The sequence below is a fragment of the Pseudomonas sp. GW101-3H06 genome (assembly GCF_059424605.1).
This window is the reverse complement of the sequence record NZ_JBWKZO010000001.1, coordinates 5,687,467-5,796,730: the sequence shown is the minus strand read 5'-3', so window position 1 is coordinate 5,796,730 and position 109,264 is coordinate 5,687,467. Positions and strand designations below refer to the sequence as shown.

The window sequence follows — 109,264 nt, the reverse complement described above, 5'->3', positions numbered from 1 at the left end:
GCTCAGGCTGGCCACTTCGCCAAGGCGAACGTTGCCGCTGGTCGTACCGTAATGGAATTCCGCCTTGAAGAAGGCGAGTACCAGGCCGGCGATCTGATCAACGCTGAAATCTTCGCCGCTGGTCAACTGGTTGATGTAACCGGTCAGTCCAAAGGTAAAGGCTTCCAGGGTACGATCAAGCGTTGGAACTTCCGCGGGCAAGATAACACCCACGGTAACTCCGTATCCCACCGCGTTCCAGGCTCTATCGGCCAGTGCCAGACTCCTGGTCGTGTATTCAAGGGCAAAAAAATGTCCGGTCATATGGGCGCTGAGCGCGTGACCGTGCAGTCCCTCGAAGTAGTGCGCGTGGACGCTGAACGCAATCTGTTGTTGGTCAAGGGCGCTGTTCCTGGCGCTACTGGCGGCAACTTGGTTGTACGTCCAGCAGCCAAGGCTCGCGGTTAAGGGGAAGCTGACATGCAATTAAATGTAAATGACGCTCAAGCGATCGAAGTTTCCGAACTGACATTTGGCGGCGAATTCAACGAGACGCTGGTTCACCAAGCAGTCGTGGCCTACATGGCTGGCGGCCGTCAAGGTAGCAAGCAGCAAAAGACCCGTTCCGATGTTTCCGGTGGCGGCAAGCGCCCATGGCGTCAGAAAGGTACTGGCCGTGCTCGTGCTGGTACTATCCGTAGCCCAATCTGGCGTGGCGGCGGTACCACTTTCGCAGCTCGTCCTCAGGATCACTCCCAGAAGCTGAACAAGAAGATGTATCGCGCAGCAATGCGTTCCATCCTTGCTGAGTTGGTGCGTACTGATCGTCTGGTCGTGGTTCAGGATTTCGCTGTTGAAACGCCGAAAACCAAAGACCTGCTGGGCAAGCTGAACAACATGAGCCTGACCGACGTTTTGATCGTGTCGGACGCTGTTGATCAGAACCTGTACCTGGCTGCTCGCAACCTGCCGCACGTAGATGTACGTGATGTGCAAGGTTCCGATCCAGTTAGTCTGATCGCATACGACAAGGTGTTGATCACCGTGTCGGCCGTGAAGAAATTCGAGGAGCTGCTGGGATGAACCAGGAACGCGTATTTAAAGTTCTGCTTGGCCCGCACGTTTCCGAGAAGGCTACGGTTCTGGCAGACAAGAAAGGCCAGTTCGTTTTCAAGGTTGCTACTGATGCAACCAAGCTGGAAATCAAGAAGGCCGTCGAAAGCCTGTTCAGCGTGAAAGTAGAGCGTGTTACTACCCTGAATGTTTTGGGTAAGAGCAAGCGCACTGCTCGCGGTCTGGGCAAGCGTAATGACTGGAAGAAGGCAGTTATCTCCCTTCAGCCAGGCCAAGATCTCGATTTCAGCAGCAGTGCTGAGTAAGGAAGGGGTGCATCATGGCAATCGTTAAATGCAAACCGACTTCCCCTGGCCGCCGTTTTGTGGTCAAGGTGGTCAACCAGGAGCTGCATAAAGGCGCTCCTCACGCACCGCTGCTCGAGAAGAAATCGAAGTCTGGTGGTCGTAACAACAATGGCCGTATTACCACTCGTCATATCGGTGGTGGTCATAAGCAGCATTATCGTTTGGTCGACTTCCGTCGCAACGACAAAGATGGCATCGCTGCCACTGTCGAGCGTATCGAATACGATCCAAACCGTACTGCTCACATCGCTCTGCTGCTGTACGCAGATGGCGAGCGTCGCTACATCATCGCCCCTAAAGGCGTGAGTGCTGGCGACCAGCTGATCGCAGGTGCTCTGGCACCGATCAAGCCGGGCAACGCTCTGCAACTGCGTAACATTCCAGTTGGTAGCACCGTACACGGCATCGAATTGAAGCCAGGTAAAGGCGCTCAGATCGCTCGTTCCGCTGGTGCTTCGGCTCAGCTGATCGCTCGTGAAGGTGTCTACGTGACCCTGCGTCTGCGTTCTGGTGAGATGCGTAAAGTGCTGGCTGAATGCCGCGCGACCCTGGGTGAAGTCTCGAACTCCGAGCACAGCCTGCGTTCGCTGGGTAAAGCTGGTGCCAAACGCTGGCGTGGCGTTCGCCCAACCGTTCGTGGTGTTGCCATGAACCCGGTTGACCACCCACATGGTGGTGGTGAAGGTCGTACCTCTGGTGGTCGTCATCCGGTATCGCCATGGGGCTTCCCGACTAAGGGCGCGAAGACTCGTGGTAATAAGCGTACCGACAAAATGATCGTCCGTCGTCGCAAGTAAATAGAGGGATACGACAGTGCCACGTTCTCTGAAAAAAGGTCCTTTTATCGATCTTCACCTACTGAAGAAGATCGAAGTGGCGGCGGAAAAGAACGATCGCAAACCAGTTAAAACCTGGTCGCGCCGTTCGATGATCCTGCCACAAATGGTCGGTCTGACCATCGCAGTACACAACGGTCGTCAGCACGTCCCAGTTCTCGTGAACGAAGACATGGTCGGCCACAAACTGGGCGAGTTCGCCGGTACCCGCACTTATCGCGGGCACGTGGCAGACAAGAAAGCCAAGCGTTAAGGGGTTAGGAAATGGAAGTAGCCGCTAAGTTGTCGGGCGCTCGAATCTCCGCCCAGAAAGCCCGCTTGGTCGCCGACCAGATCCGCGGGAAGAAGGTGGGCGAAGCGCTCAACCTGTTGGCTTTCAGCAGTAAGAAAGCCGCCGAGATCATGAAGAAAGTGCTGGAGTCGGCCGTAGCCAACGCCGAGCATAACGAAGGCGCAGACGTTGATGACCTGAAGGTCAGCACCGTTTTCGTCAACGAAGGGCGTTCGCTGAAGCGCATCATGCCACGTGCCAAAGGCCGTGCTGATCGCATCGTCAAGCGGTCTTGCCATATCACTGTCAAGGTTGCTGACAAGTAACGGAGTCGAAGAGATGGGTCAGAAAGTACATCCCATTGGCATTCGCCTGGGAATCGTCAAGGAGCACACCTCCGTCTGGTACGCAGACGGTCGGACTTATGCGGACTACTTGTTCGCTGATCTGAAGGTGCGTGAGTATCTCCAAGACAAACTAAAAAGCGCGTCCGTAAGCCGTATCGATATCCATCGTCCGGCCCAAACTGCACGTATCACCATCCACACCGCTCGCCCAGGTATCGTTATCGGGAAGAAAGGTGAAGATGTTGAGAAACTGCGTCAGGACCTGACCAAGCAAATGGGTGTGCCTGTGCACATCAATATCGAAGAGATCCGCAAGCCGGAGCTCGACGGTATGCTGGTTGCGCAGAGCGTAGCTCAGCAGCTGGAGCGTCGCGTAATGTTCCGTCGTGCTATGAAGCGCGCCGTACAGAACGCAATGCGCATTGGTGCCAAGGGCATCAAAATCCAAGTGAGCGGTCGTCTCGGCGGTGCTGAAATCGCACGTACTGAATGGTATCGCGAAGGTCGTGTGCCACTGCACACCCTGCGTGCCGACATCGACTATGCCAACTACGAAGCTCACACCACCTACGGTGTGATCGGTGTAAAGGTTTGGATCTTCAAAGGCGAAGTAATTGGTGGTCGCCAAGAAGAGCTGAAACCACAAGCACCAGCGCCTCGTAAAAAAGCTGCTAAGTAAGGGGTACGCCAAATGTTGCAACCAAAGCGTACGAAGTTCCGCAAGCAAATGACCGGTCACAACCGTGGCCTGGCATTGCGCGGTAGCAAAGTCAGCTTCGGCGAGTTCGCGCTGAAGTCTGTAGCTCGTGGTCGTCTCACCGCTCGTCAGATCGAGTCAGCGCGTCGTGCTCTGACCCGTCACGTAAAACGTGGCGGCAAGATCTGGATCCGTGTATTCCCGGACAAGCCTATTTCCAAGAAGCCACTCGAAGTTCGGATGGGTAAAGGTAAGGGTAACGTCGAATACTGGGTTGCCCAGATTCAGCCAGGCAAAGTCCTGTATGAAATCGAGGGTGTTTCTGAAGAGCTGGCGCGTGAGGCTTTCGCCCTGGCTGCTGCAAAGCTGCCGCTCGCCACCTCCTTTGTTAAACGGACGGTGATGTGATGAAAGCGAATGAACTTCGTGAAAAATCCGCACAGCAGCTGAACGAGCAACTGCTCGGCTTGCTGCGCGACCAGTTCAATCTGCGCATGCAGAAAGCAACTGGCCAGTTGGGGCAGTCTCATCTGCTCTCGCAAGTTAAGCGTGACATCGCTCGCGTGAAGACTGTGCTCAACCAGCAGGCAGGTAAGTAATCATGGCTGAAGCCGAAAAAACTGTCCGTACGCTGACTGGCCGTGTTGTCAGCGACAAGATGGACAAAACCATCACCGTTCTGATCGAGCGTCGCGTTAAGCACCCGATCTACGGTAAATACGTTAAGCGTTCGACTAAGCTGCACGCGCACGACGAAACCAATCAGTGCCACATCGGCGACAAAGTCACTATTCGTGAAACTCGTCCTTTGGCCAAGACCAAGTCTTGGGCGCTGGTTGATGTTCTCGAACGCGCTGTGGAAGTCTAAGGACTAGGGGTCGGAGAAATTATATGATTCAGACTCAATCCATGCTCGATGTGGCCGATAACAGCGGCGCTCGCCGCGTTATGTGCATCAAGGTGCTGGGTGGCTCCCATCGTCGTTACGCTGGTATCGGTGACATCATCAAAGTTACCGTCAAGGAAGCAATTCCTCGCGGTAAGGTGAAAAAAGGCCAAGTGATGACTGCTGTTGTAGTCCGCACTCGTCACGGCGTTCGCCGTGCAGATGGCTCCATTATCCGCTTTGATGGCAACGCTGCTGTTCTTCTGAACAACAAGCAAGAGCCGATCGGCACCCGTATCTTTGGGCCAGTGACCCGTGAGCTTCGTACTGAGAAGTTCATGAAGATCGTCTCGCTCGCCCCAGAAGTGCTGTAAGGAGATCCGACATGCAAAAGATTCGTCGTGACGACGAGATCATCGTGATCGCCGGCAAAGACAAAGGTAAGCGCGGTAAGGTGCTGAAGGTTCTTGCTGACAACCGTCTGGTTGTTGGTGGTCTGAACCTGGTCAAGCGTCATACCAAGCCTAACCCGATGTCGGGCGTACAGGGCGGTATCGTCGAGAAAGAAGCGCCACTGCACGCTTCTAACGTCGCCATCTTCAACGGCGAAACCAACAAGGCTGACCGCGTTGGTTTCAAAGTAGAAGACGGTAAGAAAATTCGTGTCTTCAAGTCGACCCAAAAAGCGGTTGATGCTTGAACACTGCTAGGTAGAAGACCATGGCACGACTAAAAGAGATTTACCGGAAGGAAATCGCACCGAAACTTAAGGAAGAACTTAAGCTTTCGAACGTGATGGAAGTTCCGCGCGTTACTAAAATCACCCTGAACATGGGTCTGGGCGAAGCAATCGGCGACAAAAAAGTCATCGAGCATGCTGTTGCTGACCTGGAAAAGATCACCGGCCAGAAAGTCGTTGTGACCTACGCTCGCAAATCCATCGCTGGCTTTAAAGTCCGTGAAGGTTGGCCGATCGGCGTCAAAGTGACTCTGCGCCGTGAGCGTATGTACGAGTTCCTGGATCGTCTGCTGTCGATCTCCCTGCCACGGGTTCGCGACTTCCGCGGCCTGAATGCCAAGTCCTTCGATGGTCGTGGCAACTACAGCATGGGCGTAAAAGAGCAGATCATCTTCCCGGAAATCGACTACGACAAGATCGATGCTCTCCGCGGTCTGGACATTACCCTGACCACCACTGCCAAGAACGATGATGAAGGTCGCGCTCTGCTGCGCGCTTTCAAATTCCCGTTCCGCAACTGATTGGAGTAGGAAAATGGCCAAGATGAGCATGAAGAACCGCGAGCTGAAGCGTCAGCTCACGGTTGCCAAGTACGCCAAAAAGCGTGCAGCACTGAAAGCAATCATCGTTGATCTGAACGCAAGTCCAGAAGCACGTTGGGAAGCTACAGTTGCTCTGCAAAAGCAGCCACGTGACGCTAGCGCTTCGCGCATGCGTAACCGCTGCCGCCTGACCGGTCGTCCACACGGCGTTTACCGCAAGTTCGGCCTCGGCCGTAACAAACTGCGTGAAGCGGCAATGCGTGGTGACGTACCAGGTCTGGTTAAAGCCAGCTGGTAAGTACTGTCAAAGTCTCGGCGGTCAGGGTCGCAAGATCCTGACCGCCGGTGGCCTTGAATCTGGATCAAGCCCCTTTTGGGGCTTGATTCATTTCTGGGGTGTGTCTAGAATACCCGGCTCGCCTGAGCCCGTGTTTTTTACGCTCGGAGATTCTCGGCGACACGTAGTAGCCGCAAGGCTAATTTTTCTGTATTAGGAGCGTCTAGCCCATGAGTATGCAGGACCCGTTAGCGGACATGCTAACTCGAATCCGTAATGCCCAGATGGCTGAAAAGTCCGTCGTAAGCATGCCATCTTCCACGTTGAAGGTAGCTGTTGCCAAAGTCCTGAAGGACGAAGGTTACATCGCGGGTTATCAGATCAGCAGCGAAACCAAACCGCTGCTGTCTATCGAGCTGAAATACTTCGAAGGCCGTCCGGTTATCGAAGAAGTGAAGCGCGTTAGCCGTCCAGGCCTGCGTCAGTACAAGTCCGTCGAAGATCTGCCGAAAGTTCGTGGCGGTCTCGGTGTGTCTATCGTCTCCACCAACAAGGGTGTGATGACTGATCGTGCTGCGCGCGCTGCCGGTGTCGGCGGCGAAGTTCTTTGCACTGTGTTCTAAGGGGGGATAAGCATGTCTCGCGTCGCTAAGAACCCCGTTAAGCTGCCAGCCGGCGTCGAAGTAAAATTCGCAGGCCAACAGCTTTCGGTGAAGGGTGCCAAGGGCACTCTCGAACTGAACATCCATTCGTCCGTTGAGATCGTTGAAGAAGCTGGTGAGCTGCGTTTCGCTGCTCGCAACGGCGATCAACAGACTCGCGCAATGGCTGGTACCACTCGTGCGTTGGTTAACAACATGGTCCAAGGCGTAAGCCAAGGCTTCGAGCGCAAGCTCCAGCTGGTCGGTGTTGGTTACAAAGCGCAAGCAAAAGGCACAGTGCTGAACCTGGCTCTTGGCTTCTCGCATCCAGTGGATTACGAACTGCCGGAAGGCATCACCGCTGAGACTCCTAGCCAGACCGATATCCTGATCAAGGGCATCGACAAGCAGCTGGTAGGTCAAGTGGCCGCCGAGATCCGCGACTTCCGTCCACCAGAGCCGTACAAAGGCAAAGGTGTGCGCTACGCGGACGAAGTCGTCCGTCGTAAAGAAGCCAAGAAGAAGTAGGGCATAGCAAATGACCGACAAAAAAGTTACTCGACTGCGTCGCGCTCGCAAAGCACGCCTGAAAATGCACGAACTCGAAGTCGTGCGTCTCTGCGTGTTCCGCTCTTCGCAGCACATCTACGCCCAGGTCATTTCGGCCGACGGCAACAAAGTCCTGGCAAGCGCCTCGACTTTGGATAAAGAACTGCGTGATGGCGCCACTGGCAACATCGACGCGGCCACTAAGGTTGGCCAGCTGGTCGCTACGCGTGCTAAGGCCGCTGGCGTCTCGCAGGTGGCTTTCGACCGCTCTGGCTTCAAGTACCACGGCCGCGTTAAAGCGCTGGCTGATGCTGCTCGTGAAGCTGGGCTGGAGTTCTAAGTTATGTCAAATAACGACCAAAAGCGCGACGAAGGCTACATCGAGAAGCTGGTTCAAGTTAACCGCGTAGCCAAAACCGTTAAAGGCGGCCGTATCTTCACTTTCACCGCGTTGACCGTGGTTGGTGATGGTAAAGGGCGTGTTGGCTTCGGCCGTGGCAAGTCGCGTGAAGTGCCTGCTGCGATCCAGAAGGCAATGGAAGCTGCTCGCCGCAACATGATCCAGGTTGATCTGAACGGCACCACTCTGCAGTACGCAATGAAGTCCGCTCACGGCGCTTCGAAGGTGTACATGCAGCCTGCTTCTGAAGGTACCGGTATCATCGCAGGCGGCGCAATGCGTGCCGTTCTCGAAGTTGCTGGCGTTCAGAACGTTCTGGCCAAGTGCTACGGCTCGACTAATCCGGTAAACGTGGTTCACGCCACTTTCAAGGGTTTGAAAGCAATGCAGTCTCCTGAATCCATTGCCGCCAAGCGTGGCAAAAGCGTCAAGGAGATCTTCTGATCATGGCTACCGTTAAAGTTACGCTGATCAAAAGCATGACCGGCCGCATCCCTAACCACAAACTGTGCGTTAAGGGTCTGGGTCTGCGTCGCATCGGTCACACTGTAGAAGTCCAGGATACTCCCGAGAATCGCGGGATGATCAACAAGGCTTACTACATGCTGCGTGTCGAGGGTTAATCGATGAAACTCAATGATCTGAGTCCAGCGCCGGGTTCCCGTCGCGAAAAGCATCGTCCGGGCCGTGGTATCGGTAGTGGTTTGGGTAAGACTGGTGGCCGTGGTCACAAAGGTCAGACTTCCCGCTCCGGTGGCACCATTGCTCCAGGCTTTGAAGGCGGTCAACAGCCGCTGCATCGTCGCCTGCCGAAGTTCGGTTTCGTTTCCCTGAAGGCCATGGACCGCGCAGAAGTGCGTCTGTCCGAGCTGGCTAAAGTGGAAGGCGACATCGTCACCGTGCAGTCCTTGAAAGATGCCAACGTGATCAACGTCAACGTGCAGCGTGTGAAAATCATGCTGTCCGGCGAAGTGACTCGCGCTGTAACCATCGGAAAGGGAATCGGCGCCACCAAAGGTGCGCGTGCGGCTATCGAAGCAGCTGGCGGCAAGTTCGAGGAATAAATGGCTAAGCAAGGTGCTCTCTCTGCGCTCGGCAAAGGCGGTATGTCTGAACTCTGGGCTCGTCTGCGTTTTCTGTTCCTGGCGATTATCGTCTACCGAATAGGCGCACACATCCCGGTTCCAGGTATCAACCCGGACCGACTCGCGGACCTGTTTCGACAGAATGAGGGGACCATTCTTAGCTTGTTCAACATGTTTTCCGGCGGCGCGCTGGAGCGGATGAGCATTTTTGCACTGGGGATCATGCCGTACATTTCGGCATCGATCATCATGCAACTGATGACCGCCGTCAGCCCGCAGCTGGAACAGTTGAAGAAGGAAGGTGAAGCTGGGCGTCGCAAGATCGCTCAGTACACCCGCTACGGCACTGTAGTCCTGGCTCTCGTCCAGGCCATTGGTATGTCCATTGGTCTGGCGGGGCAGGGCGTTGCGTTCACTGGTGACTTTGGCTTCCATTTCGTCGCGGTATCCACTTTTGTGGCTGGTGCGATGTTCATGATGTGGCTGGGTGAGCAGATTACTGAGCGTGGTGTTGGCAACGGTATCTCGATGTTGATTTTCGCAGGTATCGTCGCCGGTCTTCCGAGAGCGATTGGGCAGTCTTTCGAGTCTGCACGTCAGGGTGATATCAACATTTTTGCCCTGGTTGCCATCGGTTTGCTGGCAGTAGCGATTATCGGTTTCGTGGTGTTCATTGAGCGTGGTCAGCGTCGTATTGCTGTTCACTACGCCAAGCGTCAGCAGGGCCGCAAGGTCTTCGCTGCGCAGACCAGCCACTTGCCGCTGAAGGTGAACATGGCCGGCGTTATTCCGGCTATTTTCGCGAGCAGCATCTTGCTGTTCCCGGCTTCGTTGGGTACCTGGTTCGGTCAGTCTGAAGGTATGGGCTGGTTGCAGGACATCTCGCAGTCGATCGCTCCTGGTCAGCCGTTGAATATTCTGCTGTTTAGTGCAGGGATTATTTTCTTCTGCTTCTTCTATACGGCGTTGATGTTCAATCCGAAAGACGTAGCGGAAAACCTGAAGAAGTCCGGTGCCTTTATTCCGGGCATTCGTCCAGGTGAGCAGTCTGCACGCTATATTGATGGCGTTCTGACTCGTTTGACCCTGTTCGGTGCTCTATATATGACGGCCGTGTGCCTGTTGCCCCAGTTCCTGGTGGTTGCAGCAAACGTTCCGTTCTACCTTGGCGGGACCTCGTTGCTGATCGTCGTCGTGGTTGTGATGGACTTCATGTCCCAAGTACAATCGCACCTCGTTTCGCACCAGTACGAATCCCTGATGAAGAAAGCCAACCTGAAGGGTTACGGCAGCGGCATGTTGCGCTGAGTACCTATAAGGTTCGAGGAGTTGGTGATGAAAGTTCGTGCATCGGTGAAAAAGCTGTGCCGTAACTGCAAGATTATTCGCCGCGAAGGTGTTGTTCGAGTAATTTGCAGCGCGGAACCGCGTCACAAACAGCGCCAAGGCTGAGTGTGATTGTGCTTCAAGCCCGGCAGCTAGTGCGCTGCCGGGTTGATTATTTGTTATTACAGCGATATTATCTCGCGCCCTATTTCTTGGCTTCCGGGGCGTAGGTAGCTGTCAATTGGAGTCCCACTGAATGGCCCGTATTGCAGGCGTTAACATTCCAGATAACAAGCATACTGTTATCTCGCTGACCTACATCTATGGTGTTGGTCGCACTACTGCACAGAAAATTTGTGCAGAGACTGGGGTAAACCCAGCAGCAAAGATCAAAGATCTGAGCGACGAGCAAATTGAACAGCTGCGTGGCGAAGTGGCGAAGTTCACCACTGAAGGTGACCTGCGTCGCGAAATCAACATGAAAATCAAGCGCTTGATGGACCTCGGTTGCTATCGCGGTCTGCGTCATCGTCGTGGTCTGCCAGTACGCGGTCAGCGTACCAAGACCAACGCGCGTACCCGTAAAGGTCCGCGTAAGCCGATCCGCAAGTAATCGCCCCAGCGAATCGACAGGAATTTAATCATGGCAAAACCTGCTGCTCGTCCTCGTAAAAAAGTTAAAAAGACAGTGGTTGATGGCATCGCCCACATCCATGCATCTTTTAACAACACCATCGTGACCATTACCGACCGTCAAGGTAACGCTCTTTCCTGGGCTACCTCCGGTGGTTCGGGTTTCCGCGGTTCCCGCAAGTCCACCCCGTTTGCTGCTCAAGTAGCTGCTGAACGTGCTGGTCAAGCTGCGCTGGAATACGGCCTGAAAAACCTCGACGTCAACGTCAAAGGTCCAGGTCCAGGTCGTGAATCCGCAGTCCGCGCTTTGAACGGCTGTGGCTACAAGATCGCCAGCATCACCGACGTGACGCCAATCCCGCACAACGGGTGCCGTCCGCCGAAGAAGCGCCGCGTGTAATCCAGGAGATTGTAAAGAATGGCTCGTTACATTGGTCCAAAATGCAAACTCGCTCGTCGCGAAGGCACCGATCTCTTCCTGAAGAGCGGCGTGCGCGCGATCGAATCGAAGTGCAACATTGAAGCAGCACCTGGTATCCACGGCCAACGCCGCGGTCGCCAGTCCGATTACGGCACCCAACTGCGTGAAAAGCAGAAGGTCCGTCGTATCTACGGCGTTCTCGAGCGTCAATTCAGCGGCTACTACAAAGAAGCAGCTGGCAAGAAAGGCGCAACCGGCGAAAACCTGTTGCAACTGCTCGAATGCCGTCTGGACAACGTTGTATACCGTATGGGCTTTGGTTCGACTCGTGCCGAATCCCGTCAGCTGGTATCGCACAAGTCGATCAGCGTAAACGGTCAAACCGTTAACGTTCCGTCCTACCAGGTTCGTGCTGGTGACGTGGTTGCTGTTCGCGAGAAAGCAAAAAACCAACTTCGCATTGTCCAAGCTCTCGATCTGTGTGCCCAACGTGGCCGCGTAGAATGGGTAGAAGTAGACACTGAGAAGAAGTCGGGCGTTTTCAAGAACGTTCCAGCTCGCAGTGATCTGTCCGCCGACATCAACGAAAGCCTGATTGTCGAGCTCTACTCCAAGTAAGGGCTAGAAAATAGGTGCATCCATGCAGATTTCGGTAAATGAGTTCCTGACACCCCGCCACATTGATGTGCAGGTTGTCAGTCCAACCCGCGCCAAGATCACTCTCGAGCCTCTCGAGCGTGGCTTTGGCCACACCCTGGGCAACGCGCTGCGCCGCATCCTGTTGTCCTCCATGCCCGGCTGTGCAGTAGTCGAGGCCGAGATTGACGGTGTGCTCCACGAGTACAGCGCCATCGAAGGTGTACAGGAAGACGTAATTGAAATCCTGTTGAACCTTAAAGGTCTGGCTATCAAGCTGCACGGTCGAGACGAAGTTACGCTGACCTTGTCGAAGAAGGGTTCGGGGGTGGTTACCGCTGCCGATATTCAGCTGGATCATGATGTCGAGATCGTTAACCCCGATCACGTAATCGCTAACCTGGCGTCTAACGGCGCCCTGAACATGAAGCTCGTAGTAGCTCGTGGTCGTGGTTATGAACCGGCCGACTCGCGTCAGAGCGATGAAGACGAAAGTCGCAGCATTGGTCGCTTGCAGCTTGACTCTTCGTTCAGCCCGGTTCGCCGTATCGCATACGTGGTGGAAAACGCCCGTGTCGAACAGCGTACTAACCTGGACAAGCTGGTTATTGATCTGGAAACCAACGGTACTCTGGATCCTGAAGAGGCAATCCGCCGCGCTGCAACCATCCTGCAACAGCAGTTGGCTGCGTTCGTCGACCTCAAAGGTGACAGCGAACCAGTGGTAATCGAGCAGGAAGACGAGATCGATCCGATCCTGCTTCGCCCGGTTGACGATCTGGAACTGACTGTACGTTCGGCTAACTGCCTTAAGGCGGAAAACATCTACTACATCGGCGACCTGATTCAGCGTACCGAAGTAGAGCTGTTGAAGACTCCGAACCTTGGCAAGAAATCCTTGACTGAAATCAAGGACGTTCTGGCCTCCCGCGGTCTGTCCCTCGGCATGCGCCTCGACAACTGGCCGCCTGCAAGTCTTAAGAAGGACGACAAGGCGACTGCCTGATCGTCGTAATCACCGAACGTAGTGTTTGGTAAGGAATGAACCATGCGTCATCGTAAAAGTGGTCGTCACCTCAGCCGCACCAGCTCGCACCGCAAGGCCATGTTCCAGAACATGGCGGTGTCGCTGTTCGAGCACGAGCTGATCAAAACTACTCTGCCAAAAGCTAAAGAACTGCGTCGCGTTGCTGAGCCGCTGATCACTTTGGCCAAGACAGACAGCCTGGCTAACCGCCGTCTGGCTTTCGACCGTACTCGTTCGAAAGCTATCGTTGGCAAGCTCTTCAACGACCTGGGCAAGCGTTACGCTACCCGTGAGGGTGGCTACCTGCGCATCCTCAAGTGCGGCTTCCGCGCTGGCGACAACGCGCCTATGGCGTACGTCGAGTTGGTTGATCGTGCTACTGGCGGTGAAGCTGTATCCGCTGAGTAAGACGTCAGTCTGAAACGAAGAACCGGGCCTTAGTGCCCGGTTTTTTGTGCGCGCTCGAAAATGCCGCGTGTTGGATGTCCCAGAGTTCTATTAGCTATCTCTATCGATTTGAATGATCTAATGAATTAGAAGGTGTCATGAAGATCATCAATACTTCCTTTCAGCCGTTTAACCGGCAGTTCAAGACTGACAAAGGAAGAGATCGCATGAGCCAGAATAAAACGCTTACCACCGCCAGTGGCGCTCCTGTCGCCGACAACCAGAACTCCCGCTCCGCTGGCCCTCGTGGTCCGCTGCTGCTCGATGACTTCCACCTGATCGAGAAGCTGGCTCACTTCAACCGTGAAAACATCCCTGAGCGTCGTGTGCATGCCAAAGGTTCGGGTGCCTACGGGACGTTTACCGTGACTCGGGATATTACCCAGTACACCAGCGCCAGGCTGTTCGAATCTGTCGGCAAGCAAACGCCAACATTCCTGCGCTTTTCCACCGTGGGCGGTGAGCGTGGTTCGGCTGATACCGAGCGCGATCCGCGTGGTTTCGCGTTGAAGTTCTACACCGAAGAAGGCAACTGGGACATCGTGGGTAACAACACCCCAGTGTTCTTTATCCGTGACCCGTTGAAATTTCCCGATTTTATCCACACCCAAAAACGTCTGCCGCAAAGCAACCTCAAAAGTGCTCAGGCGATGTGGGATTTTTGGTCGCATTCTCCCGAGGCTCTGCATCAGGTCACGATCCTGTTCTCGGATCGCGGCATCCCTGATGGTTACCGCCATATGCATGGCTTCGGCAGTCATACCTACAGCCTGATTAACGCCAGCGGCGAGCGTCACTGGGTAAAATGGCACTACAAGACCCGGCAAGGGATCAAGAATCTGGCACCTGCAGACGCAGCACGCCTGGCCGGTACTGACCCGGATTACGCTCAACGCGATTTGTTCGAAGCCATCGAGCGCGGTGATTTCCCGAAATGGAGCGTGTGCATCCAAATCATGACCGAAGCCCAGGCCGAAGCGCATTATGAGAACCCTTTCGACGTCACCAAGACCTGGTCACAGAAAGAGTTTCCGTTGATCGAAGTCGGTGAGCTGGAACTGAATCGCAATCCGCTCAACTACTTCGCTGAAGTCGAGCAAGCAGCTTTCGGCCCTAGCAATATGGTGCCGGGCGTGGGCTTGTCGCCGGACCGCATGTTACAAGGGCGAGTGTTCGCTTACGCGGATGCCCACCGTTACCGTGTCGGCACTAATCACCAGCAACTGCCGGTGAACGCCCCGCGAAGTCCGGTCAACAGCTACCAGCGCGATGGTTCGATGGCGTTTGGGAGCAATGGCGGTGCCGCGCCGAATTACGAGCCGAACAGTTATGTCGATTCGCCGAAGCAGGCACCTCGTTACGCCGAGCCAGCGTTGGCGTTGAGCGGTGCGGCTGGTCGCTACGATCATCGCGAAGATACTGACTATTACAGCCACGCCGGTGCGCTGTTCCGTCTGATGAGTGATGAGCAGAAAGCGTTGCTGGTTGGCAACATCGCTGGAGCGATGGCGGGCGTATCCAGTGATGTCGTCGACCGTCAATTGCAGCATTTCTTCAAGGCCGACCCGGCGTATGGAGAAGCAATCGCAAAGCTGCTCAACGTACAGCTTAACGAAGTCTAAATGAGAAGCAGAACCGCCCTTAATTGGGCGGTTTTTGCGTTATTTCAGCTGTTTTTCTCAGATTATCTTCGCTTTTGTTGCGTCTGCCGAGTGACGTTATGGCCTGGTTGGTTCAAACTATAACTTTCAAGCAGGGAGATGTAGGGCGATGCAAGGCCACCCAGACGTTATCGATTACCTCAACACGTTGCTGACCGGCGAACTGGCCGCGCGTGACCAATATTTCGTTCATTCGCGGATGTATGAGGACTGGGGATTCACCAAGCTCTACGAACGAATCAATCACGAGATGGAAGAAGAAGCAGGTCATGCTGACGCGCTGATGCGTCGGATCCTGATGCTGGAAGGTACACCTCGCATGCGTCCTGACGATCTTGATATCGGTACCACAGTGCCGGAGATGCTCGAAGCGGATCTGCGTCTGGAGTACAAGGTACGTGCCGCACTGTGTAAAGGCATCCAGCTATGCGAGCAGCACAAGGATTACGTCAGCCGCGAAATGCTGCGTGTACAGCTCCACGACACCGAAGAAGATCACACCTATTGGCTGGAAAAGCAGTTGGGCCTGATCAAGTTGATTGGTCTCGAGAACTACCTGCAATCTCACGCTTGATTCAGCGGCCTTCGTAACTGCAATTGCGAATTGGCATTGCTCTTACAGGCGAACACAAAAAAAGCCCCAGCCACTGATGAAGTGACAGGGGCTTTTTCATGGGCGGGAATCAGGCCCGATCGCGTTCCAACAGTGGTTTGAGGTAATAACCGGTGTGAGATTGCTTCATCTCGGCGACTTCCTCCGGTGTACCGACGGCGATGATCTGACCGCCCTTGGAGCCGCCTTCCGGCCCCAAGTCCACCAGCCAGTCAGCGGTCTTGATCACATCCAGGTTGTGCTCGATCACCACCACCGTATTGCCGTGGTCGCGCAGTCGATGCAGCACGTCTAGCAATTGCTGGATATCGGCGAAGTGAAGACCGGTTGTAGGTTCGTCGAGGATATACAGGGTCTTGCCCGTATCACGCTTGGACAGCTCACGGGACAGCTTGACCCGCTGGGCCTCACCCCCCGACAGCGTGGTCGCCGATTGCCCCAGCTTGATATAGGACAGGCCGACGTCCATCAGTGTCTGAAGCTTTCGCGCCAGGGCAGGCACCGCATCGAAAAACTCCCGGGCTTCTTCGATGGTCATCTCGAGGGTCTCGTGAATGCTCTTGCCTTTGTACTTGATCTCAAGGGTTTCACGGTTGTAGCGCTTGCTCTTGCAGACGTCGCAAGGCACATAGATGTCCGGCAGGAAGTGCATTTCCACCTTGATCAGGCCATCGCCCTGGCAGGCCTCGCAGCGGCCACCCTTCACGTTGAAGGAAAAACGCCCGGGACCATAACCGCGGGAGCGGGATTCCGGCACGCCGGCGAACAGCTCGCGGATCGGCGTGAACAATCCGGTGTAGGTGGCCGGGTTGGAGCGTGGTGTGCGACCGATCGGGCTCTGGTCGATATCGACGACTTTATCCAGATGCTCCAGGCCCTTGATACTGTCGTGGGCAGCGGCTTCCAGCGTCGTAGCACCATTGAGCGCCGTAGCACTCAATGGAAACAGCGTGTTGTTGATCAGCGTCGATTTACCCGAGCCGGACACACCGGTCACGCAGGTCAGCAGGCCGATCGGAATATCCAGATCGACATTGCGCAAGTTGTTGCCGCGGGCGCCTTTGAGCGACAACGACAGCTTCTTGTTGCGCGGCGTACGTTTGGCCGGAACGGCGATTTTCACCCGGCCCGAGAGGTACTTGCCGGTGAGGGAGTCCGGATGCGACATCACCTCGGCAGGCGTGCCTTCGGCAACGATATGCCCGCCATGGACGCCGGCGCCCGGCCCGATATCTACCACGTAGTCAGCCAGGCGAATCGCATCTTCGTCGTGCTCGACCACGATCACCGTGTTGCCGATGTCTCGAAGGTGCTTGAGTGTGCCGAGCAACCGGTCGTTATCGCGCTGATGCAAGCCGATCGATGGTTCATCGAGAATGTACAGAACGCCAACCAGGCCGGCGCCGATCTGGCTGGCCAGACGAATGCGCTGAGCCTCGCCACCGGACAGCGTATCGGCGCTGCGATCCAGCGACAGATAGTCGAGGCCGACGTTGACCAGAAACTGCAGGCGTTCGCGGATTTCCTTGAGGATTTTGTCGGCAATTTCGCCACGGCGGCCGGTCATCTTCAGCTCACCGAAGTAATCGCAGGCATCGCCGATCGGCAGGTTGGTCACCGCCGGCAGGGTTTTCTCGCCGACCCATACGTGCCGTGCTTCCCGTCGCAGACGAGTGCCGCGGCAGTCCGGGCAGGATTGGGTGCTGAGGAACTTGGCCAGTTCTTCGCGGACCGAAGCCGATTCGGTTTCGCGGTAGCGACGCTCCAGGTTCGGTACGATGCCTTCGAACGGGTGTGAGCGTTTGACGATATCGCCACGGTCGTTCAGGTATTTGAAATCGACGTTTTGCGAGCCGCTGCCGTGCAGGATGCTCTTCTGCTGATCGGCTGGCAGTTCGTTGAACGGCACTTCCAGGCTGAACTTGTAGTGGGAGGCCAGCGAGCCGAGCATCTGGAAGTAATAGACGTTGCGCCGGTCCCAGCCGCGTATTGCACCTTCGGCCAGGGTCAACTCACCGTTTACCAATCGCTTGATATCGAAGAATTGTTTCACCCCCAGGCCATCGCAGGTCGGGCAGGCACCGGCCGGGTTGTTGAAGGAAAACAGCTTTGGCTCGAGTTCACTGATGGCGTGGCCACAAATCGGGCAGGCGAAGCGCGCGGAGAAGATCATCTCTTCCCCCGGCTCATCGTCCATCGGCGCCACCAATGCGATGCCGTCCGCCAGTTTCAGCGCGGTCTCGAAGGATTCGGCCAGACGCTGTTGCAGGTCGGCGCGCACCTTGAAGCGGTCGACCACCACATCGATCGTGTGTTTTTTCTGTTTATCGAGCTTGGGCGCTTCGTCCAGTTCATAAAGCTTGCCATTGATTCGGGCGCGCACGAAGCCTTGGGCGCGAAGCTCTTCGAAGACTGACAGATGTTCGCCTTTGCGCTCGCGGATGACCGGGGCCAGCAGCATCAGCTTGCTACCCTCCGGTTGGGCGAGGACCAGGTCGACCATCTGGCTGACGGTCTGTGCTTCCAGCGGAATGTCATGATCCGGGCAGCGCGGGATACCCACGCGCGCATACAGCAAGCGCAGGTAGTCATAGATTTCGGTGATGGTGCCGACGGTCGAGCGCGGGTTGTGCGAGGTCGACTTCTGTTCGATGGAAATTGCTGGCGACAAGCCTTCGATGGTGTCGACGTCAGGTTTTTCCATCATCGACAGGAACTGTCGGGCATAGGCCGACAGCGATTCGACGTAGCGGCGCTGCCCTTCGGCATACAGTGTGTCGAAGGCCAGGGACGACTTGCCGGAGCCGGACAGGCCGGTAATGACGATCAGTTTGTCCCGTGGCAGGGTCAGGTCGATGTTCTTCAGGTTGTGGGTTCGGGCCCCACGAATCAGGATCTTGTCCAAAGTGGCCTCGCTCGGCGGGCGTCGAAAACGTAGGAGTATACGGCCAAATACTGGATGGATGCACACTATCGAATGATGACATTACGGGCTTTGATGAAAGGTCTTTCATCTGCACGCGGCAAAGCGTCGCGATATACCCTGCCAATCGATGGGACTGGTAGAATCGCCGCCGGTTCACATGAGGTTTTTCCATGCACGATCCCCACAGCGAACGCATGAGTGGCAGCGAGACCCGCGCGGCGAGCGGTCTGGCCCTGGTGTTCGCCTTCCGTATGCTTGGCATGTTCATGGTGTTGCCGGTCCTGGCGACCTATGGCATGGACCTGGCGGGAGCGACCCCGGCCCTGATCGGGCTGGCGATTGGCGCTTACGGCCTGACCCAGGCAATTTTCCAGATTCCTTTCGGCTTCATTTCCGACCGCATCGGCCGTCGCCCGGTGATTTACCTGGGCCTGGTCGTTTTTGCTCTCGGCAGCGTACTGGCGGCCAACGCGGACTCGATCTGGGGTGTGATCGCCGGACGCATCCTGCAAGGCGCCGGGGCGATTTCCGCCGCGGTCATGGCCTTGTTGTCGGACTTGACCCGTGAGCAGCACCGAACCAAGGCCATGGCCATGATCGGCATGACAATCGGCCTGTCGTTCGCTGTCGCGATGGTTGTCGGCCCCTTGCTCACGCGCGCTTTCGGCTTGTCCGGGTTGTTTCTCGCCACGGGCGGCATGGCATTGGTCGGCATTGTGATTGTGATGTTCATGGTGCCGCGCTCCACTGGCCCGTTGCAGCACCGAGAGTCCGGCGTCGCGCGCCAGGCGTTGATACCGACGCTAAAGCATCCGGACCTGCTGCGTCTGGACCTTGGCATTTTTGTATTGCACGCCATGTTGATGTCGAGCTTCGTTGCCTTGCCGCTGGCACTGGTGGAAAAGGCCGGATTACCCAAGGAGCAGCATTGGTGGGTGTATCTGACTGCACTGCTGATTTCTTTCTTCGCCATGATCCCGTTCATTATCTATGGCGAGAAGCGACGCAAAATGAAACGAGTTCTGCTCGGCGCCGTCGTGACGCTGATGCTCACTGAGCTATTCTTCTGGCAGTTCGGCGACAGCTTGCGGGCTCTGGTGATCGGGACGGTGGTGTTTTTCACCGCGTTCAATCTGCTGGAAGCTTCGCTGCCATCGCTGATCAGCAAGGTTTCACCGGCCGGCGGCAAAGGCACGGCGATGGGGGTTTACTCCACCAGCCAGTTCCTTGGATCGGCACTGGGCGGGATCCTCGGAGGCTGGTTGTTCCAGCACGGCGGTTTGTCGGTTGTGTTCCTGGGGGGCGCCGGTCTGGCTGCCCTCTGGCTGGTCTTTGCTGTTACCATGCGTGAACCTCCCTACGTGACAAGCCTGCGCTTGCCATTGTCGCCCGAGGCGATCCGCGAAGCGGGTCTGGTCGAGCGCCTGAAGGCCGTCGTAGGGGTAACAGATGCAGTGATAGTCGCCGATGAGGCGGCCATTTACATCAAATTGGACACCGAACTATTGGATCGCACCACCCTTGAAAGCCTGGTGAACAACCCGGCCGGGGCAGCGTGCGTAGCCTAGGAGAACGTAATGGCCCGTGGGGTTAACAAAGTCATATTGGTCGGCACTTGCGGCCAGGATCCTGAAGTTCGCTACCTGCCGAACGGCAACGCCGTGACCAACCTGAGTCTGGCGACCAGCGAACAGTGGACCGACAAGCAAACCGGTCAGAAGGTCGAAAAGACGGAATGGCACCGAGTGTCGATGTTCGGCAAAGTCGCAGAAATCGCCGGTGAATACCTGCGTAAAGGTTCGCAGGTCTACATCGAAGGCAAGCTGCAGACCCGCGAGTGGGAAAAAGACGGTATCAAGCGTTACACCACCGAAATCGTGGTCGACATGCAAGGCACCATGCAACTGCTGGGCGGCCGTCCACAGCAGGGCGACCAGCAAGGCGGGGGCAATAACTACCAGCAGTCCGCGCCACGTCAGCAGGCTCCGCGCCCACAGCAGTCGGCGCCACAACAGTCGCGCCCGGCTCCACAGCAGGCGGCTCCACAGCCAGCTCCGGATTTCGACAGCTTTGATGACGATATCCCGTTCTAAAAAATAGCTTCGAGCCAAACAAGGCCCGGCATTCCGTAAGGATGCCGGGCTTTTTGTTGTCAGCGTTTCATCCGGGCGCCCGCTGCAAATGGCTGCAACTGGAGCAAGCTTGCGGGCTAATATGATGCTAATCGTCTATTCCTGACCGCAGGTTGCCCATGGACCGTCTGTCTACGTTGCTGTCCCAGTTCGGCGTGCGCGCAAACCTGTTCTTCAGCGGCAAGCTTTGTGGAATATCGTCATACGATGGCGCCGAACCGCGCGGTCATGTTCACCTGCTGCAGGCAGGCACCCTCACACTGAAAGTTCCGGGGGCGGGCGACATGCTGCTTGCCCGGCCCAGTCTGATTTTTCTGCCTCGTCCCAGCCGCCATCAACTGATCGCAGACGAGTCCGAGGGCGCCAAATTGTTGTGTGCGTTGCTGGAGTTTGACGGTGGCGCCAGTAACCCGATATCCGCATCGCTGCCCGATTTCCTGGTGTTGTCCCTGGACGAGTTGCCGCTGCTGGCCGATACGCTGAAATGGTTGTTCAGTGAAGCCGCGGGCGGACATTGCGGCAGGGAAGCAGTGCTTGATCGCTTGTTCGAACTGTTGATTATCCTGCTGCTCCGGCATCTGCTCGACCACCATCAGTTGAGTACGGGAATGATGGCCGGACTGGCCGATTCGCGACTGTCCCGATCCCTGATACAGATGCACAACGCACCTCAACGACCCTGGTCAGTTGCAGAGTTGGCGAATGAGTCGAACATGTCCCGCGCTGCTTATGCGGTGCATTTTCGCACCGTTCTGGGGCAGACCCCGGCGGATTACCTGCTGAGTTGGCGGATCAGTCTGGCGCAGAAACGCTTGCGTGAAGGGCGACCGATCACGCTGATTGCTGACGAGGTTGGTTATGAAAGTCCTTCGGCGCTTGCCCGTGCGTTTCGGCGCAAGACAGGCTACAGCCCACGGGACTGGATGAAATCCCTGACGGGTGAGGGGAATGAGCTTTCTGAATGAGGAAGTCAGTTGGTTGAAACAGAAATGGAAAATGGCCTGAAACATCGAACTGTTTCAGGCCATTTTCATTGTGAAGTTGTCAGGTCAAGGCCTTTCCAACTTGGTCAAGGAATGGCCCGCTACGAAGATGGAAGCGGCAAGCAGCCCAAGGTCCTTGAGGAGGAATTGACCGGGCGCAACACTGATGGCCGGGAAGCCAAGACCAGGTTCAATCACGCCAGGCGTGGAGACCATGAAGCTCAGTGTCGTAATGAACAGCCCCGCCGACAACGCGCCCCCGATCAACGAAAGCTTCGGTGACAGCAGGCGACCTGCGATCAACACACCGATCGAGACCTCAAGAACACCCAGCAGAGCGGAAAACAGATCCACGTTGAAGATGTTGTACACCCAGCCCAGCAATGGGCTGTTACTCACCAGCGGAACCAGCCCTTCTGCTTCGTAGTGGGTGAACTTCATGCCGCCGAACCAGAAGTAGATAACGGCGAGGGCGAAGTAGATGCCGTAGGTGCCAAGCGCCATGGTGCTGACGCCGAGGGATGTTTTTTTCGACAAGCTGTCGGTACTGATATTCATGGTGTTCATTGTTCAGGCTTCCAGTGAGTTTGGTTCAAAAGTTAAGTGCGTAAAACAACCAGGCAAACACTTGGTGCGGTATCTCCTGAACCCCCGCGGTTTACGTTGGGAGTGGAGTTATTGTTGTCCGCGGCTTAACGCTTAAGGGTTCTGGCGGTATTGCGTTCAATGCAGATCGTCCAAACCCACCGGCAAAAAAGCCCATGGCGTTCGAGGCCATGGGCTTTTTCATTTTTGCTCTGGATCAGCGGTTACTGGGCGTTCGCGAGAAACTCGTCGGTAGACACCACGTTGGCGTAGGCAAAACCCAGCGCAGACATGAACGCGGCATGTACATGGGCTGCCGGAACGGTCAGGCCGTTGAACGCCAGGTCACGGGAGGCACAGGCGTCGTGGATCACCGTGACGCTGTAACCGAGGTCGTTGGCGGCGCGGGTGATGCCGTCGATGCACATGTGGCTCATGCTGCCGACAACCACCAATTCCTCGATACCTTGCTGGTCGAGGATGGACTGCAGTTCGGTTTCGCGGAACGAGTTGACGAAGTGCTTGAGCACCACCGGCTCATTGCCCTGGTTGAGGACTTTGGGGTGCAGCTTCGCGCCTTCGGAGCCGGGGGTGAAAAACGGTGCGGCGTCGGAAGTGAACTCGTGGCGAATGTGCACGACCGAATCACCGGCCTGGCGAAAGGCCTTGAGCAGGCGGACAGCGTTGTCGGCAGCGGCATCGGCGCCGACCAGCGGCCACTTGCCTTGGGGGAAGTAGTCGTTTTGGATATCGACTACGATGAGTGCTTGCTTGGCCATGACTGTTTCCTCGAAGTGCGGTTTGGGTGTGGAACGAAGTATTGGCTTTGGCAGGCCGTTCGGGGATTGGCCGCACCGACAATAAAAGGGGGAAAACTGACAATGGACGCACAAAGGGCAATCGTCGAATTGGGCGTGTTGATCTATCCCGGCGCGCAGATGGCGGCGGTGCATGGGTTGACTGATCTGTTCGGGGTGGCCAACCGGATCGCCGCCGAGCATCAGGTCGCACACTTGCCGCTGTTGCGGGTCAGCCATTGGCGAGCGGATGGCGATCAATCGCCCGCCCGGGTTTACGACAGCCATCCCGCGGCGGACGGTGCACTGATGGCGGTACTGATTCCGCCTTCGATTGCGGGGTTTTCCGAAGGCCAGGCACCGCAGGCGCTGGTTCACTGGCTCAGGCAGCAACATGCCCAAGGTGCAACTCTGGGCGGCGTCTGTGTGGGCTCGATTCTGTTGGCCGAGAGCGGCCTGCTCGACGGTCGTAGCGCCACCACCCATTGGACTTCGGCCAAAGCCTTCGCCGAACGTTACCCGGCGATCCAGCTCAAGGCCGATACACCCATCGTCGATGACGGCGACCTGATTACCACGGCGGGGCTGATGGCCTGGTCCGAACTGGGGCTGCGCCTGGTGGATCGCTTGCTGGGGCCAAGCATCGCCACCGGCACCGCGCGTTTTCTGGTGGTGGAGCACAGCGACAGTGCCAGTGAATGTGGCAGCAACTTCGCGCCGATCCTCAGCCATGGCGATGCTTCGATACTCAAGGTGCAGCACTGGCTGCAAAGCACCGGCGCCACCGATGTGTCACTGACGGCAATGGCCGAACGGGCAGGGCTGGAGGAGCGCACCTTCCTGCGCCGCTTCCGCGCGGCGACCGGGCTCAAGCCCACGGAATACTGCCAGCACCTGCGGGTCGGCAAGGCTCGGGAAATGCTCGAATTCACCAATGGCACCATCGATCACATTGCCTGGACCGTGGGCTATCAGGACCCAGGGGCGTTTCGCTCGACGTTCAAGAAAATCACCGGGCTGGCGCCGAGTGATTATCGGACGCGGTTTGGGGTGACACCAATCGCCGCATCGTTGCGGTCGTGAAGTCACCTTGAATCAAATGTGGGAGCGGGCTTGCTCGCGAATGCGATGTGTCAAACACATCAATGCTGACTGATACACCGCATTCGCGATGTAGAAACGAACACAGGAGGGGTATCGTCGGGTTTGAGTCGTGCAAAATGCCAGAGTCTTGAAGGTTGTCGTGCAGAATAAAACGACGCGCCGCCATCGCCGATCATGTAACTGGCTGATATGAATACCGTTTCTCCTCTACCGCGTTTGGCCTGATCCCTGCACCCCTCTAACTACATTCATCCAGCACCGATTGAAGGGGGATGCATGACCCCAACAAACCGCAAGAAACTGGTGGTCGCCCACTCGGTGCACCCCGACGCGCCATTGCATGAAATCGAAACCAATCGCGCGCTGGCCAAGTGGCTGGCGCAAATCCTCGGGCTCAAGTTCGGTGGCAGTTACGACCCGGAGCAGCATCGCGGTCGAGACATTTACCTGTTGCCGACCCAAACGCTGGTGGGGCCCGAAGCCGCGCGGCAACTGGGTATCAGGGGGCCGGAGGATTTGTGGGGCGGTTACGTCGACCATGACTTCATTTGCACCAAAGCCATTAGCCACGGTTTGCTCAACCGCCATGCCCATGCGCCGAAAGGCTGGGCACCGCTGTTCTCCGAACGGGTACGTGGTGTCGTGCTCGATGGCCTCAGCGTGTTCTCCCTTGATGATGCACGACCTGCGGCGGAGCATTTGCTTTACAGCGGACCAATCCGCCTCAAGCCGATTCACGCCTGCGCCGGGCGCGGTCAGGAAGTGATCAAGAGCCTCGACCAGTTCGACGAAATGCTCACTCGGTCTGAGGTCAAAACCCTGTTCAGCGAGGGCGTGGTGTTGGAGCAGGACCTGGATCAGGTGATCACCCACAGCGTCGGCCAGAGTTTCATTGGCGACAAAGTGCTGAGTTACTGCGGTGAACAATACTTGACCAAGGACGCTGAAGGCGAAGAGGTCTATGGCGGCTCTGATTTGCTGGTGGTGCAGGGTGACTATCACGACCTGTTGGCGCTGGATCTGCCTGATGGCGTGCGGTTGGCAATCCAGCAGGCGCAAGTCTTCGACAGCGCCGCCGATGAAGCCTATCCGGGTTTCTACGCCTCGCGGCGTAACTACGATATTGCCCAGGGCGTGGCCAGTGATGGTAAACACCGCAGCGGCGTACTCGAACAATCCTGGCGCATGGGCGGTGCCAGCAGCGCCGAAGTGGCCGCTTTGCAGAGCTTCGTCAATGACCCGCAAATGCGCGCGATCCGTGTGTCTTCGGTGGAAACCTACATTGACCAGCCGCTGCCCGCAGACGCCATCGAGGTGTATCGTGGTCCAGCGCAAAACAGTGATTTCCTGCTCAAGTACGTAACGGTCAAATCCTATGACGGCTAGAAGCGAAAGCATTCAAATCGACATCGATGATGAACAAATGAGCGGGACGTTTCTCAGTCCCAAATCGAAGGTCCCCGGTGTGTTGTTCGTGCACGGTTGGGGCGGCAGTCAGGAGCGGGACCTGGAGCGGGCCAAAGGCATCGCCGGCCTGGGGTGTGTCTGCCTGACTTTTGACCTGCGCGGGCATACCGGCGGCACCGGCATTCCGCTGACCCGGGTGACCCGTGAAGACAACCTGCGAGACCTGCTGGCGGCCTACGACCGCCTGCTTGCGCATCCGGCGCTGGATACCTCGGCGATTGCCGTGGTCGGCACCAGCTATGGCGGCTACCTGGCCTCGATCCTCACGTCGCTGCGCCCCGTGCGATGGCTGGCGCTGCGGGTGCCGGCGCTGTATCGCGACGAACAATGGCACACCCCCAAGCGTGATCTGGACAAGCTCGACTTGCGCGATTACCGCAGTACGCTGGTGCGCGCTGACAGCAATCGGGCACTGCATGCCTGTTCGCAATTTACCGGCGATGTGTTGTTGGTCGAGTCCGAAACCGATGACTATGTGCCCCACGCGACCATCATGAGTTACCGCGCGGCGTGTCAGCAGACTCACTCGTTGACGCACAGGATTATCGACGGTGCTGATCATGCGTTGAGCGATCCCGTTTCACAGCAGGCTTACACCTCGATCCTCGTGGACTGGATCACGGAAATGGTGGTGGGTGAACGGTTGAGCATTATTCAGTCCAAGTGATTGTGTGGTGTCAGTCATGAAGCCTGCTCGCGAAGGCGCCCGCTCAGACACCGCAAATCACTTGGGTTTTTTCGCAATCCGCAACGACTTGGCCTTGGCCTCCACCAGCAGATACATCACTAAAGTGATCAATAGCGGCAACAGAAAATAAATCGCCCGATAAGCCAGCAACCCCGCCACCAGGCTGCCTCGCGATGCTTCGTGTTGCAGCAGTGCCACAAACACCGCTTCCAGCACGCCGAGCCCGGCCGGTATGTGGGTGATGACCCCGGCGATAGCGCTGATCAGCAGCACGCCCAGCACCAATGGGTAGTCGAGCTTGCTGGGCAGCAGGGTGAAGATGACGGCTGCCATCAGCGACCAGTTCAACGCCCCGAGAGCCAGTTGCAGGATTGCCATGCGCAGGGAAGGCAAGTTGATTTCCACGCCGCGTATCGACCATTCGCGACGTCTGGAGAACTGGCAGGCCGCGAGATATCCCGCGCTCACCAGCAACAGCAACACGCCTACACCTTGCAGTGCACCGCTGCTGAGTTTCCAGCCCGGGGGCATGCGTACCAATCCACTGCTGAACACCGCCCCGGCAATGACCATGTAGCCGAACCAGTTGGTGGCCAGGCTTAGGCCAAGGATTTTCGCAATGTTGCTTTTGCTCACGCCGAGCCGCGAATACAGCCGATAACGCATGGCAATGCCGCCGACCCAGGCGCTCAGGTTGAGATTGAAGGCATAACTGATGATCCCCACCGGCAGGATCTGTTTCCACGTCAGGTCCTGGCGGATGTAGGTGCGGCCGATCAGGTCGAAACAGGCGTAGACCAGAAAACTTGTCAGGGTCAGCCCGGCGGCGATGATCAGCGTGCGGACCTTGAAGTCGGCCAGGGTGTCGAGTACTTCGCCCCATTCGATGCGCTGGGCGAACATCGTCAACAGCACAATCAGCGCCAGAAAAAACAACATCGTCAGCGGTCTTTTCCAACGGCTCCAGCGGGATTTGGCCGAGTGGTCGGCGTGGGGCGCCGCATGGGTTTCAGTGCGGCTCATGCGGATCGCTCCCGGTCAGTGAGGTGAACGCTTTCAGGCGTGGTTTATGCGCCGGCAACCAACCGGCCCATGCCGGGAAATGCCGCAGGAAGTGGAACACCAGAAACCCCACGGTCATGTGCCAGACGCGCCCGCGCGGGGCTTCGTCCACCGACATGGCCTTGCAGTGGTTGTCGCTGAGTTCTTCGAGGCGATCAAACAGGTCACGATTGAACGCGCGATCGCGGATCAACACATTGGCTTCCAGGTTCATCGACAGGCTCAGCGGGTCGAGGTTGCTGGAGCCGACCGTGCTCCAGTCTTCGTCCACCAGAGCGACCTTGCCATGCAACGGGCGGTCGCAATATTCGTAGATCTTCACCCCGGACTTGAGCAGGTAATCGTAGGTCATGCGCGCGGCCAGTTTGGCCACCAGCATGTCGGGTTGTCCCTGCAGAATCAGTCGCACATCAACACCGCGGCGAGCGGCGTTGCGGATCTCGCGCAGCAGTCGGTAGCCCGGGAAAAAGTAAGCGTTGGCGATAACCACGCGCCGTTGCGCAGTGCGCAATACCTGGCGGTAAACCTCTTCGATGTCGGTCGAGTGTTCTGCGTTATCGCGATATACCAGCCGCACCTGGCCATCGTGATCAGTGACGGCCAGTTCCGACCGACGCTGGCGGCGTCGTTGCCACCAGTATTTGGCCCGTGCGGGACGACCGCATTGCAGCAGAGCAAAGTGATGAATGTCGGCCACTGCCGGGCCTTGCACTTCAACCGAATAATCCTGCTTGGCCTCGGGGCCGAAATCGGCCAGATGATCGGCGGAAAAGTTGATCCCGCCAATGAAGGCAACGGTCCCGTCCACGACCACTATCTTGCGGTGCAGGCGCCGGAACCAGTTGGTGCGGATGCCCAGACGCTTCGGCGCCGGGTCGAACATTTGCAAGTGCACACCGGCACTGCTGAGTGCGGTCAGATAATCGGTGCTCAGTTCGCCGCAGCCGAATCCGTCGAGGCTGGCGGTGACGCGCACGCCCCGTTGCGCGGCGTCGATGAGCACGGTCTTGAGTTCCTCGCCGACCTTGTCTTCGAACACGATGAAGGTTTCCAGGAGAATCTCGGTTTTGGCCTGGCGCATGGCCTCGAACACTCGGGGGAAGTAGGCTTCGCCGTTTTCAAGCAGTTCGACGCGGTTGCTGCCTTGCCAGCGATACTCGATGTCGACCGGCGCGGGTGCGCTGGTCGGCGGTGCGGCAATCTGTTCCACGGTAGATTTTTCCATCGGCGAGGTGCTCATAGTTCGATCTCCACCGACAGCGGTGCGTGGTCCGAAAGGTGCGACCAGGGCCGGGTGGTCAATACTTGTGGGCAACTGGCCTTGAGGTTGCGTACGTAGATACGGTCAAGACGCAACGCCGGCAAACGTGCGGGGAAACTGCGCGCGGGTTTGCCGTGGTGCTCGGCGAACACTTCGCACAAACCGCAGGGCTTGAGCAGGGCATCGGCGCGCAGGCGCCAGTCATTGAAATCTCCGGCGACGACCACCGGCGCATCGTCTGGCAGCTCTTGCAGACGGCGGGCCAGCAGTTTGAGTTGTTCATTGCGGTGGCTTTCACGCAGGCCCAGATGGACGCAAATTGCATGCACCTCCGGGCCTTCGCCGGGCAGGCGCAAGACGCAATGCAGGATCCCGCGATTCTCGTGGCCGCTGATGGACACATCGAGGTTGTCGTGGCGCACGATCTGGAATTTCGACAGCAGCGCGTTGCCGTGATCGCCCGCCGGATACACCGCATTGCGTCCGTAGGCGAATTGCGGCCACAGGGTGTCGGCGAGGAATTCGTACTGCGGCATCGCCGGCCAATTGTTGTAACGCTTTGGATGCTGTTCGTGGGTGCCATGGACTTCCTGCAAAAACACCACGTCGGCGGAGACGCTGCGTACCGCTTCGCGCAGCTCCGGCAGGATGAAGCGCCGGTTCAACGCGGTAAAACCCTTGTGGGTGTTCACCGTCAGCACCGTGAAACGATGCACCATGGTGTCGATGGTGGCCTGCTCGTCAGTGACGCCGACCGGTTCGCGCATGCTCATGGCAATGCTCCTTCGGCAACGGGCTCACCGGGGATGGTGGCCAAATCCTGGTGGAGGTCGAATCGCTCCAGCAGTCGGCGGGCATCGAAAGGTGCGCGGACCTTGATGTCGTTATCGAAGTAACAGAACACTTCGCGGGATTTGCGTGCCCTGGGTTTCTGCCGGGGTGCGATCAAATGGGGATCCTTCGGTTGCCGACCTTGATTCCAGGCCTCGATCCGTTCACCCCAGCGTTGCAGTGCCTGCGGCGTGTAGCCGCTGGCGTAGAGTTCTTCGGCACCGTGCAGGCGCAAGTAAACGAAGTCACTGGTGATGTCTTCGCGATACGGCCATTTTCCGGCGGTATCGGCGATCACCAACGCCGTGTTGTAGCGTTTGAGCAGGCGGACAAAGGCCGGATCGATGAAGCTGTCGTGACGGATTTCCACGGCGTGGCGCACAGGTTTTTTCTTGTACGCCTTGAGGCTGGCGTGGCCTTGGAGGTGCGAGTCGTGCTGACGGGCGAGGGCGGCCGCTTCGGCGGTGTTTTGGGGCAGTTGTTCGAGGAAGGTCTCGAACAGTTCGGCATCGAATTTAAAGTTGGGTGGGAACTGCCAGAGGATCGGCCCGAGTTTTTCCTTGAGCTCCAGCACCCCGGAGGCAAAGAAATTCGCCAAGGGTTTGTGGATATCACGCAGGCGCTTGATGTGGGTAATGAAACGCGGAGCCTTGACGCTGAACACAAAATGCACCGGCGTTTCGCTATACCACTGGGCATAGCGCTCGGGTCGTTGCAGGGCGTAAAACGATCCATTGATTTCGATGCTGTTGACCGCCCGTGACGCGAATTGCAGTTCGCGTCGCTGGGGCAACCCCTTTGGGTAAAAATCCCCCCGCCAGGGCGTGTAGCGCCAACCTGAAATACCAATGTGAATCGCCGCCATGTCGCCTCCCGTCCGAGTGCCCCATTCTTTTGCTGACTGCGGGGCGGCGACGAAAGTTTCGGTGGCGCTACGGACGGTAGCTTTCAGACCACCGCAGAACACCTGTGGGAGCGGGCTTGCTCGCGAAGACGGCGGCACATCGAGCATCGATGTGTCTGATGTACCGCTTTCGCGAGCAAGCCCGCTCCCATAGGGTTAATCAGTGGCCGGCGACGATACGGGCAGAGCCCTCGGCCGGTTCGGCATACACCGGTCCCAGCCGATCCAGGCGACCGCTCCACGCAGTCAACGCCAGCGCCACCAACACCACCAGCCCACCGATCCATGCGGTATGGATCAAGCCCATGTGCGCAACGATCAAGCCGCCGCCCCACGCACCACCGGCAATCCCGAGGTTGAACGCAGCGATGTTCAGGCCCGAAGCCACGTCCACTGCATGGGGTGTGTGATGTTCGGCCTGGCGCACTACGTACACCTGCAGCCCTGGCACATTGCCGAACGCCACGGCACCCCAGACCAGCACGGTGGCCAGCGCCAGCCACGGATTACCGGCAGTAAAGGTCAGTACAAACAGCACGGCGGCGAGCAAGGCGAAGACGATTTTCAGGGCGTTGATCGGGCCGCGTTTATCCGCCAGTTTGCCGCCCCAGATGTTGCCGACGGCCACCGAGATGCCGTAGACCAGCAGCACCAGGCTGACGGTGCTCGCGCTGAAACCGGATATGTCCTGAAGGATCGGCGCCAGGAAGGTAAAAGCGATGAACGAGCCGCCGTAGCCAATGGCGGTCATGGCGTACACCAGCAACAGCCGTGGCTGTTTGAGGACCTGCAACTGCTGCAACAGCGACGCGGGTTTGCTGTGGGCGATGTTTTTCGGCACGTAGAGCAGGCTGCCGATGAAGGCGATCACGCCCAATGCCGACACCGCGAGGAAGGTTTCACGCCAGCCGAAATGCTGGCCGATGAAGGTGCCCAGCGGTACCCCGGTGACCAGTGCCACGGTGAGGCCGGTGAACATGATGGCGATCGCGCTGGCGGCTTTTTCCTTGGGCACTAGACTGGTGGCGATGGTCGAACCGATCGAGAAAAACACCCCGTGGGCCAGGCCGGTGACGATTCGCGCCAGGATCAGCGACTCGTAGCCCGGCGCTTTCCAGGCCAGGAGGTTGCCGAGGGTGAACAGCACCATCAGCGACAACAGCAGCAATTTGCGCGGGACTCTGCCGGTCAGGGCGGTCAATACCGGCGCGCCAACGGCGACACCCAGCGCGTACAGGCTGACCAGCAGGCCAGCGGACGGCAGGCTGACCCCGAGGTCGGCGCCGATGGTCGGTAACAGGCCAACGATGACGAACTCGGTCGTCCCGATGGCAAAAGCGCTGAGGGTCAGCGCGAGCAAGGCAATGGGCATGGCTGCAACTCCGGTGGATTGATGTGATGGGGCGCAGTGTCGGGGTTTGGGTTGTGCGGAAAAATAGCGGGATAGGCATTTGATATTTGCGTAGCGGTCAAATATCGCCAACACAATGCAATACCTGTGGCGAGGGAGCCATCACCGAACTTACCGGCCATTTCCCGATCAGTTCCTTACAGTCTCATCCAAGGGAGCGGATACGTTGATCAAGCTCAAGACCGCGGTTTTACTGGGGGCGCTGCTGTTAATTGGCAGCGAGGAACTGGACGCGGCAGCCATCCCGGGCCTGCCGGCGACCACCGCGACACCACCGGCACATCCGCAACCGCTGGTGCAAGGCGGGTTGTTGGGGGCCATCAGTTCGAGCATCGATGAAGTACAGGAAAAACTCGATCTCAACGAAAACCTGGTTGACGCCTGGCGCCTGCGCGCCGACCGTGCAGCCGATGAGGTGGATCAACTGGTCAACCGTCCATCGGCCCGGTCGGCCTGGAGTGTGGCGGGGGATTTCCTGCTGCTGACCGCGGTGTGGGCAGGCGTCTTCGGTCTGCTTTGGATGTTCGGCAGGTTTTTGACCGAACGACTGTGCCGGCATCGCTTGCTGCTCAGTCGCGAGCGCGGTCAGGCATTGCTGGGCTACGTGCTGCCCTACAGCATCCCCGCGGTGATCAGCCTGCCGCTGACGATCTATGCCAGCCAGTTTTTGCCCATCTCGGCCGGCCGGGCAATGGCCTTGTGTTTTGCCTATGCCACCAGCAGCGGCATTTTCGCCGCGTCATTGGTGATGTCGCTGGTGGTGTTGTTCAATGCCGGTCACAAGCGCAGGGCGGTGCAGATCATTCGCCAGGACAGTCCGCGACCGTTGTTTCTGATCGGCTTTCTGGTCGCCCTGAGCGATGCCCTGACCAGCCCGCAGATCGCTCATCAGCTGGGCAGTAACCTCACCAGCAGCATGGCGGTATTTACCGGTCTGGCGGCATCGATTTCTTTTGGCCTGGTGTTCCGCCTCAATCTGGTCCCCATTCAACGCGGTCCCGAGACAATGTCTATCTGCACGTAAAAATATATCTTTAGACTATCCCCCCCTTGTGGCCGAAGTTCCCAGGTAGCGACATCGAAGTCAACTCCGACCGCGCTACTTTCTCCAGTCAGTACAGCGTCCTTCGCGTTTGCCGATAGTTCTTCGGATAAACATTTCAGATACGCATCGATGAAAGGATGACTACCATTGGTGTTCTGCGACGGACTTATGGAATTTCCATCCCATATGGCTTCCGTGAACTCCACCGATGACGATTCTTCCATGACATTGACTGCGCTAGCAAAATCTAAGCCCGCTCGGCGCGCCGCGTCGCTGAAAGTACGGAACGGTACGCCTGATGGGAGGTTGATTATTTTGACCGAAGACATGATGGCGTTCCTATTTTGCGATCGGGTTGGATTGTTCTCACATCGGGGCCGTTTGCAATCGATATCACTGAGGGACTGCACCTGCCGGACTCTCATCGCGACGACTTAACGGCGCCCGGTAGGGGCGTTTAGTCCGTCAGATCTTTACGGAAGCCCTTTTCCATCGTGGGTATCTCAACGCCCGCGCCGCTCTGGTGGGCTTCGTAAGGATTATTCGTTCTCATTAGCGAGTCGCCAACTGTCAAAATTGACAGTTGTTTAGAACAATTCGCAATGTCTCACCTGGTTTATAAGCCGTATTGCGCGCTTTAGTAGCCAAGTTGCCGGCGCATGGCATGGGAGATCGTGATTTCGCGAGCTGAATGCTTTAAATCGCCGGACTGCGCCGACGAGGAACGTAGGGCTTTGGGCATGGGGTACCGATGCCACAGACTCTGAGCGGTAGAATCCGGGAGGCCGAGGATGCATTGCCAGAAGCCGGCTGTCACCGGTAAGCGAGGGTTGTTTCGCACCCAGCCGTTGCGTTCGAGCAGTAGCCTGCTCACGATGAGGCCGGCCCGGATAACATCAATGCCGGATCAGTTTGCTGCGCACTTCAGTCATGGCCTGTTGATCCAGCTCCAGCCAGAACTGCTGTTTACCGGCGATCTCGGCAGCAGCGGGCAACCCATCGCGATACACCAGCCGATTGCTCGCCAGCGCTGGCACTTTCGCACCGGGCAGCAAGGTGCCGGCAAGGTTCAGCGGGTCGACTCCGCACACCGCAACCAGGCTGCCGTCATGGGGTCGGCGCCGCACTTCGCGCAGCAATGGAATCGCCTCGGGCAGCGCGAACTGTTCGCCTGCCAGACCACTGACAAAGCGTCCACCCCGAATCTCGCCCCGTGCTTCCAGGCGATGGAAAGTGCGCAGCAGTTCGCGCCAGCTCGGCAGCCAGTCCGCCTCACGTTCCAGCAAGCGCCAGAACACCACGCCGTAGCGGCGCAGCAAGGTCATGGCGATGTGTTCCAGGGTGTCGGCGGGTATCGGCAACGGGCGCGGGTTATCCACAACCGGCGCTGGCGAGCCGCGTCGAAGCAAGGCCCAGCGTCCGGCATCATCCATGCCGCCGATAAACGCTCCGCGCCCACGTCGGCCGCTGCGCGCCTGACGTTTGCTGGCGGGTGTGATCAAGGCTCGAAGCCCGGCGAAACTGTCGGCGTTCACCAGTCCGGCGCCGACCAGCTCTTGCAGGGCGATTTCCAGTTCGGTGCGCAATACATGCGCTTCATGCACCAGCTCATCGAAAAACAACGCGCCGTGCTGGCGCAGTGAGTCATAAACCTTTTGCGTTTTGGGCGACAGTTCGCTCACCGGCGTCTGCTCGGCCAAGTCGCTCCAGATCCCGACCCGATTGCGCGGCAGCAACACAATCGGCGTGCTGCGTAGGGCCGTGCCGGCGCCTTTGTTGCGGGCGGTGAGGCGGGTCCAGACCAGCTTGCCGCTGCGGCACAACTCATCCAGCCAGGTGGGCGTGTAATCCTTGAGGCGCGCCGGCAGGATCTCGCCGTCCCAGGCCGATGCCGCAGCGGGGTAACCCTCGAACTGAGCGATGATCGCTGGCAACATCGCGCTGCCCCGGCCTTGGGTGGTGCTGGACAGATGCTGCCAGTCGAACAGAAAGCGCATGAAATCCTGCAACGCCACGGGCTCGATTTCCCGCCGCAGACGCTTGACCGTATAACGGTGAATCCGCGCCAGCAGATGTCGCTCGCACCATTCTTCTTCGGCGTGGCCCGGGGTGAAGCGACCGCGCAGCACGTAGCCTTCGCGCTCCAGTTGCGCCAGTGCCCGGGTGACCTGTGTCGACGGCAATCCCAGCGGTTCGGCAATCGCCTTCAGCGGCAGAGGTCCAAACGCGCTGAGCCTGGCACGAACCACCTCAACCACGGCGTCGTCGGCTTTCCAGGGTTCATCAAATCCCGGCAAAGCCTGCAGCGCCGGGCTCAAATCACCTTGTGGATAAATCGCCTGCAAGCAGCTCAGCCGTTCCCGGGCCAGCCATAGCGAGTGATTGATACGGCAGGCGCGGCCACTGTCGGCCAGGGCATTCAACCAATCGAGCCAGTTCAAGTTGGCTTGCGCCTCGGCCTCGGTGATGCAGGCCAGGCTCATCAACGCCTCGTGCATTTCATCGACCCCGTTGGGCGCTGGCCAGGCTTCTTGCCCCACGGCGACGATGGCATCAAAGTCCAGTGCGCCGAGGTCATCGGTGGATTGCGGATCGCTCCAGCGGCGATTGAGCACGGCTTGGGTTCGACGCTCTTCCAGCGGTGCATCATCGAGAAAGGTGTAGGGCCTGGCGCTGAGAATTTCCGCAGCCAGGGGCGAGGGCGCGGGCAAGTCACGGCTGATCAGGCGGACCTCACCGCGTTCCATGCGCCGCAACAACGCCAGCCAGCCTTCGCTGTCCATGGCCTCATGCAGGCAATCATCGAGGGTTTGCTCCACCAGCGGATGGTCGGGAATGTCCCGTTCGCCGACAAGGTTTTCCACGCAAGCAATCTGATCTGGAAATACGCTGGCGATCAGGTCTTCGCTTTTTATTCGCTGAATTTGCGGCGCAACCTTTCGCCCTGCGCTGTAACGCGGTAACGCCAGGGCCACTGCGGCGTTCCAGCGCCAGCGCACGCCAAAGAGCGGTGCATCGAGCACGGCCTGGATTAGCGTGTGCTCGGCACTGTTGCTGTGCAAGTAACGCCAGACGTCGTCCAGTTCAAAACTGTGGCTGGTGGACAATGACAGCACGATGGCGTCTTCACTGGCGGCAGCCTGCAATTCGAAGTTGAAGGTGCGGCAAAAACGCTTGCGCAGGGCCAGGCCCCAGGCGCGGTTGATGCGGCTGCCGAACGGCGTATGGATGATCAGTTGGGTGCCGCCGGACTCGTCGAAAAAACGCTCCATCAGCAGCGTGTCCTGGGACGGCAGGGCGCCGAGGGCCTGGCGGGCGCGGGCGAGGTATTCGACCAGTTGCTCGGCACTGGCGAGATTGAGGCCAAGGGTCTCGGTCAGCCAGTCGAGGGCCGGTTGCAGGTTGCCCGGTGTGGCAGCCAGCAGCTCATCGAGCTGCGCTTGCAGGCGCGCGACGGCAAACGACAGCTCTGCACTGCGTCCCGGCGCTTCGCCGAGCCAGAACGGAATCGTCGGTGGTTGGCCCTGGGCATCTTCGACCCGGACCTTGCCGGTCTCGACCCGCAGGATCCGGTACGAGGTATTGCCCAGCTGGAACACGTCGCCGGCGATGCTTTCCACGGCAAAGTCTTCGTTGACGCTGCCGATGTTCAGCCCCTGGGGTTCCAGCAATACGCTGTAGTCGGCGTTGTCGGGAATGGTCCCGCCGCTGGTCACGGCCGTCAGTTTGGCGCCGCGGCGCCCGCGCAGGGTGCGGTTCACGGCATCGCGGTGCAGGTAGGCACTGCGGATGCCCTGACGCCCGTTGTAGCCCTCGGCGAGCATGTGCAGCAGCGCTTGATAGTGTTTTTCGTCGAACGCGGCGTAGGGCCAGGCCTGGCGGAACATTGCCAGCAAAGCGTCCTCTGGCCATTCCTGGCAGCTGACCTCGGCGATGATCTGCTGCGCCAGTACGTCCAGCGGCGCCAGGGGGATCTGCAAGGTGTCCAGTTCGCCGCGGCGTACACAATCGAGCAGGGCAGCGCATTCGATCAGGTCGTCACGGGTGGTGGCGAACAAGCGGCCCTTGGGTGTGCCTCCGACCTGGTGTCCGGAGCGGCCGACCCGTTGCAGGAATCCGGCGATCGAGCGTGGCGAAGCAATCTGGCACACCAGGTCGACATCGCCGATGTCGATGCCCAATTCCAACGAGGCTGTGGCGATCAGCACCTGCAACTCGCCGCGTTTGAGTCGCTGCTCCGCGTCCAGGCGAAACTCCTTGGCCAGGCTGCCATGGTGGGCGGCCACGGCGTCCTTGCCCAGGCGTTCGCTCAGGTGCCGGCTCAAGCGTTCGGCCAGCCGCCGGGTGTTGACGAAAATCAGCGTGGTGCGGTGTTCGCGGGCGAGGGCGGCGAGTCGGTCGTAGACCAGTTCCCAGACATCATTGGCCATCACCGCCGACAACGGCACGGGCGGCACCTCGATGTCCAGGTCCCGTGGGCGGGCATGGCCGATGTCGATGATTTCGCAATCTCGATCGCGGCCGACCAGAAAGCGCGAGACGGCTTCGATAGGTTTTTGCGTGGCCGACAGGCCGATGCGCACCAGCGGTTCGCCACAGAGCGCCTGCAGACGCTCCAGGCTCAGGGCCAGGTGGCTGCCGCGTTTGCTGGCGGCGATGGCGTGTATTTCGTCGACGATCACCGTACGCGTGGTGCCGAGCATTTTTCGGCCCGAGTCGGAACCAAGCAGCACGTAGAGCGACTCCGGGGTGGTGACCAGAATATGCGGTGCGCTCTTGCGCATCGCCGAGCGGTCTTTTTGCGGGGTGTCGCCGGTGCGCACGGCGGTGGTGATCTGCAATGGGGGCAGGCCCATCACACGCAGTTGTTCGGTGATGCCGGCCAGTGGCGTTTGCAGGTTGATGCGGATGTCGTTGGACAGCGCCTTGAGCGGCGAGACGTAGACCACCAGGGTTTCGTCAGGCAGGCCGCAGTCGGTGTCCAGCCCACGGTGGACAAGATCGTCAATGACCGCGAGGAATGCGGTCAGGGTTTTGCCGGAGCCGGTGGGCGCAGCGACCAGCGTCGAGCGGCGCTGACGGATCAGCGGCCACGCCCGGGCCTGGGCGGCGGTCACCGTCGCGAAGGTGTTGCTGAACCAGGCGCTGACGGCGGGGTGGAAGCCGTCCAGGGCACTGTCTGCGGGGATAGGCAGGTTCATGGTCTGATTTATGCGGGTGAGACGGGGAAGATGCAAGTACCGCTCAAGATCTTCGTTGGCCATTAAGGCCTCTTTGCGAGCAGGCTCGGTTCCACAGTGAATGGGTATACACCGCAGACCCTTTGTGTGGGAGCCTGCTCGCGAAGAGGCCGACACAGGCGACGCAAACCCCAGGCATCTACACTTTACGGATGACGGTTGCGCACTAAACCCGCAAAATGCAACGATTCCGGCAACTATCGGCGGCATCGCCTGCGAATACTGTCGATAAAACCATTGTTTCAATCAGATTGGGCCTGCTGACTCTATGCGAATGCGCCTTATGTTACTGGGCGGCGGAAATGCCCTTGGGCAGGCGCTGATTCGCCTCGGTGCGGAGGAAGACATCGGTTTCCTCGCCCCCCGCCCACCACAAGACGGCTGGGATGCCGCGAGCCTGACGCAATTGCTCGACGACACCCGCCCGGACGCGTTGATCAACCTCGCCTACTACTTCGACTGGTTCCAGGCGGAGACGGTCAGCGAACAGCGTCTGGCCGGGCAGGAACGGGCGGTCGAGCGCCTGGCCGAACTGTGCCAGCATCACAACATCGTTCTCTTGCAGCCTTCGAGCTATCGGGTGTTCGATGGCTCGCGCGCCACCGCCTACAGCGAAAAAGACGAACCGGTGCCGCTGGGCCTGCGTGGTCAGGCCTTGTGGCGGATCGAACAGAGCGTTCGCGCCACGTGCCCGCAACATGTGTTGTTGCGTTTCGGCTGGCTGCTCGATGACAGCCCCGAGGGCACCCTCGGGCGGTTCCTCAGCCGGGCCGAGCACCCGGAAGAGCTGCTGATGGCCGATGACCGTCGAGGCAATCCAACGCCCGTGGATGACGCCGCCCGCGTGATCATTTCAGTCCTCAAGCAACTCGACTGCGCAGCGCCGCTGTGGGGCACCTACCACTACGCCGGACACGAAGCGACCACGCCGCTGGCGCTGGGACAAGCTATCCTCAGCGAAGCACGCGCGTTGCATCCGCTGGCCATCGAAGCACCGACCGCTCAGGCCCACGCCGCGCGGCCGGACGCTGCCGAAGAACCGCAGCACGCGGTGCTGGCCTGCAAGAAAATTCTGCACACCTTCGGGATCAAACCGCGCGCCTGGCGCGCCGCTCTCCCGGGCCTACTGGACAGGTTCTATCGCCATGGCTGACGCTCCCGTTCTGATCACCGGCGGTGCCGGTTTCATCGGTTCGCACCTGACCGACGCCTTGCTCGCCAAGGGGTATTCGGTGCGGATTCTCGACGACCTGTCCACCGGCAAACGCAGCAACCTGCCGCTGGACAATCCCAAGGTCGAGCTGATCGTTGGCGACGTCGCCGATGCCGCGCTGGTGGCTAGGGCGATGGCCGGTTGCAGCGCTGTCGCGCATCTGGCGGCGGTGGCCTCGGTACAGGCCTCGGTGGACGATCCGGTAAAGACTCACCAAAGTAATTTCATCGGCTCGCTGAATGTCTGCGAAGCCATGCGCCAGTCCGGCGTCAAGCGTGTGCTGTTTGCTTCCAGCGCAGCGGTATATGGCAACAATGGCGAAGGCGAGTCTATCGATGAAGACACGCCCAAGGCGCCGCTGACACCCTACGCGTCGGACAAGCTGGCGAGCGAGCATTACTTCGATTTCTACCGGCGCGAGCATGCCCTGGAACCGGTGATCTTTCGCTTTTTCAACATCTTCGGTCCGCGCCAGGATCCATCCTCGCCGTACTCCGGGGTGATCAGCATTTTCAGCGAGCGCTCGCAGAAAGGCCTGCCGATCACCGTGTTTGGTGACGGTGAGCAGACGCGCGATTTTGTCTACGTTGAAGACTTGGTGAATCTGTTGGTGCAAGCCATTGAAAAACCGCAGGTGGAAGTCGGTGCGGTCAACGTCGGCTGGAACCAGGCGACCACTCTCAAGCAACTGCTTGAAGCACTGAAGGTGGTGGTCGGTGATTTGCCACCGGTGAACTACGGCCCCGCGCGTTCCGGCGATATCCGCCATTCACGGGCCGATAACCGGCGTTTGCTCGAACGTTTTGCCCGCCCCCAGCAGACTCCGATGAGTGTCGGGCTGGCGCGGTTGCTGGGGCGCTGAGCTGTTCAAGCCCACAAAAAAGGCGCCCTTGAGAGGCGCCTTTTTTGTGGCCGGAGATTGCTTCTGGGGCAATGTGTTTCCCCTGGCCGGGTTCACCACCACGTGAACATTCTTTAGAACCTGTAGCCCAGGCCCACCATGTAGATGAAAGGATCCGCATCCACGTTCACCCGTGCCCGAGTGCCCGGCGCGACGGCGTTGTTTTCCACGGTCGCGCGGGTGTCGATATCGATGTAGCGCAGCTGGGCGTTGAGCAGGATGTTGTCGGTCAGCATGTAGTCGGCACCGACCTGCCAGGCCACGCCCCAGGAGTTTTTGGTGTTGAAGTTGCTGAAACCATTGGCGCGGGCTTCGCTGCTCAGGTGTTCATCGTACATCCAGGTGTAGTTGACGCCAGCACCGACATAGGGCTGGAACGCAGACTTGGAGTCGAGCGGGTAGTACACCAGGCTCAAGGTCGGCGGCAGTTGATTGAAACTGCCGAGCTTGCCGTTGGCTGCACTCAGGGCTGTACCCTTGAGTTTTACATCATGCTCGAACGGCGTGGCCGCCAGCAATTCAATGCCCAGGTGATCGGTGATCATGTAGGCGAAGTTCAGGCCCAGTTGCGTGTCGCTGCTCAGCGTCGCCTTGCCGCCCAGATCGGCGCCGCTCAATGGACCCTGATCGACCTTGACGGTGGAGCTGTCGGTATTCGGGTCGACGGTGATCGCGCCGGCACGCAAGAGGATGTCGCCTTTTTCGTGGGCGTGGGCGAGCGGGGCTGCGAGCGCAAGGGCAAACAGCGTGGCGCCGAGCAGGGACTTGTTCATGGGGGCTCCAAAGGACGTTAAAAATCTTTGATGTCCAATGGTAAGGCGCCTAACGATTTGGTCTTTTGACTCAGCTCAAGGAAACGGTGATGGGGTTGGTTTTTGTGGTGCCATTGAAGGCCTCTTCGCGGGCAAGCCTCGCTCCCACATTGGATTTGCGCACCCACACAAATTCCCTGTGAGCCTGCTCGCGAAGATTATTGTTCAGGCGACGGTGAATTGCCGGGATTCACTCCGGCAATTCATACAGGTAAATCTTGTCCGCCTCCATCTGATACCCGGCATCGGCCAACTCGCTGGAGGACGGTTTGACCTGCATCGCGCCTTCGATCCAGTACGGCTGGTACAGCTCGTCGAGCTTCACGCCCACTTCGCTTTTGACGTGCACGATCTGGTTCGACGGCGGTGGCGGTACGTGGATGCAGGCGCCGAAGTACGGCACCAGCAGAAAGTCCGTGGTGCGACCTTCCTCACTCACTTCCAGCGGCACGATGTACCCCGGCAAACGAATGTTCTGGCCATCGAGGGCTTTGACCACCGGTGCGTTGGGCATGTCCTGTTTGGCCGCTGGCGCGGATTCGGCGGACAGCGTATCGCTCATCTTCGACAGGTCGTGCAGCGGCGTCATGTTCGGCACTTCCGGCGGGGCGTCCGGCGGGATCATTTCCGACCAGGTGAGCTCTTTCGGCTCGGCCGCCCACAGCGGCAGGGCGACCAGCATCAACAGCGCAAAAACAGCGCGGGGCATTTTCAAGGTCCTCATAAGCGGATCGACAGGCCATCGGCCAAGGATTGGCGATAAGCGCGCCAGGCCGGCACGCTGCCCATCAGCAGCGCGGCGATCAGGATGCCAGCAAGCAGCGTCCATTCATATTCGCTGGGCCACGCCAGTGGCAGAAACAGGCCGTAATTGGCTTGCACGTAACCTTGGGCGGCGGCGATGCCCACATACAGCAGCGCCACGCCGGCGATCACGCCTGCCAGCGTCAGGGCAAACGCCTCCAGCACCAGCAATGTCGCGACGTGCCACGGGCGCGCGCCCACCGAACGCAGAATCGCCATCTCGCGGCGGCGTTCGTTAAGGCTGGTGAGAATCGCCGTGAGCATGCCGATCAGCCCGGTCAGCACCACAAACAGCGAGACCACGAACAGGGCTTTTTCCGCGGTGCTCATCAGGCTCCACAACTCTTGCAGCGCAACGCCGGGGAGGATCGCCAGCATCGGTTCGCCACGGAATTCGTTGATTTCGCGCTGCAAGGCAAAGGTCGAAATCTTGCTATTCAGGCCCAGCATGAAGGCGGTGATCGCCTGGGGCGTCAGGTCCATGTTACGCGCCTGATCGGCACTGATTCGCCCTTCGCCCCGGGCCGGCACGCCGTTGTGCCAGTCGATGTGAATCGCTTCCATGCCCCCGAGGCTGATGTGCAGCGTGCGATCCACTGGTGTGCCGGTGCGTTTGAGAATGCCGACCACGGTGAACGGCTTGTCGTCATGTTTGACCAGGCTGATCGCCGCCACGCCGTGGGCCAGCACCAGTTTATCGCCGAGTTTGTAGTGCAGCGCGTCCGCCACTTCGGCACCGAGCACCACTTCGAACGGATCCGTGGCGAAGGCGCGGCCATCGGCCAGTTCCAGGTGTTGCTGACGGCCGTACTGATAATGCTCGAAGTAGGCCTCGGTGGTGCCCATCACCCGATAACCGCGATGGGAATCACCAAGGGACATCGGGATCGCCCATTTCACTCTCGGGTTGTTGGCGAAGTGTTCGAAGCTGTCCCAACGGATGTTGTTGGTGGCGTTGCCGATGCGGAACACCGAATACAACAACAGGTTCACCGAGCCTGAGCGTGCGCCGACAATCAAGTCAGTGCCGCTGATGGTGCTGGCGAAACTCGCCTTGGCCTCGGTGCGCACCCGCTCTACGGCCAGCAGCAGGCACACCGACAGGGCGATGGCGAACGCGGTGAGGATCGCAGTGAAGCGGCGGTTAGCCAGGCTGGCCATGGCTAGACGAAACAAATACATCTCAGACCTCGAAAGACGTGGCGGCGCGATTGAGTTCGGCCAGCGACAGGTGGCGATCGAACAGCGGTGCGAGGCTCTGATCATGACTGACGAACAACAGGCTCGACCCGGCTTCGCGGCATTCAGCGAACAGCAGGCGAATGAAGTGCTCGCGGGCGTCGTAGTCCAGGGCGGAAGTCGGTTCGTCGGCGATCACCAGTTCCGGTTGGCCAATCAGGGCGCGGGCGGCAGCGACCCGTTGTTGTTGGCCGATGGACAGCGAGTCGGCGCGGCGTCCGAGGATGTGTTCATCCTTCAGGCCCAAGTGGGCGAGCAAGGTCGCTGCCGCGTTATCGACACTCCCATGGCGCTGTTTCGCGCGTTCGGCACGCAGCTTCGAGAAATGACAGGGCAGTTCGACGTTCTCGCGCACTGACAGGAATGGCAGCAGGTTGAACTGCTGGAAAATGTAGCCGGTGTGATCGACACGGAAATGGTCGCGGGCACCGGCCGACAGTTCAGTCAGCTCCTGGCCGAGCAGGCGGATGCTGCCGCGATCAGGTTTTTGCACACCACCGAGCAGGCCGAGCAGGGTGGTCTTGCCGCTGCCGCTGGGTCCCTTGAGAAACAAAGTTTCCCCAGGCTCCAGGCGAAACGCCGGGATATCCAGCAGCGGCGGGTGTCCGGGCCAGCTGAAGCCCAGGTCGGACAGTTCGATGAGTGCTTGGGTCATGTGCAACCGATCAGGTAATGGGTGAACCCTGTGGGAGCGAGCCTGCTCGCGAAGGGGGCGTCAATCTCAATATCACAGGGGCTGTCGCAGCGTATTCGCGAGCAGGCTCGCTCCCACAGAAAGGGTTTCGGTGAATCAGAATTTGAGGGCGGCAGCCTTGGCCGTCACTTCCACCCCTTGCTGCCCGCCCGGGCCGATCAGTTGTACCTGAATTTTCTGGGTGGCCGGGAATGTGTTGAAAATATTCGCCAGATCCAGGGTCTTCAGTGCACCGGGTGTGGCGCAGCTGAACTGGTAGTGGGCGTGGATTTCGCTGTGGTCGTGGTGATGTTCGTCCTTGGCGTCTTTGTCCTGATCGTCATCGGCATCCGGTTTATCACCGAACAGCGGGCTCTCCAGTTCCTGGCTGGCCACCACGCAACCGGCGGCGTTCGCCAGGTTGAACAGCACCAAAGGCTTCTCGAGTTGAGCGCGGGCTGCGGCGACCTTGGCTTTGTCAGCATCGGTAGTGGCGGCATGTTCGAAACCCACCAGGTTCATTGCCGGGCTTTGCAGTTCCAGTTCCAGGGTTTGGCCATCCAGCACCGCGTTCAAGCGACCGACGCCGTGTTCGTGGGCGCCGAGGCTGCCGTGCTCATGGTCGTGATCATGGTCATGTTCGTCAGCGGCCTGGGCAACAGCCAGTGGCAACAAGGCAAACGGCAAAGCGAGCAGCAGACGGCGCATGGACGGGTCTCCGAAAGGTAAAATGAAAAATATGTTATGTAATCTTATAACGTAGTTTCGCAGAGTTTGACTGCCTGCTTGGCGTTGCACAAGTCCCATGGGAGCATGCAAGTGAAGAAATGTGCAGGAGCGGACTTATGTTGCGAATTCGCGGAAGCATCGGCGACTGGCCGGTGGATTTGACGCTGGAGATGGATGACGCCGACTGGGCACGGCTCGGTGCGCAGTTGCAGGTGGAAAAAGCCCAGGTCAGTGCAGGGCCGGCCAAACCGCTGAGTCAGGATGATGCGTTATGGCAGGTCGCCAGGGACTTGCTGCGAAAGGCGGGGCAATTGAGCGGGCCGGATCTGTTGGAGCAGCTGGAAGGTTTGACCGGCAGTGCGGCGTCGGGCAAGCGTCTGTTGGTGCGGCTGCGCCATAGCCCGGACGTGAAGGTGGAGAGCGGTGCCGATACACCGCTCTACCGGTGGATCGAGACGACTTAATACAACGCAGCAAACAACTTGCGACGGTACGTGGTCACCAGCGGGTGATCGTTGCCCAGCAGTTCGAACACCTGCAGCAAGGTCTTGTGCGGCAAGCCTTCGCTGTAGCTGCGGTTGCGGATGAACAGCTTGAGCAAGCCATCCAGCGCCGCGTCGTACTGCTGGCGGGCCAGTTGCTGAATTGCTAGCTGATAGACCGCTTCATCGTCCTGTGGGTTTTTCGCCAGCCTGGCTTTCAGGTCGGCGGCATCCGGCAGGTCCTTGGCCTGGCCGAGGAACTTGATCTGCGCCTTGGCACCGGCCAGGGCAGCCTTGTGTTCATCGCTCTTGACTGCATCGAGTACGGCTTGCGCTTCACCCAGCTCACCGCGCTCGGTGAGGCAGCGGGCATACAGAATCAGCGCCTTGGCATTGGTGTTGTCTTCGCCCAGCAGCACCTTGAGGATGGCTTCTGCGTCGGCAAAACGGCTGTCGTCGAACAGCGCCTGGGCCTGTTCGAACGGATCGGCAGCGGCGGGTGGCGGCATCTTCACATGAGGTTCGAGCAGGGTGCGAACAGCCGACTCCGGCTGTGCTCCGGCAAAACCATCGACGGGCTGGCCATCCTTGAACAGCACCACGGTCGGCAGGCTGCGGATACCGAAACGAGCGACGATGTCTTGCTCGATGTCGCAGTTGACCTTGGCCAGCAGCAATTCACCCTGATAGCTCTCGGCGATGGTCTGGAGCATCGGCATCAGCACTTTGCACGGCGCACACCATTCGGCCCAGAAATCCACCAGCACCGGTTTGTGGAAGGAGTTCTCGATCACCGACTGGTCGAAATCGGCAGTCGTGGCGTCGAAGATGTACGGCGTTTGCTGACTCATGGGGGATCTCGTAAAAGCGTGAATGGGGCAACTATACGGCCTGGTAGGGGGTGGCCGGAAGCGGGGTAGCCTTTGAGAGGTGTATTGCCTGACAAGGCGCTTTCGCGAGCAGGCTCGCTCCCACAGTGGTTTTGCGGCGTTCACAAACTCCCTCTGGGAGCGAGCCAGCTCGCGAAGCTTTTAATTAGCGCCGCGCGTGGTACAGGCTCACATGGCGAAACTCTTCGGGTTCACACAGATCCGGCAAGGTCATGGCCTCCAGCATTTCGATGCGCCGATACAATGGATGGCGGAAATCCCGAACGCGCGAATCCGCCACCAGGGCTTCGCGCCCTCGACTGAGAAACTCATCGAGCAGCGGCAGATTCGCCCGGTCGTACAACACATCCGCCACCAGGATCAGATCAAAGCGATCAGCCTCAGCGAAGAAATCCGTCGAGTAGGTGAGCTGTACGTCATTGAGTTCGGCATTCGCCCGACAGGCCGCAATCGCCAGTGGATCGAGGTCGCAGGCCACCACTTCCAGCGCCCCGGCTTTCACCGCGGCAATTCCCGCCACGCCGGAGCCGGCACCAAAATCCAGCACCCGTTTTCCTATGACCCATTCGGGAAATTGCGCGAGGTAGCGAGCCACGGCCAGACCACTGGCCCAGCAGAAGCTCCAGTAGGGCGGCTCATGCAGAATGCGTCGGGTCTCTTCCGGACTGAAGGCACGGTCCATATTGTCGCCGTCGATCAGCCACAGTTTCAGTTCGGTTTCCGGCAAATCACAGGCGACCAGGCGTGCATCGCCAAGCAGTTCATCCAATGCCTGTTGCAGGTCGAGCGGTGCATTCATGGTGCTTTGACGAATTGCAGTTGGCCCAGCGCCTGGGTAGTGGGTTGCGTGATCCGTTGCGACGGCAGGTGCAGGATCAACTGGCCGGACTGACTGGCGCGGCCCCGCAGTTCAACCCGTGCGCCGACCGGAAAGGCATCCGGGTTGAAGCGCAGGTGGAACGGCAGCACCTGGTTGGTGCCGATCAGGCTCGAACTGGCGAGCAATTGTTGCGGGCGGTCTTTTTCGTCGATGACCAGCAACGCCAGTTCGACTTCGGCGCCGGCTGGTACACCTTGCAAGGTGCCGCTCAATTCGCGCTGATACGCCGGCAGCGGGCCCAGCGGGACCGATTGCCTGGCTTTTTTCTGTGCCTGTTCCGGCGCAGGGCCGGGTGTCGGCGGCTGGGGCTTGGGCGCATCGCTGCTGCAGGCCACCAACAGGCTGAAAAGACTGAGTAAAACGAGCGGTCTCAGGGACATTTGTGGCTCCAGCAGGTGTAGTCCATATATAACCAGTCTGTATACCGCAAACCCTATGGCTTGTCTTGCCACGGGGATGCGCTACCATGGCCCTCCCTTTTTTTGTTGCCTGCCACCATGCACTGTCCCTTCTGCGGTGCCAACGACACCAAGGTCATCGACTCGCGTCTGGTCGCCGAGGGCGAACAGGTGCGCCGCCGGCGTGAATGCCTGGCCTGCGGCGAACGGTTCACGACGTTCGAAACCGCTGAACTGGTGTTGCCGCGCCTGATCAAAACCGACGGCAGTCGCCAGCCGTTCGACGAAGAAAAACTCCGCGCCGGCATGCAGCGTGCGCTGGAGAAGCGCCCTGTGAGTGTCGAGCGCCTCGAATCGTCGCTGGTGCACATCAAACACAAACTGCGCGCCACCGGCGAGCGCGAGGTCAAATCCCTCGTGGTCGGTGAGCTGGTGATGGCCGAGCTGCAAAAACTCGACGAAGTCGCCTATATCCGCTTCGCTTCGGTGTATCGCCGTTTCCAGGACCTCAACGAGTTCCGCGAAGAGATCGATCGCCTGGCCCGTGAACCGGTGAAAGAATGACCACGTCCGCCGAACAGGCCATCCTCGACGCCCACTACATGGCCCGCGCACTGGAACTGGCACGCAAAGGTCATTACACGACACACCCCAACCCGCGGGTCGGTTGCGTGGTCGTGCGCGACGGGCAAATCGTCGGCGAAGGCTGGCACGAGCGCGCCGGCGAACCCCACGCCGAAGTCCATGCGCTGCGCGCCGCTGGTGACCGGGCCCGGGGCGCCACGGCTTACGTAACCCTCGAGCCTTGCAGCCACCACGGTCGCACGCCGCCTTGCGCCGATGCCCTGGTGAATGCCGGGGTAGCGCGGGTCGTGGCAGCGATGCAGGACCCGAACCCGGAAGTCGCCGGTCGTGGCCTGCAACGCCTGGAGCAGGCCGGCATCGCCACTGAAAGCGGCGTGCTGGAAGGCGAGGCGCGCAAGCTCAACCCGGGTTTTCTCAAGCGCATGGAGCAGGGCTTGCCGTTCGTACGGGTCAAGCTGGCCATGAGCCTGGACGGTCGCACGGCGATGGAAAGTGGCGAGAGCCAATGGATTACCGGCCCCGCGGCGCGTTCGGCGGTTCAACGCTTGCGCGCCCAGGCCAGCGTGGTGCTGACCGGCGCCGATACGGTGCTGGCGGACAATGCCCGGTTGACGGTGCGCGCCGATGAGCTGGGGCTGGATGCCGAACAAACCGCACTGGCCATGAGCCGACCGCCGCTGCGGGTGCTGGTCGACGGTCGCCTGCGCGTGCCGCTGGATGCGCCGTTCTTCAAGGCCGGCCCGGCGTTGGTCGCTACCTGTGTGGCGGTGGAAGAGCAATACGCCAACGGCCCTGAATGCCTGATCGTGCCCGGCTACGACGGCCAGGTCGACCTGCGCCAGTTGCTGGTCGAGCTTGCCCAACGTGGTGTCAACGAGGTGTTGGTCGAGGCCGGTCCACGACTGGCCGGTGCTTTCGCTCAACTCGGTTTGGTGGATGAGTTCCAGATTTTCATTGCCGGCAAGTTTTTGGGCTCTTCGGCACGGCCGCTGCTGGATTGGCCGCTCGCACAAATGAAGGATGCACCCGAGCTCAAAATCACCGAAATTCGCGCGGTGGGCGATGACTGGCGAGTCACCGCCATTCCTTCGCCACAGTCAGCGTGAGAGCTACTACGCTCGGAAATACTGCGTTAAAAACAGGCTCGGAATGCTCATTTACAATCCGTAAACTCCGCTTCCTTGCCTGTTTTTGCCTTGTCTTTCCTTCGCTCGCTACGCTCTCACGCTGACTGAGCGGCGAGCGTATAATTCCAGGCCAGCTACAGCGCTGGCTCTGTTCTCGAGGAGAACCCCATGTTCACCGGCATCATCGAATCCATCGGCAGTATTCGTGCATTGACCCCAAAAGGCGGAGATGTGCGGGTCCATGTAGAAACCGGCAAGCTCGACCTGAGCGACGTCAAACTGGGCGATAGCATCGCGGTCAACGGCGTGTGCCTGACGGCGGTTGAATTGCCGGGCAACGGCTTCGCGGCGGACGTCAGTCGCGAAACCCTCGACTGCACCGCCATGAACGACCTGAAAAGCGGCAGCCCGGTCAACCTGGAAAAAGCCCTGACCCCGACTACACGCCTGGGCGGACATCTGGTCAGCGGCCACGTCGATGGCGTGGGTGAAGTGGTTGCCCGTACCGAAAACGCGCGCGCCGTGGAATTCCGTATCCGTGCGCCGAAAGAACTGGCCAAGTACATCGCCCATAAAGGTTCGATCACCGTCGACGGCACCAGCCTGACCGTGAACGCGGTCGATGGCGCCGAATTCCTGCTGACCATCATTCCGCACACCCTGAGCGAAACCATCATGGCATCGTACCAGCCAGGTCGCCGGGTCAATCTGGAAGTCGACCTGCTGGCCCGCTACCTGGAGCGCCTGTTGCTGGGCGATAAGGCCGCAGAGCCAACGGCCGGCAGCACCATTACTGAAAGCTTTCTGGCCGCCAACGGCTATCTCAAATCCTGAAGCTCAAATTTCGAAAGAAGGGGGGTGCCTTGTGGCGCTCAATAGCATCGAAGAACTGGTTGAAGACATCCGCCAAGGCAAGATGGTCATCCTTATGGATGACGAAGACCGCGAGAACGAAGGCGACCTGATCATGGCCGCCGAGTGCTGCCAGGCCGAACACATCAATTTCATGGCCAAGCACGCCCGCGGCCTGATCTGCATGCCGATGAGCCGCGAACGCTGCGAACTGCTCAAGCTGCCGCTGATGGCGCCACGCAACGGTTCCGGCTTCGGCACCAAGTTCACCGTGTCCATCGAAGCGGCCACCGGTGTGACCACCGGCATTTCCGCTGCCGACCGTGCGCGCACCGTGCAAGCGGCCGCTGCCCGTGATGCCAAGGCTGAGGACATCGTCAGCCCGGGCCACATCTTCCCGCTGATGGCCCAGGCCGGTGGCACCCTGGCCCGTGCCGGCCACACCGAAGCGGCCTGCGACCTGGCGCGCATGGCCGGTTTCGAGCCGAGCGGCGTGATCTGCGAAGTGATGAACGACGACGGCACCATGTCCCGTCGCGCCGAACTGGAAGCTTTCGCCGCCGAACACCACATCAAGATCGGCACCATCGCCGACCTGATTCACTACCGGATGATCCACGAACGTACCGTTCAGCGGATTGCCGAGCAGCCGCTGGACAGCGAACTGGGCCAATTCAACCTGGTGACCTATCGTGATTCCGTGGAAGGCGACGTGCACATGGCCCTGACCCTGGGCAATGTCTGCGCCGAAGAACCGACCCTGGTGCGCGTGCACAACATGGACCCGCTGCGCGACCTGCTGATGGTCAAGCAGCCGGGCCGCTGGAGCCTGCGCGCCGCCATGGCCGCGGTGGCCGAGGCCGGCAGCGGTGTGGTGTTGTTGCTCGGTCACCCGCTCGACGGCGATGTGCTGCTGGCGCATATCCGCGAAACCGCCGATCACGCCGCCGTGAAAAAACCGACCACCTACAGCATTGTCGGTGCCGGTTCGCAGATCCTGCGTGACCTTGGCGTGCGCAAAATGCGCCTGATGTCGGCACCGATGAAATTTAATGCGATATCCGGTTTCGATCTGGAAGTTGTAGAATACGTGCCCTCCGAATAATGACCGGTTGTTTGCGGCCCTGAATTCGCGGTTCAAATATCACTGAGGGGCGCGTAGAAGACGCGTCCCGGCTCTTTAAGAGATCTATCGAATGACCCTGAAGACCATCGAAGGTACCTTCATCGCCCCTAAAGGCCGCTACGCTCTGGTAGTGGGCCGTTTCAACAGCTTCGTCGTTGAAAGCCTGGTCAGCGGTGCAGTTGATGCCCTGGTTCGCCATGGCGTGAGCGAAAGCGACATCACCATCATCCGTGCGCCTGGCGCCTTCGAAATCCCGCTGGTTGCGCAAAAAGTCGCTCAGAAGGGCGAGTTCGCGGCAATCATCGCCCTGGGCGCGGTCATTCGTGGCGGTACTCCGCACTTCGAATACGTGGCGGGCGAATGCACCAAGGGCCTGGCCCAGGTGTCCATGGAGTTCGGCGTTCCGGTCGCTTTCGGTGTCCTGACCGTTGATTCCATCGAGCAAGCCATCGAACGTTCCGGCACCAAGGCCGGTAACAAAGGTGCCGAAGCTGCCCTGTCCGCTCTGGAAATGGTCAGTCTGCTGGCGCAGTTGGAGGCCAAGTGATTAGCGACGAAAGCGATCGTTTCAACCCGCGCGATCCAAAGCCTGCGGATGCCGGCAAGCCATCGAAAAGCGCCAAGCGTCGCGAAGCCCGTCAGCTCGCGACCCAGGCACTGTACCAATGGCACATGGCCAAGCAGTCGCTGAACGAGATCGAAGCGCAGTTCCGGGTCGATAACGATTTCACCGATGTCGATGGCGCATACTTCCGCGAAATCCTGCACGGGGTTCCGCAGTTCAAGACCGAGATCGACACCGCACTCAAGCCTTGCCTGGACTTGACCATCGAAGAGCTCGACCCGGTTGAACTGGCGGTTTTGCGCCTGTCCACCTGGGAACTGCTCAAGCGTGTCGACGTGCCTTACCGCGTAGTGATCAACGAAGGCATCGAACTGGCCAAGGTCTTCGGTTCCACCGATGGCCACAAGTTCGTCAACGGCGTGCTCGACAAGCTGGCTCCGCGTTTGCGTGAAGCTGAAGTGAAGGCGTTCAAGCGCTGATCGGCGCTTGTAACGTCGGCACGAAGCCATGGGCGAGTTTGAGCTGATCCGCAATTTCTTCGCCGCCGCGCCTTGTGCGCAGGGCGGCGAAGGCGTTGCCCTCGGCATTGGCGATGACTGCGCCTTGCTGGCTGTTCCCCCGGGGGAGCAGTTGGCGATTTCCACCGACACCCTCGTGGCCGGTGTGCATTTCGCAGATCCCTGCGATCCGTTTCTGCTCGGCCAGCGCTCGCTGGCCGTTGCGGTCAGTGACCTGGCCGCCATGGGCGCCACCCCCGTTGCCTTTACCCTTGCCTTGACCTTGCCGGCGGTGACCACCGATTGGCTGCAAGCCTATGCCCGTGGTTTGAACCTCATGGCGCAAAGCTGCGGTGTGGCGCTGGTGGGCGGCGACACCACCCGTGGGCCGTTGAGCCTGACCATGACCGTGTTCGGTCGGGTACCGGGCGGGTTGGCCTTGACCCGCAGCGGCGCGCAAGCGGGCGACCTGCTGTGTGTGGGCGGCGAATTGGGCAATGCCGCCGGGGCATTGCCGCTGGTGCTGGGCCAGCGCAGCGCCGAGGCGGTCATCGCCGACCCGCTGCTGACGCATTACTGGTCGCCGCAACCGCAGCTTGGATTGGGCATGGCACTGCGTGGCAAGGCGACTTCGGCGCTGGATATCTCCGATGGCCTGCTCGCCGATTGCGGGCACATCGCCCTGGCGTCGAACGTCGGCCTGCAGGTCGAACGCGAACGCTTGCCGCTGTCGGCGGCGCTGCTCGCTTTCCTCGGTCGATCAGGCGCGGAACGTGCCGCCCTCAGTGGCGGTGACGATTACGTACTGGCCTTCACTCTACCGTCCGTCGAGTTGCCGGCCTTGCTGGCCGACGGCTGGCCGATCCATGTGATCGGGCGCGTGGTGAACGGCCAGGGCGTGATACTGCTGGACGCCGATGGACAAGACATCACCCCGCAAACCCGGGGTTATCAACATTTTCGGGAGACACCGTGACAGATCATCCCAAACAGGTCCCGGCGGAATTCGTGCCGCCATCGGTCTGGCGCAACCCATGGCATTTCCTGGCGTTCGGCTTCGGCTCGGGCACCCTGCCAAAGGCACCGGGCACCTGGGGGTCGTTGGTTGCGCTACCCTTTATCCCGTTATGGCAAATGATGCCCGATTGGGGCTACTGGCTGATGTTGGGCATCACCATGCTGTTCGGCTTCTGGCTGTGCGGCAAGGTCGCCGATGATTTGCGGGTGCACGACCACGAAGGCATCGTCTGGGACGAGATGGTCGGAATGTGGATCACCCTGTGGCTGGTGCCGGAAGGCTGGCAGTGGCTGCTGGCGGGTTTTCTGATGTTCCGCTTCTTCGATATCCTCAAGCCGTGGCCGATTCGCTGGATCGACCGGCATGTTCACGGCGGTGTCGGGATCATGCTCGATGATGTCCTGGCCGGGGTATTCGCATGGTTGGCGATGCAGGGGCTGGTATGGATTTTCGCCTGACCTGAGAGGTTACGGGGCGATTGGGAGAACTAAGGATGGCTCGACGCGGGTTGATGGTGCTGGTGTTCGCCTTGTTTTGCTCACTCGCCCACGCGGGGCAGGCCGCAACGACGCCGTCCGTGATTCACCTGGCCAGCGAAGAGTGGGAAGACTACACCGCCGCCGATGGCCACGGGTTGGGACGTGCTGCGGCAGGTCTTTGAACCGGCGGGGGTCAAACTGGACATCCGCACCGAACCTTACCTGCGTTCCATGGGCCTGGCTCAACGTGGCGAAGTGGACGCCTGTGTAGGTTCCTACCGTGACGAGTCGGACGAACTGCTCTATCCGCAGTGGAATTTCGACACCGATCACATCTATGCACTGGGGCTGGCCAGCAGCCCTGTACCGACCCCGCAAACCTTGGGCAATTATCGACTGGCCTGGGTCCGCGGTTACGATTATCAGGACTACCTGCCCAGCGTACGCCGCTACGATGAGGTGATCCGGCGCACCGGCATCGTCTCGATGCTGATCCACAACCGAGCCGACTTCTACATAGATGCGCTGACTGAGGTCGATTACGTCCTCAATCGGGCCAAGGATCCGTCCCAGTTCCGCCGCACCCATATCGCGGCGTTGCCGTTGTATCTGTGCTTTGCCAAGACGCCACAGGCTCGTACATTAATGGCACTGTTCGACCAGCGTATGGAAGCGTTGGTAAAAACCGGCGAACTGAAACCGATCTTCGAGCGCTGGAAGCAGCCTTATCCGTTTGATTAACCCTGTGGGAGCGGGCTTGCTCGCGAAAGCAGTCTGTCATACAGCATTGATATCGACTGACACGACGCCTTCGCGAGCAAGCCCGCTCCCACAGGTAGTAATAAGCCCGGTTATCAAACTTTTTGATTGTTATGGCCGATAATTCAGCCTAAGCGCCTGTCGGAACCTGCTGTTACAATGCCGGCCTGCGAATCTTCAGACTTTTAGATCAGGAGCACACCGGTGCCTGTCGTTTTTGTCGCCGCTTCCAAGCTGCCAACGCCTTTTGCGCAATTCACCATGCACGGTTTTCTCGATGAAGCTACCGGGCGCGAGCACGTTGTGCTGAGCCTGGGTGAGATCGCCGACGGTGCTCCGGTACTCGGCCGGTTGCACTCCGAATGCCTGACTGGCGATGCCTTGTTCAGCCAGCGTTGCGACTGCGGCTCGCAACTTGAAGCAGCGCTGCAGGCCATCGCCCGTGAAGGCCGTGGCGTGCTGCTGTACCTGCGGCAGGAAGGCCGCGGCATTGGCTTGCTGAACAAAATCCGCGCCTACGAATTGCAGGATGGCGGTGCCGATACCGTTGAAGCCAACGAGCGCCTGGGCTTCGCGGCTGACCAGCGTGATTACGCCATGTGCCTGCCGATGCTGGAGCACCTGGGGGTGAAATCCCTGCGTCTGATGACCAATAACCCACGCAAGGTCAAAGCCCTGACCGACATGGGCATTGTGGTCGCCGAGCGCGTACCGCTACACACCGGCCATAACCCGCACAACAAACTCTACCTGGCGACCAAGGCCAGCAAACTCGACCACATGATGGGTAACGAGCATCAGGGCGAGGTAGACCGGGCGTGACCCGCGGTCAGGTGCGGCGGCGGCTGTCCGTCAACTGGTGGCAATACTTTGCGCTGGCCTTGTTGCCGCTGTTGGTGATCAACGGCGTGTTCGGCCAGGGTGAGGCCATCTTGCCGGTGCTGGCGATGCCGTTGTTCATCGCCGGTGTCGCTTCGATGTTTGTCAGCCTGAAGTTCTTTGGCGGCTACAAACACGCGTTGATCGCCACCCAGAAAGCCCTCGATACCCCGGATGAACCTGCCGCGTGGATCAGCCTGGCCGCCACGCGGCGCACGGCTTTCCTCGCCGCCAGCTTGCCGGCGTGGATCGCTGCATTGGCGGTATTTGTCGGTCTTGAAGCGGTGCCGCTGATGCTGTTGGCGCTGTCGACCACGGTGCTGTTCTACCTCTACCGTATTCCGCGTCAGCTGGGTTGATGCGTCCTGTCTGGCTGGCATTTCTGTTGCTGGCCGTCAGCGGTTCGTCGATGGCGGCTGAGCGGGTAGTCAGTCTTGCGCCGTCGCTCTCGGAAATCGTTGTCGAACTGGGTTCCGCCGACCTGCTGGTAGGTGTGCTGGATGCCGGCGAGCGTCCCGCTGAGCTCAAGAACCTGCCCTCCGTTGGCCGCTACGGCCAGTTGGACATGGAGCGGCTGCTCAGCCTCAAGCCCGATTTGCTGCTGCTCTGGCCCGGCAGCGTCGGCCCGGCGCAGCGCGAACAGCTCAAGCGCTTGGGCATCCCGACCTACGTCGCCGAACCGCACAGCCTTGAGCAACTCACCGCACAGATCGAAGCGATTGCCACACAGCTCGGGCGACCTGAGCGTGGAACTGCATTGGCCGCCGATCTGCGTCAGCGGCTCAAGGAACTGCGTCAGCGCTATCGGCGGGATCAACCATTGCGAGTGTTCTACCAGGTCTGGGATCGGCCGCTGTACACCGTGGGCGGCGGGCAGATCATCAGCGATGCGCTTGATGTCTGCGGTGTGCGGAACGTATTTGCCGACCTGACACTGCCGGCACCGCAAGTCAGCGTCGAGGCGGTGTTGCAGCGCAATCCCGAGGTGATTCTGGCCGCTGATCAGGCTCAGCTGGAGGCGTGGAAGGCGTGGCCGCAGGTAGCGGCGGTGGTGAGTGGGCAATTGTTGCGGGTGACCGATAAAGGCCTGGAGCGGCCCAGTGGGCAAATGGTCGAAGCGACGGCCAAACTGTGCCATTTGATCGCGCCTGACCGCTGAGACCGAGGTGCTGCCTTCGCGAGCAGGCCAGCCCCGACACCATCAGAGTTCAGGGGTCCAGGTCACCCCAAACATCCACGCCCGACCTTCTTCGCGATACCCATACTGGCTGCCTTCATGGCTGTACAACACCCGGCTGTAACCCTTGTCCAGCAGGTTATCCACCTTCAGCTCCAGTTTGATCTCGCAATTGAGTTCCCAGCTGCTGCGTAACCCCAGCAAGGCATAGCCGCCCAATGGCTGTTGATTGTTCAAGTCGTCATAGCTGCTGCTGACCGCCTGCCAACTGGCGCCGAGGCCCAGTCGGTCGAACTGCCGATCCAGGTCCAGGCTCAAGGTGCGTCGCGCACGACGGGCCAGGGTATGTCCGCTATCGCGGTCCCTCGGGTCGATGATAGCCACGCCAAGGTTGCTCTGCCAGCCGAACAGTTCCTGCTTCAATGTCGCTTCGAAGCCGTTGATCCGTGCCGACGCAACGTTTTCCGGTCGTGAGTTGCTGCCGAAAATGATCGCGTCTTTCAGGTCGGTTCGGTACAGCGAGGCTTCCAGGCGACTGCTCTCGGTCAATTGACTGCGCCATTGCAGTTCATAGCTTTTCGAGGTTTCGGGCTTGAGGTCCGGGTTGCTGAAGTCCGGGTAATACAGGTCGTTGAAGGTCGGCGCGCGGAAACCTTCGCTGTAGGTCAGCAGCACATCGTTGGCCGGGTTCAACGGCAGGGTAAAGGTACCGCTCCAGCTGTTCTGGCCGCCGAATTGCTGGTTCTGGTCGCGGCGCAGACCCAGTTCGGTGGAGAAGCTGTCGGTGCGGTAGCGATGCTGAATGAACGCTGCACGGTTCCAGCGGCTGTCTTCGTCGAAGGCCGTGCTGCTGTTGATCCGGTCTTCGTACCAGTCGCCGCCGAGGATCAGACTGTTGTGCTCATTGAGCGTCAAGTCGTTCTGCCAGCTCAACGAGTCTCGATAAGTGTTGAACACACTGCGTTCATCGCTGAGCTTGTCGAGGGTCTTCTCGCGGTTTTCGCTGTGGCCGAATTCGATACGGGTTTTCCAGAGATCGTTGATCCTCGCGTCGACGTAACTACTGACACTGCTCACGTCGAATTCGCTGTAGGGCTGTTGCTGGACCGACTCGAAAGTGTCCAGGTCGAAGCGTCCGAACGGGTTGTCGAATTCACTTTTGCCACGGTTATCCAGCACATTGGCGCCGATTTCGATGTCGTCGCTGAGGGCATGGCTCAGGCTCAGGCTGAACGCCTGGTTGCGGTACGCGTCATGGTCGCCATCACTGGGATAGGACTCATGGGTGCGGTTGATCCCCGCGGTTTCATCGAGGCTGGCGCCGAGGTTGAAGCGGGTGTTTTCGTCACCACCGGATAGGCCAACGCTACGTTCCCAGGTTTGATTGCTGCCAACGCCCACATGCATTTGTGGGCGCAAACCGGGTTCGCTGCCACGACGGGTGAAGATCTGGATCACCCCTCCGATTGCGTCGCTGCCATAGATCACCGAGCGGGAGCCGCGCAGCACTTCCACGCGCTCGACCTGTTCGATGTTGATGTGTTGCAGGTTGCTGTCGCCGGACGTCGAGTTGCCGATCCGTTGGCCGTCCACCAGCACCAGGCTTTGCGCCGATTGCGTGCCGCGAATGTAAACTCCCGGCAGGCTGCCGCGTCCGCCGGTTTGTGCGATTTGCACGCCGGGTACGCGGCGCAACAGATCCGTCACGCTGTTTGGCTGCAGGCGATCGATGTCTTCGCGGGTAAATACGGTATTGGCGGCGCTGCTGTCGTTGCGTGCTTCGACCTGGCGGTTGGCGCTGATCAGCACGTCGGGCAGTTTCAAGGCTTGATCGCGCTCGAAGTTATCGGCCAGCAGCGGGCCGACCGGTAGCAGGGTCAGCGTCAGGGCGAGGGGGGAGAGTTTCATGGCAGTCCGTTGGTGCTTTGGAGCGAACACAGGTTTGAAAGGTACGTAAGCATGTGGGAGCGAGCCTGCTCGCGAAGGCGGTATGTCAGTCAGTTACCAAGTCGACTGACACTCCGCTTTCGCGAGCAGGCTCGCTCCCACAGGTTTTGCATGCATCCAGAGATTTACAGGTTGAGCAGCTGCAGTCGCTCGCGAATCGAAGCTTCGATCCCGGCTTCATCCAGCCCACACTCAGCCAGCATTTGTGCAGGCTTGGCGTGTTCGACGTAAATATCCGGCAAGCCCAGGTGCAGCACCGACTTGAGGATGTTTTCCCGGGCGAGGAATTCGCTGACCGCTCCGCCGGCGCCACCCATGATCGCGTTCTCTTCGACGGTCACCAGCAGCTCGTGGCGGGCGGCGATTTCACGTACCAGTGCTTCGTCCAGGGGTTTGACAAAGCGCATGTCGACCACGGTGGCGTCCAGTTTCTCGGCAACTTTCAGCGCCTCGGCCAGTTGCACGCCGAACACCAGCAGGGCGACCTTGCTGCCCTGGCGGCGAACCACGCCTTTGCCGATTTCGATCGGTTCGAGGTCTTTTTCGATGGCCGCGTTCGGGCCATTGCCGCGCGGATAGCGCACCGCCGCCGGGCCTTCGTACAAGTGGCCGGTGGTGAGCATTTTGCGCAGCTCGTTTTCGTCACTCGGGGTCATCACCAGCATGCCGGGGATGCAACGCAGGAACGACAGGTCGAAGCTACCGGCATGGGTCGGGCCGTCTTCGCCCACCAGACCGGCGCGGTCGATGGCGAACAGCACGTCGAGGTTTTGCACCGCCACATCGTGGACAAGCTGGTCGTAACCGCGCTGCAGGAACGTCGAGTAGATCGCCACTACCGGTTTCGCGCCTTCGCAGGCCATGCCGGCAGCGAGGGTCACGGCGTGTTGCTCGGCAATCGCCACGTCGAAGTAGCGCAGCGGGAAGCGTTCGCTGAAGGCCACCAGGTCGGAGCCTTCCTTCATCGCCGGCGTGATACCGACAAGACGTGGGTCGGCCGCTGCCATGTCGCACAGCCATTCACCGAATACACCGGAGTACTTTGGTCCGCTGGCTTTTTTCGGCGCGGCGGCCGGGGCATCCAATGGTTCAAGTTTGGTGATGGCGTGGTAACCGATCGGGTCGACTTCGGCCGGGGCGAAACCTTTGCCTTTTTTGGTGACGACGTGCAGGAACTGTGGGCCTTTGAGATCGCGCATGTTGCGCAGGGTGGCGATCAGGGTCGGCAGGTCGTGGCCATCGATCGGGCCGATGTAATTCCAGCCCAGTTCTTCGAACAGCGTGCCGGGAACCAGCATGCCTTTTGCGTATTCTTCGGTGCGACGGGCAATTTCCCAGGCACCGGGCAGGCGCGACAGCACTTTTTTGCTGCCTTCACGCATGCTGGCGTAGGTGCGGCTGGAAAGGATCTTCGCCAGATAGTTCGACAAGCCGCCGACGTTGCGCGAGATCGACATGTCATTGTCGTTGAGGATCACCAGCATGTTGGCGTCCACTTCCGGCGCATGGTTCAGCGCTTCGAACGCCATGCCGGCGGTCAGGGCACCATCGCCGATCACGGCAATCGCCTTGCGATCACTGTTCTGCAGCCGGGCGGCAATCGCCATGCCCAACGCGGCACTGATCGAGGTGCTGGAGTGGCCGACGCCAAAGGTGTCGTACTCGCTCTCGGAGCGGCGCGGGAACGCGGCAATACCGTCCTTCTGGCGCAGCGTGCTCATGCGCTCGCGGCGACCGGTGAGGATCTTGTGCGGATAAGCCTGATGACCCACGTCCCACACCAACCGGTCGTCCGGGGTGTCGAAAACGTAATGCAACGCGATGGTCAGCTCGATCACGCCCAGGCCGGCACCGAAATGCCCGCCGGTCTGACCGACCGTGTAGAGCAATTCCAGGCGCAACTCATCGGCCAGGGTTTCCAGCTCGGCTTCGCCTAACCGGCGCAGGCCGTCCGGCGTGTTGGCACGGTCGAGCAGGGGCGTGGTCGGGCGCTTGCGGGGAATCTCATGAAACGTCGTGGGCATCAGGCGAATCGTTATAGGTATAAAAGATGCGGCAGTTTACCTGATGCATCGGTCCCTGCCCACGCGTTGGTCTTTTTTGGCGGATACGCCGTCAGTTGCGGCGTTCGACGATATAACGGGCCAGTTCGCGCAAGGGCTCGGCTGCCGCGTCAAACGGTCGCAGGGCATGCAGGGCCTGATCGCGCAGTTCCAGAGCGTAGGCCTTGGCGGCGTCGAGACCGAGCAGGGACGGGTAGGTCGGTTTGTCGCGGGCAATGTCGGCGCCCTGGCGTTTGCCCAGGGTTTCGGTATCGCTTTCGACATCGAGGATGTCGTCCTGGACCTGGAACGCCAGGCCGATGGCCTGTGCATAAGTCTGCAGGGATTTTAGTTCGTCCTTCTCGGCACGGCCACTGGCCAGGGCACCGAGTTTGACACTGACCTCGATCAACGCGCCGGTTTTGTGCCGGTGCATGTATTCGAGGGCTTTCTGATCGAGTTTCAGGCCGACCGAGCCGAGGTCGATGGCTTGACCGCCGACCATGCCCGCCGGGCCTGCGGCCTGCGCCAGGGCGCTGACCATCTGCAGGCGAATCTCGGCGTTGGCGTCGCTCAGGCGCGGGTCGAGCAGGGCGCTGAAGGCCAGGCTCTGCAAACCGTCGCCAGCGAGGATCGCGCAGGCTTCATCGAATTTCTTGTGAGTGGTTGGCTGGCCGCGACGCAAATCGTCATCGTCCATCGCCGGTAAATCGTCGTGCACCAGTGAGTAAGCATGGATCAACTCCACCGCACAGGCCGCGCCGTTGGCTTGCTCGGCCTTGCCGCCCAGCGCTTCGCACGCGGCGTAAGCCAGCAGTGGACGCACGCGCTTGCCGCCGTTCATCACGCTGTAGCGCATGGCTTCATACAAACGCGCCAGCTCCGGGCCCGGCGCGGTGAACAGGGTTTCCAGGGCCGCGTTGACACGGGCCTGGCTGGTCGCCGAATACGCTGCAATCATTCTGGTTGATCCGCGTCGAAGGGTTCCTCGGCCAGCTCGCCATCGCGCTCGAGCAGCACCTGAACCTTTTGCTCGGCCTGGGCCAGCGCCGCCTGGCAATCGCGAGTCAGCCCGATGCCTTGCTCGAAAGCGGTCAACGAGTCTTCCAGCGATAATTCACCGTTCTCCAGACGCTCCACCAGCGTTTGCAGGTCGGCGAGGGACTGTTCGAAATCCAGTGCAGCTTTTTTGCGGGCCATGGCGGCGATTTCCGGTTGACGTTAAACCGGCGCGACACTAGCAGATAGGGGGTTTATGGGCAAATGAGCGGGGGATTTGCGCCATCCTTTCCTGGGTTGAACCAGTCCTGTGGCGACTCAACGCTACGATTATTCGGCTCATTTTGTGAGCCGAACAGGAACGCTAATCGGCTCACCGTGATTCCTCCCGCAAATCCAGACGCATCCGATTGTCAAAAAATACCTGCCCGTCTAACCTTCGTGCCATATCAGACCCTGTATTCTCGGGTCTTTCAGACGAAACGCAGTATCTACCTCTGTAACGCGCCGAGGATCAGGCGCAAGGTTTCGTCATGCATGGCAGGAGGCGTCACATGCGTTCGTTTCTTTTGCTGCTGATCGGGCTGGCCTGCGCGCCGGCCTTGGCCGCACCGAGTGCCGAGTTGTCGGAGCCGGTGGGCGGCTGGCGCTTCAATGGCTTGCTGGATCGTACGCAAAACCCGCAAGTCGCCTATCCCACGCCACCCATTGACCGGGGCGTGCAGCGTAACCGCACGATGATCGAAGGCCAGCTCAAGGCCATCGGCACGCAACGCGGTCCGCATACTCTGGCAGTCAACGGCAACCCACTGAATCTGTACACCGACGATCAGGGGCGTTTCGCCCGGCCGTACGCGTTCGGTGCCGGTTCCAACAGCGTCCAAGTGCGTAGCGCCGAAGGCCAGTCGCTCAAGCGCGTTCAATTCTATGAAGCCAATAATCTGCGCACGCCTGCGCGGATTCGCGTGGTGCTGGGTTGGGACGATCCGAAAGCCGAACTCGACCTGCACATCGTTACCCCCGATGGTCAGCATGCGTTCTGGGCCCGTCCGGCGATGAGCAACGGCGGCGGCCTCGACCCGGATGGCGTCGATGGGCCCGGCCCGGAAATGTTCACCATGACCGCGCCGCTGCATGGCACCTATCTGGTTTACGTGAACTATTGGGGCAACTTCGGCAGCGGCGGCTATAACTTCGATGAGGCCGGCAACCAGAACGAGGTGATCACCTCGCAGATCAATCTGGTGCTCAACGAAAACACCGTCGACGAGAAGCGCGAGACCTTCATCGTGCCCTTGCGCGCGATCGGTGACCTGCTGCTGGTCAAGACTTTCAACTATTGAGCATCCCGCACCACGGATGAATTGGGTTTGTATTCATGAGCGACAGCAACGATTTACCGGCAGTCCCCCCGGCCGCCGAAACACCGAGCGTCAAACCGTCACGCCGTTGGCCGGCCATTGTGGTCGGTGCGTGTCTGGTCGCGGGCGTGGCCGCCGGCATGGGCTGGTTGATGCAAAAAAGCAAAGCCCCGGCCCCGCAACTGGCGGCTGAAAAACTCGGCATGAGCCGCCCCGATGGCTTGCTGGAAACCCGTTCCCTGAGCCAGTTGCCCAAGGACTTGCTGGCAGTGCCGTTCCTCAAGGCAACCCTGACCGAAGATTTCGTCTTCTATTACGAAACCCACGCCGACCGCCTCGGGCTGATCGGCAGTCTGCGGCGGATCATTTACGAGCACGACCTGAAGTTGCAGGACACGTTGATCGAGCAGCTCTTCGATCAGCCGGCCGATGTGGCGCTGTGGCGTGGGGCGGACGGGCGGCTCAGGGATTTCCTGTTGGTGATGGATCGCGGCGGCCTGGCCAAGGTGCTCGAGCCCCTGGCGAAAGTGGCGCTGGATGATTCGCAACTGAGCAAGATTGCTGACGTGAAAGTCGGCGCCGATGACGTGGCGCTTTATCAGCTCACCTACAACGCCAGCAAGGCGCTGCTGTTTGCCTCCCATGGCGACAAACTGGTGGTGATGTCGAATCCGACCAAGCTCTACGATCCCCAAAGCGGGGTCACGCAAGAGCCGGGCAGTGTGTCGACCCAAGCCATTGCCGCGCTGCTCAGCGGCGACAAACTGTTCCCTGAAGCCTTCGGTCTGCAACCCCGTGCACCGGAGGTCAAGCAGCGGCTATCGGTCAATGCCAGTGTGTTGGCCATGGGGTACCAGCGTTTTATCCCGAACTTCGCCGGCCTGCGGTTCGACATGGACGACAAAGGCTGGCACAGCTTCCTCGCCATGGACGAACTGGACAACCAGCCGGATTTCGATTTCAAACCGATCTGGCAAGCCATGCCCATGGGCGCCAGCGCCTGCGTGGCCTTGCCGCTCGCGGTCGAACACCAGAAGCCGTTGCTGGTGAAACTTGGCGCCGAAGAGAACACAGCCCAGGCGTTGATCGAACACATGGCGGGTGCCGCAGGCCTGTGCTGGTACGCCGATTCGCGGCTGTACACGCCGTTGCTGGTGGCCAGCCTCAAGGAAGAAGACAGCGGCAGACTCGATGGTGATCTGGGCAAGTTGTTCGGTTCGATGGTGGGCGCTTATGAAGGCAAGGTCGAAGAACATGCGTTCCCGGTCGTCGAGAAGCAGGAAGGCACAACCCATCAATGGCAGCGTCAGGTCAGCTCCAATTTCGGCCCGTATGCCGCCAGGGACGCCGAGCAGCCAGACGCGATCAGCGGCAAGGCGTTCATGCGCGTGAGCCTGGCGCGGCATGGTTCGACGTTGCTGTTTTCCCTCGACGACAAGCTGGTGGACAAGGCGCTCGGCACCCTCGACAAACGCTTCCCGCCCATGGCGGATGTGGTGCCGAAAGACCTGCTGATGCCGATCTATTTCGGCCCGGATTCCATGGCGCAACTGATGCAGCAGGAAACCCTCGATAGCCTGCCCCAGGACATGGAACCGGTGTTCTATAACGCCGCGCAAACCTACCTGATCCCGAAACTGCGCACGCTCGGCGGCTACGGCAAGTACGCCCTGACCCTGCCCGAAGGCAGCGAACCTGACGGCCACTGGCAATGGCTGCCGTTGGAGTGGAAAACGCTGTGACTGGACTGATCCGAAACATCGGCCTGTTGGCGCTGTTGCTGACGGGGCAGGTATTGGCCATCGAAACCCCGGCGCTGGATGTGCAGCAATCCCAGGTATTCCGCGCCTGGTTCGTGCGCATCGCTCAGGAGCAATTGACCCAAGGCCCGAGCCCGCGCTGGTATCAGCAAGACTGCGCCGGGCTGGTGCGCTTCGCCGCCAACGAAGCGCTGAAAGTCCACGACGACAAATGGCTGCGCAGCAACGGTCTGTCCAATCGCTACCTGCCGCCGGAGTTGCAGCTGAGCGATGTTCAGCGCGGCCTCGCCCAGCAATGGCAGCAGGGCGGCGGCAAGGTCGGGCCGTACGTTAACGCGATCAAGCTGATCCAGTTCAACAGTCATCTGGTCGGTCGTGACGTCGCCCAGGCCCGTCCCGGCGACCTGATGTTTTTCGATCAGGGCGACGACCAGCACCTGATGATCTGGATGGGCCGCTACATCGCCTATCACACCGGCACCACGACTCCCACCGATAACGGCATGCGTTCGGCAAGCCTGCAACAACTCATGACATGGAAGGACACCCGATGGATACCCGATGCCGCCAACCCCAACTTCATAGGCGTCTATCGACTGAATTTTCTCTCCCAATGATCGGTGCGCGCATGCTGCGTTTTCTGCCTCTGCTGTGGGTTATGGCGCTGCCTTTTTCGGCGGTGCAGGCCGAAGACAGCGTCGAGCCGAGCGGTTATACGCCGGTAGCCGGTGAAAGTTTTTTCCTGCTGGCTGACAGCAGTTTTGCCAGTGATGAACAGGCAATGGTGCGCCTCGAAGCGCCCGGTCGCGACTATCGCCGGTTCCGCATGGAGCCTTACGGCGGTGCGGACATTCGGGTGTATCGGATCGACAAGCCGCTGGACTTCCTCAAGCGCCAGAAGAACCTGCACCGTGTGGTCAGCGACAGCCAGTTCAAGGGCGAAGGCCTGTCGAACACCCTGGCGTACCTGTGGGACAACTGGTACCGCAAATCCCGTCGGGTGATGCAGCGGGCGTTTTCCTACGAGTCGCGTAAACAAGTCACCGAGGAAGTGCCGGAGCTGAAGATGGGCGCCGCCATGGCCGCGCCAACGCCCTTCGACGCGCAGCCGCAATTCGCGTTGATTCCGGGTCTGCCGGTGGTCAGTCAATTTCGTTATCCCTTGTGGCAAGCCAAGCCGATCCAGCCTCCGGCCGGTGTGGCTCTGGCCGGGTCCTCCAGTGAGTTCGTCAGCGTCGCGCCCGGCAACGTCTATATCCCGCTGGGCAACCTGAAGCCGGGTCTGTACCTGGTGGAAGCGCTGATCGGCAAGTACCGCGCGACTACCATGGTATTTGTCTCCAACACCGTGGCGGTGAGCAAGATTGCCGGCGATGAATTGCTGGTGTGGGCCGCGCGCAAACACGAAGGCCGTTCGGTGCCCAAGGTCAATGTGCTGTGGACCGATGGCTTGGGCGTGATGAGCAGCGGCACCACCGATGCCGAGGGATTGTTGCGCCTGAAACACGTCAGCCCGGAACGTTCGTTCGTGATCGGCGAGGATGAGGAGGGCGGTGTTTTTGTCTCGGAAAACTTCTACTACGACAGCGAGATCTACGACACCAAACTCTATGCATTCACTGACCGACCGCTGTATCGGCCGGGGGATTGGGTGTCGCTGAAAATCGTCGGACGCGAGTTCAAGAATGCCCGGGATTCGGTGCGGCCAGCGGCCGCCGACGTCAACTTGACCGTGCTGGATGCGACCGGTACCGCGCTGCAAAGCCTGGACTTGAAACTCGATTCGAAGGCCGGCACCCAAGGCCGTTTTCAGTTGCCCGATAATGCCGTGGCCGGTGGTTACGAGTTGCGGTTCAACTACAAGGACCAGGCCTACAGCAGCGCCTTTCGCGTGGCCGAATACATCAAGCCGCACTTCGAGATTTCGCTGAACCTGGCCAAGCAGGATTACCGTGCCGGTGAGCCGGTCAAAGGCAATCTGGTGCTGCTGTACCCGGACGGTAAACCGGTGGCCAATGCAAAGCTCAGCCTGAACCTGCGGGCCCAGCAATTGTCGATGGTCGACAACGAGCTTCAGTATCTCGGGCAGTTCCCGGTGGAACTGACCAGTACCGAGCTGACCACCGATGCCAAGGGCAGCGCCACCCTCGACCTGCCGGCCGCCGAGAAACCGAGCCGCTACATGCTCACCGTGTTCGCCAGCGATGGCGCGGCGTATCGGGTCAAGACCACCAAGGAAATCCTCATCGATCGTGGTGCAGCGAATTTCCGCTTGAGCGCACCGCAGCGCTTCAGTGCGGTGGGCGACAAGGTGGCGTTCACTTATGCCAATCAAAGTGAGCAAGCTCAATCGATTGCGCCGAGCAGTTACGGCTGGGTACGACTGGAGGATCAGAGCACCGGCGAAGGCAAACTGACGGCCACCGATAAAGGCTTCAGCCTGGCCTTCGAGCGTCCGGGCACTTACAACCTGACCCTCAGGGATGAGCACGGTCGAACCCTCGGTGCTACAGGTCATTCAGTCACCGGCGACGGCGTCAAAGCGGTACCCGGCACTGTGGAAATCGTCCTCGACAAGCCCGAGTACAAGGCGGGCGATGAAGCGTTGGCGCTGATCACCTTCCCCGAGCCGATCAGCGATGCACTGCTGTCGCTGGAGCGCGACAAGGTCGAGGCCACGGCGTTGCTCTCCCGGGGCGGTGACTGGCTGAAGATGGAAAAACTCAGCGACACCCAATACCGCGCCCGCATCCCGGTGAAGGACAGCTTCACGCCGAACCTGACATTCTCGGTGCTGTACACCAAGGGCGGTCAGTACAGCTTCCAGAACGCAGGCATCAAGGTGATCGCGCCGCAGATCGACGTGGCCATCGCTACCGACAAGGACACCTATCAGCCCGGCGACACCGTGTCCGTGGACCTGACCACACAGTTTGCCGGTAAACCGGTCCCGGCGCATTTGACCGTCAGCGTCGTCGACGAAATGGTCTACGCGCTGCAGCCGGAAGTGGCGCCGAGCATTGACCAGTTTTTCTACCATCCACGGCGTAACAACGTGCGTACCAGCGCCAGCCTGTCGTTCATCAGCTACGACGTCGCGCTGCCGGGTAGCCCGGGTGCACCGGGCAAGGCCAACCGCAGCGAGCGTGGGGTGAAAGTGCTGGAGCGGCCGCGTCGTGAAGACGTCGACACCGCTGCGTGGCAACCCGAGCTGGTGACCGATGCCAACGGCAAGACCCGGTTCACCTTCAAGATGCCTGACTCACTGACCCGTTGGCGCATCACCGCCCGGGCCATCGCCGATGACGGTCAGGTCGGGCAGAAGAAGCAGTTCGTGCGTTCGGAGAAACCGCTGTACTTGAAGTGGAGCGGGCCGAGTAAATTCCGTTCGGGCGATAAGCCTGATCTTGGTGTGTTCGCCTTCAGTCAGGCCGAAAACCCGGTCAAGGCAGAGCTGGTGACTCATTATGAGGGCAGCGAACAACGCGTTCCGGTCACGCTCAATAGCGGCATCAATTACATTGCGCTGCCGGGGTTCGAATGGGCCAGTGGCGAGTGGACCGCCGAACTTGTGCAGGACGGTAAAACCGCCGATGCCTTGGCCGTGCGCCTGACCGCGAGCGGCGAAGGTTGGCAGGTCACGCAAAGCCAAAGCCTGGACGTCGGCAGTGGTGAAACGTCGCTGACCTTGCCGGCGGATGCCACGGATATCCGCCTGCGTCTGGATGACAGTCCGCAAGCGCTGTTCCGTTCGGCCCTTGATGATCTGCTGAGCTATCCGTACGGCGGTGTCGAGCAAACGGCCAGTCGCTTGCTGCCGCTGAGCATCGCTTATCCAACCCTGTCGTCGAATCCGCAGATCCGTGATCGCCTGCGCCTGATCATGCAGAACAGCCGCTTGCGCCTGGTGCAAATGGCCGGGCCGTCGGCGAGCTTCACCTGGTGGGGTATGGACGGCGAGCCGGACGCGTTCCTCACCGCTTACGCCTATTTCGCCGACTGGCACGCCAGCCAAGTGCTGGAACTGAATCTGCCGCCGGAGCATTGGCAGCGGGTGCTGGAGGTCTACGCCAGGCAGGCGAAAAACACGCCGCTGTTGCAGCGTGCGCTGATCCTGTCGTTCGCCAGACAAATGCAGTTACCGGTGAGTACCTTGCTCGCCGGCTTGATGGAGGATCTGGCGCAAGCCGGCGAGGGCAACGCCGCGAACATGATGGATGCGGAGGACGACAGCCTCGTCATGAGCGATCCGGATTCGGCGCTTGGCCTGGCGGCTGCCCGGGTAATGACAGCCTCGCTGGCCAAGCAATCGAAGGTCGCACTGCCGGACGCTTTCAACCGACAACTGGGCGACGCACAACAGCGATTGGCTGTCAGCTCCCAGCCGTTTGCCGAAGCCTTGAACCTGTCGCTGCAACCCTTCGATCAGGTCCGCGCGACGGCGTTGTTGCAACGTTTGTTGCCGCAACAATCAACCCTGGAACGGGCACTCGCCCTGACCTGGCTGCAACGTAGCATCGAACAGACTGCACCCGCCGTGGCACTCACTCCGGGTGAAAGCTGGAAGCAGGCGCGAGGCGTGACCGGTGAGGTGTACTGGCAGTGGCAGGGCGCTCAGGTACCCACCCTGTTGTCGCTGACCGGTGCGCAAGAACGTCCGCTGCGCGCTGCCTTGAGTTTCCAGACCCGGCAACCGCAAGTTGATCCAATGGACGTGAACATCACCCGACGCCTGTCGCGACTGGTGCCGGGGGACGAGGCCTTCACCTTCAAACTCGAAGCGGTCGGCACCGCGCCGCTGTCCAGCGACAGCCTGTACCTGGACGAAGTGATCCTCACCAGCAAGGCCGCGAAACCGTTGCGCTATGGCTTGCTCGAAGTGCCGCTGCCACCGGGTGCGGATGTCGAGCGTACGACATGGGGCATCAAACTCATGGGCAAGGCCGGCACCGAACCGACGGCGCTGGAAAAAGCCCGTTTCGAACCGGGGCAGCTGGCCTATGCGGTGCCGGTGGATGCGTTGAGCGGGGAACTGCGTCTGCGGCATTTGGTGCGATTTTCGCAGAAGGGGCAGTTCAACCTGCCGCCCGTGCGTTTCACCCAGGTGTATGCACCGCAGCATCGGGCCCAGGAACAGAAACCGGCGCTCGGTCAGGTCACGGTCCACTGACATGTTCCGGCTTCTGGTCTGTTGGGTGTGTTTGATTCCTGCGCTGACCCTGGCGCAGGACGAGCCATTGCGTCTGGCGTTCAAGGGCGAATTGCTGTCGTTGAACAGGACTCAGTTGCTGGCGCGCGAGCCGTTGCCCGATACGCTGCAGACGCCATTGGGCAGTGTGTGGAAGCTGTTTGTGTACGGTTGGCTGGTGGACACCGGCGCACGTGAACCGGCGTATGAATGCCGCGGGCAATCCAAAGAGGAAGTGTATTGCTGCACCGCGGGCGGCAAGATCGAGCGTGATCAGGCGTTGGTGAAATCCTGTGGCTTGTATTTCGAGCCGGGGCGCCTGGGTATTTCCGGCCCGGACTGGCGAGCGTATTGGCAAGCGCGACAGGCACCGGAGTGGCTGCTGAACTTGCCGTTATTGCAGCCTGCCACCCGGGTGTCGGTGGCGCAATTGCTGCGCGTGTTGGCGGTGATGCCGGCGCAGGAACAGGCGCGACGAGTGCTGCTCGATGTGGTTTTGGATGCCGCCGACGGCAATCTCGTGGGCGAATTCGGCAGCCGTTTGCGGGTGAAAACCTGGAGCTGGTTGGGCGATCAGGATGCTGCCTCCCGCCAGGGCGGATTCGCTGGCTGGACAACGGACGGCACGCCGATCTGGGCCGGTGGGCGTGGAACCAGTCAGCGTGTATTGCGTGATTACGCTGAGGCATTGTCGGCAGTCGTGCCTGTTGGATGGCCCTCCGATGCGGGGCGTTGCGTTGAGGTCGGCCTGTTCTCCCGTTATCCGCTTGAACGGGTGCTGTCGGGCAACAGCGAAGCGCGCTCGGGGCAGTTGCTAGGGGATTACCGCGTCGAATTCACCAATGGCAATCAACTCGCTATCCATAGCGACGGCGAGCTGTTTTTACTCAAGGACAAGCTTGTCGCCCGCCTGGACCGCGAAGAGTATGTCGCCCGCGTGCTACAGCGCGAAGCCACACCCGAGCCCGTCGAAGCCGCCAAAGCCCTGGCCGTGGCCATCCGCACCTACCTGTTGCAAAACGCTGCGCGCCATGGCGATTGCCTGATCATCGACGACAGCAGTCAGCGCCAGCGGGTCGCTCCGCGTCCGGCCTCCATCGAGTCGCGCAAAATCGCCGCATGGACCAGCGATCTGGTATTGGCCGGCAGTACCGTTACCTACCACGCCGACCAACCCGGCCCGGACAAGTTGTCCTGGCAGCAAGCCGTCGAACAGGCCAACACCGGCCAGCGTTACGACGCCATCCTTCTGCACGCCTACCCGCGCGCGAGCCTCAGCCGTTGGGACAATCCGGTCGCCTCCTGCGAAGCGTTGCCCGCCGCACAGGACTGGCTGCAGAAGCAGCGGCGCGGCTGGCGCCCGAGGCTGGAAAGCGAAACCGGCTACAACGAAGTCAGCACCTTCGCCGTCTGCCGCCTGGCCTTCGGCCGGCCCTACGTCGACCGTGAACGCCAGCGTATTTACGTGCGCGGTGTGCTCTCGCTGCAGGACCGCCTCGATCTGACCCACGAATACCTGCACCTGGCCTTCGAAGCACACCCCAATGGCCAGGATGAATCCTACATCGAAGGGCTCGCCCGCCACCTTTTGCTGGAATAGACCATGACACTCCGCTTTCCACAGGTCTTGCTGTTGCTCTGTTCATTGACGGTTTTGCCGCTGGCAATGGCGCAAGACGTCAAACTCGATACCCCTGCTGGTGGGTGGCGAACCGGCGCCCCTGAAGGTGAAGGCGAAAGCTTCCGCCAAACCGTCAACTACCCAGCCTCTTCGGTCAACACGCCGGCAGGGCAAGCCAACACCGCACGCATCAGTGGCCAGATCACCGCCACACCCAAGACCAACGTCCCTGGCCGGCTGATCGTCAACGGCGTCAGCATGCCATTGAAAATCGATCCCGCCGGCCGCTTCGATCGCCCGTTCTCGTTCCCCAACGGCAGCAACAGCGTCGAAGTCCGCAGTCCCGACGGTCAACATCGCCAGCGCACGCAATTCCTCAACGCCAGTGGCGGGGCGACACCTGCCAAATTGCGCGTGTTGCTGGCCTGGGACAGCGACGGCACCGACCTCGACCTGCACCTCATCACCCCCGACGGCGCCCATATCTGGTACGGCGACCGCGTCGTACCCAACGGCGCGGCACTCGATGTGGACGTCACCACCGGCTACGGCCCGGAAATCTTCGCCATGCCGGCGCCGATCAGGGGGCAGTATCTGGTGTATGTGAACTACTTCGGTGGAGGCTATCGCAGTGATGACGAGGGGCAAGAGGATGCGGTGCAACCGCTGACGACGGCACAGGTGACGGTGATTACTGAAGAGGGGACGCCGAGCGAAAAGATGGAAACGTTTCTGGTGCCGATGCGGGCGGTGGGGGAGTTGACGTTGGTTAAGGGGTTTAGTTATCCGTGAGGGGGTAATGGAATGCAATCAGTCAGCACCCTGCTGACCGTCGATCCTGTGCATCTTGGAACTCAGCCCATATCCAGTGACGATTCAAGGCAAGCCTTGACCTCGTTCATCAAGTCATCAATTAGTTTGATTTGGATCAAACTCTCCATTGCTTTGCTAGCTAGTCTGAATATCAACACGACGTAAAAAGTCGAGGTTGTACTTCATGTACTGGTTCCGCTGTCACCGCCGAAGCCTATTGCACCTTACCCTCGTGGTATGGGTGTTAGCCGTGGCCGTGATGGCAATCCAGGGGTGTTTGGTGCAACCGGATCACAATATAGCCGCGCCACACGATGCCGAGCAGTATGTGGTCGATGGTCATGTCCTCCACGCCAGTGGTTGCCTTCAGAACTGTGAAGACACCGCCATTGCGATAAAACCTGCATTGCAGACTCCTGCATTGGATCCCATCCATTGGGCCGCCATTTTGCTGCTAATTGCGGCAGTAATAATAGTGCTTAACCCCGAGGAGAAATCCTCCTTCGCCGCTCTTGCACTGAAACGCCCCGCACCGCCGGAACGCCCAGTCCGCCTGATTTTCGTTCGATCCAACGATTAACCCCGCCTACAGAGTGTCCGGGTACCGGCCGCTCGGTTTTGCTGTGCGACCTCGCGGCTCAACTACTTCTGCTTATTCCTCACATTCCCTGGAGCTCATCATGCAAATGCATTCCAAATTCGTTCTGGCTGCCATCCTGGCCAGCAGTGCGTTCATAGCCTCTGCCGAGGATGCACACCACCCGGCCGACGCACCAGGCGACTCAACCGAGAGCACGGCACCAGCGTCGGCGGCCTTCACTAAAAGCCATGACCGATCACCTGCAGAAAATGCAGGCTGCGCATGACAAAGCAGCGGCGGCTAAACAGCCAACCGAGCACACAACACACGTGGAGAGCGCCATACCCGATCTGCAATCAGCAACCTGCCCACTGGTGCACCTGTTGATGCCCCACGACTACAGCGACCATCAGCAAAGGCACGAACAGCACACACAGCCGGCAAGTGAGGAGCACTAATCATGAACCATACTGAATCGGCCTACGGTCTCTGGTCGCTGGTCATCATCAACTCATTAGTGTTTATCTTGTTCGCCTTCAGCTTCACACGGCCTAAGACGAGCCGCGATTGGCGATCCTTTGGCATGTTCTCGGCGTTCCTGGTAGCTCTTTTTACCGAAATGTACGGTTTCCCGCTGACCATCTACCTGTTGATGCCCTGGCTCACTCGTAACTTCCCTGCCATCGACTTCCTCTCACACGACGCTGGGCATTTGCTCGAAACAGTTATGGGCTGGAAGGTCAATCCGCACTGGGGGCCATTCCACATTATCAGCAACCTGCTGATCGCTGGCGGCTTCTGGTTATTAGCGGCCGCTTGGCGTGTGCTCTACAAGGCCCAACATACAGGGCAACTAGCGCTCGACGGGCCCTATTCGCGGATCCGTCACCCGCAGTACGTTGGCTTCGTGCTGATCATGTTTGGCTTTCTGTTGCAGTGGCCGACATTGATCACCTTGGTGATGTTTCCAATCCTCCTGTTGGTCTACGCCAAGCTGGCGAAGCGGGAAGAACAGGAGATGCTTTCGCACTTCGGCGACGCCTACCGCGCTTACTGCGAACAGACTCCGGCGTTCCTTCCCTGGTCAACCCCCCGCAGTCCCAACACCCCTACTGGTGCTCCTCCAAGCTCAGGAAAAAAGCCATGAACACTCCCTGGAAAACCGGCATTTCTCTGGCCCTGACCATGGCCATTTCCTACACCATCTGTGCGCTGCTCTATGCGCTATGGCCGGCGCAGGGTATCGCTTTTCTCGGCGCTTTGTTCCATGGACTCGACTTTGGTCGCCTTCAAGCTCCCCAAGACTACAGTGTGGCGACTTTCGTCGGGCCACTGCTGGTCTTGAGTGTATGGGGCGCGATGGTCGGCACCTTGTTTGCCTGGCTGTCCGCCAAGCTCCATGGCAGGCCTTGATAGCCGCTTCGAGTAGGAGGCCGCGATGAACGAATCACGCATGCAGCACAGCCAGCATCCGCAGGCCCTGGCATCAGGAAAAATGGCGAAAGATCCGATCTGCGGGATGATGGTCGATAAGACCACAGCATTGTCACGAGAACGTGGCGGGCGCAGCTATTACTTTTGCAGCGATACCTGCCTGCGCACCTTCGAGTCGCCGGAACGTGAACTGAAGGCGATGAAAACCCGCGTCACTATCGCCCTGACTGGAGTACTGGCTTTGGCGCTGCTGCGTGCAGGCGCCTTCATTGCACTGGCTGCTGGTGCCACACTGCTGACTTGGGTACCGATCCCGGCGCTCCCTTGGTTCACATGGGGTATATGGCTATTCCTGCTGGTAACACCGGTGCAGTTCATCGGTGGTTGGAGTTTCTATAAAGGGGCATGGAACGCCATTCGCACCCGTACCATCAACATGGATTTTTTGATCGCCCTCGGCACGTCAGTCGCCTATTTCTATAGTGTCGCGGTGTTGTTTTTTCCGGAGGTCCTGCCGGTCAAGGTGGCCGAGCGCGACGTCTATTTCGAGGTGTCGGCGGTCATCATCGCCTTCGTACTGCTTGGCAGGTACATGGAGGAGATCATCAAGAGAAAATCCTCGGCGGCGGTACGGCGCTTACTTGATCTCAAGCCTGCGATTGCGCATGTGATTCGTGACGGGCAAGAGGTCGACTTGCCTGCAGAAAACGTCATGGCCGGCGAGTTTCTGGTGGTCAAGCCCGGCGAGAAAATCCCCACCGATGGAGATGTCAGTGAAGGTCAGTCAACGGTGGATGAGTCCATGCTGACCGGTGAGTCGATGCCGGTCGACAAGCACCCGGGCAGTCCGGTGATCGGAGGTACGCTCAATGGCAGTGGGGTGCTCACTTTCAAGGCGAGCAGGATCGGTGCCGATACCGCACTGGCTCAGATCATCAGGATGGTTGAGGAGGCACAGACCAGCACGGCACAGATCCAGCGGTTGGCCGATCAGGTCACCGGCTACTTTGTGCCGGCGGTGGTGACGTTCGCGATACTGGCCCTGGTCGGCTGGTCTGTTGCGGGGAGTTTTCCACAGGGATTGTTGGCCTTTATCGCGGTGCTGATCATTTCCTGCCCCTGCGCCCTGGGCGTGGCGACGCCCGCCGCGTTAATGGTCGGTGTTGGCAAGGGGGCCGATAACGGCATCCTCATTCGCGGCGGCGAAGTGCTGGAGCGGGCAGAAAAACTCAGCACGGTGGTGTTCGACAAAACCGGCACGATTACCCGGGGCGAACCCAATGTAACCGATGTGATTTCGCTAGGCACAGCGTCGGAACACGAGGTTTTGATGCTCGCCGCCGCCGTGGAGTCCGGTTCAGAACATCCGCTTGGTGCCGCGATAGTGCGCGCCGCTCGGCATCGCGATATCAGCCTGCCGAAAGCGAGCGACATCAATGGGATCGCCGGTCACGGCATCGAAGGCCGTATCGAAAGTCGCAAAATCTGGCTGGGAAATCGGCGTTTATTCGCCCGCCAAGGCATTTCGACCGAGGTTGCCGAGGAGCACCTCATCGGCCTGGAAGCCGATGGCAAGACCGCTATGTTGGTCGGGGTCGACGACCGCTTGTTAGGGATAATTGCTGTGGCCGATACCATAAAGCCTGAAGCGGCTGAAGCCGTTGCGGCGCTACAGGCAAGCGGCATCAGGGTCGTGCTACTGAGCGGCGACAACCACCGTACTGCCGAAGCAGTCGCGCGGCAGGTCGGCATCGAGCGAGTGATTGCCGAGGTCTTGCCGGACGACAAGGCAGCGGTGATTCGTCAATTGCAAAGCGAAGGGCAGGTCGTGGCGATGGTTGGCGATGGTGTCAACGATGCGCCTGCCCTGGCCACCGCGGACATCGGCATCGCCATCGGCTCGGGTTCCGATGTCGCCAAGGAAACCGGCGGCATTATCCTGCTCAAGAACGACGTACGCGACGTGGTCACCTCGATCAAGCTGTCGCGCGCAACGATGGTCAAGATCAAACAAAACCTGTTCTGGGCATTCATCTACAACAGTATCGGCATTCCAATCGCGGCCTTCGGACTGCTTAATCCCATCATCGCTGCCGCCGCGATGGCACTCAGCTCCCTATCGGTGATCGCCAATTCCGCGTTGCTGAAACGTGCCCGTATCGGCTTGAGTCAGGAGGCTGAATCATGAACCGCGAAATTTTAATTATCTGCCTACTGGTGAGTGTTGTGGGCATCGCCACCGTGCTTTACCTGTTGGGGCTGACCGGAAAATCGTTTGTCATAGCAGCGATTTTCCTGCTGTGCCCGGTTTTGGTCGCAGTGCAAGTTTTCCGCGGCGTCCGCCAATTCGATAAGGACATGGCCGAGGCTAATCGGCAACTGAAAAGGAAGAATCTGCCTTGATACTTTATGCGACTCACCTGAATTCCCGACGCATTGGGCACGTAAACCGAGCTCTGGCTCGCTATGTTCACACCTGTCATGACTTTTTCATGCGTCGTGGGCATAGGCATGGGCATGGCAGACATGAACACGGTGAAAGTGGTGAATATGACAATTGCTGTGGCCATCAGCACACCAGCGCTCGCAATAGCCAAGTGGAGATCTTCGGTCGGCTCATGGCCTGATTTTGAAATGGCGCATGAGTAGAATCAGGGTAAGCGTATACCGAAGTCTCCCTGCTTAAGTTAAGCAGTTACCCACTGATGCGGCAGCAATGGCCAATCTCACTCGCCCGCTGCGTCGGCCGCCGAGTCAGTACAACCTTCAGATGCGTTCGGGTTGTTTTACCCCGTCTGCGAAAAGCTCGGTCACAGAGCGCTCGAAGATGTATGCGTGGTCACTACGCTTCACCGTCGCCGGTTCAGGCTGTGGAAGGGTGATGGCACATTGTTGACAGGCAGGAATGACTTCCCCGCAACGCGCCATGAGCGGTAAATCACTGTGTCAGATCAATGACTGACTTGATGGAGTTGGAGCGAGCGGAAGTAGGTGAGCGTGAGCAATATCAATCAGCCCACACCAAGGTGCCGGGAGTATGGGCTAGCTCGATACTCGGCTGAAAAAACCTATTTACAAAGTGTTGTTGCATTAAAAAGCCGGCTTGTGGCCGGCTTCTCGGGGACTGGCTTGATTCATTTTTGGTAAACCGCGCCAGCCTTCAAAACGTACACCCGGATCTTGCGTCCGGCTGTGGGACTCGGCGAGAAAGTCATCTGCCTTGTCGGTGCGATCTGAGCCTCAAGAAAGGGTCGATGCGCAAATGTGGGGCGCAGCATACTGATTTTTTTGGGAAATTCCCAGCTTGGTATGCGGGATAAGGCTGTCGGGTTAACCACAAGTACTGTGGCCACCCTGGCTTGCCCGCGATGAAAACACCTCGGCGTTAAAGAAACGGCACCGGTGGCCGGCGTTTGTTCAGCGTCGACCACCAGAACACCCAGCCCAATACCCTGATGTTTTGCTCTTCGATTTGCGCCGGCCTGAAGATTTCGTCCGGGTGCTCTGCGCGGTTATGGCTGCGCATTCGCAGCGCGTTCCCCGGCATTCGGTGCAGGTATCGGATTCGCAGCATACCGTCGTGCTCGATGGCATAGATCTCGCCATCCACAATCTGGGTCAGGCCGCGGTCGATGGCCAGGGTCGAGCCGTCTTCTATGCGTTCGGCCATGCTGTTGCCAATCATGTGGATGCAGATCGCATCGGCATGGTTGATTTCCAGGGTGTCGAGGTGGTTGCGCGGCAGGCGGATGGTTTGGCCGGGGTCCTCGACGACGTGGGTTTTGCTGGAGCCAGGGGCTGTGGGGGTTTCCTTGTAGAGGGGGAGTTCGACGTCGGCGGGCTCGATAACCGTGTAGACGCCGCGAATGGACTGTGCGTCGAAGGTATTGCCGGAGTCGTCGTGCAGGCGCAGGTGCGTGGCGTCTTTGGGGCCTTCGCCTGTTTTCAGCCATTCACTGTTGACGGACAGCTTTCTGGCGACTTCTTCCATGCAGTGGGCGGGCACACCGCGGGTGTACCAGTTATGGACATTTTGCGGGGCCGTGTTCAGGAATTCGGCAAACCCGGTTGTCGTGATGTTGGCTAATCCGAGGAGTGCTTTAAAGCGAGGGCCGCTAGTGTTCTTTTTCATAAACACGAGTCTACTGACCCGGCATAAGGCTTTGAATAAACGAGCCGTTCAAATTTCGAGGGAAATTTACGACCGGATGTAAGACGTTCTTGAGGAAAATTAAACAAAAAAACACCAAGGGAAGCCGTTTTAAACGATGCGTTTAAGCGGTGCTTTTCAAGCGCCCACAAAAAACCCCGGATCACCGGGGTTTTTTTAAGGTGTGAAGCTGGAAGCCGCTCTTAACCTTTGTAGGCAGCAACCGACTTGGTGATCGCAGCGCGGGCGGCGTCTGCGCCGTCCCAACCTTCGATCTTCACCCATTTGCCTTTTTCGAGATCTTTGTAGTTCGCGAAGAAGTGCTCGATCTGCTGAATCAGCAGGGCTGGCAGATCGGTGTATTCCTTCACGTCCACGTACAGCTGGGACAGCTTGTCGTGTGGAACAGCGATGACTTTGGCATCGCCGCCACCGTCGTCGGTCATGTTCAGGATGCCGACCGGACGAGCGCGGATCACGGAACCTGGAGCAACCGGGTAAGGGGTCACGACCAGCACGTCCAGGGGATCACCGTCGTCAGCCAAAGTGTTCGGGATGTAACCGTAGTTGGCCGGGTAGAACATTGGGGTGGCCATGAAACGGTCAACGAACAGGCAATCGCTGTCTTTGTCGATTTCGTATTTGATCGGCGCGTGGTTGGCCGGGATCTCGATCGCGACGTAGATGTCGTTCGGCAGGTCTTTGCCAGCCGGAATCTTGCTGTAGCTCATTGGGCGTTGCCCCCGTTAGTTGACCAAAAACACTTGGCCGGATTGACCAAAAAGTGGCGGCGATTATAGGCATATTCCTGGGTCGACGCCACGTACCAGAGAGGGTGTAGACCTTAGTCGTGTGCCTGATAGACAGGGTGCGTGGCCTGAAGTTGCCTCAATCGGCCCAACGGATCTTGCCGGTAGAAAAGCTTCAGCTGCGCATACACCTGTGGATAAGCCTCGTGCAGCAAATCCGGGGCGCTGAAAAAATATTCGCTGGTGACGGCAAAGAACTCGGCGGGATTTTCGGCGGCGTACGGATCGATGGCGGTTTCGGCGTCCGGATTGCGCTCCAGTTGCCGGTCGAGGTCGTCGTAGGCCTCTTGCATGACCTTGGCCCACTCGCTGACCCGCATGTCGGCGTGCAGCGGCGGTAAGCCGTTGGCGTTGCCGTTGAGCATGTCGAGTTTGTGTGCCAGCTCGTGGATCACCAGGTTGTAGCCTTCCCAGCCGCCGCTGGCCATGACGCCGGGCCACGCGAGGATGACCGGCCCTTGCTGCCAGGCTTCGCCGCTGTGTTCGCCGTCCCATTCGTGCTCGACGCCGCTGGCGTCACGATGACGCTGGGGGCTGAGAAAGTCGTCGGGGTAGAGAATGATTTCGTGAAAACCCTGATACCAGTTCAGATCGCCCAGGTGCAGCAGCGGCAGTTGGGCCTGGGCGGCAAGCAGCAGGCGTTGCTCCTGATGCAGTTCGACACCGGGCAGCGCGGTCAGATGTTTGTCTTGCAGAAATAGCACGCAGGCCTCGCGCAGCCACTGGTCTTCGGCGGCGCTGATGCCGTCAAGAAAACTCAGGTGATGGCGCACCCGTTGCCACATATCGTCGGCAATCGGGTGCCGGGCCAGGATGCGCCGGCGACGCCAGGTGCTCAGGGACCACATCGTGAATCAGCGCGGATGGGCTTTTGATGCAGCGTTGCCGAAGCGGCTGCGGATCACGCCGATAATCATCGGCACCAGCGATAGCAGGATGATCCCGACCACCAGCAACGACAGATTGGATTTGATAAACGGTACGTTACCGAAGAAGAAACCGAGGGTAACCAGGCCACCGACCCAAAGAATCGTGCCCAACACGCTAAAGGCGAAAAACCGCGGGTAAGGCATTTTGGCGACACCCGCGACGAACGGTGCAAAGGTGCGGATGATCGGCAGGAAACGCGCCAGGGTCACGGTTTTACCACCGTGTTTGTCATAGAAATCGTGGGTTTGTTGCAAGTAATCGCGACGGAAGATCTTCGAGTTCGGATTACTGAACAATCGCTCGCCGGCCGTTCGTCCAATGATGTAGTTGGTGCTGTCGCCCAGAATCGCCGCGAGCATCAGTAAACCGCCGAGCAGTACAGGGTCCATGCCGCCGCCGGCCGCTACGGCGCCAGCGATGAACAACAGCGAGTCGCCCGGCAGAAAGGGCATGACCACCAGGCCGGTTTCACAAAAAATCACCAGAAACAGAATGGCGTAGATCCATGGCCCGTAGTTGGTGACCAGCAAATCGAGGTAAACATCGAGATGCAGGACTAGATCGAGCGGGTTGAATTCCATGGAGGGCACCTGTGATGACGGCCCGACTCGGCAGGCCTGTGCGGATGACTGCGCGCAAGGCTACAGACGGGAGTAATTTTTCTTACAAATTGGAAAGGTCGGCATTATACGATTTGGCAGGTGAAAAGCGCGTCCAGATTGTAGCGGGGGATTTCGAGGGGGCGACTGTAGGAGCAGCCGGTCGAGGCTCGATTGCTCGCGAAAATAACCAATGGCACGACTGGGCATCTGGTTTGATGCGTTATCGTCCGCAATCATCGCGAACAGGCTTGCTCCTGCAGCGTTATTAATTGTCGCCCTACAGCTCGTCGCTGATAGGCAATATGTAGTTCTTGAACTCGGTATCTTCCTTGAATCCGATGGACTCGTAGGTTTTCTGCGCGACTTCGTTGTTGCTGCTGGTGGAAACACGCATGCGTACGGCATTGGTGTCCTTGGCCATTTTCTTCGCGGTGCGAATCAAGTGGTCGGCCACCAATTGGCGACGGGCATCTTCGGCGACGTAAATGTCGTTGAGGATCCACACACGTTTTAGCGACAGCGAAGAAAAGCTTGGATAGAGCTGGCAAAAACCCATCAGCTTTTTGTCATCTTCATCGGACAGCGCCAGGTAAATCACCGACTCCTTGCGGCGCAGGCGTTTCTCGAGAAACGCCCGGGACGAGTCCGGATACGGCAGGGAACCATAAAACTCGCGATATTTGACGAACAACGGGGTCAGCAAATCCAGGTGTTCGAGGGTCGCTTGAATAATCCGCATGGTAGGTCTCGTCTTCAAGTGGCTGTCTTGCTTGCTTTGACGGCGACGGGAAACCCTGGCGGCCGTGCGTCGATCCTGCCTGAAATCGGAACGATAGTGCAATGCGGAAGCGATTCAGGTTTACGGCGGGCTTAGCAGGAAATTTCCTTTCATGTCCGCTCCAGCGTCCGACTCCAGCGTCTGAATCTGCGCTTCGTCCTTCAGGTTGACTCCCGATAGCTGCCGCCGACAGGCTTCGCGCATCAGATAAAGCAAACGGTGTGCCGCCATACCGTAACTCAAGCCTTCAAGGCGTACGTTGGAGATGCAGTTGCGGTAGGCATCCGTCAGGCCGACCTTTGGATTGTAGGTGAAATATAATCCCAGGCTGTCTGGCGAGCTGAGGCCAGGGCGTTCACCGATCAGGATCACCGTCATTTTGGCGCCCAGCAGCTCGCCGATTTCGTCGGCCACCGCGACACGACCTTGCTCCACCAGGGCCACTGGCGCCACCGACCAGTTTTCATTGCGGATCTGTTCTTCCAGTCGCGCCAGCAATGGCAGCGTATGGCGGTGGACAGCCAATGCTGACAAACCATCGGCGACCACGATGACCAGATCGAAGCCTCCTGGATGGGCCGAGGCATAATCGCGTAACGCCTGTACTGACTCGGCGCTCAACTTTCGCCCCAGATCGGGGCGTTGCAAGTAACTGTTCCGGTCTATCGCCGCGCTATGCAATAAAACACTGTCATGCCCGCGTTCAGCCAATTGCGAGCGCAACGTCCCATGATCGAATGGCAAATGCACCGCATCCCGCGCCTGGGCATGAGCGTATTGAAAGTCCAGCTGTGCACGGGTGGGCATGCTGGTGCCGGTACGGCCCAAGGCAATCCGCGCCGGGGTCAGGCGCCTCAGTTCCAGCCATGGGTTGTGCGGATCGAAGGGTAGTTTTTCCATATCAACACTCATCCCAATTGCGCCAGGGCCTGGCGAAAGGCCGGTGGCAGGCTGTTGCCGAAGAGAACCTTGCCGTCCGCCTGGGTAAAGATGCCCATTTTCGCCAGCCACTGTTCGAATTCCGGTGCCGGCTTGAGCCCCAGCGTCTGCCGGGCATAGAGCGCATCGTGGAACGAAGTGGTCTGGTAGTTGAGCATGATGTCGTCGGAGCCGGGAATGCCCATGATGAAGTTGATCCCGGCCACGCTCAGCAGGGTCAGCAAGGTGTCCATGTCGTCCTGGTCGGCTTCGGCATGGTTGGTGTAACAGATGTCGCAGCCCATCGGCACGCCCAGCAGCTTGCCGCAAAAGTGGTCTTCGAGGCCGGCGCGAATGATCTGTTTGCCGTTGTAGAGGTATTCCGGCCCGATGAAGCCTACGACGGTGTTCACCAGGAATGGATTGAAATGTCGCGCGACGGCGTAGGCCCGGGTTTCGCAGGTCTGTTGGTCGACGCCATGGTGGGCATTGGCTGACAGGGCGCTGCCCTGGCCGGTTTCGAAGTACATCAGGTTCTGTCCGAGTGTGCCGCGATTGAGGCTCAATCCGGCGTCGTAACCTTCCTTGAGCACGTTCAGATTGATACCGAAGCTGGCGTTGGCGGCCTCGGTGCCGGCGATCGACTGGAACACCAGATCCAGTGGCACACCTCGATTGACCGCTTCAATCGAGGTGGTGACATGGGTCAGCACGCATGCCTGGGTCGGAATCTCGTAGCGTTGGATGATTGCGTCGAGCATTTCCAGCATGGCGCAGATCGACGCGATGCTGTCGGTGGCCGGATTGATACCGATCATGGCATCGCCGTTACCGTGCAGCAGGCCGTCGAGAATGCTCGCGGCGATACCGGCCGGTTCGTCGGTGGGGTGGTTGGGTTGCAGGCGAGTGGACAGGCGACCGCGCAGACCGAGGGTGCCGCGGAACTGCGTGACCACACGAACCTTCTGCGCCACCAGGACCAGATCCTGTACGCGCATGATTTTCGAGACGGCAGCTACCATTTCCGGGGTTAGACCGGGGGCGAGAGCGCGCAGGACCTGCTCGTCGGCGGCATCGCTCAACAGCCAGTCGCGAAACCCGCCGACCGTGAGGTGACTGACGACCGCGAAGGCCTGCTTATCATGGGTGTCGATGATCAGGCGAGTGACTTCATCGGCTTCGTAGGGAATCAGTGCTTCCTGAAGGAAGTAGCTCAGGGGAATGTCGGCCAACGCCATTTGCGCAGCAACGCGCTCGCCATCGTTAAGGGCGGCGACACCGGCCAGAAAATCCCCGGAACGCGCCGGGCTGGCCTTGGCCATCACGTCCTTGAGGCTGTCGAAGCGATAGGTCTGGGCGCCGACGGAATGGGCAAATACGGCCATGTGGGCTCCTGATTCTGATAAGACACAAATACACCGGCAACTCTTGGGAGCAGTGTGCACTTCAATAAAGCAGGCGCCAGGCTTTCGGCCCGGCGCCGGTGCAACTTATGCACCTTCGAGCATAGCGTCCGCTGGCGCCTCGGAGCGTTGCCGGGCGGTCAATTGGAAATACAGGTAACCGGCGACCATGAAACCGAGGAAGATCAGGCCGATCAAGGTGTTGAACCAGGCCATCGCCACCAGGCACACCAGGGCCAGAAACAGCGCGATCCCTGGCACGATCGGATAGCCCGGGGCGCGGAAGGTGCGTTCCAGGTTCGGCTCGGTCTTACGCAGCTTGAACAGGCTCAGCATGCTGATGATGTACATCACGATGGCGCCGAACACCGACATGGTGATCATCGCTGCGGTCAGGCTCATGCCTTGCAGATTGATCAGCCCATCGCTGTAGATCGCCGCGATGCCAATCACGCCACCGGCCAGAATGGCACGGTGCGGGGTCTGGAAACGCGAGAGTTTTGCCAGGCCGCGCGGCAGGTAACCGGCGCGGGCCAGGGCGAAGAACTGCCGTGAATAGCCCAGGATGATCCCGTGGAAACTGGCCACCAGGCCGAACAGGCCGATCCAGACCAGCATGTGCATCCAGGTCGAATTGTCACCCACCACCGCTTTCATGGCCTGGGGCAGTGGGTCGTTGATGTTGGAGAGTTGACGCCAGTCACCGACGCCGCCGGCCATTACCATCACGCCAATGGCCAGAAACACCAGGGTCAGAATGCCGCTGACATAGGCCTTGGGAATCGTACGTTTCGGGTCCTTGGCTTCCTCAGCCGCCATGGCCGCGCCTTCAATGGCGAGAAAGAACCAGATCGCGAAGGGAATGGCTGCGAAAATACCGGGAATAGAGCCCATCGTGAATTCGTTGGAACCTGACCAACCGTTGAGTACGAAATTACTGAAGCTGAAGCCCGGTGCAACCACGCCCATGAACACCAGCAGTTCGGCGACCGCCAGCACGGTGACTACCAGTTCGAAGGTGGCGGCGATGCTGACCCCGAGAATATTGAGGGTCATGAACACGAAATAGGCACCTACCGCAGCGATTTTCGGGTCCAGTTCCGGGTATTGCACGTTGAGGTAGGCGCCGATGGCCATGGCGATTGCCGGTGGCGCAAAGACAAACTCGATCAGCGTGGCGATGCCGGCGATCAATCCACCTTTCTCGCCAAAGGCCCGCCGGCTGTAGGCAAAGGGCCCGCCAGCGTGGGGGATGGCAGTGGTCAACTCGGTAAAACTGAAGATGAAACAGGTGTACATCGTCGCCACCATCAAGGCGGTGACGAGGAAACCCAGGGTCCCTGCGGTGCCCCAGCCGTAACTCCAGCCAAAGTATTCGCCGGAAATCACCAGGCCGACGGCGATGCCCCATAAATGCAGGGTGCCGAGGGTGGGTTTGAGCTGTGTGGTCGTTGTCATAAGTCCTCGCTGTCTTTTTTATTGTTCGATCTTTTGGACTTTCGGTAACTGCATTTGCGTTTGATTCGGGTACGCAAAGCCCGTGCCAGAGCGGCCAGGGCAGTTGTGCGGTGTCATTAAGGATGGCTTCGCGAGCAGGCTCGCTCCCACAGGGGAATGCGGTGCAAATGTGGGAGCTAGCCTGCTGGCGATAGCGGTAGAAACGGCGACACAGGAATACCTGCATCGCCCCCGGTTTTTAGAAGAAGCCCAGCGGATTGATGTCGTAGCTCACCAGCAGGTTTTTGGTCTGCTGATAGTGATCAAGCATCATTTTGTGGGTTTCACGGCCGACGCCGGACTTTTTGTAACCGCCGAACGCGGCATGCGCCGGGTACAGGTGGTAGCAGTTGGTCCACACACGACCGGCCTTGATGGCGCGGCCCATGCGGTAGGCGCGGTTGATGTCGCGGGTCCAGAGACCGGCACCCAGGCCGAACTCGGTGTCGTTGGCGATGGCCAGGGCTTCGGCTTCGTCCTTGAAGGTGGTGATGCTCACCACCGGGCCAAAGATCTCTTCCTGGAACACGCGCATTTTGTTGGTGCCCTTGAGCAGGGTTGGCTGGATGTAATAGCCGCTCGCCAGGTTGCCCTCGAGTTTTTCCACCTTGCCGCCGGTCAGCAGTTCGGCGCCTTCGCCCTTGGCGATTTCCAGGTACGAAAGGATTTTGTCGAATTGCTGCTCGGATGCCTGGGCGCCGACCATGGTGTCGGTGTCCAGTGGGTCACCACGCTTGATCGACAGGACTTTTTTCATCACCTCTTTCATGAAGTCGTCGTAGATCGATTCCTGCACCAGTGCGCGGGAAGGGCAGGTGCAGACTTCGCCCTGGTTGAAGAATGCCAGTACCAGGCCTTCCGCCGCTTTCTCGATGAAAGACGGTTCGGCTTGCATGATGTCTTCAAAGAAAATGTTCGGCGATTTGCCACCCAGCTCCACGGTGGACGGAATGATGTTTTCGGCCGCGCATTTCATGATGTGCGAGCCGACCGGGGTCGAGCCGGTAAAGGCGATTTTGGCGATGCGCTTGCTGGTGGCCAGGGCTTCGCCGGCTTCTTTGCCGAAGCCTTGCACGATGTTCAGCACGCCAGGCGGCAGCAGGTCGCCGATCAGCTCGACCAGGACGGTAATGCCCAGCGGGGTTTGCTCGGCAGGCTTGAGCACCACGCAGTTACCGGCAGCCAGGGCCGGGGCAAGTTTCCAGGCGGCCATCAGGATCGGGAAGTTCCACGGGATGATTTGCCCGACCACGCCCAGGGGTTCATGGATGTGATAAGCCACGGTGTTGCCGTCGATTTCCGCGGCGCTGCCTTCCTGGGCGCGGATGCAGCCAGCGAAGTAGCGGAAGTGGTCGGCGGCCAGCGGGATATCGGCGTTGAGGGTTTCCCGCACGGCTTTGCCGTTGTCCCAGGATTCGGTAATTGCCAGCAGTTCGAGGTTTTGTTCGATGCGGTCGGCGATTTTCAGCAGCACCAGCGAGCGAGCCTGGGCGGACGTGGCGCCCCAGGCATCGGCCGCCGCGTGGGCAGCGTCCAGGGCCTTGTCGATGTCTTCGGCCGTGGAACGGGGGAATTCGGCAATCGGTTGGCCATTCACTGGCGAGGTATTGGTGAAGTACTGACCTTTGACAGGCGCGACGAACTCGCCGCCGATGTAGTTACCGTATTTGGCCTTGAACGAAACGATAGCGCCTTCAGTACCGGGGTGAGCGTAACGCATGATTATTTCTCCTTGTCTTTTGTACTTATATGGCTCGGCCGAAAACTGCCTGCGCGACGATCATGCTGCGTTAAAAACAGGTTCGGAATGCTCATGCAGGTTCCCTACACTCCGCTTCCTCGGCTGTTTTTGCCTTGCCTGATCGCCGCTCGGCGAGTTTTCGCACCGACCCTTCGGAGGCGCGCATGTGCGCTTGTATAAGCGTAGAGCAAAGGTCGGGCCACTGCCCTGCAGCTCAAGTAAATCAAGGCCTTGAGCGGTTTTTGTCGGACAGGTGGGCCGCGACTGTGACGCTTTCGGTACAGGCCCCGTGACACTTTGTACCGTTCATGGCACAGCTTGTGACTGCCCGGTCTTGCCAGCATTGCATTGCAGGCTAGGCTGGAGGATGCTCGGCATCACCTCATGCACGGGTCGCCGAGCCCCGGGGAGAACAATAAGAAATGCACGACAATCATTTGAGTCGCCATGCACGACAAGTGTTGACCGTGACGCAGGGCAAAACCCACCTGCACGGTCCGGGCAGCGATCCGTCCATCGCCCGCTCGTGGCTGCGCTGTCTTGAGGACTATCATCTCGACCCGGCCCTGGCCATCGCACCGACAGTGCTGGAACATGGGCGCCTGCTTGAAAGTCGCGAACGCCTGCAACAAGTGCTGCACATTGCCGGCAATGAAATGACCAGCCTGCATCAGCAACTCTCTGGCGCCGGGCATGCGGTGCTTCTGACCGATGCACGCGGCGTGATCCTCAATTGCGTGACGGCCCCTGCCGAGCGGAAGATTTTCGAACGCGCCGGGCTCTGGCTCGGCGCCGACTGGAGCGAGGCCTGCGAAGGCACCAACGGCATCGGCACCTGCCTGGTGGAGCGTCAGGCGCTGACGATCCATCAGGACGAACATTTTCGCGGCCGCCATACCGGCCTGACCTGCTCGGCGAGCCCGGTGTTCGACCCTCATGGTGAGCTGCTGGCGGTGCTCGATGTGTCTTCGGCGCGCCACGATGTATCGCGCCAGAGCCAGTTCCACACCATGGCCCTGGTCAATCTTTCGGCGAAGATGATCGAGAGCTGCTATTTCCTGCGTTATTTCGACAACCAATGGCTGCTGCGTTTTCATCTGCAGGCCGAGTCCGTCGGGCTGTTCAGTGAAGGCTTGTTGGCGTTCGATGGGGAAGGGCGGATCTGCGCGGTCAACCAGAGCGCACTGAACCTTTTGGGGCATGTGCGCGGTGGTTTGCTGGGCAAGCCGGTGGAAGCGTTTTTCGACTGTGCACTCGATGATCTGCTCGGCCGCGCGAGCGTCAATGCCAGCGCCAGTTGGCCGTTGCGCACCCGCGACGGGCGCAACCTGTTTGCCGTGTTGCGCGGCCAGTCGCGCCGCGTGCCGGTGCCGCTGGTCCCCAGCCCGGTCATTGAAGAACGCGCACAGCTGTCGGGCATCTGTCTGGGCGATGTCGCGTTGCAAGCGGATTTCCGCAAGGCTTTGCGTGTGTACGAGCGCGATGTACCGCTGCTGATCAACGGTGAAACCGGGTCGGGCAAGGAGGCCTTCGCCAAAGCCGTCCATCAGGCCAGCCAACGGGCAGCGAAAGCCTTCGTCGCCCTCAACTGCGCGGCCATTCCTGAAAGCCTGATCGAGAGCGAACTGTTCGGCTATCGCGGTGGCAGTTTCACCGGCGCGCGCAAGGAAGGCATGCGCGGCAAGTTGCAGCAGGCCGATGGCGGAACCTTGTTCCTCGACGAAATCGGGGACATGCCCCTGGCCTTGCAGACGCGGCTTTTGAGGGTGCTCGAAGATCGTCAGGTGGTGCCGATCGGTGGCGAGCCCCAGGCGATCAACGTGCGGATCATCAGCGCCACGCACCGTAACTTGCTGGAGCGGGTGCGGGACGGCAGTTTTCGCGAAGACCTGTATTACCGACTCAACGGCCTGGAGGTGGCGCTGCCGGCCTTGCGCGAACGCAGTGACAAGTCGCAGTTGCTCGACTTTTTACTGGCCGAAGAGGCGGGCGGGGAAGCGGTGCAGATCGATGGACCGGCGAGGGAGGCGTTGCTCGGGTTTGCCTGGCCGGGCAACGTTCGGCAGTTGCGCAATGTGCTGCGCACGTTGGCGGCGTTGTGTGACGGGGGGCGGATCGGTTTGGAGGATTTGCCGGCGATGATCCGACAGGCACGACCGGTGGTCGTGCAGTCAGCTGAAGAGTCCGACCATCCGCTGGAGGATGCCGAGCGGCTGGCGTTGTTGAATGCGCTGGAGCAGACGCGTTGGCATATGACGCATACCGCGCAACAGCTCGGCGTCAGTCGTAACACGCTCTATAGAAAGCTGCGCAAGCACGGGATAGCTCGCTAAACCGAGTCGCGGCCATTCGCGAGTCAGAAACACAAGGTGCGATTTTCCCCTCCCTACGCTAACCTGCGGCCATGTTTTACGAGGTCGACTATGCACATTCATATTCTTGGTATCTGTGGCACTTTCATGGGTTCGATGGCGGTTCTGGCCAAAGAGCTGGGCCATCACGTGACGGGCTCCGATGCCAACGTCTACCCGCCCATGAGCACTCAGCTTGAGGCTCAGGGTATCGAGTTGACCCAAGGCTACGACCCGGCCCAACTCGATCCGGCCCCCGACCTGGTGGTGATCGGCAACGCCATGTCGCGCGGCAACCCGGCGGTGGAGTATGTGCTGAACAGAGGCCTGCCTTACGTCTCCGGCCCGCAATGGCTGGCCGACCATGTACTGCAAGGTCGCTGGGTGCTGGCGGTTGCCGGCACCCACGGCAAGACCACCACCAGCAGCATGCTTGCCTGGGTACTGGAGCACGCGGGCATGAGCCCGGGCTTCCTGATTGGTGGTGTGCCCCAGAACTTCTCGGTGTCGGCGCGTCTGGGCGGCACACCGTTTTTCGTGATCGAAGCCGACGAATACGACAGCGCCTTTTTCGACAAGCGCTCCAAGTTCGTTCATTACCGCCCGCGCACGGCGATTCTGAACAACCTGGAATTCGACCATGCCGATATCTTCCCGGACCTGCCCGCCATCGAGCGGCAATTCCACCACCTGGTGCGGACCATCCCGAGCGAAGGCCTGGTGATTCATCCGACCACCGAACCGGCGTTACAGCGTGTCATCGAAATGGGCTGCTGGACGCCGGTGCAAACCACTGGTGCCGGCGGTCAGTGGCAGGTCAAGTTGCTCAGTGAAGACGGTTCGGCCTTCGAGGTGATGTTCGAAGGGATTTCCCAAGGCGTGGTCGAGTGGGACATGACTGGCCAGCACAACGTTGCCAACGCACTGGCCACCCTGGCAGCCGCGCGGCATGTTGGTGTGGTGCCGTCCATGGGCATCGCGGCATTGAGTGCTTTCAAAAGCGTCAAGCGGCGAATGGAGAAAGTCGCGGAGGTGCGTGGCATCACCATTTATGACGACTTCGCGCATCACCCGACCGCCATCGCCACCACGCTTGATGGCCTGCGCAAGCGTATCGGCGATGCGCCGTTGATCGCGATCATCGAGCCGCGCTCCAACTCCATGAAGCTCGGCGCGCACCGCGACGGCTTGCCGGAAAGTGTGGTCGATGCCGATCAGGTGATCTGGTACGCACCGGCCAATCTCGGTTGGGACCTGGCAGCCACCGCCGCGCTGTGCACCGTGCCGTCGATTGTCAGCGACTCGCTGGAAGGCATCATCGAGCGCGTGAAAAGCCAGGCGCAACCGGGTACCCACGTGGTGATCATGAGCAACGGCGGCTTCGGCGGCCTGCACGGCAAACTCGCCGAGGCGCTCAAATGAACAATGGTCCGGATCGCATCACGCTGGCGATGACTGGCGCTTCCGGCGCTCAGTACGGCTTGCGCCTGCTCGACTGCCTGGTGCGCGAAGACCGCGAAGTGCACTTCCTGATTTCCAAGGCCGCGCAACTGGTGATGGCCACTGAAACCGACGTCACGCTGCCCGCTAAACCGCAAATGATGCAGGCCTTCCTCACCGAATACACCGGCGCTGCTGCAGGGCAGATCCGCGTGTATGGCAAGGAAGACTGGATGTCACCGGTGGCCTCGGGTTCCGGTGCGCCAGCGGCGATGGTGGTGGTACCGTGCTCCACCGGGACGCTGTCGGCCATCGCGACCGGTGCCTGCAACAACCTGATCGAACGCGCTGCCGACGTGACATTGAAGGAGCGCCGTCAGCTGATTCTGGTGCCGCGCGAGGCGCCGTATTCGAGCATTCACCTGGAGCACATGCTCAAGTTGTCGAACATGGGCGTGACGATTCTGCCGGCATCGCCGGGCTTCTATCATCAGCCGCAAACCATCGACGATCTGATCGATTTTGTGGTGGCGCGGATTCTCAATCTGCTGGGCATCCCCCAGGACATGCTGCCACGTTGGGGCGAACACCATCTGTCCAGTGATGAATAAGCTGCTGGTGGTTGTGCTGGCATTGCAACTGGCAGGGTGCGCCACGGCACGCACGCTGGATGCCGCCAAGCCGGGGGCGCCTGTGGTGTACGCGGGCACGCGCCTGGATCTGTATGCGATCAATGGGGGTTGTTGCGCGATGGATCGTTTCGGTGCCGAAGCGCCGAGCTATCCGGGGGTTGATCTACCGGCCAGTGCGTTGCTCGACACGTTGCTCCTGCCGTTGTCGTTGTTGACGGTGTTGGGTGTGAGCTTTCAGGCGACGGGCGGGTTGTAAAACACAAAAGACCGCAGCCTTCGGCAGCTCCTGCAAGGCGAACATTAATCCCGTGCAGGAGCTGCCGAAGGCTGCGATCTTTTGATCTTACTTGCCCAGTTTTCTCAGCTCATCCGACTCGACGATCCTGACCCCATCCTGCTCCTCCAGCGCCAGGCGCCACATGGCACGGGCCAGTTGGCAGGCTTCGATACCGCGGTACTTGCCAGGGATCAATCGGGACAACGGTCCGACGAATTGCTCGGCCGCCCGTCGTTCGAGGCGCTCGCCCAGCAGCAGCGAAGGTCGGCAAATGGTCAGCTGTGGCCAGTTCTGTGCCCGCAATGCGTACTCCATCTCGCCTTTAACCCGGTTGTAGAAAATCGGAGATCTGCGGTCGGCCCCCAATGCGCTGATCACGATCAGGTGCCGGGCGCCCATCTCCCTCGCACGTTTGGCGAATGCCACCACCATGTCCAGGTCCACCGCGCGAAATGCCTCCTCCGAGCCGGCTTGCTTGATGGTGGTGCCGAGGCAGCAATAGGCGATGTCGACGCGACCGTTCAGTTGCGGCAAAAATACCGCCGGGTCGCCGACCGGGTTTTCAAGATGAGGGTGCTCGGCCAGGGGCCGGCGTGAGGGGGCCAGTACCCGTGAAATCGTTGGCTCATTGAGCAGACGATCAAGCAAATGTTCACCGGTCAAACCAGTGGCTCCGGCAAGCAATACGTGCTGAGGCGTCAAGTACATAGTGTTTCTCCCTTGATACTGTCAGCTTAGTTGTTCTTTGTATCCTTGCTGTCAATCGAGACATTTTGCAGCGCTTTGCGTGCCTGCTGTTTACGCAACAATTGCCAGTGAGACAATACGGTTTTCGGCGCCCAGATCTGCGGCTCGGAGGCCTCGTAGTTATCGGCCAGTTCGCGCTCGGCGACGGTGGCCTTGGCCAGTTTGAAGGCTTGTTCCAGATCGTCTGTCTGGTTCAAGGCCTGGGCAAACAGGGCGTCGCCGAAGTAGGTGAAATTGGCTTCTTCCGAACAGCCGAACGACACGCGGTCGGCCCGCGAAGCGGTCATGATCAGGGTCCGTTCGTCCTTGAGGGCGGGAATGAAACCGCCGGAGTAGCAGGCTGAAATCACGATGACCTTGTCGCGGTTTTTCAGGGGGGCGAGCACCACGGCCAGTTCGTCGGCCGGCAGGTCGGCCAGCTCCATGCGTGGCTGGTCGAGTACCAGTTCGTGCTCGCTGGTGCCGTGGCTGGTCAGGTAGATGAATATCAGATCTTCCGGGCCGCTGCGCTCGGCCAGGGTCACGGATGCGCGGCGCAAGTTTTCCCGGGTGGCCATCGGCCGGTCGCCGAGGTGATCGCGATGGTTCACCAGGCGGATCTGGCCAAAGGCACCGAAACGGCTGGTGAGCATGTTGGCCACGTAGTCGGACTCTCGCAGGAACACACTCTGCTTGCCGTCGCCGCCCAGGGTCAGGGTGTACAGCTCGACCGCCGGGGTCGAGGCGGGTACGTTGCTTAATGCATCTTCGAGCAGCCGCCCCTGGGCCAGCAGTCCGAGTTCGAGGGTGTCGGGCAGCAACTTGCCATTGGCGTCACGCACGCGCTGGCCGTTGATCCAGGTGCCGCTGAGCACCGAACCATCCGTCAGCACCAAGGTGCCGCGACCGGAATAGGTGTCGCTGTCGAACTGGCCGATGTAGAAACTCCCGTCGGCCAGGTTCAAGCGGCCCTGGCCGCTGAAACGCCAGTCGTTGAAGTTACCGATGTAATGGCTGCCGTCGGCGCCGATCAACTCGCCTTTGCCATTGAGCGAGCCTTCCTTGAATTGACCCAGCCAGACATCGCCATCGGCGTTTTCGTAGCGACCCTTGCCGTGCAGTTGATTGTTCTTGAAGCCGCCGACATAGATGTCGCCGTCAGCGCTGTTGAATGTTCCGTTGCCTTCCAGCTGGCCGTCGACGAAGTGCCCGGTGAACTGATTGCCGTTGCCGTTGCCGTCGCCGCGCTGACCTTCGCCGTTGGGTTTACCGTGGGCGAACTGACCCTGGTACGCGCTGCCGTCTTCGAGTTCCAGGCGACCGAGCCCTGAATACTGATCGGCCTTGAACTCGCCACGGTAAGTCATGCCGTTTTCTTTGAGGGTGCCTTCACCGTCGCGCCGGCCAAGCTTGAAGCCACCGTTGTAGCTGCTGCCATTCGTTTTCAGGCTACCCTGGCCATCGAACAGGCCTTTGTTGAATTGCCCGCGATAGACCTCGCCGTTGCTGCCGTGCCATTCACCCTGGCCATGCCATTGCCCCTTGTCGAACTCGCCGGCATACCAGCTGCCGTTCGGGTAGTCGATGCGGCCCTGGCCTTGCAGCAATCCATCGACCAGGTCACCGCGATAGCGTCCGCCGTCCGGCAAGCGGGCATCGGGAGGCAACGGCGATTCACCGTCGCCGCAAGCGGTGAGCATCAGGGTCAGGGCAAGGAGTGCAAGTGGGCGCATAGCGGGTTCCGGGCAATTAGGCGACCGAGTATGCCGCAGCTATGTGTCCATATACAGTCGGTAGAAAAAAGCAGCGGGTGCGAAACAGCCTGAGCTGCTTCGCATCCGGGAAGGTTTACACGAAGCAGAGCGACAAGGATTCAGCGATATACGCCGGTTTGTCCGAACCTTCGATTTCCAGGGTGGCGATGGCCTTGAGCAGCCATTGGCCAGGTTTTTTTTCGGTGACCTCGGACAGATCGACCTTGAGCCGCACTTTCGAATCGACCTTGACCGGTTGAATGAAACGCACACTGTCCAGGCCGTAATTGACCACCATCTTCACACCTTCTGGAAGGATGAGGATGTCTTCCATCAATTTCGGGATCAACGACAGCGACAGGAAGCCGTGGGCAATGGTACTGCCAAAAGGCGTTTGCGCCGCTTTGACCGGGTCGACGTGGATGAACTGATAGTCCCCTGTGGCTTCGGCGAACAGGTTGATGCGCTCCTGATCGATCGTGAGCCATTCGGAACGTCCAAGTTCCTTGCCGACATAATCATTGAGCTCTGCAACTGGAACATAGGGCATCGAGACTCTCCTTGTTGTTCATCGGTTTTATAGTTTTGAGGTGGGGGGATTTGACCTCCCGGATTACCACTTTAGATCAACATGGCAAATTGCTCCGGTCAACCGACCATGCTTTTGGCGAATGCCGATGTATACGGCAGGCGTGCTTATAATGCTCGGCGCGTCATTGCGGGTGGTTTGGGGGAGATGAGGGATGTTGTTACGAGGTTTGACCTGGCTGGTGCTGTTCCAATTGCTCGGCACAGCCATCAACCATTTGTTTTTACCGGTGTTGCCGGGGCCGATCATTGGCCTGCTGCTTCTGCTGGTGTACTTGATTAGCCGGGGTCAGGTGGGTGAGCCGCTGAACCTGGCGGCCAGCAGCCTGCTGCGTTATCTGCCCTTGCTGCTGGTGCCGCCGGCGGTGGGGGTGATGGTGTACGCCAAAGACATCGCCGCTGACTTCTGGGCCATTGTCGGGGCGCTGGTGTTGTCGCTGGTGCTGTCCATGGCGTTCGCGGGTGTGCTGATGCAGCGCCTGATCAAGCGCCACAGCCACCCGCGTGAGGACCACCCATGATCCTTGACTGGCAGGGTGCCTGGACATCGGTGATCCATCATCCGTTGTTCGGCATCGGCATTACCCTTGGCGCCTACCAGCTGGTACTGGCAGCTTTCGAGAAAACCCGCTGGATCTTTTTGCAGCCGGTGCTGGTCTCCATGTTGCTGGTGATCGGTGTGTTGGTAGGCTGCGGGCTGACGTATGCCGAGTACCGCAAGAGCACCGAGATCCTCAGTATCCTGCTCGGCCCGGCCACCGTCGCACTGGCCGTGCCGCTATACCTCAACCTGCGACGGATTCGGCAGTTGTTCTGGCCGATATTTACTACGCTGGTGGTAGGCGGTGTGGTTGCCACAGGCATGGGCGTATTGCTGGGCTGGTGGTTCGGGGCCGAACATATGATCCTGATGACCATGGCGCCGAAGTCGGTGACGTCGCCTATTGCCATGCTGGTGGCCGAGCAGATCGGTGGTGTTGCGGCGCTGGCGGCGGTGTTCGTATTGATCACCGGCGTGATTGGCGCGATCTTCGGCCCGAGCCTGTTGACCCGGCTCGGGGTCCACAGCCCCGAAGCCCGAGGCATGGCGTTGGGCATGACGGCCCACGCGGTAGGCACGGCGGTGGCGATGCAGGAAAATGACGAGTGCGGCGCCTTTGCGGCGCTGGCAATGAGTTTGATGGGCGTGGCCACGGCGGTGTTGCTGCCGTTGGCGGTGTCGATGGTGGTGTGAAGGAAATGTCTATGAGTCTGCCGCTTTTTCCGCTGAATACGGTGCTGTTTCCAGGCTGCATCCTCGATCTGCAGATTTTCGAGGCGCGTTACCTGGACATGATCGGTCGCTGCATGAAACAGGGTGGCGGCTTCGGCGTGGTGTGCATCCTTGAAGGCGAAGAGGTCGGCATCGCCCCGGCGGGTTACGCATTGGTCGGGTGTGAAGCGCTGATCACCGATTTCAAGCAACAGGACAATGGCCTGCTGGGCATCCGGGTGCAGGGCGGTCGGCGCTTTCACGTGCTGCGCACCGACGTGCAGCGCGATCAGTTGATCGTGGCCGAAGTCGAGTGGCTGGACGAAGAACCCGAGCAACCCTTGCAGGATGAGGACGCCGATCTGGTGGCGCTGCTCAAGGCCCTGGCCGAACACCCGATGGTCGAAGCGTTGAACATGGGCACCGAAGCGACCGGGCAACAATCGCTGGCCAATCAGTTGGCGTATCTGTTGCCGTTCGCCGAACTGGACAAAATCGACCTGCTGCAACTCGACGATCCCCAGCAGCGGCTGGATGCGATTCAGGCGCTGCTGGATGAGTTGCAAGGTGAGTTGTTTGCCTGACGGTCAAAAGATCGCAGACAGCGATCTTTTGATTTTCAATAGGCATACCGCAACATCGTATGTGGCAAATGCCGCAATACGAAGAATCCGAACAGCGCCACCAGCGAAGGCAACACCAGCCACCAGATCCTGGGCGGCATGGCGTTGAGTGATGTCCGGCGCTGAATCAACCACAGACTTGCCGCGCAGACACAGGCTGCGAGCATCGCACCGGCCAGCACATCGGTCGGCCAATGCGCGCCGAGATACACCCGCGACAGGGCGATCGCCAGTGCTGGCAAGCAGCCCACCAGCAGCCAGGTCAAGCGCATCCGGGGCGGTTGTCCGCGACCGGCGAGAACGGCGAGGGTCAGGAACAACGCGAAGGAACCTGAAGCATGACCGCTGGGCATGCTGTAACTGGTCAGCGGGTCGCTCAACACTTCCGGGCGCATGCGGGCGAAAAAGTGTTTGGTCGCGGTGTTGCCCAGCGCGGTGAACAACAGTGTGCTGCAAGCGAAAATCGCCTGGCGCCATTGCCGGGCGATCAGCAGCAGCACGACCAGCAAGGCACTGAAGATCAGCATGTTGCGGAATTCACCGATCAGCGTGAAGACCACCGCCACTTCATCGAGCGTCGGGCTGCGATGCTCCTGCACCAGCGTCATCAGCCCTTGATCGAGGGCAGTCAGGTGCGAGAAACCGATAAACAGCCCCGCCAGAATCAGAAAGCTCATCCCGGTAATGAACATCGTCGCCTTGCGATGCTTGCGCAGGCTACTGGTAGCGCTCAGTCCGACCATCAGCGCAATGCTGCCGGCGACGATCCCGGCCTGTGGCCAAAAACCCTCAGGCAACGGCAGGCGAATGGCTGCGCCGGTGGCCCAGCCGGGCAGCAGATACGCTACTGACCACCCTGCGCCGGCCAGCAGGCTGACGGCAAAAAAACGCGGGAAGGGCATGTCGAACATCCCGGCCACCATGGGCAGCATGGGACGCAAAGGTCCGATAAAGCGCCCGACCAGCAAGCTGGCGATGCCATACCGCTGAAAGTACGCCTCGGCCCCGGCGATCCATTCCGGGTGATGGCGCAGGCCTGGCAAGCGCCGGATGTTCTGATGGAAATGACGCCCCAGAAAATACGAAATCACATCGCCGAGCACGCCGGCGAGGAAACCCAGCAATAACGTTTCGCTCAGTGACAGGGCACCGCTACCGGCCAGCACCGCCACGGCGAACAGCAAAACCGTGCCGGGAACGATCAGCCCGGCAATCGCCAGGCATTCGACGAAGGCCACGATGAACACCGCCGCCGCCAGCCATTGCGGGTTGACCGTCAGCCAACCGGTCACGCTATCGAGCCATGGGCCCATAAATACAACTCCATTGAATGTTCAATTGCCTTTTTGTGGGAGCGAGCCTGCTCGCGAATGCGCACTATCAGTCAACAAAGATGGTGCGTGTGCTGGCCTCTTCGCGAGCAGGCTCGCTTCCACAGGGGATTTCTTTTGCTTCAAGTCCAGGTCAAGGTCAGGACAGCACAAAATAATCGCGACCTTCGACCTGCCCCCGTCGTAGCGGGTTCCGCGTGCACCAGGCCGCGTAGGACGCATCGACGAAGCGGTACATCAGGTGTTCGTCGCGACCATGGGGAATGCCCAGTCGCATGGCCTGAATGACATGGGCGGGCGTTTGACCGACGTCTTCCACCAGCAACACCTCATGATCGAAGCGCTTGGCATCCCACACGGGTACCTTCAAACCGAGAGATTTGCACAGCAGGGTCTGCCCGGCACAGAGCTTTTGCGACGGGCGAGGGCGGCCCTGGGCGTCCGGGTTGTTCAACAGCATCTGCGCCAGGCTCGCCGGGCCGCTCAGTTCGTCGACCCACGGGTAGGCGGATTTGATCAGTACCGCGTTGCCCGGCCCCTGGGCGCTGAAATTCAGTGAATCGCCGCCGCGGGCGTAATACATGTAGATGTGGCCACCGTCCAGAAACAAAGCCTTACGCTTTTCTGTATAGCCCAGGGAGGCGTGGCTGCCTTTTTCGGCACAGTAATAGGCTTCGGTCTCGATGATTCGGGCACTGAGCCAGAGGTCGCCGACCCGATGGCGGATGACTTTGCCCAGTAGATCCCGGGCCAGAACTTGCGCGTCACGGTCAAAAAACGCGTCCGGGAGGCCCTTGGGCAGGCTCGCGGCGGACGCTCGAACAGTCAGGTTGGACATGATGAACGGCGTTTATCAGGGCTGATTGAGCCGTGATGATAACAATTTGCAGCTTAATCCCGGCTGAACATCAGCAAATTGCCCTCCATTTCGACCATCCGCCCGTCACCGCTGTTAGTCCAGAGACACGACAGCTATAATCTGCCGCTTTACTCTTTACCAAGACCTAATCAAAGACCACTCCAGACCATGACTGAGTCCGTTCTTGACTACATGACCCGCCTGGGTCGCGCTGCCCGCGAAGCTTCCCGCGTCATCGGCCGTGCCAGCACTGCGCAGAAGAACCGCGCGCTGCAGGCCGCCGCCAACGCGCTGGACGCTGCCCGCGCCGAGCTGACCGCCGCCAATGAGCAGGACTTGGCAGCCGGCCGCGCCAATGGTCTGGAACCGGCGCTGCTCGAACGCCTGGCGCTGACCCCGGCCCGTATCGACGGCATGATCGTGGGACTTCGTCAGGTGGCTGCGCTGCCGGACCCTGTCGGCGCCATCCGTGACATGAGTTATCGGCCGTCGGGGATTCAGGTCGGCAAGATGCGCGTGCCGCTGGGCGTGATCGGCATCATCTACGAATCGCGGCCGAACGTGACCATCGACGCCGCCAGCCTGTGCCTGAAGTCCGGCAACGCGACCATCCTGCGCGGCGGCTCCGAAGCCATTCATTCCAACCGTGCCATTGCCGCCTGCATCCAGCGCGGCCTGGCCGAAGCCGATCTGCCGGCTGCCGTGGTGCAAGTGGTCGAAACAACCGACCGTGCCGCCGTTGGCGCATTGATCAGCATGCCTGAATACGTCGACGTCATCGTGCCCCGGGGCGGCCGCGGTCTGATCGAACGGGTCAGTCGCGATGCCCGCGTACCCGTGATCAAGCATCTGGACGGCATCTGCCACGTTTACGTCAGTGCCCACGCCGACCTGCCGAAAGCCCGGCGCATTGCGTTCAATGCCAAGACTTACCGCTATGGCATCTGCGGTGCGATGGAAACGCTGCTGGTCGATCAAGTCGTTGCCGAAGATTTCCTCCCGGCGATGGCTGCCCAGTTCCGCGAAAAAGGCGTCGAATTGCGCGGCTGCGAGCGCACCCGGGCGATCATCGACGCATTGCCGGCCACCGAAGAGGACTGGAGCACCGAATACCTGGCGCCGATCCTGTCGATCCGTGTGGTCGACGGACTGGAACAGGCCATCGAGCACATCAACCATTACGGCTCTCACCACACCGATTCGATTGTCAGCGAACACCAGGGCGACACCCGGCGTTTTGTAGCTGAAGTCGACTCGTCTTCGGTGATGATCAATACCCCGACATGCTTCGCCGATGGCTTTGAATACGGATTGGGTGCCGAGATCGGCATTTCTACTGATAAGCTGCACGCCCGCGGCCCGGTCGGTCTCGAAGGTTTGACCTGCGAGAAGTACGTCGTGGTCGGTGATGGCCAGTTGCGCGGACAGGAGCCGGTCTGACTTGGGCGACCTCGACCCGTCAGCCCCGGTAACCGCCAGCGCGCCTCGACCTCGCCGCATCGGTGTACTGGGCGGGACCTTCGACCCGGTGCACGTCGGCCATTTGCGCGGCGCGCTGGAAGTCGCCGAATCGCTGGCGCTCGATGAGCTGCGTCTGGTGCCCAGTGCCAGGCCGCCCCATCGGGACACGCCGCAAGTATCGGCAAAGGACCGTCTGGCGATGGTCAAGTGCGCGGTGGCCGGTGTGGCGCCGTTGGTGGTGGATGCCCGCGAATTGCAGCGGGACAAACCGTCCTACACCATTGATACCCTGGAACTGATGCGTGCCGAACTGGCCGCGGATGACCAGGTTTTTCTGCTTTTGGGCTGGGACGCGTTTTGCGGCCTGCCCACTTGGCATCGCTGGGAAGAGTTGCTCCAGCATTGCCACATCCTGGTGCTGCAACGCCCGGATGCCGACAGCGAACCGCCGGATGCCTTGCGCAACCTGCTGGCAGCGCGCTCGGTGAGCGACCCGCTGGCCCTCAAGGGGCCGAGCGGACAGATTGCATTCGTCTGGCAGACACCGCTCGCGGTATCCGCCACCCAGATCCGTCAACTGCTGGCCAGCGGTAAGTCGGTACGTTTCCTGGTGCCCGACGCGGTCCTGGCCTACATCGATGCGCACGGACTTTACCGTGCGTCGAACTGAAGAGGAGTGCCTCAAGGCACGTGGCAACAACGTGTATTGAAGCGCCCGAACATACGAGCAAAACGAGTTTTATATGACGAACAACGACGTAAACAAAGTTAAGCGCAAAGGCACGTTCAAGAGTGCCCCGCTGCCTGAGAAAGTCCTCGCTGCCGAGCCACCAAAAGGCGACGAACTGGTCAAGATTGCTGTCGCGGCCCTGGAAGACGTCAAGGCCCAGGACGTGCTGGTCATCGACGTTCGCGACAAGCAGAGCATCACCGACTACATGATCATCGCTACCGGTACCTCCAACCGCCAGATCGGCGCGATGCTGGACAAGGTCCGCGAAGCCGTCAAAGCCCTGGGTATCAAGCCCCTGGGTGAAGAAGGCAAGGGCGACAGCGACTGGGTGTTGCTGGACATGGACGACGTGATCGTTCACATGATGACCTCCAACGCCCGCCAGTTCTACGATCTGGAGCGCCTGTGGAAAGGTGCCGAGCAGAGCCGTGCCGCCGATGGCAAACACCACAGCCCTGAAGTTGGTCACGAGCATTTCAACAAGCTCAACAAAGACCAGGAATAAGGAACGGCTGTGCGACTGCGACTGATCGCCGTCGGTTCACGCATGCCCAAGTGGGTGGAAGAAGGCTGGCATGAATATGCCAAGCGTCTTCCGTCCGAGCTGGCGCTGGAACTGGTGGAAATACCGCTCAACACCCGTGGCAAGAACGCCGACGTGGCACGCTTCATCCGTCAGGAAGGCGAAGCCATGCTGGCCAAGGTCGGGCCGAACGAGCGCGTTGTCACCCTCGAAGTCCACGGCAAGCCCTGGAGTACCGAGCAACTGGCGGTCGAGCTCGATCGCTGGCGGCTGGACTCGCGCACGGTGAATTTCATGGTCGGTGGCCCCGAAGGGCTGGCGCCGGAAGTCTGTGCCCGCGCCGATCAGCGCTGGTCGCTCTCGCCATTGACGTTGCCGCACCCGCTGGTGCGCATTCTGATCGGCGAACAGCTGTATCGTGCCTGGACCGTGTTGTCCGGCCACCCTTACCACAAGTAATTCTGCCCTCATGTCCCAGCCCATCCGAATCAAGGACCACGAAAAAGACGCCCGTCTGGTGCGTGGCCGCGTCGTGTTCGGGGCAATTGCGGTGGTGGCACTGATCTGTGTGCTGATCGCGCGTCTGTATTATCTGCAGGTGATCCAGTACGAGTACCACTCGACCCTGTCGGAAAACAATCGCGTCCACGTGCAGCCGATTCCGCCGACTCGCGGGTTGATTTTCGACCGTAACGGTGTGGTGATTGCCGACAACCGGCCCAGCTTCAGCCTGAGCATGACCCGCGAGCGTTCCGGTAACTGGCAGCAGGTGCTCGACGTGATCGTCGAGGTGCTGGAGCTGACACCCGAGGACCGGGTGATATTCGAGAAGCGCATGCGTCAGGGACGCCGGCCGTTCGAGCCGGTGCCGATCCTGTTCGAGCTGACCGAAGAGCAGATTGCCCGGATCGCCGTGAACCAGTTCCGGTTGCCGGGGGTGGAAGTGGTCGCGCAACTGGTTCGTCACTATCCACAGGGCGCGCACTTTGCGCATTCGGTGGGGTACATGGGGCGGATCAACGAGAAAGAGCTCAAGTCCCTCGATCCGGTCAATTACAGCGGCACCCACCACATCGGCAAAACCGGCATTGAGCGGTTCTACGAGCCGGAGCTACACGGCCAGGTGGGTTACGAGGAAGTCGAAACCAACGCCCGGGGCCGCGTGCTGCGCGTACTCAAGCGTACCGATCCGATCCCTGGCAAGGACATCGTCCTGAGCCTGGACATCAAATTGCAGGAAGCCGCCGAAGCCGCACTGGGCGGTCGTCGCGGCGCGGTGGTGGCGCTGGACCCGAAAACCGGTGAGGTACTGGCGATGGTCAGCCAGCCGAGTTTCGACCCGAACCTGTTTGTCACCGGCATCAGCTTCAAGGCCTATTCCGAACTGCGCGATTCCATCGACCGGCCGCTGTTCAACCGCGTGCTGCGTGGTTTGTACCCGCCGGGCTCGACGATCAAGCCAGCGGTGGCGATTGCCGGACTGGACGCGGGCGTGGTGACAGCCTCGTCCCGGGTGTTCGATCCGGGCTATTACATGCTGCCCAACTACGATCACAAATATCGCAACTGGAACCGTACCGGTGACGGTTTCGTTGATCTCGATACGGCGATCATGCGCTCCAACGACACCTACTTCTATGATCTGGCGCACAAGCTGGGGATCGATCGGTTGTCGGCCTACATGACCAAGTTCGGTATCGGTCAGAAAGTCTCCCTGGACATGTTCGAAGAATCGCCGGGGTTGATGCCGACCCGGGAATGGAAGCGCGCGACGCGTCGTCAGGCGTGGTTCCCGGGGGAGACACTGATTCTCGGGATTGGCCAGGGCTACATGCAGTCAACGCCGTTGCAGTTGGTCCAGGCCACGGCACTGGTGGCCAACAAAGGTATCTGGAACCGTCCGCATCTGGCCAAGACCATCGAAGGCGAGAAACCGGTGGATGAGAACCCGATGCCGGACATCATCCTGCGCGATCCGGCGGACTGGACCCGGGTGAACCATGGCATGCAGCAGGTCATGCATGGCGCCCGTGGTACTGCGCGCAAGGCCTCTATCGGTGCGCAATACCGGATCGCTGGCAAGAGTGGTACGGCCCAGGTGGTCGCGATCAAGCAGGGTGAGAAGTACGACCGCTCCAAGGTGCAGGAACGCCATCGCGACCACGCCTTGTTCGTCGGCTTCGCACCGGCCGATGACCCGAAGATCGTGGTCTCGGTGATGGTCGAGAACGGCGAGTCCGGCTCCGGCGTGGCTGCGCCGGTGGTGCGTCAGGTCATGGACGCCTGGTTACTGGACCAGGATGGTCACCTCAAGGCCGAGTACGCCAACCCTATCAGCGCGGAGGCCACGGCCCGTGAAGAATAATTTCGATCGCATGCTCTCCAGCGAGGATGTGATGCGGCGTCGCGCGACGCTGTTGCAACGAATGCATATCGACGGCGTGTTGCTGATTCTGCTTCTGACACTGGCTGCCGGCAGCCTGTTCGTCTTGTATTCCGCCAGTGGAAAAAGCTGGGATCTGTTGGCCAAACAGGCCACTTCATTTGGCATCGGCCTGGTGGCGATGATCGTCATTGCCCAGTTCGAGCCACGCTTCATGGCGCGCTGGGTGCCGGTCGGCTATGTGATTGGCGTGCTGTTGCTGGTGGTGGTGGACGTCATGGGCCACAACGCCATGGGCGCCACGCGCTGGATCAACATCCCCGGTGTCATCCGCTTCCAGCCATCGGAGTTCATGAAGATCCTGATGCCGGCGACCATTGCCTGGTACCTCTCCAAGCGTACCTTGCCGCCCCAGCTCAAGCATGTGGGCATCAGTCTTATGTTGATTGGTGTGCCGTTCATTCTTATCGTGCGTCAGCCGGACCTCGGCACCTCGCTGCTGATTCTGGCCGGGGGCGCGTTCGTGCTGTTCATGGGTGGCCTGCGCTGGCGCTGGATTCTCAGCGTGCTGGCGGCAACGGTGCCGGTAGCGATCGCCATGTGGTATTTCGTCATGCATGACTACCAGAAGCAGCGAGTGCTGACGTTCCTCGACCCTGAAAGCGATCCGCTGGGCACCGGCTGGAACATCATTCAGTCCAAGGCTGCCATCGGGTCCGGTGGCGTATTTGGCAAGGGTTGGCTGCTGGGTACCCAGTCACACCTGGATTTCCTCCCGGAAAGCCACACCGACTTCATTATTGCAGTCATGGGCGAAGAGTTCGGCCTGGTAGGCATCTGCGCGCTGTTGCTGATCTACCTGCTGTTGATCGGACGTGGGCTGGTGATTACTGCCCAGGCCCAGACGTTGTTCGGCAAGTTGCTGGCGGGCGCCCTGACCATGACGTTTTTTGTATATGTTTTCGTCAACATCGGTATGGTCAGTGGCCTGTTGCCGGTGGTGGGGGTGCCGTTGCCGTTCATTAGCTACGGAGGAACTTCGCTGGTGACGCTGCTGTCAGCGTTTGGGGTTTTGATGTCGATCCATACCCATCGCAAGTGGATCGCGCAGGTTTGAATAAGGTGAAGAGTTCAATGCAAGCAATGCGTGGCTGGGCGACTCGATACGCGCCGTGGGTCGGCCTGGTAAGCATCCTTGGCACTGCGCAGCAAGCGTTGGCCGGCGATTACGAAGGCTCGCCCCAGGTGGCTGAATTCGTCGGTGAAATGACCCGCGACTACGGTTTTGCCGGCGAGCAACTGATGGGGGTGTTCCGCGAGGCCGAGCGCAAACAGTCGATTCTGGACGCGATTTCGAAACCCGCCGAACGGGTCAAGCAGTGGAATGAATATCGCCCGATGTTCATCACCGATGCGCGCATCGCCCGTGGCGTGGATTTCTGGCGTCAGCACGAGACCGTACTGGCCCGCGCGGAGCAGGACTATGGCGTACCGGCGCAGGTCATCGTATCGATCATCGGTGTTGAGACCTTTTTTGGTCGCAATACCGGTAATTTCCGTGTGATCGATGCGTTGTCGACCCTCGGTTTCGACTATCCTCCCCGTGCCGAATTTTTCCGCAAGGAATTGCGTGAGTTCCTGTTGCTGGCCAGGGAAGAGCAGGTCGATCCGTTGACCCTCAAGGGGTCCTACGCCGGCGCCATGGGCTTGCCGCAGTTCATGCCCAGCAGCTTTCGCGCCTATGCGGTGGACTTCGACAGCGACGGCCACATCAATATCTGGAACAACCCGGACGATGCGATTGGCAGCGTAGCCAGTTACTTCAAGCGTCACGGTTGGGTTGCCGGGGAGCCGGTGGTCAGTCGCGCCGATGTGCGGGGCGACCAGGTGGACGAAGGTTTGACCACGGGTATCGAGCCGGTCAAGACCGTCGGAGAGTTGCGGGCCCTGGGCTGGTCAAGTCATGATGCGCTGCGCGATGATATGCCGGTTACCGCTTTTCGCCTGGAAGGCGACAATGGCCCCGAGTACTGGATGGGCCTGAAGAATTTTTACGCAATCACGCGTTATAACCGCAGCGTGATGTACGCCATGGCCGTACATCAACTGTCTGAACAGCTGGTCCAAGCACGGGGCGTCAAGTAATGCGGGCATTGCCTATCAATAAACCCCTGAAGCTGATGGCATTTGCCGCGCTGGCAGTGCTGGTCGCCAGTTGCTCGACCAGCCGCTCGCCGACGCAGAAACCTTCCACCGCCGTGCGCTCGACGCCAGGGCTGGACATCAATCGTGCCCACAAGGATGGCGCGCCCTGGTGGGATGTCGACGTTTCACGCATCCCGGACGCCACGCCAACCCTGCACACCGGCCCGTACAAGGCCGCCCCTTACTCGGTACTGGGCAAAACCTATTTTCCGTTGCAAGAGTCCAAGACCTACGTGCAGTCGGGCACGGCGTCCTGGTACGGCACCAAGTTCCATGGCCAGAACACCGCCAACGGCGAGGTCTATGACTTGTACGGCATGAGTGCCGCGCACAAGACCTTGCCGCTGCCAAGTTACGTCCGGGTGACCAACCTGGACAACAACAAGACTGTGATTCTGCGGGTAAACGACCGTGGGCCGTTCTATTCGGACCGGATCATCGACCTGTCCTACGCGGCCGCCAAGAAGCTCGGCTACGCCGAAACCGGCACCGCGCGCGTCAAGGTCGAAGGTATCGACCCGCAACAATGGTGGGCAGCCAAAGGCCGTCCGGCGCCTTTAATGCTCAACGAGCCGCAAGTCGCGCAGAATAGCGCGCCGGTGATTACGGCTTCGGCCGGTACCATCGAGCAATGGACGCCACCGCCGCAGCAACACGCCGCCGCCGTTGTCCCCGTACAACTTGCCGATGCAAAAAAAAACGCTTCTGCACCAGCCTCTGGCCAGTATCTGCAGGTGGGCGCGTTCGCCAACCCGGACGCTGCAGAACTCCTGAGGTCGAAGCTCAGCGGGATGGTGAGCGCTCCGGTGTTCATCAGTTCGATCGTGCGCAATCAACAGACGCTGCATCGGGTTCGCCTGGGGCCGATCGGTTCGCCGGGTGAAATCCAGCAAGTGCAGAACAGTGTGCGCCTGGCCAATCTGGGTTCGCCGAGCGTTGTGACTGAGTAATACGTAGGACTTGATTGACGGTTCGCTTGCGTTTTTTCGGGAGCGGACCAGGTTGTTGGCTCGTCGAAGAACAAAAACCCGGCAAGGGTTACAGAGTGAGCAACTGAACACGCGATGGCCCGTTAGAAAGCCATCTGAATAGTTTTGCCTCTGGGCAAGTTTCCATTAGCGATTTCGAGAGACGGATGAACATCACCACCTTTGCCAAACGCCTGTGCCTTTTAGTCCCGCTGCTCCTCTCACCTGCCGCGTTCGCGGTCGAGATGATGCCGTCGCCACCGCAACTGGCCGCCAAGGCCTACGTGCTCATGGACGCCAGCAGCGGCAACGTGCTGGTCGAAAACAATGGTGACCAGCGTCTGCCGCCAGCCAGCCTGACCAAGCTGATGACAGCGTACATCGCGACCCTGGAAATCCGTCGTGGCCAGATCGGTGAAAACGATCCGGTGACCGTCAGCGAAAACGCCTGGCGTACCGGCGGTTCGCGGATGTTCATCAAGGTCGGCTCGCAGGTGACCGTCAGCGACTTGCTGCACGGCATCATCATCCAGTCGGGCAACGACGCCAGTGTTGCGCTCGCCGAGCACATCGCCGGCAGCGAAGACGCGTTCGCCGACGTGATGAACAAAACCGTTGCCGACCTGGGCATGACCAACACCCACTTCATGAACCCGACCGGTCTGCCGAACCCTGAGCATTACTCGTCGGCTCACGACATGGCGGTACTGGCGCGCGCAATCATCCACGAAGACCCGGCTCATTACGCGATCTACTCGCAGAAAGAGTTCTTCTGGAACGGCATCAAGCAACCGAACCGCAACCTGCTGCTGTGGCGCGACAAGACCGTCGACGGTTTGAAAACCGGTCACACCGATGAAGCTGGCTACTGCATGGTGTCCTCGGCCGTGCGTGATGGCATGCGTCTGATCGCCGTGGTGTTCGGCACCAACAGCGAAGTGGCTCGCGCCGCCGAAACCCAGAAACTGCTGACTTACGGTTTCCGTTTCTTCGAAACCCAGACCTTCTATCAGAAGGGCGCCGAGTTGGCCCAGGCACCTGTCTGGAAAGGTTCCACCAACCAGGTCAAGGCTGGTCTGGCTCAAGACCTGACCATGACCCTGCCTAAAGGTCAGCTCAAAAAGCTCGCCGCCAGCATGACCATGAACCCGCAACTGATTGCGCCAATCGCCAAGGGCGACGTGATCGGTAAAGTCGAGGTCAAACTGGAGGACAAGGTGGTGCACAGCGCCGACCTGATCGCTCTGGATGGCGTCGAAGAGGGTGGTATCTTCCGTCGCATGTGGGATAGCATCCGTCTATTCTTCTACGGCTTGTTCAACTGATAGTGTGCACCTGCATGGCCCCGCGCTGATCCGGCTCGGGGCTATGCCCGTCGCCACGGCTTTACGCTTACGAGGCCGTTACGCCATGACCGATACCGAAGTACAGGCGCCTAAGATCGAATTCCCTGCCAATGATTACCCGGTTAAGGTGATCAGCGACACGGGTGTGGGCAACAAGGACAAGATCATCGACATCGTCAGAAAACACGCAAAGATCAATGATGAGCGTGTGGATGAGCGTCAAAGCAGTAACGGTAAATACACCACGATTCAGTTGCACATCGTCGCCACCGATCAGGACCAGCTGTACAACATCAACAGCGAACTGCGGGCTACCGGCTTCGTGCATATGGTGCTGTGATGTCTCGCACGCTCGGCTTTCGCGAGCTCGGCCAGATGGCTTACGAGCCGGTCTGGCATGCCATGCAACGTTTCACCAACGAGCGAAGCGAGCGCGGCAACGATGCCGCCGACGAGATCTGGCTGGTTGAACATCCACCGGTCTTCACCCAAGGCCAGGCCGGCAAGGCCGAACACTTGCTGTTGCCGGGAGATATCCCGGTGGTGCAGGTCGATCGCGGTGGTCAGGTGACGTATCACGGTCCCGGGCAACTGGTGGCCTACCTGTTGCTGGACGTGCGCAAGCTGGGTTTTGGCGTGCGTGACCTGGTGACTCGCATGGAGTCGTGCCTGATCGAGCTGCTCGCCAGCTACGGTGTGACGGCGACGGCCAAGCCCGATGCACCGGGGGTCTACGTTAACGGCGCGAAAATCGCGTCCCTGGGTCTGCGGATCCGCCACGGTTGTTCCTTTCATGGCCTGGCCCTGAACGTGGACATGAACCTGGAACCGTTTCGACGGATTAATCCCTGCGGCTACGCCGGGCTGGCGATGACCCAGCTGAGCGATCACGCAGGATCGATTGAATTTGCCGAGGTAAGTGCCCGGCTGCGCGCGCAGCTCGTCAAACACCTCGACTATGCTGAGCAGACGACCCTGACGGGCGGAATCGACTGATATGACTACTGATGCAGTGCAAACCATGATCCCGACGCTGGATGTCACCGAGCGTCCGGCCCCGCGTGCCAAGGTTGAAGCCGGCGTAAAGCTGCGCGGCGCCGAGAAGGTTGCACGCATCCCGGTAAAGATCATCCCGACCACCGAGCTGCCGAAAAAGCCTGACTGGATTCGTGTGCGCATTCCGGTATCTCCGGAAGTCGACCGCATCAAGGCGCTGTTGCGCAAACACAAGCTGCACAGCGTCTGCGAAGAGGCATCCTGCCCGAACCTGGGCGAATGCTTCTC

116 protein-coding genes and 2 pseudogenes (2 of these 118 running past the window's edge) are annotated in these 109,264 nt (G+C 59.7%); 82 read left to right on the top strand and 36 right to left on the bottom strand.

Going from position 1 to position 109,264, the window contains the following annotated elements; translation table 11 throughout:
- The 29 genes from rplC to bfr all read left to right on the top strand — a co-directional run.
- Positions 1-447 carry the 3' portion of a 50S ribosomal protein L3 gene (gene rplC / locus AC07ZE_RS26730; protein WP_003186059.1) on the top strand. Its footprint begins 189 nt before the window's first position, so only the last 447 of its 636 coding nucleotides appear in the window; its start codon lies off the left edge, out of view; the stop codon is at positions 445-447.
- Positions 448-459: 12 nt separating this feature from the next.
- The gene (rplD, locus tag AC07ZE_RS26725) at positions 460-1,062 is read left to right on the top strand and encodes a 50S ribosomal protein L4 (RefSeq protein ID WP_007924200.1); all 603 of its coding nucleotides are present in this window, start codon (positions 460-462) and stop codon (positions 1,060-1,062) included.
- The gene (gene rplW, locus AC07ZE_RS26720; RefSeq protein WP_002555488.1) at positions 1,059-1,358 is read left to right on the top strand and encodes a 50S ribosomal protein L23; all 300 of its coding nucleotides are present in this window, start codon (positions 1,059-1,061) and stop codon (positions 1,356-1,358) included. The genes rplD and rplW overlap by 4 nt, the downstream gene beginning before the upstream one ends.
- A 14-nt stretch (positions 1,359-1,372) precedes the next feature.
- Positions 1,373-2,197, top strand: a complete 825-nt coding sequence (rplB, locus tag AC07ZE_RS26715; protein WP_003186055.1) for a 50S ribosomal protein L2 — start codon at positions 1,373-1,375, stop codon at positions 2,195-2,197.
- Between the two features lie 16 nt (positions 2,198-2,213).
- Entirely contained in the window at positions 2,214-2,489 is a 276-nt protein-coding gene (gene rpsS / locus AC07ZE_RS26710) for a 30S ribosomal protein S19 (protein ID WP_002555486.1), read from the top strand.
- Positions 2,490-2,500: 11 nt separating this feature from the next.
- The gene (rplV, locus tag AC07ZE_RS26705) at positions 2,501-2,833 is read left to right on the top strand and encodes a 50S ribosomal protein L22 (protein WP_003103908.1); all 333 of its coding nucleotides are present in this window, start codon (positions 2,501-2,503) and stop codon (positions 2,831-2,833) included.
- Between the two features lie 13 nt (positions 2,834-2,846).
- Entirely contained in the window at positions 2,847-3,533 is a 687-nt protein-coding gene (gene rpsC / locus AC07ZE_RS26700) for a 30S ribosomal protein S3 (protein WP_003176422.1), read from the top strand.
- A gap of 12 nt (positions 3,534-3,545) precedes the next feature.
- Positions 3,546-3,959, top strand: a complete 414-nt coding sequence (gene rplP / locus AC07ZE_RS26695) for a 50S ribosomal protein L16 (RefSeq protein ID WP_003228729.1) — start codon at positions 3,546-3,548, stop codon at positions 3,957-3,959.
- Positions 3,959-4,150, top strand: a complete 192-nt coding sequence (gene rpmC, locus AC07ZE_RS26690; protein WP_002555481.1) for a 50S ribosomal protein L29 — start codon at positions 3,959-3,961, stop codon at positions 4,148-4,150. Before rplP ends, rpmC begins: the two co-directional genes overlap by 1 nt.
- A 2-nt stretch (positions 4,151-4,152) precedes the next feature.
- The gene (gene rpsQ, locus AC07ZE_RS26685; protein ID WP_003176419.1) at positions 4,153-4,419 is read left to right on the top strand and encodes a 30S ribosomal protein S17; all 267 of its coding nucleotides are present in this window, start codon (positions 4,153-4,155) and stop codon (positions 4,417-4,419) included.
- 23 nt (positions 4,420-4,442) lie between these two features.
- A complete protein-coding gene (gene rplN / locus AC07ZE_RS26680; protein WP_002555479.1) occupies positions 4,443-4,811 on the top strand; it encodes a 50S ribosomal protein L14 in 369 nt (122 codons plus the stop codon).
- An 11-nt stretch (positions 4,812-4,822) separates the two neighbouring features.
- Positions 4,823-5,137, top strand: coding sequence for a 50S ribosomal protein L24 (gene rplX / locus AC07ZE_RS26675; RefSeq protein WP_003186046.1), 315 nt, complete (start codon positions 4,823-4,825; stop codon positions 5,135-5,137).
- 20 nt (positions 5,138-5,157) lie between these two features.
- Positions 5,158-5,697, top strand: coding sequence for a 50S ribosomal protein L5 (gene rplE, locus AC07ZE_RS26670; protein WP_003210069.1), 540 nt, complete (start codon positions 5,158-5,160; stop codon positions 5,695-5,697).
- 13 nt (positions 5,698-5,710) lie between these two features.
- On the top strand, positions 5,711-6,016 hold the full coding sequence (gene rpsN / locus AC07ZE_RS26665) for a 30S ribosomal protein S14 (RefSeq protein ID WP_003176414.1): 306 nt from the start codon (positions 5,711-5,713) through the stop codon (positions 6,014-6,016).
- Positions 6,017-6,225: 209 nt separating this feature from the next.
- A complete protein-coding gene (gene rpsH, locus AC07ZE_RS26660; protein ID WP_003228724.1) occupies positions 6,226-6,618 on the top strand; it encodes a 30S ribosomal protein S8 in 393 nt (130 codons plus the stop codon).
- Positions 6,619-6,630: 12 nt separating this feature from the next.
- Entirely contained in the window at positions 6,631-7,164 is a 534-nt protein-coding gene (rplF, locus tag AC07ZE_RS26655) for a 50S ribosomal protein L6 (protein ID WP_003176412.1), read from the top strand.
- Between the two features lie 10 nt (positions 7,165-7,174).
- The gene (gene rplR, locus AC07ZE_RS26650; protein WP_003186037.1) at positions 7,175-7,525 is read left to right on the top strand and encodes a 50S ribosomal protein L18; all 351 of its coding nucleotides are present in this window, start codon (positions 7,175-7,177) and stop codon (positions 7,523-7,525) included.
- Positions 7,526-7,528: 3 nt separating this feature from the next.
- Positions 7,529-8,029, top strand: a complete 501-nt coding sequence (gene rpsE / locus AC07ZE_RS26645) for a 30S ribosomal protein S5 (RefSeq protein ID WP_003186035.1) — start codon at positions 7,529-7,531, stop codon at positions 8,027-8,029.
- 2 nt (positions 8,030-8,031) lie between these two features.
- Positions 8,032-8,208, top strand: a complete 177-nt coding sequence (gene rpmD, locus AC07ZE_RS26640; protein ID WP_003176408.1) for a 50S ribosomal protein L30 — start codon at positions 8,032-8,034, stop codon at positions 8,206-8,208.
- A gap of 3 nt (positions 8,209-8,211) precedes the next feature.
- The gene (gene rplO, locus AC07ZE_RS26635; protein WP_003228720.1) at positions 8,212-8,649 is read left to right on the top strand and encodes a 50S ribosomal protein L15; all 438 of its coding nucleotides are present in this window, start codon (positions 8,212-8,214) and stop codon (positions 8,647-8,649) included.
- A complete protein-coding gene (gene secY / locus AC07ZE_RS26630; protein ID WP_007896784.1) occupies positions 8,650-9,978 on the top strand; it encodes a preprotein translocase subunit SecY in 1,329 nt (442 codons plus the stop codon).
- A 27-nt stretch (positions 9,979-10,005) separates the two neighbouring features.
- On the top strand, positions 10,006-10,122 hold the full coding sequence (gene rpmJ / locus AC07ZE_RS26625) for a 50S ribosomal protein L36 (protein WP_002555468.1): 117 nt from the start codon (positions 10,006-10,008) through the stop codon (positions 10,120-10,122).
- A gap of 130 nt (positions 10,123-10,252) precedes the next feature.
- On the top strand, positions 10,253-10,609 hold the full coding sequence (gene rpsM / locus AC07ZE_RS26620) for a 30S ribosomal protein S13 (RefSeq protein WP_009045849.1): 357 nt from the start codon (positions 10,253-10,255) through the stop codon (positions 10,607-10,609).
- A 30-nt stretch (positions 10,610-10,639) separates the two neighbouring features.
- Positions 10,640-11,029, top strand: coding sequence for a 30S ribosomal protein S11 (gene rpsK, locus AC07ZE_RS26615; RefSeq protein WP_002555466.1), 390 nt, complete (start codon positions 10,640-10,642; stop codon positions 11,027-11,029).
- A gap of 18 nt (positions 11,030-11,047) precedes the next feature.
- Positions 11,048-11,668 carry a 30S ribosomal protein S4 gene (rpsD, locus tag AC07ZE_RS26610; RefSeq protein WP_003176404.1) on the top strand — a complete coding sequence of 207 codons (621 nt, stop codon included), beginning with the start codon at positions 11,048-11,050 and terminating at the stop codon, positions 11,666-11,668.
- 22 nt (positions 11,669-11,690) lie between these two features.
- The gene (locus AC07ZE_RS26605; RefSeq protein WP_007924176.1) at positions 11,691-12,692 is read left to right on the top strand and encodes a DNA-directed RNA polymerase subunit alpha; all 1,002 of its coding nucleotides are present in this window, start codon (positions 11,691-11,693) and stop codon (positions 12,690-12,692) included.
- A 42-nt stretch (positions 12,693-12,734) separates the two neighbouring features.
- A complete protein-coding gene (gene rplQ / locus AC07ZE_RS26600; protein WP_024778333.1) occupies positions 12,735-13,121 on the top strand; it encodes a 50S ribosomal protein L17 in 387 nt (128 codons plus the stop codon).
- 206 nt (positions 13,122-13,327) lie between these two features.
- Positions 13,328-14,782, top strand: a complete 1,455-nt coding sequence (locus AC07ZE_RS26595) for a catalase (protein ID WP_207267348.1) — start codon at positions 13,328-13,330, stop codon at positions 14,780-14,782.
- A gap of 148 nt (positions 14,783-14,930) precedes the next feature.
- Entirely contained in the window at positions 14,931-15,395 is a 465-nt protein-coding gene (gene bfr, locus AC07ZE_RS26590; RefSeq protein ID WP_095197171.1) for a bacterioferritin, read from the top strand.
- 109 nt (positions 15,396-15,504) lie between these two features.
- On the opposite strand, the gene uvrA is transcribed toward bfr, so the two are convergent.
- A complete protein-coding gene (gene uvrA, locus AC07ZE_RS26585; protein WP_207267346.1) occupies positions 15,505-18,339 on the bottom strand; it encodes an excinuclease ABC subunit UvrA in 2,835 nt (944 codons plus the stop codon).
- 191 nt (positions 18,340-18,530) lie between these two features.
- On the opposite strand from uvrA, the gene AC07ZE_RS26580 reads away from it, so the two are divergent.
- The 3 genes from AC07ZE_RS26580 to AC07ZE_RS26570 all read left to right on the top strand — a co-directional run bounded on the left by AC07ZE_RS26580 (position 18,531) and on the right by AC07ZE_RS26570 (position 21,457).
- Positions 18,531-19,928 (top strand): MFS transporter, encoded by a 1,398-nt coding sequence (locus AC07ZE_RS26580; RefSeq protein ID WP_207267335.1) that lies wholly within the window; start codon positions 18,531-18,533, stop codon positions 19,926-19,928.
- A gap of 9 nt (positions 19,929-19,937) precedes the next feature.
- The gene (locus AC07ZE_RS26575; protein ID WP_095197174.1) at positions 19,938-20,453 is read left to right on the top strand and encodes a single-stranded DNA-binding protein; all 516 of its coding nucleotides are present in this window, start codon (positions 19,938-19,940) and stop codon (positions 20,451-20,453) included.
- A 158-nt stretch (positions 20,454-20,611) separates the two neighbouring features.
- Positions 20,612-21,457: an AraC family transcriptional regulator gene (locus AC07ZE_RS26570; RefSeq protein ID WP_207267334.1), complete on the top strand. Its 846-nt coding sequence runs from the start codon at positions 20,612-20,614 to the stop codon at positions 21,455-21,457.
- Between the two features lie 84 nt (positions 21,458-21,541).
- Here the strand turns inward: AC07ZE_RS26570 and AC07ZE_RS26565 are convergent, their stop codons facing one another.
- Entirely contained in the window at positions 21,542-22,042 is a 501-nt protein-coding gene (locus AC07ZE_RS26565; protein ID WP_207267333.1) for a YkgB family protein, read from the bottom strand.
- A 242-nt stretch (positions 22,043-22,284) separates the two neighbouring features.
- Positions 22,285-22,839, bottom strand: a complete 555-nt coding sequence (locus AC07ZE_RS26560) for a cysteine hydrolase family protein (RefSeq protein WP_207267332.1) — start codon at positions 22,837-22,839, stop codon at positions 22,285-22,287.
- Positions 22,840-22,941: 102 nt separating this feature from the next.
- Between AC07ZE_RS26560 and AC07ZE_RS26555 the strand changes: the two genes are divergently transcribed.
- The 3 genes from AC07ZE_RS26555 to AC07ZE_RS26545 all read left to right on the top strand — a co-directional run bounded on the left by AC07ZE_RS26555 (position 22,942) and on the right by AC07ZE_RS26545 (position 26,095).
- Positions 22,942-23,940, top strand: a complete 999-nt coding sequence (locus AC07ZE_RS26555) for a GlxA family transcriptional regulator (protein WP_207267331.1) — start codon at positions 22,942-22,944, stop codon at positions 23,938-23,940.
- A 297-nt stretch (positions 23,941-24,237) separates the two neighbouring features.
- Entirely contained in the window at positions 24,238-25,347 is a 1,110-nt protein-coding gene (locus tag AC07ZE_RS26550; RefSeq protein WP_207267330.1) for a DUF3182 family protein, read from the top strand.
- On the top strand, positions 25,337-26,095 hold the full coding sequence (locus tag AC07ZE_RS26545) for an alpha/beta hydrolase family protein (RefSeq protein ID WP_207267329.1): 759 nt from the start codon (positions 25,337-25,339) through the stop codon (positions 26,093-26,095). Before AC07ZE_RS26550 ends, AC07ZE_RS26545 begins: the two co-directional genes overlap by 11 nt.
- Before the next feature lie 57 nt (positions 26,096-26,152).
- Here the strand turns inward: AC07ZE_RS26545 and AC07ZE_RS26540 are convergent, their stop codons facing one another.
- From AC07ZE_RS26540 to AC07ZE_RS26520, 5 genes are all read right to left on the bottom strand, one after another.
- Positions 26,153-27,139, bottom strand: coding sequence for a lysylphosphatidylglycerol synthase domain-containing protein (locus AC07ZE_RS26540; RefSeq protein ID WP_207267328.1), 987 nt, complete (start codon positions 27,137-27,139; stop codon positions 26,153-26,155).
- Positions 27,126-28,418 carry a cardiolipin synthase ClsB gene (gene clsB / locus AC07ZE_RS26535; protein WP_207267326.1) on the bottom strand — a complete coding sequence of 431 codons (1,293 nt, stop codon included), beginning with the start codon at positions 28,416-28,418 and terminating at the stop codon, positions 27,126-27,128. The genes AC07ZE_RS26540 and clsB overlap by 14 nt, the downstream gene beginning before the upstream one ends.
- A complete protein-coding gene (locus tag AC07ZE_RS26530) occupies positions 28,415-29,212 on the bottom strand; it encodes an endonuclease/exonuclease/phosphatase family protein (protein ID WP_207267324.1) in 798 nt (265 codons plus the stop codon). The genes clsB and AC07ZE_RS26530 overlap by 4 nt, the downstream gene beginning before the upstream one ends.
- On the bottom strand, positions 29,209-30,135 hold the full coding sequence (locus tag AC07ZE_RS26525; protein WP_207267322.1) for a DUF72 domain-containing protein: 927 nt from the start codon (positions 30,133-30,135) through the stop codon (positions 29,209-29,211). The genes AC07ZE_RS26530 and AC07ZE_RS26525 overlap by 4 nt, the downstream gene beginning before the upstream one ends.
- Before the next feature lie 199 nt (positions 30,136-30,334).
- Entirely contained in the window at positions 30,335-31,546 is a 1,212-nt protein-coding gene (locus AC07ZE_RS26520) for an MFS transporter (RefSeq protein WP_207267320.1), read from the bottom strand.
- Positions 31,547-31,751: 205 nt separating this feature from the next.
- Between AC07ZE_RS26520 and AC07ZE_RS26515 the strand changes: the two are divergent.
- A pseudogene (locus AC07ZE_RS26515) lies at positions 31,752-32,549 on the top strand (mechanosensitive ion channel protein); the annotation flags it as partial.
- Between the two features lie 23 nt (positions 32,550-32,572).
- On the opposite strand, the gene AC07ZE_RS26510 reads toward AC07ZE_RS26515, so the two are convergent.
- Together AC07ZE_RS26510 and AC07ZE_RS26505 are read right to left on the bottom strand one after the other, a co-directional pair.
- Positions 32,573-32,959 carry a hypothetical protein gene (locus AC07ZE_RS26510; protein ID WP_207267318.1) on the bottom strand — a complete coding sequence of 129 codons (387 nt, stop codon included), beginning with the start codon at positions 32,957-32,959 and terminating at the stop codon, positions 32,573-32,575.
- Between the two features lie 567 nt (positions 32,960-33,526).
- Positions 33,527-37,831, bottom strand: coding sequence for an Lhr family helicase (locus AC07ZE_RS26505; protein ID WP_207267316.1), 4,305 nt, complete (start codon positions 37,829-37,831; stop codon positions 33,527-33,529).
- 307 nt (positions 37,832-38,138) lie between these two features.
- Here AC07ZE_RS26505 and AC07ZE_RS26500 point away from each other — a divergent pair, with 307 nt between their 5' ends.
- Both AC07ZE_RS26500 and AC07ZE_RS26495 read left to right on the top strand, forming a co-directional pair.
- Positions 38,139-39,023, top strand: a complete 885-nt coding sequence (locus AC07ZE_RS26500) for a sugar nucleotide-binding protein (RefSeq protein ID WP_207267308.1) — start codon at positions 38,139-38,141, stop codon at positions 39,021-39,023.
- Positions 39,016-39,945 carry an NAD-dependent epimerase/dehydratase family protein gene (locus tag AC07ZE_RS26495; protein WP_207267298.1) on the top strand — a complete coding sequence of 310 codons (930 nt, stop codon included), beginning with the start codon at positions 39,016-39,018 and terminating at the stop codon, positions 39,943-39,945. Before AC07ZE_RS26500 ends, AC07ZE_RS26495 begins: the two co-directional genes overlap by 8 nt.
- Positions 39,946-40,058: 113 nt before the next feature.
- Here AC07ZE_RS26495 and AC07ZE_RS26490 read toward each other — a convergent pair whose 3' ends face one another.
- The 5 genes from AC07ZE_RS26490 to AC07ZE_RS26470 form a co-directional block, all read right to left on the bottom strand.
- Positions 40,059-40,757, bottom strand: coding sequence for an OmpW/AlkL family protein (locus tag AC07ZE_RS26490; RefSeq protein ID WP_207267295.1), 699 nt, complete (start codon positions 40,755-40,757; stop codon positions 40,059-40,061).
- Positions 40,758-40,986: 229 nt separating this feature from the next.
- On the bottom strand, positions 40,987-41,505 hold the full coding sequence (locus AC07ZE_RS26485) for a DUF3299 domain-containing protein (protein WP_095197190.1): 519 nt from the start codon (positions 41,503-41,505) through the stop codon (positions 40,987-40,989).
- Between the two features lie 11 nt (positions 41,506-41,516).
- Complete coding sequence (locus AC07ZE_RS26480) at positions 41,517-42,782, bottom strand: ABC transporter permease (RefSeq protein ID WP_207267293.1); 1,266 nt, start codon at positions 42,780-42,782, stop codon at positions 41,517-41,519.
- A 1-nt stretch (position 42,783) separates the two neighbouring features.
- Positions 42,784-43,494, bottom strand: a complete 711-nt coding sequence (locus AC07ZE_RS26475) for an ABC transporter ATP-binding protein (RefSeq protein WP_137804425.1) — start codon at positions 43,492-43,494, stop codon at positions 42,784-42,786.
- Positions 43,495-43,629: 135 nt separating this feature from the next.
- Entirely contained in the window at positions 43,630-44,220 is a 591-nt protein-coding gene (locus AC07ZE_RS26470) for a DUF2796 domain-containing protein (protein WP_207267284.1), read from the bottom strand.
- A gap of 137 nt (positions 44,221-44,357) precedes the next feature.
- On the opposite strand from AC07ZE_RS26470, the gene AC07ZE_RS26465 reads away from it, so the two are divergent.
- Positions 44,358-44,705, top strand: coding sequence for a hypothetical protein (locus AC07ZE_RS26465; protein WP_207267282.1), 348 nt, complete (start codon positions 44,358-44,360; stop codon positions 44,703-44,705).
- Here AC07ZE_RS26465 and trxA read toward each other — a convergent pair.
- From trxA to AC07ZE_RS26450, 3 genes are all read right to left on the bottom strand, one after another.
- A complete protein-coding gene (gene trxA / locus AC07ZE_RS26460; RefSeq protein ID WP_207267280.1) occupies positions 44,702-45,574 on the bottom strand; it encodes a thioredoxin in 873 nt (290 codons plus the stop codon). The two genes, AC07ZE_RS26465 and trxA, sit on opposite strands and share 4 nt — an antisense overlap.
- A gap of 184 nt (positions 45,575-45,758) precedes the next feature.
- A complete protein-coding gene (locus AC07ZE_RS26455; RefSeq protein ID WP_207267277.1) occupies positions 45,759-46,412 on the bottom strand; it encodes a class I SAM-dependent methyltransferase in 654 nt (217 codons plus the stop codon).
- On the bottom strand, positions 46,409-46,873 hold the full coding sequence (locus tag AC07ZE_RS26450; protein ID WP_207267275.1) for a YbaY family lipoprotein: 465 nt from the start codon (positions 46,871-46,873) through the stop codon (positions 46,409-46,411). The genes AC07ZE_RS26455 and AC07ZE_RS26450 overlap by 4 nt, the downstream gene beginning before the upstream one ends.
- A gap of 117 nt (positions 46,874-46,990) precedes the next feature.
- Between AC07ZE_RS26450 and nrdR the strand changes: the two genes are divergently transcribed.
- From nrdR to AC07ZE_RS26390, 12 genes and pseudogenes are all read left to right on the top strand, one after another.
- Complete coding sequence (gene nrdR, locus AC07ZE_RS26445; RefSeq protein ID WP_003228656.1) at positions 46,991-47,455, top strand: transcriptional regulator NrdR; 465 nt, start codon at positions 46,991-46,993, stop codon at positions 47,453-47,455.
- Complete coding sequence (ribD, locus tag AC07ZE_RS26440; protein ID WP_207267273.1) at positions 47,452-48,582, top strand: bifunctional diaminohydroxyphosphoribosylaminopyrimidine deaminase/5-amino-6-(5-phosphoribosylamino)uracil reductase RibD; 1,131 nt, start codon at positions 47,452-47,454, stop codon at positions 48,580-48,582. The genes nrdR and ribD overlap by 4 nt, the downstream gene beginning before the upstream one ends.
- A 189-nt stretch (positions 48,583-48,771) precedes the next feature.
- Positions 48,772-49,437, top strand: coding sequence for a riboflavin synthase (locus AC07ZE_RS26435; protein WP_008059524.1), 666 nt, complete (start codon positions 48,772-48,774; stop codon positions 49,435-49,437).
- Between the two features lie 31 nt (positions 49,438-49,468).
- Entirely contained in the window at positions 49,469-50,560 is a 1,092-nt protein-coding gene (ribBA, locus tag AC07ZE_RS26430) for a bifunctional 3,4-dihydroxy-2-butanone-4-phosphate synthase/GTP cyclohydrolase II (protein ID WP_207267271.1), read from the top strand.
- A 91-nt stretch (positions 50,561-50,651) separates the two neighbouring features.
- Positions 50,652-51,128, top strand: a complete 477-nt coding sequence (gene ribH, locus AC07ZE_RS26425; protein ID WP_003228649.1) for a 6,7-dimethyl-8-ribityllumazine synthase — start codon at positions 50,652-50,654, stop codon at positions 51,126-51,128.
- The gene (gene nusB / locus AC07ZE_RS26420; RefSeq protein WP_095197200.1) at positions 51,125-51,625 is read left to right on the top strand and encodes a transcription antitermination factor NusB; all 501 of its coding nucleotides are present in this window, start codon (positions 51,125-51,127) and stop codon (positions 51,623-51,625) included. The genes ribH and nusB overlap by 4 nt, the downstream gene beginning before the upstream one ends.
- Positions 51,626-51,653: 28 nt before the next feature.
- Positions 51,654-52,619 carry a thiamine-phosphate kinase gene (gene thiL / locus AC07ZE_RS26415; RefSeq protein WP_207267269.1) on the top strand — a complete coding sequence of 322 codons (966 nt, stop codon included), beginning with the start codon at positions 51,654-51,656 and terminating at the stop codon, positions 52,617-52,619.
- Positions 52,616-53,119, top strand: a complete 504-nt coding sequence (locus tag AC07ZE_RS26410; RefSeq protein ID WP_207267267.1) for a phosphatidylglycerophosphatase A family protein — start codon at positions 52,616-52,618, stop codon at positions 53,117-53,119. The genes thiL and AC07ZE_RS26410 overlap by 4 nt, the downstream gene beginning before the upstream one ends.
- 35 nt (positions 53,120-53,154) lie before the next feature.
- Positions 53,155-53,881: pseudogene (locus AC07ZE_RS26405) on the top strand (substrate-binding periplasmic protein).
- A 222-nt stretch (positions 53,882-54,103) separates the two neighbouring features.
- Positions 54,104-54,721 carry a GTP cyclohydrolase II gene (ribA, locus tag AC07ZE_RS26400; protein WP_044465292.1) on the top strand — a complete coding sequence of 206 codons (618 nt, stop codon included), beginning with the start codon at positions 54,104-54,106 and terminating at the stop codon, positions 54,719-54,721.
- Positions 54,718-55,137, top strand: coding sequence for an MFS transporter (locus AC07ZE_RS26395; protein ID WP_207267265.1), 420 nt, complete (start codon positions 54,718-54,720; stop codon positions 55,135-55,137). Before ribA ends, AC07ZE_RS26395 begins: the two co-directional genes overlap by 4 nt.
- Complete coding sequence (locus AC07ZE_RS26390; RefSeq protein ID WP_207267263.1) at positions 55,137-55,937, top strand: cobalamin-binding protein; 801 nt, start codon at positions 55,137-55,139, stop codon at positions 55,935-55,937. Before AC07ZE_RS26395 ends, AC07ZE_RS26390 begins: the two co-directional genes overlap by 1 nt.
- 42 nt (positions 55,938-55,979) lie before the next feature.
- On the opposite strand, the gene AC07ZE_RS26385 is transcribed toward AC07ZE_RS26390, so the two are convergent.
- The 4 genes from AC07ZE_RS26385 to AC07ZE_RS26370 all read right to left on the bottom strand — a co-directional run bounded on the left by AC07ZE_RS26385 (position 55,980) and on the right by AC07ZE_RS26370 (position 61,144).
- A complete protein-coding gene (locus AC07ZE_RS26385; protein WP_207267261.1) occupies positions 55,980-57,863 on the bottom strand; it encodes a TonB-dependent receptor domain-containing protein in 1,884 nt (627 codons plus the stop codon).
- Between the two features lie 164 nt (positions 57,864-58,027).
- Positions 58,028-59,926 (bottom strand): 1-deoxy-D-xylulose-5-phosphate synthase, encoded by a 1,899-nt coding sequence (gene dxs / locus AC07ZE_RS26380; RefSeq protein ID WP_207267259.1) that lies wholly within the window; start codon positions 59,924-59,926, stop codon positions 58,028-58,030.
- Between the two features lie 91 nt (positions 59,927-60,017).
- Entirely contained in the window at positions 60,018-60,905 is an 888-nt protein-coding gene (ispA, locus tag AC07ZE_RS26375) for a (2E,6E)-farnesyl diphosphate synthase (protein ID WP_207267257.1), read from the bottom strand.
- Positions 60,902-61,144, bottom strand: a complete 243-nt coding sequence (locus AC07ZE_RS26370; protein ID WP_007894317.1) for an exodeoxyribonuclease VII small subunit — start codon at positions 61,142-61,144, stop codon at positions 60,902-60,904. The genes ispA and AC07ZE_RS26370 overlap by 4 nt, the downstream gene beginning before the upstream one ends.
- 353 nt (positions 61,145-61,497) lie before the next feature.
- Here AC07ZE_RS26370 and AC07ZE_RS26365 point away from each other — a divergent pair, with 353 nt between their 5' ends.
- From AC07ZE_RS26365 to AC07ZE_RS26310, 12 genes are all read left to right on the top strand, one after another.
- Positions 61,498-62,286, top strand: a complete 789-nt coding sequence (locus AC07ZE_RS26365) for a YfaP family protein (RefSeq protein ID WP_207267255.1) — start codon at positions 61,498-61,500, stop codon at positions 62,284-62,286.
- Positions 62,287-62,321: 35 nt separating this feature from the next.
- A complete protein-coding gene (locus tag AC07ZE_RS26360) occupies positions 62,322-64,046 on the top strand; it encodes a DUF2138 domain-containing protein (RefSeq protein WP_207267254.1) in 1,725 nt (574 codons plus the stop codon).
- The gene (locus tag AC07ZE_RS26355; RefSeq protein WP_219739437.1) at positions 64,016-64,681 is read left to right on the top strand and encodes a DUF1175 domain-containing protein; all 666 of its coding nucleotides are present in this window, start codon (positions 64,016-64,018) and stop codon (positions 64,679-64,681) included. Before AC07ZE_RS26360 ends, AC07ZE_RS26355 begins: the two co-directional genes overlap by 31 nt.
- A complete protein-coding gene (locus tag AC07ZE_RS26350) occupies positions 64,678-69,234 on the top strand; it encodes an alpha-2-macroglobulin family protein (RefSeq protein WP_207267251.1) in 4,557 nt (1,518 codons plus the stop codon). The genes AC07ZE_RS26355 and AC07ZE_RS26350 overlap by 4 nt, the downstream gene beginning before the upstream one ends.
- A gap of 1 nt (position 69,235) precedes the next feature.
- Complete coding sequence (locus AC07ZE_RS26345) at positions 69,236-70,852, top strand: DUF2300 domain-containing protein (RefSeq protein ID WP_207267250.1); 1,617 nt, start codon at positions 69,236-69,238, stop codon at positions 70,850-70,852.
- Between the two features lie 3 nt (positions 70,853-70,855).
- Positions 70,856-71,665, top strand: coding sequence for a YfaP family protein (locus AC07ZE_RS26340; protein WP_207267249.1), 810 nt, complete (start codon positions 70,856-70,858; stop codon positions 71,663-71,665).
- Positions 71,666-71,945: 280 nt separating this feature from the next.
- On the top strand, positions 71,946-72,266 hold the full coding sequence (locus AC07ZE_RS26335; protein ID WP_259332057.1) for a hypothetical protein: 321 nt from the start codon (positions 71,946-71,948) through the stop codon (positions 72,264-72,266).
- 170 nt (positions 72,267-72,436) lie between these two features.
- Complete coding sequence (locus AC07ZE_RS26330) at positions 72,437-72,724, top strand: DUF2933 domain-containing protein (protein WP_404940877.1); 288 nt, start codon at positions 72,437-72,439, stop codon at positions 72,722-72,724.
- Between the two features lie 2 nt (positions 72,725-72,726).
- Positions 72,727-73,413, top strand: coding sequence for a methyltransferase family protein (locus tag AC07ZE_RS26325; protein WP_207267245.1), 687 nt, complete (start codon positions 72,727-72,729; stop codon positions 73,411-73,413).
- Positions 73,410-73,679, top strand: coding sequence for a DUF5676 family membrane protein (locus AC07ZE_RS26320; protein WP_207267243.1), 270 nt, complete (start codon positions 73,410-73,412; stop codon positions 73,677-73,679). Before AC07ZE_RS26325 ends, AC07ZE_RS26320 begins: the two co-directional genes overlap by 4 nt.
- A 25-nt stretch (positions 73,680-73,704) precedes the next feature.
- On the top strand, positions 73,705-75,888 hold the full coding sequence (locus tag AC07ZE_RS26315; RefSeq protein ID WP_207267240.1) for a heavy metal translocating P-type ATPase: 2,184 nt from the start codon (positions 73,705-73,707) through the stop codon (positions 75,886-75,888).
- Positions 75,885-76,103, top strand: a complete 219-nt coding sequence (locus AC07ZE_RS26310) for a hypothetical protein (protein ID WP_207267238.1) — start codon at positions 75,885-75,887, stop codon at positions 76,101-76,103. The genes AC07ZE_RS26315 and AC07ZE_RS26310 overlap by 4 nt, the downstream gene beginning before the upstream one ends.
- A gap of 982 nt (positions 76,104-77,085) precedes the next feature.
- Here the strand turns inward: AC07ZE_RS26310 and AC07ZE_RS26305 are convergent.
- The 9 genes from AC07ZE_RS26305 to exaC form a co-directional block, all read right to left on the bottom strand.
- Positions 77,086-77,832 carry a LexA family transcriptional regulator gene (locus AC07ZE_RS26305; protein WP_207267236.1) on the bottom strand — a complete coding sequence of 249 codons (747 nt, stop codon included), beginning with the start codon at positions 77,830-77,832 and terminating at the stop codon, positions 77,086-77,088.
- 221 nt (positions 77,833-78,053) lie between these two features.
- Entirely contained in the window at positions 78,054-78,581 is a 528-nt protein-coding gene (ppa, locus tag AC07ZE_RS26300) for an inorganic diphosphatase (RefSeq protein WP_007933577.1), read from the bottom strand.
- Between the two features lie 113 nt (positions 78,582-78,694).
- A complete protein-coding gene (locus AC07ZE_RS26295) occupies positions 78,695-79,507 on the bottom strand; it encodes a M90 family metallopeptidase (RefSeq protein WP_207267234.1) in 813 nt (270 codons plus the stop codon).
- A gap of 6 nt (positions 79,508-79,513) precedes the next feature.
- Positions 79,514-80,170 (bottom strand): DedA family protein, encoded by a 657-nt coding sequence (locus tag AC07ZE_RS26290; RefSeq protein WP_207267232.1) that lies wholly within the window; start codon positions 80,168-80,170, stop codon positions 79,514-79,516.
- Positions 80,171-80,468: 298 nt separating this feature from the next.
- Entirely contained in the window at positions 80,469-80,930 is a 462-nt protein-coding gene (locus tag AC07ZE_RS26285; RefSeq protein ID WP_207267230.1) for a GNAT family N-acetyltransferase, read from the bottom strand.
- Positions 80,931-81,050: 120 nt separating this feature from the next.
- Positions 81,051-81,869, bottom strand: coding sequence for an ethanolamine ammonia-lyase subunit EutC (gene eutC, locus AC07ZE_RS26280; RefSeq protein WP_207267228.1), 819 nt, complete (start codon positions 81,867-81,869; stop codon positions 81,051-81,053).
- 8 nt (positions 81,870-81,877) lie between these two features.
- Positions 81,878-83,272, bottom strand: a complete 1,395-nt coding sequence (locus AC07ZE_RS26275) for an ethanolamine ammonia-lyase subunit EutB (RefSeq protein ID WP_207267226.1) — start codon at positions 83,270-83,272, stop codon at positions 81,878-81,880.
- A 105-nt stretch (positions 83,273-83,377) separates the two neighbouring features.
- A complete protein-coding gene (gene eat / locus AC07ZE_RS26270; RefSeq protein ID WP_207267224.1) occupies positions 83,378-84,748 on the bottom strand; it encodes an ethanolamine permease in 1,371 nt (456 codons plus the stop codon).
- 238 nt (positions 84,749-84,986) lie between these two features.
- The gene (gene exaC / locus AC07ZE_RS26265) at positions 84,987-86,507 is read right to left on the bottom strand and encodes an acetaldehyde dehydrogenase ExaC (protein ID WP_137804392.1); all 1,521 of its coding nucleotides are present in this window, start codon (positions 86,505-86,507) and stop codon (positions 84,987-84,989) included.
- A gap of 443 nt (positions 86,508-86,950) precedes the next feature.
- Between exaC and AC07ZE_RS26260 the strand changes: the two genes are divergently transcribed.
- The 4 genes from AC07ZE_RS26260 (at position 86,951) to AC07ZE_RS26245 (ending at position 91,207) form a co-directional block, all read left to right on the top strand.
- The gene (locus AC07ZE_RS26260) at positions 86,951-88,861 is read left to right on the top strand and encodes a sigma-54-dependent Fis family transcriptional regulator (RefSeq protein WP_207267223.1); all 1,911 of its coding nucleotides are present in this window, start codon (positions 86,951-86,953) and stop codon (positions 88,859-88,861) included.
- Positions 88,862-88,951: 90 nt separating this feature from the next.
- A complete protein-coding gene (mpl, locus tag AC07ZE_RS26255; RefSeq protein WP_207267221.1) occupies positions 88,952-90,301 on the top strand; it encodes a UDP-N-acetylmuramate:L-alanyl-gamma-D-glutamyl-meso-diaminopimelate ligase in 1,350 nt (449 codons plus the stop codon).
- Positions 90,298-90,930 carry a flavin prenyltransferase UbiX gene (ubiX, locus tag AC07ZE_RS26250; protein ID WP_096514866.1) on the top strand — a complete coding sequence of 211 codons (633 nt, stop codon included), beginning with the start codon at positions 90,298-90,300 and terminating at the stop codon, positions 90,928-90,930. The genes mpl and ubiX overlap by 4 nt, the downstream gene beginning before the upstream one ends.
- Positions 90,923-91,207, top strand: a complete 285-nt coding sequence (locus AC07ZE_RS26245; RefSeq protein ID WP_207267218.1) for a YceK/YidQ family lipoprotein — start codon at positions 90,923-90,925, stop codon at positions 91,205-91,207. Before ubiX ends, AC07ZE_RS26245 begins: the two co-directional genes overlap by 8 nt.
- Positions 91,208-91,294: 87 nt before the next feature.
- Here AC07ZE_RS26245 and AC07ZE_RS26240 read toward each other — a convergent pair whose 3' ends face one another.
- The 3 genes from AC07ZE_RS26240 to AC07ZE_RS26230 form a co-directional block, all read right to left on the bottom strand.
- Positions 91,295-91,936 (bottom strand): oxidoreductase, encoded by a 642-nt coding sequence (locus AC07ZE_RS26240; RefSeq protein WP_207267217.1) that lies wholly within the window; start codon positions 91,934-91,936, stop codon positions 91,295-91,297.
- Between the two features lie 26 nt (positions 91,937-91,962).
- Positions 91,963-93,687, bottom strand: coding sequence for a C13 family peptidase (locus AC07ZE_RS26235; RefSeq protein WP_207267216.1), 1,725 nt, complete (start codon positions 93,685-93,687; stop codon positions 91,963-91,965).
- Between the two features lie 115 nt (positions 93,688-93,802).
- The gene (locus AC07ZE_RS26230; RefSeq protein WP_207267215.1) at positions 93,803-94,258 is read right to left on the bottom strand and encodes a MaoC family dehydratase; all 456 of its coding nucleotides are present in this window, start codon (positions 94,256-94,258) and stop codon (positions 93,803-93,805) included.
- Between the two features lie 193 nt (positions 94,259-94,451).
- Here AC07ZE_RS26230 and AC07ZE_RS26225 point away from each other — a divergent pair, with 193 nt between their 5' ends.
- Genes AC07ZE_RS26225 through AC07ZE_RS26215 form a run of 3 tightly spaced genes read left to right on the top strand, consistent with a single transcriptional unit; the run spans position 94,452 to position 96,132 of the window.
- Positions 94,452-94,817, top strand: a complete 366-nt coding sequence (locus tag AC07ZE_RS26225; protein WP_207267214.1) for a CidA/LrgA family protein — start codon at positions 94,452-94,454, stop codon at positions 94,815-94,817.
- Positions 94,814-95,530, top strand: a complete 717-nt coding sequence (locus tag AC07ZE_RS26220; protein WP_207267213.1) for an LrgB family protein — start codon at positions 94,814-94,816, stop codon at positions 95,528-95,530. Before AC07ZE_RS26225 ends, AC07ZE_RS26220 begins: the two co-directional genes overlap by 4 nt.
- 11 nt (positions 95,531-95,541) lie before the next feature.
- A complete protein-coding gene (locus AC07ZE_RS26215; RefSeq protein WP_137804384.1) occupies positions 95,542-96,132 on the top strand; it encodes an LON peptidase substrate-binding domain-containing protein in 591 nt (196 codons plus the stop codon).
- Between the two features lie 35 nt (positions 96,133-96,167).
- Here AC07ZE_RS26215 and AC07ZE_RS26210 read toward each other — a convergent pair whose 3' ends face one another.
- On the bottom strand, positions 96,168-97,484 hold the full coding sequence (locus AC07ZE_RS26210) for a bifunctional DedA family/phosphatase PAP2 family protein (protein ID WP_207267212.1): 1,317 nt from the start codon (positions 97,482-97,484) through the stop codon (positions 96,168-96,170).
- 157 nt (positions 97,485-97,641) lie between these two features.
- The gene (locus AC07ZE_RS26205) at positions 97,642-98,340 is read right to left on the bottom strand and encodes a DNA-3-methyladenine glycosylase (protein WP_207267211.1); all 699 of its coding nucleotides are present in this window, start codon (positions 98,338-98,340) and stop codon (positions 97,642-97,644) included.
- A 189-nt stretch (positions 98,341-98,529) separates the two neighbouring features.
- Here AC07ZE_RS26205 and AC07ZE_RS26200 point away from each other — a divergent pair, with 189 nt between their 5' ends.
- The 12 genes from AC07ZE_RS26200 to lipA form a co-directional block, all read left to right on the top strand.
- Positions 98,530-99,801 carry a glutamate-5-semialdehyde dehydrogenase gene (locus tag AC07ZE_RS26200; protein ID WP_207267210.1) on the top strand — a complete coding sequence of 424 codons (1,272 nt, stop codon included), beginning with the start codon at positions 98,530-98,532 and terminating at the stop codon, positions 99,799-99,801.
- Positions 99,770-100,492, top strand: a complete 723-nt coding sequence (nadD, locus tag AC07ZE_RS26195; protein WP_404940876.1) for a nicotinate-nucleotide adenylyltransferase — start codon at positions 99,770-99,772, stop codon at positions 100,490-100,492. The genes AC07ZE_RS26200 and nadD overlap by 32 nt, the downstream gene beginning before the upstream one ends.
- Positions 100,493-100,565: 73 nt before the next feature.
- A complete protein-coding gene (gene rsfS / locus AC07ZE_RS26190) occupies positions 100,566-101,060 on the top strand; it encodes a ribosome silencing factor (RefSeq protein ID WP_008022922.1) in 495 nt (164 codons plus the stop codon).
- A 9-nt stretch (positions 101,061-101,069) separates the two neighbouring features.
- Entirely contained in the window at positions 101,070-101,537 is a 468-nt protein-coding gene (gene rlmH / locus AC07ZE_RS26185; protein WP_007937439.1) for a 23S rRNA (pseudouridine(1915)-N(3))-methyltransferase RlmH, read from the top strand.
- Between the two features lie 10 nt (positions 101,538-101,547).
- Positions 101,548-103,443, top strand: coding sequence for a penicillin-binding protein 2 (gene mrdA, locus AC07ZE_RS26180; RefSeq protein ID WP_207267208.1), 1,896 nt, complete (start codon positions 101,548-101,550; stop codon positions 103,441-103,443).
- Positions 103,444-103,474: 31 nt separating this feature from the next.
- Positions 103,475-104,578, top strand: coding sequence for a rod shape-determining protein RodA (gene rodA / locus AC07ZE_RS26175; protein WP_207267897.1), 1,104 nt, complete (start codon positions 103,475-103,477; stop codon positions 104,576-104,578).
- A 17-nt stretch (positions 104,579-104,595) separates the two neighbouring features.
- A complete protein-coding gene (mltB, locus tag AC07ZE_RS26170) occupies positions 104,596-105,606 on the top strand; it encodes a lytic murein transglycosylase B (RefSeq protein WP_207267207.1) in 1,011 nt (336 codons plus the stop codon).
- Positions 105,606-106,616 (top strand): septal ring lytic transglycosylase RlpA family protein, encoded by a 1,011-nt coding sequence (locus AC07ZE_RS26165; protein WP_207267206.1) that lies wholly within the window; start codon positions 105,606-105,608, stop codon positions 106,614-106,616. Before mltB ends, AC07ZE_RS26165 begins: the two co-directional genes overlap by 1 nt.
- A 185-nt stretch (positions 106,617-106,801) precedes the next feature.
- On the top strand, positions 106,802-107,959 hold the full coding sequence (locus AC07ZE_RS26160; protein ID WP_207267205.1) for a D-alanyl-D-alanine carboxypeptidase family protein: 1,158 nt from the start codon (positions 106,802-106,804) through the stop codon (positions 107,957-107,959).
- 85 nt (positions 107,960-108,044) lie between these two features.
- The gene (locus tag AC07ZE_RS26155) at positions 108,045-108,320 is read left to right on the top strand and encodes a DUF493 domain-containing protein (RefSeq protein ID WP_207267204.1); all 276 of its coding nucleotides are present in this window, start codon (positions 108,045-108,047) and stop codon (positions 108,318-108,320) included.
- Complete coding sequence (gene lipB / locus AC07ZE_RS26150) at positions 108,320-108,976, top strand: lipoyl(octanoyl) transferase LipB (protein ID WP_207267203.1); 657 nt, start codon at positions 108,320-108,322, stop codon at positions 108,974-108,976. Before AC07ZE_RS26155 ends, lipB begins: the two co-directional genes overlap by 1 nt.
- Before the next feature lies 1 nt (position 108,977).
- Positions 108,978-109,264 carry the 5' end (the start) of a lipoyl synthase gene (gene lipA, locus AC07ZE_RS26145; RefSeq protein ID WP_095197246.1) on the top strand. Its footprint extends 736 nt past the window's final position, so the window shows 287 of its 1,023 coding nt (coding positions 1-287); it begins with the start codon at positions 108,978-108,980; its stop codon lies off the right edge, out of view.

What these genes read in the sequence shown, in the direction of transcription:
- AC07ZE_RS26165 (WP_207267206.1), top strand. Translation starts at nt 105,606, where the DNA reads ATGCGGGCATTGCCTATCAATAAACCCCTGAAGCTGATGGCATTTGCC.
- AC07ZE_RS26230 (WP_207267215.1), bottom strand. Translation starts at nt 94,258, where the DNA reads ATGCCCTATGTTCCAGTTGCAGAGCTCAATGATTATGTCGGCAAGGAA.
- AC07ZE_RS26490 (WP_207267295.1), bottom strand. Translation starts at nt 40,757, where the DNA reads ATGAACAAGTCCCTGCTCGGCGCCACGCTGTTTGCCCTTGCGCTCGCA.
- lipB (WP_207267203.1), top strand. Translation starts at nt 108,320, where the DNA reads ATGTCTCGCACGCTCGGCTTTCGCGAGCTCGGCCAGATGGCTTACGAG.
- AC07ZE_RS26465 (WP_207267282.1), top strand. Translation starts at nt 44,358, where the DNA reads ATGTTGCGAATTCGCGGAAGCATCGGCGACTGGCCGGTGGATTTGACG.
- AC07ZE_RS26260 (WP_207267223.1), top strand. Translation starts at nt 86,951, where the DNA reads ATGCACGACAATCATTTGAGTCGCCATGCACGACAAGTGTTGACCGTG.
- rplR (WP_003186037.1), top strand. Translation starts at nt 7,175, where the DNA reads ATGACCGACAAAAAAGTTACTCGACTGCGTCGCGCTCGCAAAGCACGC.
- nrdR (WP_003228656.1), top strand. Translation starts at nt 46,991, where the DNA reads ATGCACTGTCCCTTCTGCGGTGCCAACGACACCAAGGTCATCGACTCG.
- rplF (WP_003176412.1), top strand. Translation starts at nt 6,631, where the DNA reads ATGTCTCGCGTCGCTAAGAACCCCGTTAAGCTGCCAGCCGGCGTCGAA.
- AC07ZE_RS26305 (WP_207267236.1), bottom strand. Translation starts at nt 77,832, where the DNA reads ATGAAAAAGAACACTAGCGGCCCTCGCTTTAAAGCACTCCTCGGATTA.
- AC07ZE_RS26360 (WP_207267254.1), top strand. Translation starts at nt 62,322, where the DNA reads ATGAGCGACAGCAACGATTTACCGGCAGTCCCCCCGGCCGCCGAAACA.
- rplN (WP_002555479.1), top strand. Translation starts at nt 4,443, where the DNA reads ATGATTCAGACTCAATCCATGCTCGATGTGGCCGATAACAGCGGCGCT.
- exaC (WP_137804392.1), bottom strand. Translation starts at nt 86,507, where the DNA reads ATGCGTTACGCTCACCCCGGTACTGAAGGCGCTATCGTTTCGTTCAAG.
- rplE (WP_003210069.1), top strand. Translation starts at nt 5,158, where the DNA reads ATGGCACGACTAAAAGAGATTTACCGGAAGGAAATCGCACCGAAACTT.
- rpsC (WP_003176422.1), top strand. Translation starts at nt 2,847, where the DNA reads ATGGGTCAGAAAGTACATCCCATTGGCATTCGCCTGGGAATCGTCAAG.
- nadD (WP_404940876.1), top strand. Translation starts at nt 99,770, where the DNA reads ATGGCCAGTTGCGCGGACAGGAGCCGGTCTGACTTGGGCGACCTCGAC.
- AC07ZE_RS26345 (WP_207267250.1), top strand. Translation starts at nt 69,236, where the DNA reads ATGTTCCGGCTTCTGGTCTGTTGGGTGTGTTTGATTCCTGCGCTGACC.
- AC07ZE_RS26320 (WP_207267243.1), top strand. Translation starts at nt 73,410, where the DNA reads ATGAACACTCCCTGGAAAACCGGCATTTCTCTGGCCCTGACCATGGCC.
- AC07ZE_RS26310 (WP_207267238.1), top strand. Translation starts at nt 75,885, where the DNA reads ATGAACCGCGAAATTTTAATTATCTGCCTACTGGTGAGTGTTGTGGGC.
- AC07ZE_RS26450 (WP_207267275.1), bottom strand. Translation starts at nt 46,873, where the DNA reads ATGTCCCTGAGACCGCTCGTTTTACTCAGTCTTTTCAGCCTGTTGGTG.
- rplB (WP_003186055.1), top strand. Translation starts at nt 1,373, where the DNA reads ATGGCAATCGTTAAATGCAAACCGACTTCCCCTGGCCGCCGTTTTGTG.
- AC07ZE_RS26560 (WP_207267332.1), bottom strand. Translation starts at nt 22,839, where the DNA reads ATGGCCAAGCAAGCACTCATCGTAGTCGATATCCAAAACGACTACTTC.
- AC07ZE_RS26470 (WP_207267284.1), bottom strand. Translation starts at nt 44,220, where the DNA reads ATGCGCCGTCTGCTGCTCGCTTTGCCGTTTGCCTTGTTGCCACTGGCT.
- AC07ZE_RS26575 (WP_095197174.1), top strand. Translation starts at nt 19,938, where the DNA reads ATGGCCCGTGGGGTTAACAAAGTCATATTGGTCGGCACTTGCGGCCAG.
- rpmJ (WP_002555468.1), top strand. Translation starts at nt 10,006, where the DNA reads ATGAAAGTTCGTGCATCGGTGAAAAAGCTGTGCCGTAACTGCAAGATT.
- AC07ZE_RS26355 (WP_219739437.1), top strand. Translation starts at nt 64,016, where the DNA reads ATGGCTGCCGTTGGAGTGGAAAACGCTGTGACTGGACTGATCCGAAAC.
- ppa (WP_007933577.1), bottom strand. Translation starts at nt 78,581, where the DNA reads ATGAGCTACAGCAAGATTCCGGCTGGCAAAGACCTGCCGAACGACATC.
- AC07ZE_RS26545 (WP_207267329.1), top strand. Translation starts at nt 25,337, where the DNA reads ATGACGGCTAGAAGCGAAAGCATTCAAATCGACATCGATGATGAACAA.
- secY (WP_007896784.1), top strand. Translation starts at nt 8,650, where the DNA reads ATGGCTAAGCAAGGTGCTCTCTCTGCGCTCGGCAAAGGCGGTATGTCT.
- rpsK (WP_002555466.1), top strand. Translation starts at nt 10,640, where the DNA reads ATGGCAAAACCTGCTGCTCGTCCTCGTAAAAAAGTTAAAAAGACAGTG.
- mpl (WP_207267221.1), top strand. Translation starts at nt 88,952, where the DNA reads ATGCACATTCATATTCTTGGTATCTGTGGCACTTTCATGGGTTCGATG.
- rsfS (WP_008022922.1), top strand. Translation starts at nt 100,566, where the DNA reads ATGACGAACAACGACGTAAACAAAGTTAAGCGCAAAGGCACGTTCAAG.
- rplX (WP_003186046.1), top strand. Translation starts at nt 4,823, where the DNA reads ATGCAAAAGATTCGTCGTGACGACGAGATCATCGTGATCGCCGGCAAA.
- AC07ZE_RS26350 (WP_207267251.1), top strand. Translation starts at nt 64,678, where the DNA reads ATGATCGGTGCGCGCATGCTGCGTTTTCTGCCTCTGCTGTGGGTTATG.
- rpmC (WP_002555481.1), top strand. Translation starts at nt 3,959, where the DNA reads ATGAAAGCGAATGAACTTCGTGAAAAATCCGCACAGCAGCTGAACGAG.
- rplQ (WP_024778333.1), top strand. Translation starts at nt 12,735, where the DNA reads ATGCGTCATCGTAAAAGTGGTCGTCACCTCAGCCGCACCAGCTCGCAC.
- ribD (WP_207267273.1), top strand. Translation starts at nt 47,452, where the DNA reads ATGACCACGTCCGCCGAACAGGCCATCCTCGACGCCCACTACATGGCC.
- AC07ZE_RS26485 (WP_095197190.1), bottom strand. Translation starts at nt 41,505, where the DNA reads ATGCCCCGCGCTGTTTTTGCGCTGTTGATGCTGGTCGCCCTGCCGCTG.
- AC07ZE_RS26540 (WP_207267328.1), bottom strand. Translation starts at nt 27,139, where the DNA reads ATGAGCCGCACTGAAACCCATGCGGCGCCCCACGCCGACCACTCGGCC.
- AC07ZE_RS26385 (WP_207267261.1), bottom strand. Translation starts at nt 57,863, where the DNA reads ATGAAACTCTCCCCCCTCGCCCTGACGCTGACCCTGCTACCGGTCGGC.
- trxA (WP_207267280.1), bottom strand. Translation starts at nt 45,574, where the DNA reads ATGAGTCAGCAAACGCCGTACATCTTCGACGCCACGACTGCCGATTTC.
- eat (WP_207267224.1), bottom strand. Translation starts at nt 84,748, where the DNA reads ATGACAACGACCACACAGCTCAAACCCACCCTCGGCACCCTGCATTTA.
- AC07ZE_RS26245 (WP_207267218.1), top strand. Translation starts at nt 90,923, where the DNA reads ATGAATAAGCTGCTGGTGGTTGTGCTGGCATTGCAACTGGCAGGGTGC.
- rpsD (WP_003176404.1), top strand. Translation starts at nt 11,048, where the DNA reads ATGGCTCGTTACATTGGTCCAAAATGCAAACTCGCTCGTCGCGAAGGC.
- rpsE (WP_003186035.1), top strand. Translation starts at nt 7,529, where the DNA reads ATGTCAAATAACGACCAAAAGCGCGACGAAGGCTACATCGAGAAGCTG.
- AC07ZE_RS26220 (WP_207267213.1), top strand. Translation starts at nt 94,814, where the DNA reads ATGATCCTTGACTGGCAGGGTGCCTGGACATCGGTGATCCATCATCCG.
- AC07ZE_RS26225 (WP_207267214.1), top strand. Translation starts at nt 94,452, where the DNA reads ATGTTGTTACGAGGTTTGACCTGGCTGGTGCTGTTCCAATTGCTCGGC.
- AC07ZE_RS26155 (WP_207267204.1), top strand. Translation starts at nt 108,045, where the DNA reads ATGACCGATACCGAAGTACAGGCGCCTAAGATCGAATTCCCTGCCAAT.
- AC07ZE_RS26570 (WP_207267334.1), top strand. Translation starts at nt 20,612, where the DNA reads ATGGACCGTCTGTCTACGTTGCTGTCCCAGTTCGGCGTGCGCGCAAAC.
- AC07ZE_RS26530 (WP_207267324.1), bottom strand. Translation starts at nt 29,212, where the DNA reads ATGAGCATGCGCGAACCGGTCGGCGTCACTGACGAGCAGGCCACCATC.
- rplV (WP_003103908.1), top strand. Translation starts at nt 2,501, where the DNA reads ATGGAAGTAGCCGCTAAGTTGTCGGGCGCTCGAATCTCCGCCCAGAAA.
- clsB (WP_207267326.1), bottom strand. Translation starts at nt 28,418, where the DNA reads ATGAGCACCTCGCCGATGGAAAAATCTACCGTGGAACAGATTGCCGCA.
- AC07ZE_RS26330 (WP_404940877.1), top strand. Translation starts at nt 72,437, where the DNA reads ATGCACACCACCCGGCCGACGCACCAGGCGACTCAACCGAGAGCACGG.
- rplD (WP_007924200.1), top strand. Translation starts at nt 460, where the DNA reads ATGCAATTAAATGTAAATGACGCTCAAGCGATCGAAGTTTCCGAACTG.
- AC07ZE_RS26365 (WP_207267255.1), top strand. Translation starts at nt 61,498, where the DNA reads ATGCGTTCGTTTCTTTTGCTGCTGATCGGGCTGGCCTGCGCGCCGGCC.
- rpsN (WP_003176414.1), top strand. Translation starts at nt 5,711, where the DNA reads ATGGCCAAGATGAGCATGAAGAACCGCGAGCTGAAGCGTCAGCTCACG.
- AC07ZE_RS26240 (WP_207267217.1), bottom strand. Translation starts at nt 91,936, where the DNA reads ATGTACTTGACGCCTCAGCACGTATTGCTTGCCGGAGCCACTGGTTTG.
- AC07ZE_RS26205 (WP_207267211.1), bottom strand. Translation starts at nt 98,340, where the DNA reads ATGTCCAACCTGACTGTTCGAGCGTCCGCCGCGAGCCTGCCCAAGGGC.
- AC07ZE_RS26550 (WP_207267330.1), top strand. Translation starts at nt 24,238, where the DNA reads ATGACCCCAACAAACCGCAAGAAACTGGTGGTCGCCCACTCGGTGCAC.
- ubiX (WP_096514866.1), top strand. Translation starts at nt 90,298, where the DNA reads ATGAACAATGGTCCGGATCGCATCACGCTGGCGATGACTGGCGCTTCC.
- mltB (WP_207267207.1), top strand. Translation starts at nt 104,596, where the DNA reads ATGCAAGCAATGCGTGGCTGGGCGACTCGATACGCGCCGTGGGTCGGC.
- ispA (WP_207267257.1), bottom strand. Translation starts at nt 60,905, where the DNA reads ATGATTGCAGCGTATTCGGCGACCAGCCAGGCCCGTGTCAACGCGGCC.
- AC07ZE_RS26275 (WP_207267226.1), bottom strand. Translation starts at nt 83,272, where the DNA reads ATGGCCGTATTTGCCCATTCCGTCGGCGCCCAGACCTATCGCTTCGAC.
- AC07ZE_RS26435 (WP_008059524.1), top strand. Translation starts at nt 48,772, where the DNA reads ATGTTCACCGGCATCATCGAATCCATCGGCAGTATTCGTGCATTGACC.
- AC07ZE_RS26510 (WP_207267318.1), bottom strand. Translation starts at nt 32,959, where the DNA reads ATGTCTTCGGTCAAAATAATCAACCTCCCATCAGGCGTACCGTTCCGT.
- rplO (WP_003228720.1), top strand. Translation starts at nt 8,212, where the DNA reads ATGAAACTCAATGATCTGAGTCCAGCGCCGGGTTCCCGTCGCGAAAAG.
- dxs (WP_207267259.1), bottom strand. Translation starts at nt 59,926, where the DNA reads ATGCCCACGACGTTTCATGAGATTCCCCGCAAGCGCCCGACCACGCCC.
- AC07ZE_RS26160 (WP_207267205.1), top strand. Translation starts at nt 106,802, where the DNA reads ATGAACATCACCACCTTTGCCAAACGCCTGTGCCTTTTAGTCCCGCTG.
- bfr (WP_095197171.1), top strand. Translation starts at nt 14,931, where the DNA reads ATGCAAGGCCACCCAGACGTTATCGATTACCTCAACACGTTGCTGACC.
- AC07ZE_RS26495 (WP_207267298.1), top strand. Translation starts at nt 39,016, where the DNA reads ATGGCTGACGCTCCCGTTCTGATCACCGGCGGTGCCGGTTTCATCGGT.
- rpsH (WP_003228724.1), top strand. Translation starts at nt 6,226, where the DNA reads ATGAGTATGCAGGACCCGTTAGCGGACATGCTAACTCGAATCCGTAAT.
- AC07ZE_RS26200 (WP_207267210.1), top strand. Translation starts at nt 98,530, where the DNA reads ATGACTGAGTCCGTTCTTGACTACATGACCCGCCTGGGTCGCGCTGCC.
- rplP (WP_003228729.1), top strand. Translation starts at nt 3,546, where the DNA reads ATGTTGCAACCAAAGCGTACGAAGTTCCGCAAGCAAATGACCGGTCAC.
- AC07ZE_RS26475 (WP_137804425.1), bottom strand. Translation starts at nt 43,494, where the DNA reads ATGACCCAAGCACTCATCGAACTGTCCGACCTGGGCTTCAGCTGGCCC.
- rplW (WP_002555488.1), top strand. Translation starts at nt 1,059, where the DNA reads ATGAACCAGGAACGCGTATTTAAAGTTCTGCTTGGCCCGCACGTTTCC.
- AC07ZE_RS26340 (WP_207267249.1), top strand. Translation starts at nt 70,856, where the DNA reads ATGACACTCCGCTTTCCACAGGTCTTGCTGTTGCTCTGTTCATTGACG.
- rpsM (WP_009045849.1), top strand. Translation starts at nt 10,253, where the DNA reads ATGGCCCGTATTGCAGGCGTTAACATTCCAGATAACAAGCATACTGTT.
- AC07ZE_RS26315 (WP_207267240.1), top strand. Translation starts at nt 73,705, where the DNA reads ATGAACGAATCACGCATGCAGCACAGCCAGCATCCGCAGGCCCTGGCA.
- AC07ZE_RS26370 (WP_007894317.1), bottom strand. Translation starts at nt 61,144, where the DNA reads ATGGCCCGCAAAAAAGCTGCACTGGATTTCGAACAGTCCCTCGCCGAC.
- AC07ZE_RS26595 (WP_207267348.1), top strand. Translation starts at nt 13,328, where the DNA reads ATGAGCCAGAATAAAACGCTTACCACCGCCAGTGGCGCTCCTGTCGCC.
- eutC (WP_207267228.1), bottom strand. Translation starts at nt 81,869, where the DNA reads ATGGAAAAACTACCCTTCGATCCGCACAACCCATGGCTGGAACTGAGG.
- AC07ZE_RS26335 (WP_259332057.1), top strand. Translation starts at nt 71,946, where the DNA reads ATGGCAATCCAGGGGTGTTTGGTGCAACCGGATCACAATATAGCCGCG.
- AC07ZE_RS26555 (WP_207267331.1), top strand. Translation starts at nt 22,942, where the DNA reads ATGGACGCACAAAGGGCAATCGTCGAATTGGGCGTGTTGATCTATCCC.
- rpmD (WP_003176408.1), top strand. Translation starts at nt 8,032, where the DNA reads ATGGCTACCGTTAAAGTTACGCTGATCAAAAGCATGACCGGCCGCATC.
- AC07ZE_RS26565 (WP_207267333.1), bottom strand. Translation starts at nt 22,042, where the DNA reads ATGAACACCATGAATATCAGTACCGACAGCTTGTCGAAAAAAACATCC.
- AC07ZE_RS26525 (WP_207267322.1), bottom strand. Translation starts at nt 30,135, where the DNA reads ATGGCGGCGATTCACATTGGTATTTCAGGTTGGCGCTACACGCCCTGG.
- AC07ZE_RS26520 (WP_207267320.1), bottom strand. Translation starts at nt 31,546, where the DNA reads ATGCCCATTGCCTTGCTCGCGCTGACCCTCAGCGCTTTTGCCATCGGG.
- AC07ZE_RS26580 (WP_207267335.1), top strand. Translation starts at nt 18,531, where the DNA reads ATGCACGATCCCCACAGCGAACGCATGAGTGGCAGCGAGACCCGCGCG.
- AC07ZE_RS26605 (WP_007924176.1), top strand. Translation starts at nt 11,691, where the DNA reads ATGCAGATTTCGGTAAATGAGTTCCTGACACCCCGCCACATTGATGTG.
- AC07ZE_RS26500 (WP_207267308.1), top strand. Translation starts at nt 38,139, where the DNA reads ATGCGAATGCGCCTTATGTTACTGGGCGGCGGAAATGCCCTTGGGCAG.
- AC07ZE_RS26215 (WP_137804384.1), top strand. Translation starts at nt 95,542, where the DNA reads ATGAGTCTGCCGCTTTTTCCGCTGAATACGGTGCTGTTTCCAGGCTGC.
- AC07ZE_RS26480 (WP_207267293.1), bottom strand. Translation starts at nt 42,782, where the DNA reads ATGTATTTGTTTCGTCTAGCCATGGCCAGCCTGGCTAACCGCCGCTTC.
- AC07ZE_RS26325 (WP_207267245.1), top strand. Translation starts at nt 72,727, where the DNA reads ATGAACCATACTGAATCGGCCTACGGTCTCTGGTCGCTGGTCATCATC.
- thiL (WP_207267269.1), top strand. Translation starts at nt 51,654, where the DNA reads ATGGGCGAGTTTGAGCTGATCCGCAATTTCTTCGCCGCCGCGCCTTGT.
- AC07ZE_RS26290 (WP_207267232.1), bottom strand. Translation starts at nt 80,170, where the DNA reads ATGGAATTCAACCCGCTCGATCTAGTCCTGCATCTCGATGTTTACCTC.
- AC07ZE_RS26285 (WP_207267230.1), bottom strand. Translation starts at nt 80,930, where the DNA reads ATGCGGATTATTCAAGCGACCCTCGAACACCTGGATTTGCTGACCCCG.
- AC07ZE_RS26390 (WP_207267263.1), top strand. Translation starts at nt 55,137, where the DNA reads ATGCGTCCTGTCTGGCTGGCATTTCTGTTGCTGGCCGTCAGCGGTTCG.
- AC07ZE_RS26295 (WP_207267234.1), bottom strand. Translation starts at nt 79,507, where the DNA reads ATGTGGTCCCTGAGCACCTGGCGTCGCCGGCGCATCCTGGCCCGGCAC.
- rpsQ (WP_003176419.1), top strand. Translation starts at nt 4,153, where the DNA reads ATGGCTGAAGCCGAAAAAACTGTCCGTACGCTGACTGGCCGTGTTGTC.
- rodA (WP_207267897.1), top strand. Translation starts at nt 103,475, where the DNA reads ATGCGGCGTCGCGCGACGCTGTTGCAACGAATGCATATCGACGGCGTG.
- mrdA (WP_207267208.1), top strand. Translation starts at nt 101,548, where the DNA reads ATGTCCCAGCCCATCCGAATCAAGGACCACGAAAAAGACGCCCGTCTG.
- AC07ZE_RS26235 (WP_207267216.1), bottom strand. Translation starts at nt 93,687, where the DNA reads ATGCGCCCACTTGCACTCCTTGCCCTGACCCTGATGCTCACCGCTTGC.
- AC07ZE_RS26210 (WP_207267212.1), bottom strand. Translation starts at nt 97,484, where the DNA reads ATGGGCCCATGGCTCGATAGCGTGACCGGTTGGCTGACGGTCAACCCG.
- ribH (WP_003228649.1), top strand. Translation starts at nt 50,652, where the DNA reads ATGACCCTGAAGACCATCGAAGGTACCTTCATCGCCCCTAAAGGCCGC.
- AC07ZE_RS26505 (WP_207267316.1), bottom strand. Translation starts at nt 37,831, where the DNA reads ATGAACCTGCCTATCCCCGCAGACAGTGCCCTGGACGGCTTCCACCCC.
- AC07ZE_RS26455 (WP_207267277.1), bottom strand. Translation starts at nt 46,412, where the DNA reads ATGAATGCACCGCTCGACCTGCAACAGGCATTGGATGAACTGCTTGGC.